General features: G+C 43.0%; 133 protein-coding genes, 1 tRNA gene, 1 pseudogene, 1 riboswitch and 1 other annotated feature (1 of these 137 cut by a window edge). Of the genes and pseudogenes, 110 read left to right on the top strand and 25 right to left on the bottom strand.

Features of this window, described 5'->3' with window-relative positions:
• The first annotated feature begins 71 nt into the window (after positions 1-71).
• Genes ACY3LV_RS07070 through ACY3LV_RS07035 form a run of 8 tightly spaced genes read left to right on the top strand, consistent with a single transcriptional unit; the run spans position 72 to position 5,084 of the window.
• Entirely contained in the window at positions 72-590 is a 519-nt protein-coding gene (locus tag ACY3LV_RS07070) for a YqeG family HAD IIIA-type phosphatase (RefSeq protein ID WP_464863573.1), read from the top strand.
• Between the two features lie 3 nt (positions 591-593).
• Positions 594-1,694: a ribosome biogenesis GTPase YqeH gene (yqeH, locus tag ACY3LV_RS07065; protein ID WP_087990786.1), complete on the top strand. Its 1,101-nt coding sequence runs from the start codon at positions 594-596 to the stop codon at positions 1,692-1,694.
• 18 nt (positions 1,695-1,712) lie between these two features.
• Positions 1,713-2,555, top strand: a complete 843-nt coding sequence (gene aroE / locus ACY3LV_RS07060) for a shikimate dehydrogenase (protein WP_464863572.1) — start codon at positions 1,713-1,715, stop codon at positions 2,553-2,555.
• A complete protein-coding gene (gene yhbY, locus ACY3LV_RS07055; RefSeq protein WP_003226133.1) occupies positions 2,549-2,839 on the top strand; it encodes a ribosome assembly RNA-binding protein YhbY in 291 nt (96 codons plus the stop codon). Before aroE ends, yhbY begins: the two co-directional genes overlap by 7 nt.
• Positions 2,840-2,850: 11 nt before the next feature.
• Complete coding sequence (locus ACY3LV_RS07050; RefSeq protein WP_148962106.1) at positions 2,851-3,420, top strand: nicotinate-nucleotide adenylyltransferase; 570 nt, start codon at positions 2,851-2,853, stop codon at positions 3,418-3,420.
• Entirely contained in the window at positions 3,410-3,970 is a 561-nt protein-coding gene (gene yqeK / locus ACY3LV_RS07045; protein WP_087990783.1) for a bis(5'-nucleosyl)-tetraphosphatase (symmetrical) YqeK, read from the top strand. The genes ACY3LV_RS07050 and yqeK overlap by 11 nt, the downstream gene beginning before the upstream one ends.
• Positions 3,971-3,987: 17 nt before the next feature.
• Entirely contained in the window at positions 3,988-4,344 is a 357-nt protein-coding gene (gene rsfS / locus ACY3LV_RS07040; protein WP_019258939.1) for a ribosome silencing factor, read from the top strand.
• A complete protein-coding gene (locus ACY3LV_RS07035; protein WP_148962104.1) occupies positions 4,341-5,084 on the top strand; it encodes a class I SAM-dependent DNA methyltransferase in 744 nt (247 codons plus the stop codon). Before rsfS ends, ACY3LV_RS07035 begins: the two co-directional genes overlap by 4 nt.
• A 65-nt stretch (positions 5,085-5,149) precedes the next feature.
• On the opposite strand, the gene comER is transcribed toward ACY3LV_RS07035, so the two are convergent.
• Positions 5,150-5,971 (bottom strand): late competence protein ComER, encoded by an 822-nt coding sequence (gene comER / locus ACY3LV_RS07030; protein ID WP_464863571.1) that lies wholly within the window; start codon positions 5,969-5,971, stop codon positions 5,150-5,152.
• Between the two features lie 83 nt (positions 5,972-6,054).
• On the opposite strand from comER, the gene ACY3LV_RS07025 reads away from it, so the two are divergent.
• The 3 genes and pseudogenes from ACY3LV_RS07025 (at position 6,055) to ACY3LV_RS07015 (ending at position 9,638) form a co-directional block, all read left to right on the top strand.
• Positions 6,055-6,669 carry a helix-hairpin-helix domain-containing protein gene (locus tag ACY3LV_RS07025; protein WP_333561560.1) on the top strand — a complete coding sequence of 205 codons (615 nt, stop codon included), beginning with the start codon at positions 6,055-6,057 and terminating at the stop codon, positions 6,667-6,669.
• A 66-nt stretch (positions 6,670-6,735) separates the two neighbouring features.
• Positions 6,736-7,305 carry a ComE operon protein 2 gene (locus tag ACY3LV_RS07020; protein ID WP_166850614.1) on the top strand — a complete coding sequence of 190 codons (570 nt, stop codon included), beginning with the start codon at positions 6,736-6,738 and terminating at the stop codon, positions 7,303-7,305.
• A gap of 3 nt (positions 7,306-7,308) precedes the next feature.
• Positions 7,309-9,638, top strand: a pseudogene (locus ACY3LV_RS07015) (DNA internalization-related competence protein ComEC/Rec2).
• A 40-nt stretch (positions 9,639-9,678) separates the two neighbouring features.
• Here the strand turns inward: ACY3LV_RS07015 and ACY3LV_RS07010 are convergent.
• Positions 9,679-9,813, bottom strand: coding sequence for a YqzM family protein (locus tag ACY3LV_RS07010; RefSeq protein WP_003229983.1), 135 nt, complete (start codon positions 9,811-9,813; stop codon positions 9,679-9,681).
• Between the two features lie 40 nt (positions 9,814-9,853).
• On the opposite strand from ACY3LV_RS07010, the gene ACY3LV_RS07005 reads away from it, so the two are divergent.
• Positions 9,854-10,003, top strand: coding sequence for a hypothetical protein (locus ACY3LV_RS07005; protein ID WP_141113374.1), 150 nt, complete (start codon positions 9,854-9,856; stop codon positions 10,001-10,003).
• Between the two features lie 39 nt (positions 10,004-10,042).
• A complete protein-coding gene (gene holA, locus ACY3LV_RS07000; RefSeq protein WP_464863570.1) occupies positions 10,043-11,086 on the top strand; it encodes a DNA polymerase III subunit delta in 1,044 nt (347 codons plus the stop codon).
• A 14-nt stretch (positions 11,087-11,100) separates the two neighbouring features.
• Here holA and rpsT read toward each other — a convergent pair whose 3' ends face one another.
• Positions 11,101-11,367 carry a 30S ribosomal protein S20 gene (gene rpsT / locus ACY3LV_RS06995; protein ID WP_003229989.1) on the bottom strand — a complete coding sequence of 89 codons (267 nt, stop codon included), beginning with the start codon at positions 11,365-11,367 and terminating at the stop codon, positions 11,101-11,103.
• A gap of 203 nt (positions 11,368-11,570) precedes the next feature.
• Here rpsT and gpr point away from each other — a divergent pair, with 203 nt between their 5' ends.
• From gpr to mtaB, 12 genes are all read left to right on the top strand, one after another.
• Entirely contained in the window at positions 11,571-12,677 is a 1,107-nt protein-coding gene (gpr, locus tag ACY3LV_RS06990; protein ID WP_148962099.1) for a GPR endopeptidase, read from the top strand.
• Between the two features lie 62 nt (positions 12,678-12,739).
• Positions 12,740-13,945 (top strand): spore autolysin SpoIIP, encoded by a 1,206-nt coding sequence (gene spoIIP / locus ACY3LV_RS06985; protein ID WP_333561562.1) that lies wholly within the window; start codon positions 12,740-12,742, stop codon positions 13,943-13,945.
• 17 nt (positions 13,946-13,962) lie between these two features.
• Complete coding sequence (locus tag ACY3LV_RS06980; protein ID WP_087990773.1) at positions 13,963-14,301, top strand: YqxA family protein; 339 nt, start codon at positions 13,963-13,965, stop codon at positions 14,299-14,301.
• 133 nt (positions 14,302-14,434) lie between these two features.
• Positions 14,435-16,270 (top strand): translation elongation factor 4, encoded by a 1,836-nt coding sequence (gene lepA, locus ACY3LV_RS06975; RefSeq protein WP_087990772.1) that lies wholly within the window; start codon positions 14,435-14,437, stop codon positions 16,268-16,270.
• 56 nt (positions 16,271-16,326) lie between these two features.
• On the top strand, positions 16,327-17,466 hold the full coding sequence (gene hemW, locus ACY3LV_RS06970; RefSeq protein WP_087990771.1) for a radical SAM family heme chaperone HemW: 1,140 nt from the start codon (positions 16,327-16,329) through the stop codon (positions 17,464-17,466).
• A gap of 80 nt (positions 17,467-17,546) precedes the next feature.
• Positions 17,547-18,578 (top strand): heat-inducible transcriptional repressor HrcA, encoded by a 1,032-nt coding sequence (gene hrcA, locus ACY3LV_RS06965; protein WP_148962096.1) that lies wholly within the window; start codon positions 17,547-17,549, stop codon positions 18,576-18,578.
• Between the two features lie 71 nt (positions 18,579-18,649).
• Entirely contained in the window at positions 18,650-19,213 is a 564-nt protein-coding gene (gene grpE / locus ACY3LV_RS06960; RefSeq protein WP_333517150.1) for a nucleotide exchange factor GrpE, read from the top strand.
• 23 nt (positions 19,214-19,236) lie between these two features.
• Positions 19,237-21,072, top strand: coding sequence for a molecular chaperone DnaK (gene dnaK / locus ACY3LV_RS06955; protein ID WP_148962094.1), 1,836 nt, complete (start codon positions 19,237-19,239; stop codon positions 21,070-21,072).
• Between the two features lie 200 nt (positions 21,073-21,272).
• Positions 21,273-22,400 (top strand): molecular chaperone DnaJ, encoded by a 1,128-nt coding sequence (gene dnaJ / locus ACY3LV_RS06950; RefSeq protein ID WP_087990767.1) that lies wholly within the window; start codon positions 21,273-21,275, stop codon positions 22,398-22,400.
• A gap of 24 nt (positions 22,401-22,424) precedes the next feature.
• Positions 22,425-23,360, top strand: coding sequence for a 50S ribosomal protein L11 methyltransferase (prmA, locus tag ACY3LV_RS06945; RefSeq protein WP_148962093.1), 936 nt, complete (start codon positions 22,425-22,427; stop codon positions 23,358-23,360).
• 22 nt (positions 23,361-23,382) lie between these two features.
• Complete coding sequence (locus ACY3LV_RS06940; protein WP_148962092.1) at positions 23,383-24,153, top strand: 16S rRNA (uracil(1498)-N(3))-methyltransferase; 771 nt, start codon at positions 23,383-23,385, stop codon at positions 24,151-24,153.
• On the top strand, positions 24,153-25,508 hold the full coding sequence (gene mtaB, locus ACY3LV_RS06935) for a tRNA (N(6)-L-threonylcarbamoyladenosine(37)-C(2))-methylthiotransferase MtaB (RefSeq protein WP_148962091.1): 1,356 nt from the start codon (positions 24,153-24,155) through the stop codon (positions 25,506-25,508). Before ACY3LV_RS06940 ends, mtaB begins: the two co-directional genes overlap by 1 nt.
• A gap of 34 nt (positions 25,509-25,542) precedes the next feature.
• On the opposite strand, the gene ACY3LV_RS06930 is transcribed toward mtaB, so the two are convergent.
• Positions 25,543-26,466 (bottom strand): Na/Pi symporter, encoded by a 924-nt coding sequence (locus ACY3LV_RS06930; protein ID WP_464863585.1) that lies wholly within the window; start codon positions 26,464-26,466, stop codon positions 25,543-25,545.
• Positions 26,467-26,638: 172 nt separating this feature from the next.
• On the opposite strand from ACY3LV_RS06930, the gene rpsU reads away from it, so the two are divergent.
• The 25 genes from rpsU (at position 26,639) to ACY3LV_RS06805 (ending at position 49,687) form a co-directional block, all read left to right on the top strand.
• Positions 26,639-26,812: a 30S ribosomal protein S21 gene (gene rpsU, locus ACY3LV_RS06925; RefSeq protein ID WP_003152957.1), complete on the top strand. Its 174-nt coding sequence runs from the start codon at positions 26,639-26,641 to the stop codon at positions 26,810-26,812.
• A 14-nt stretch (positions 26,813-26,826) separates the two neighbouring features.
• On the top strand, positions 26,827-27,273 hold the full coding sequence (locus ACY3LV_RS06920) for a GatB/YqeY domain-containing protein (protein WP_148962090.1): 447 nt from the start codon (positions 26,827-26,829) through the stop codon (positions 27,271-27,273).
• A gap of 130 nt (positions 27,274-27,403) precedes the next feature.
• The gene (locus ACY3LV_RS06915) at positions 27,404-28,717 is read left to right on the top strand and encodes an NfeD family protein (protein ID WP_464863569.1); all 1,314 of its coding nucleotides are present in this window, start codon (positions 27,404-27,406) and stop codon (positions 28,715-28,717) included.
• 21 nt (positions 28,718-28,738) lie between these two features.
• Positions 28,739-29,734 (top strand): flotillin-like protein FloA, encoded by a 996-nt coding sequence (gene floA, locus ACY3LV_RS06910; RefSeq protein ID WP_087990761.1) that lies wholly within the window; start codon positions 28,739-28,741, stop codon positions 29,732-29,734.
• A 24-nt stretch (positions 29,735-29,758) separates the two neighbouring features.
• On the top strand, positions 29,759-30,175 hold the full coding sequence (locus tag ACY3LV_RS06905) for a hypothetical protein (RefSeq protein WP_148962088.1): 417 nt from the start codon (positions 29,759-29,761) through the stop codon (positions 30,173-30,175).
• Between the two features lie 56 nt (positions 30,176-30,231).
• Positions 30,232-30,513: a sporulation protein YqfC gene (gene yqfC / locus ACY3LV_RS06900; RefSeq protein ID WP_003237082.1), complete on the top strand. Its 282-nt coding sequence runs from the start codon at positions 30,232-30,234 to the stop codon at positions 30,511-30,513.
• A 19-nt stretch (positions 30,514-30,532) separates the two neighbouring features.
• Positions 30,533-31,729 (top strand): sporulation protein YqfD, encoded by a 1,197-nt coding sequence (gene yqfD, locus ACY3LV_RS06895; RefSeq protein WP_333561563.1) that lies wholly within the window; start codon positions 30,533-30,535, stop codon positions 31,727-31,729.
• Complete coding sequence (locus ACY3LV_RS06890) at positions 31,726-32,685, top strand: PhoH family protein (protein WP_087990758.1); 960 nt, start codon at positions 31,726-31,728, stop codon at positions 32,683-32,685. The genes yqfD and ACY3LV_RS06890 overlap by 4 nt, the downstream gene beginning before the upstream one ends.
• Before the next feature lie 78 nt (positions 32,686-32,763).
• The gene (gene pgpH / locus ACY3LV_RS06885; RefSeq protein ID WP_087990757.1) at positions 32,764-34,899 is read left to right on the top strand and encodes a cyclic-di-AMP phosphodiesterase PgpH; all 2,136 of its coding nucleotides are present in this window, start codon (positions 32,764-32,766) and stop codon (positions 34,897-34,899) included.
• Positions 34,900-35,373 (top strand): rRNA maturation RNase YbeY, encoded by a 474-nt coding sequence (gene ybeY, locus ACY3LV_RS06880; RefSeq protein WP_148962085.1) that lies wholly within the window; start codon positions 34,900-34,902, stop codon positions 35,371-35,373.
• The gene (locus ACY3LV_RS06875) at positions 35,354-35,725 is read left to right on the top strand and encodes a diacylglycerol kinase family protein (protein WP_087990755.1); all 372 of its coding nucleotides are present in this window, start codon (positions 35,354-35,356) and stop codon (positions 35,723-35,725) included. The genes ybeY and ACY3LV_RS06875 overlap by 20 nt, the downstream gene beginning before the upstream one ends.
• A 121-nt stretch (positions 35,726-35,846) precedes the next feature.
• Positions 35,847-36,257, top strand: coding sequence for a cytidine deaminase (locus ACY3LV_RS06870; RefSeq protein WP_010330699.1), 411 nt, complete (start codon positions 35,847-35,849; stop codon positions 36,255-36,257).
• Entirely contained in the window at positions 36,238-37,143 is a 906-nt protein-coding gene (era, locus tag ACY3LV_RS06865; protein ID WP_087990754.1) for a GTPase Era, read from the top strand. Before ACY3LV_RS06870 ends, era begins: the two co-directional genes overlap by 20 nt.
• 143 nt (positions 37,144-37,286) lie before the next feature.
• Positions 37,287-37,430, top strand: coding sequence for a YqzL family protein (locus ACY3LV_RS06860; RefSeq protein WP_087990753.1), 144 nt, complete (start codon positions 37,287-37,289; stop codon positions 37,428-37,430).
• Positions 37,431-37,466: 36 nt separating this feature from the next.
• The gene (gene recO, locus ACY3LV_RS06855) at positions 37,467-38,234 is read left to right on the top strand and encodes a DNA repair protein RecO (RefSeq protein WP_087990752.1); all 768 of its coding nucleotides are present in this window, start codon (positions 37,467-37,469) and stop codon (positions 38,232-38,234) included.
• A 39-nt stretch (positions 38,235-38,273) separates the two neighbouring features.
• Positions 38,274-38,449: a binding site (T-box leader), on the top strand.
• Positions 38,450-38,536: 87 nt separating this feature from the next.
• Complete coding sequence (gene glyQ, locus ACY3LV_RS06850; RefSeq protein ID WP_333561564.1) at positions 38,537-39,424, top strand: glycine--tRNA ligase subunit alpha; 888 nt, start codon at positions 38,537-38,539, stop codon at positions 39,422-39,424.
• A complete protein-coding gene (glyS, locus tag ACY3LV_RS06845; RefSeq protein ID WP_464863568.1) occupies positions 39,417-41,456 on the top strand; it encodes a glycine--tRNA ligase subunit beta in 2,040 nt (679 codons plus the stop codon). Before glyQ ends, glyS begins: the two co-directional genes overlap by 8 nt.
• Before the next feature lie 133 nt (positions 41,457-41,589).
• Positions 41,590-42,228, top strand: coding sequence for a transcriptional regulator CcpN (gene ccpN, locus ACY3LV_RS06840; protein WP_003237058.1), 639 nt, complete (start codon positions 41,590-41,592; stop codon positions 42,226-42,228).
• A gap of 25 nt (positions 42,229-42,253) precedes the next feature.
• On the top strand, positions 42,254-43,066 hold the full coding sequence (locus tag ACY3LV_RS06835; protein ID WP_148962082.1) for a pyruvate, water dikinase regulatory protein: 813 nt from the start codon (positions 42,254-42,256) through the stop codon (positions 43,064-43,066).
• 255 nt (positions 43,067-43,321) lie between these two features.
• Positions 43,322-43,816, top strand: a complete 495-nt coding sequence (locus tag ACY3LV_RS06830) for a YaiI/YqxD family protein (RefSeq protein ID WP_087990748.1) — start codon at positions 43,322-43,324, stop codon at positions 43,814-43,816.
• 33 nt (positions 43,817-43,849) lie between these two features.
• On the top strand, positions 43,850-45,661 hold the full coding sequence (gene dnaG, locus ACY3LV_RS06825) for a DNA primase (RefSeq protein WP_458865925.1): 1,812 nt from the start codon (positions 43,850-43,852) through the stop codon (positions 45,659-45,661).
• A gap of 200 nt (positions 45,662-45,861) precedes the next feature.
• Entirely contained in the window at positions 45,862-46,977 is a 1,116-nt protein-coding gene (rpoD, locus tag ACY3LV_RS06820; protein WP_003226225.1) for an RNA polymerase sigma factor RpoD, read from the top strand.
• 328 nt (positions 46,978-47,305) lie between these two features.
• Positions 47,306-47,668 (top strand): cytochrome c550, encoded by a 363-nt coding sequence (gene cccA / locus ACY3LV_RS06815; protein WP_087990746.1) that lies wholly within the window; start codon positions 47,306-47,308, stop codon positions 47,666-47,668.
• 254 nt (positions 47,669-47,922) lie between these two features.
• Positions 47,923-48,573, top strand: coding sequence for a tRNA (adenine(22)-N(1))-methyltransferase TrmK (locus ACY3LV_RS06810; RefSeq protein WP_464863584.1), 651 nt, complete (start codon positions 47,923-47,925; stop codon positions 48,571-48,573).
• Entirely contained in the window at positions 48,566-49,687 is a 1,122-nt protein-coding gene (locus ACY3LV_RS06805; RefSeq protein WP_464863567.1) for a Nif3-like dinuclear metal center hexameric protein, read from the top strand. The genes ACY3LV_RS06810 and ACY3LV_RS06805 overlap by 8 nt, the downstream gene beginning before the upstream one ends.
• Before the next feature lie 225 nt (positions 49,688-49,912).
• Here ACY3LV_RS06805 and ACY3LV_RS06800 read toward each other — a convergent pair whose 3' ends face one another.
• Complete coding sequence (locus ACY3LV_RS06800) at positions 49,913-50,857, bottom strand: 4-hydroxy-3-methylbut-2-enyl diphosphate reductase (protein WP_464863566.1); 945 nt, start codon at positions 50,855-50,857, stop codon at positions 49,913-49,915.
• A 122-nt stretch (positions 50,858-50,979) separates the two neighbouring features.
• Positions 50,980-51,702, bottom strand: a complete 723-nt coding sequence (gene vrrA, locus ACY3LV_RS06795; protein WP_464863565.1) for a VrrA/YqfQ family protein — start codon at positions 51,700-51,702, stop codon at positions 50,980-50,982.
• Between the two features lie 168 nt (positions 51,703-51,870).
• Here vrrA and cshB point away from each other — a divergent pair, with 168 nt between their 5' ends.
• Together cshB and ACY3LV_RS06785 are read left to right on the top strand one after the other, a co-directional pair.
• Entirely contained in the window at positions 51,871-53,187 is a 1,317-nt protein-coding gene (gene cshB / locus ACY3LV_RS06790; RefSeq protein WP_464863564.1) for a DEAD-box ATP-dependent RNA helicase CshB, read from the top strand.
• Between the two features lie 9 nt (positions 53,188-53,196).
• Positions 53,197-54,090, top strand: coding sequence for a deoxyribonuclease IV (locus tag ACY3LV_RS06785; RefSeq protein WP_333561569.1), 894 nt, complete (start codon positions 53,197-53,199; stop codon positions 54,088-54,090).
• Positions 54,091-54,114: 24 nt separating this feature from the next.
• Here the strand turns inward: ACY3LV_RS06785 and ACY3LV_RS06780 are convergent, their stop codons facing one another.
• A complete protein-coding gene (locus ACY3LV_RS06780; protein WP_010330680.1) occupies positions 54,115-54,369 on the bottom strand; it encodes a DUF2624 domain-containing protein in 255 nt (84 codons plus the stop codon).
• A gap of 115 nt (positions 54,370-54,484) precedes the next feature.
• On the opposite strand from ACY3LV_RS06780, the gene ACY3LV_RS06775 reads away from it, so the two are divergent.
• Together ACY3LV_RS06775 and zur are read left to right on the top strand one after the other, a co-directional pair.
• The gene (locus ACY3LV_RS06775; protein WP_333561570.1) at positions 54,485-55,366 is read left to right on the top strand and encodes a YitT family protein; all 882 of its coding nucleotides are present in this window, start codon (positions 54,485-54,487) and stop codon (positions 55,364-55,366) included.
• 132 nt (positions 55,367-55,498) lie between these two features.
• Entirely contained in the window at positions 55,499-55,936 is a 438-nt protein-coding gene (zur, locus tag ACY3LV_RS06770; protein WP_464863563.1) for a zinc uptake transcriptional repressor Zur, read from the top strand.
• Positions 55,937-55,973: 37 nt separating this feature from the next.
• Here the strand turns inward: zur and ACY3LV_RS06765 are convergent, their stop codons facing one another.
• Positions 55,974-56,555: a hypothetical protein gene (locus tag ACY3LV_RS06765; RefSeq protein ID WP_087990738.1), complete on the bottom strand. Its 582-nt coding sequence runs from the start codon at positions 56,553-56,555 to the stop codon at positions 55,974-55,976.
• Positions 56,556-56,687: 132 nt separating this feature from the next.
• Here ACY3LV_RS06765 and ACY3LV_RS06760 point away from each other — a divergent pair, with 132 nt between their 5' ends.
• Positions 56,688-57,074, top strand: a complete 387-nt coding sequence (locus ACY3LV_RS06760; protein ID WP_333561571.1) for a DUF308 domain-containing protein — start codon at positions 56,688-56,690, stop codon at positions 57,072-57,074.
• A 24-nt stretch (positions 57,075-57,098) separates the two neighbouring features.
• Here ACY3LV_RS06760 and ispG read toward each other — a convergent pair whose 3' ends face one another.
• Together ispG and ACY3LV_RS06750 are read right to left on the bottom strand one after the other, a co-directional pair.
• Positions 57,099-58,232 carry a flavodoxin-dependent (E)-4-hydroxy-3-methylbut-2-enyl-diphosphate synthase gene (gene ispG, locus ACY3LV_RS06755; RefSeq protein ID WP_333561572.1) on the bottom strand — a complete coding sequence of 378 codons (1,134 nt, stop codon included), beginning with the start codon at positions 58,230-58,232 and terminating at the stop codon, positions 57,099-57,101.
• A gap of 121 nt (positions 58,233-58,353) precedes the next feature.
• Positions 58,354-58,653 (bottom strand): LysM peptidoglycan-binding domain-containing protein, encoded by a 300-nt coding sequence (locus tag ACY3LV_RS06750; RefSeq protein WP_148962074.1) that lies wholly within the window; start codon positions 58,651-58,653, stop codon positions 58,354-58,356.
• Positions 58,654-58,877: 224 nt separating this feature from the next.
• Here ACY3LV_RS06750 and ACY3LV_RS06745 point away from each other — a divergent pair, with 224 nt between their 5' ends.
• A complete protein-coding gene (locus tag ACY3LV_RS06745; protein WP_333561573.1) occupies positions 58,878-59,306 on the top strand; it encodes a cell wall-binding protein in 429 nt (142 codons plus the stop codon).
• A gap of 419 nt (positions 59,307-59,725) precedes the next feature.
• Here ACY3LV_RS06745 and ACY3LV_RS06740 read toward each other — a convergent pair whose 3' ends face one another.
• Positions 59,726-60,493: a DUF1189 domain-containing protein gene (locus ACY3LV_RS06740; protein ID WP_333561574.1), complete on the bottom strand. Its 768-nt coding sequence runs from the start codon at positions 60,491-60,493 to the stop codon at positions 59,726-59,728.
• Positions 60,494-60,602: 109 nt separating this feature from the next.
• Here ACY3LV_RS06740 and ACY3LV_RS06735 point away from each other — a divergent pair, with 109 nt between their 5' ends.
• From ACY3LV_RS06735 to pstB (ACY3LV_RS06695), 9 genes are all read left to right on the top strand, one after another.
• Positions 60,603-61,085: a DUF456 domain-containing protein gene (locus ACY3LV_RS06735; protein WP_148962072.1), complete on the top strand. Its 483-nt coding sequence runs from the start codon at positions 60,603-60,605 to the stop codon at positions 61,083-61,085.
• Positions 61,086-61,266: 181 nt separating this feature from the next.
• Positions 61,267-61,875: a superoxide dismutase SodA gene (gene sodA / locus ACY3LV_RS06730; RefSeq protein ID WP_087990732.1), complete on the top strand. Its 609-nt coding sequence runs from the start codon at positions 61,267-61,269 to the stop codon at positions 61,873-61,875.
• 107 nt (positions 61,876-61,982) lie between these two features.
• On the top strand, positions 61,983-63,275 hold the full coding sequence (locus tag ACY3LV_RS06725) for an MFS transporter (RefSeq protein WP_148962070.1): 1,293 nt from the start codon (positions 61,983-61,985) through the stop codon (positions 63,273-63,275).
• A gap of 113 nt (positions 63,276-63,388) precedes the next feature.
• On the top strand, positions 63,389-65,530 hold the full coding sequence (gene pbpA / locus ACY3LV_RS06720) for a penicillin-binding protein 2A (protein WP_333561575.1): 2,142 nt from the start codon (positions 63,389-63,391) through the stop codon (positions 65,528-65,530).
• Between the two features lie 153 nt (positions 65,531-65,683).
• Positions 65,684-66,586: a phosphate ABC transporter substrate-binding protein gene (locus tag ACY3LV_RS06715; protein WP_087990729.1), complete on the top strand. Its 903-nt coding sequence runs from the start codon at positions 65,684-65,686 to the stop codon at positions 66,584-66,586.
• Positions 66,587-66,654: 68 nt separating this feature from the next.
• Positions 66,655-67,584, top strand: a complete 930-nt coding sequence (gene pstC / locus ACY3LV_RS06710; protein WP_333561576.1) for a phosphate ABC transporter permease subunit PstC — start codon at positions 66,655-66,657, stop codon at positions 67,582-67,584.
• Positions 67,584-68,468, top strand: a complete 885-nt coding sequence (gene pstA / locus ACY3LV_RS06705; protein WP_333561577.1) for a phosphate ABC transporter permease PstA — start codon at positions 67,584-67,586, stop codon at positions 68,466-68,468. Before pstC ends, pstA begins: the two co-directional genes overlap by 1 nt.
• 20 nt (positions 68,469-68,488) lie before the next feature.
• Positions 68,489-69,298 (top strand): phosphate ABC transporter ATP-binding protein PstB, encoded by an 810-nt coding sequence (pstB, locus tag ACY3LV_RS06700; RefSeq protein WP_333561578.1) that lies wholly within the window; start codon positions 68,489-68,491, stop codon positions 69,296-69,298.
• Between the two features lie 10 nt (positions 69,299-69,308).
• Entirely contained in the window at positions 69,309-70,091 is a 783-nt protein-coding gene (pstB, locus tag ACY3LV_RS06695; RefSeq protein ID WP_333561579.1) for a phosphate ABC transporter ATP-binding protein PstB, read from the top strand.
• A 29-nt stretch (positions 70,092-70,120) separates the two neighbouring features.
• Here pstB (ACY3LV_RS06695) and ACY3LV_RS06690 read toward each other — a convergent pair whose 3' ends face one another.
• Entirely contained in the window at positions 70,121-70,585 is a 465-nt protein-coding gene (locus ACY3LV_RS06690) for an endolytic transglycosylase MltG (protein WP_333517129.1), read from the bottom strand.
• On the bottom strand, positions 70,582-70,935 hold the full coding sequence (locus ACY3LV_RS06685; protein ID WP_087990723.1) for a hypothetical protein: 354 nt from the start codon (positions 70,933-70,935) through the stop codon (positions 70,582-70,584). Before ACY3LV_RS06685 ends, ACY3LV_RS06690 begins: the two co-directional genes overlap by 4 nt.
• A 179-nt stretch (positions 70,936-71,114) precedes the next feature.
• On the opposite strand from ACY3LV_RS06685, the gene ACY3LV_RS06680 reads away from it, so the two are divergent.
• The 12 genes from ACY3LV_RS06680 to ACY3LV_RS06625 all read left to right on the top strand — a co-directional run bounded on the left by ACY3LV_RS06680 (position 71,115) and on the right by ACY3LV_RS06625 (position 81,375).
• Entirely contained in the window at positions 71,115-71,585 is a 471-nt protein-coding gene (locus ACY3LV_RS06680) for a hypothetical protein (protein WP_148962063.1), read from the top strand.
• Entirely contained in the window at positions 71,582-72,661 is a 1,080-nt protein-coding gene (locus tag ACY3LV_RS06675; RefSeq protein WP_333561580.1) for a glycosyltransferase family 4 protein, read from the top strand. The genes ACY3LV_RS06680 and ACY3LV_RS06675 overlap by 4 nt, the downstream gene beginning before the upstream one ends.
• Before the next feature lie 83 nt (positions 72,662-72,744).
• Positions 72,745-72,894 (top strand): 50S ribosomal protein L33, encoded by a 150-nt coding sequence (rpmG, locus tag ACY3LV_RS06670; protein ID WP_003153056.1) that lies wholly within the window; start codon positions 72,745-72,747, stop codon positions 72,892-72,894.
• Between the two features lie 83 nt (positions 72,895-72,977).
• The gene (locus ACY3LV_RS06665) at positions 72,978-73,541 is read left to right on the top strand and encodes a 5-formyltetrahydrofolate cyclo-ligase (protein WP_333561581.1); all 564 of its coding nucleotides are present in this window, start codon (positions 72,978-72,980) and stop codon (positions 73,539-73,541) included.
• A 67-nt stretch (positions 73,542-73,608) separates the two neighbouring features.
• A complete protein-coding gene (locus ACY3LV_RS06660; RefSeq protein ID WP_087990719.1) occupies positions 73,609-73,782 on the top strand; it encodes a hypothetical protein in 174 nt (57 codons plus the stop codon).
• An 88-nt stretch (positions 73,783-73,870) separates the two neighbouring features.
• Entirely contained in the window at positions 73,871-75,394 is a 1,524-nt protein-coding gene (gene yqgP / locus ACY3LV_RS06655) for a rhomboid protease YqgP (protein WP_148962060.1), read from the top strand.
• A 109-nt stretch (positions 75,395-75,503) separates the two neighbouring features.
• The gene (locus ACY3LV_RS06650; protein ID WP_333561582.1) at positions 75,504-75,707 is read left to right on the top strand and encodes a YqgQ family protein; all 204 of its coding nucleotides are present in this window, start codon (positions 75,504-75,506) and stop codon (positions 75,705-75,707) included.
• Between the two features lie 17 nt (positions 75,708-75,724).
• Positions 75,725-76,690 carry a glucose kinase GlcK gene (gene glcK / locus ACY3LV_RS06645; RefSeq protein ID WP_333561583.1) on the top strand — a complete coding sequence of 322 codons (966 nt, stop codon included), beginning with the start codon at positions 75,725-75,727 and terminating at the stop codon, positions 76,688-76,690.
• A 115-nt stretch (positions 76,691-76,805) separates the two neighbouring features.
• Positions 76,806-78,722, top strand: coding sequence for an LTA synthase family protein (locus ACY3LV_RS06640; RefSeq protein WP_148962058.1), 1,917 nt, complete (start codon positions 76,806-76,808; stop codon positions 78,720-78,722).
• An 81-nt stretch (positions 78,723-78,803) separates the two neighbouring features.
• Positions 78,804-79,934: a M14 family metallopeptidase gene (locus ACY3LV_RS06635; RefSeq protein WP_464863583.1), complete on the top strand. Its 1,131-nt coding sequence runs from the start codon at positions 78,804-78,806 to the stop codon at positions 79,932-79,934.
• Positions 79,935-80,002: 68 nt separating this feature from the next.
• A complete protein-coding gene (locus ACY3LV_RS06630) occupies positions 80,003-81,058 on the top strand; it encodes a YqgU-like beta propeller domain-containing protein (protein WP_148962057.1) in 1,056 nt (351 codons plus the stop codon).
• Positions 81,059-81,060: 2 nt separating this feature from the next.
• Positions 81,061-81,375: an MTH1187 family thiamine-binding protein gene (locus tag ACY3LV_RS06625; RefSeq protein ID WP_148962056.1), complete on the top strand. Its 315-nt coding sequence runs from the start codon at positions 81,061-81,063 to the stop codon at positions 81,373-81,375.
• 31 nt (positions 81,376-81,406) lie between these two features.
• On the opposite strand, the gene ACY3LV_RS06620 is transcribed toward ACY3LV_RS06625, so the two are convergent.
• On the bottom strand, positions 81,407-81,580 hold the full coding sequence (locus ACY3LV_RS06620; RefSeq protein ID WP_148962055.1) for a DUF2759 domain-containing protein: 174 nt from the start codon (positions 81,578-81,580) through the stop codon (positions 81,407-81,409).
• Between the two features lie 155 nt (positions 81,581-81,735).
• Here ACY3LV_RS06620 and ACY3LV_RS06615 point away from each other — a divergent pair, with 155 nt between their 5' ends.
• A complete protein-coding gene (locus ACY3LV_RS06615) occupies positions 81,736-82,371 on the top strand; it encodes an MBL fold metallo-hydrolase (protein WP_333561586.1) in 636 nt (211 codons plus the stop codon).
• Positions 82,372-82,410: 39 nt separating this feature from the next.
• Here ACY3LV_RS06615 and ACY3LV_RS06610 read toward each other — a convergent pair whose 3' ends face one another.
• On the bottom strand, positions 82,411-82,656 hold the full coding sequence (locus ACY3LV_RS06610) for a DUF2626 domain-containing protein (protein ID WP_003226300.1): 246 nt from the start codon (positions 82,654-82,656) through the stop codon (positions 82,411-82,413).
• Between the two features lie 232 nt (positions 82,657-82,888).
• Between ACY3LV_RS06610 and mgsR the strand changes: the two genes are divergently transcribed.
• Positions 82,889-83,266, top strand: coding sequence for a transcriptional regulator MgsR (gene mgsR, locus ACY3LV_RS06605; protein WP_087990709.1), 378 nt, complete (start codon positions 82,889-82,891; stop codon positions 83,264-83,266).
• Between the two features lie 66 nt (positions 83,267-83,332).
• Here mgsR and ACY3LV_RS06600 read toward each other — a convergent pair.
• Positions 83,333-83,403, bottom strand: a tRNA-Gln gene (locus ACY3LV_RS06600).
• A gap of 88 nt (positions 83,404-83,491) precedes the next feature.
• Between ACY3LV_RS06600 and ACY3LV_RS06595 the strand changes: the two genes are divergently transcribed.
• Positions 83,492-84,331 (top strand): STAS domain-containing protein, encoded by an 840-nt coding sequence (locus ACY3LV_RS06595; protein WP_464863562.1) that lies wholly within the window; start codon positions 83,492-83,494, stop codon positions 84,329-84,331.
• A 58-nt stretch (positions 84,332-84,389) separates the two neighbouring features.
• On the opposite strand, the gene ACY3LV_RS06590 is transcribed toward ACY3LV_RS06595, so the two are convergent.
• On the bottom strand, positions 84,390-85,718 hold the full coding sequence (locus ACY3LV_RS06590; protein WP_464863561.1) for a hemolysin family protein: 1,329 nt from the start codon (positions 85,716-85,718) through the stop codon (positions 84,390-84,392).
• Positions 85,719-85,861: 143 nt separating this feature from the next.
• Here ACY3LV_RS06590 and ACY3LV_RS06585 point away from each other — a divergent pair, with 143 nt between their 5' ends.
• The 10 genes from ACY3LV_RS06585 to ACY3LV_RS06540 all read left to right on the top strand — a co-directional run bounded on the left by ACY3LV_RS06585 (position 85,862) and on the right by ACY3LV_RS06540 (position 91,693).
• The gene (locus ACY3LV_RS06585; protein ID WP_333561589.1) at positions 85,862-86,815 is read left to right on the top strand and encodes a magnesium transporter CorA family protein; all 954 of its coding nucleotides are present in this window, start codon (positions 85,862-85,864) and stop codon (positions 86,813-86,815) included.
• 62 nt (positions 86,816-86,877) lie between these two features.
• Positions 86,878-87,288 (top strand): CBS domain-containing protein, encoded by a 411-nt coding sequence (locus ACY3LV_RS06580; protein WP_333517117.1) that lies wholly within the window; start codon positions 86,878-86,880, stop codon positions 87,286-87,288.
• A gap of 215 nt (positions 87,289-87,503) precedes the next feature.
• Positions 87,504-88,574, top strand: coding sequence for a competence protein ComGA (gene comGA / locus ACY3LV_RS06575; RefSeq protein WP_333561591.1), 1,071 nt, complete (start codon positions 87,504-87,506; stop codon positions 88,572-88,574).
• Complete coding sequence (gene comGB / locus ACY3LV_RS06570) at positions 88,561-89,598, top strand: competence type IV pilus assembly protein ComGB (protein ID WP_464863560.1); 1,038 nt, start codon at positions 88,561-88,563, stop codon at positions 89,596-89,598. The genes comGA and comGB overlap by 14 nt, the downstream gene beginning before the upstream one ends.
• Before the next feature lie 13 nt (positions 89,599-89,611).
• Entirely contained in the window at positions 89,612-89,908 is a 297-nt protein-coding gene (gene comGC / locus ACY3LV_RS06565) for a competence type IV pilus major pilin ComGC (protein WP_414956703.1), read from the top strand.
• Positions 89,898-90,329, top strand: a complete 432-nt coding sequence (gene comGD, locus ACY3LV_RS06560) for a competence type IV pilus minor pilin ComGD (RefSeq protein ID WP_148962047.1) — start codon at positions 89,898-89,900, stop codon at positions 90,327-90,329. The genes comGC and comGD overlap by 11 nt, the downstream gene beginning before the upstream one ends.
• A complete protein-coding gene (gene comGE / locus ACY3LV_RS06555; protein WP_464863559.1) occupies positions 90,313-90,660 on the top strand; it encodes a competence type IV pilus minor pilin ComGE in 348 nt (115 codons plus the stop codon). The genes comGD and comGE overlap by 17 nt, the downstream gene beginning before the upstream one ends.
• Positions 90,569-91,069 (top strand): competence type IV pilus minor pilin ComGF, encoded by a 501-nt coding sequence (gene comGF, locus ACY3LV_RS06550; protein ID WP_464863558.1) that lies wholly within the window; start codon positions 90,569-90,571, stop codon positions 91,067-91,069. The genes comGE and comGF overlap by 92 nt, the downstream gene beginning before the upstream one ends.
• Entirely contained in the window at positions 91,070-91,444 is a 375-nt protein-coding gene (comGG, locus tag ACY3LV_RS06545) for a competence type IV pilus minor pilin ComGG (protein WP_148962044.1), read from the top strand.
• A 69-nt stretch (positions 91,445-91,513) separates the two neighbouring features.
• Complete coding sequence (locus ACY3LV_RS06540; RefSeq protein ID WP_087990697.1) at positions 91,514-91,693, top strand: YqzE family protein; 180 nt, start codon at positions 91,514-91,516, stop codon at positions 91,691-91,693.
• A 43-nt stretch (positions 91,694-91,736) separates the two neighbouring features.
• Here the strand turns inward: ACY3LV_RS06540 and ACY3LV_RS06535 are convergent, their stop codons facing one another.
• A complete protein-coding gene (locus ACY3LV_RS06535; RefSeq protein ID WP_333561620.1) occupies positions 91,737-92,063 on the bottom strand; it encodes a YqzG/YhdC family protein in 327 nt (108 codons plus the stop codon).
• A 260-nt stretch (positions 92,064-92,323) separates the two neighbouring features.
• Between ACY3LV_RS06535 and tapA the strand changes: the two genes are divergently transcribed.
• The 3 genes from tapA (at position 92,324) to tasA (ending at position 94,484) form a co-directional block, all read left to right on the top strand.
• On the top strand, positions 92,324-93,085 hold the full coding sequence (gene tapA, locus ACY3LV_RS06530; RefSeq protein ID WP_464863557.1) for an amyloid fiber anchoring/assembly protein TapA: 762 nt from the start codon (positions 92,324-92,326) through the stop codon (positions 93,083-93,085).
• Positions 93,069-93,641 carry a signal peptidase I SipW gene (gene sipW / locus ACY3LV_RS06525; RefSeq protein WP_333517416.1) on the top strand — a complete coding sequence of 191 codons (573 nt, stop codon included), beginning with the start codon at positions 93,069-93,071 and terminating at the stop codon, positions 93,639-93,641. The genes tapA and sipW overlap by 17 nt, the downstream gene beginning before the upstream one ends.
• 63 nt (positions 93,642-93,704) lie before the next feature.
• Entirely contained in the window at positions 93,705-94,484 is a 780-nt protein-coding gene (tasA, locus tag ACY3LV_RS06520; protein ID WP_148962041.1) for a biofilm matrix protein TasA, read from the top strand.
• A 90-nt stretch (positions 94,485-94,574) separates the two neighbouring features.
• Here tasA and sinR read toward each other — a convergent pair whose 3' ends face one another.
• The 4 genes from sinR to ACY3LV_RS06500 all read right to left on the bottom strand — a co-directional run bounded on the left by sinR (position 94,575) and on the right by ACY3LV_RS06500 (position 97,789).
• On the bottom strand, positions 94,575-94,910 hold the full coding sequence (sinR, locus tag ACY3LV_RS06515) for a transcriptional regulator SinR (protein ID WP_003226345.1): 336 nt from the start codon (positions 94,908-94,910) through the stop codon (positions 94,575-94,577).
• 33 nt (positions 94,911-94,943) lie between these two features.
• Entirely contained in the window at positions 94,944-95,117 is a 174-nt protein-coding gene (gene sinI / locus ACY3LV_RS06510) for an anti-repressor SinI (RefSeq protein WP_087990694.1), read from the bottom strand.
• Between the two features lie 183 nt (positions 95,118-95,300).
• Positions 95,301-96,095, bottom strand: coding sequence for a YqhG family protein (locus ACY3LV_RS06505; protein ID WP_148962040.1), 795 nt, complete (start codon positions 96,093-96,095; stop codon positions 95,301-95,303).
• 20 nt (positions 96,096-96,115) lie between these two features.
• Entirely contained in the window at positions 96,116-97,789 is a 1,674-nt protein-coding gene (locus ACY3LV_RS06500) for a DEAD/DEAH box helicase (protein WP_464863556.1), read from the bottom strand.
• A 168-nt stretch (positions 97,790-97,957) separates the two neighbouring features.
• Positions 97,958-98,059: riboswitch (glycine riboswitch) on the top strand.
• A gap of 172 nt (positions 98,060-98,231) precedes the next feature.
• Between ACY3LV_RS06500 and gcvT the strand changes: the two genes are divergently transcribed.
• The 3 genes from gcvT to gcvPB are packed head-to-tail and all read left to right on the top strand — an operon-like array spanning position 98,232 to position 102,155.
• Complete coding sequence (gene gcvT / locus ACY3LV_RS06495) at positions 98,232-99,320, top strand: glycine cleavage system aminomethyltransferase GcvT (RefSeq protein WP_087990691.1); 1,089 nt, start codon at positions 98,232-98,234, stop codon at positions 99,318-99,320.
• A gap of 29 nt (positions 99,321-99,349) precedes the next feature.
• A complete protein-coding gene (gene gcvPA, locus ACY3LV_RS06490; protein ID WP_333561595.1) occupies positions 99,350-100,696 on the top strand; it encodes an aminomethyl-transferring glycine dehydrogenase subunit GcvPA in 1,347 nt (448 codons plus the stop codon).
• Positions 100,689-102,155 carry an aminomethyl-transferring glycine dehydrogenase subunit GcvPB gene (gene gcvPB / locus ACY3LV_RS06485; protein WP_333561596.1) on the top strand — a complete coding sequence of 489 codons (1,467 nt, stop codon included), beginning with the start codon at positions 100,689-100,691 and terminating at the stop codon, positions 102,153-102,155. Before gcvPA ends, gcvPB begins: the two co-directional genes overlap by 8 nt.
• A 35-nt stretch (positions 102,156-102,190) precedes the next feature.
• Here the strand turns inward: gcvPB and ACY3LV_RS06480 are convergent, their stop codons facing one another.
• Positions 102,191-102,571, bottom strand: a complete 381-nt coding sequence (locus ACY3LV_RS06480; protein ID WP_014664580.1) for a rhodanese-like domain-containing protein — start codon at positions 102,569-102,571, stop codon at positions 102,191-102,193.
• 190 nt (positions 102,572-102,761) lie between these two features.
• Here ACY3LV_RS06480 and lipM point away from each other — a divergent pair, with 190 nt between their 5' ends.
• The 3 genes from lipM (at position 102,762) to ACY3LV_RS06465 (ending at position 105,127) form a co-directional block, all read left to right on the top strand.
• Positions 102,762-103,598 (top strand): octanoyltransferase LipM, encoded by an 837-nt coding sequence (gene lipM / locus ACY3LV_RS06475; RefSeq protein ID WP_087990689.1) that lies wholly within the window; start codon positions 102,762-102,764, stop codon positions 103,596-103,598.
• Positions 103,599-103,697: 99 nt separating this feature from the next.
• On the top strand, positions 103,698-104,126 hold the full coding sequence (mntR, locus tag ACY3LV_RS06470) for a transcriptional regulator MntR (protein WP_003236923.1): 429 nt from the start codon (positions 103,698-103,700) through the stop codon (positions 104,124-104,126).
• A 125-nt stretch (positions 104,127-104,251) separates the two neighbouring features.
• The gene (locus tag ACY3LV_RS06465) at positions 104,252-105,127 is read left to right on the top strand and encodes a patatin-like phospholipase family protein (protein WP_148962035.1); all 876 of its coding nucleotides are present in this window, start codon (positions 104,252-104,254) and stop codon (positions 105,125-105,127) included.
• Here the strand turns inward: ACY3LV_RS06465 and ACY3LV_RS06460 are convergent.
• Together ACY3LV_RS06460 and ACY3LV_RS06455 are read right to left on the bottom strand one after the other, a co-directional pair.
• Entirely contained in the window at positions 105,124-105,519 is a 396-nt protein-coding gene (locus ACY3LV_RS06460; RefSeq protein WP_003226367.1) for an SA1362 family protein, read from the bottom strand. The genes ACY3LV_RS06465 and ACY3LV_RS06460 overlap by 4 nt on opposite strands.
• Positions 105,520-105,558: 39 nt before the next feature.
• Complete coding sequence (locus tag ACY3LV_RS06455) at positions 105,559-106,515, bottom strand: DUF1385 domain-containing protein (RefSeq protein ID WP_464863555.1); 957 nt, start codon at positions 106,513-106,515, stop codon at positions 105,559-105,561.
• Positions 106,516-106,739: 224 nt separating this feature from the next.
• On the opposite strand from ACY3LV_RS06455, the gene ACY3LV_RS06450 reads away from it, so the two are divergent.
• The 11 genes from ACY3LV_RS06450 to spoIIIAF form a co-directional block, all read left to right on the top strand.
• Positions 106,740-107,279, top strand: coding sequence for a YqhR family membrane protein (locus ACY3LV_RS06450; protein ID WP_464863554.1), 540 nt, complete (start codon positions 106,740-106,742; stop codon positions 107,277-107,279).
• Between the two features lie 88 nt (positions 107,280-107,367).
• Positions 107,368-107,814, top strand: coding sequence for a type II 3-dehydroquinate dehydratase (aroQ, locus tag ACY3LV_RS06445; RefSeq protein ID WP_464863553.1), 447 nt, complete (start codon positions 107,368-107,370; stop codon positions 107,812-107,814).
• The gene (gene papA, locus ACY3LV_RS06440) at positions 107,811-108,872 is read left to right on the top strand and encodes an aminopeptidase PapA (RefSeq protein WP_148962032.1); all 1,062 of its coding nucleotides are present in this window, start codon (positions 107,811-107,813) and stop codon (positions 108,870-108,872) included. Before aroQ ends, papA begins: the two co-directional genes overlap by 4 nt.
• A gap of 24 nt (positions 108,873-108,896) precedes the next feature.
• Positions 108,897-109,454, top strand: coding sequence for an elongation factor P (gene efp / locus ACY3LV_RS06435; RefSeq protein WP_148962031.1), 558 nt, complete (start codon positions 108,897-108,899; stop codon positions 109,452-109,454).
• A gap of 143 nt (positions 109,455-109,597) precedes the next feature.
• On the top strand, positions 109,598-109,879 hold the full coding sequence (locus ACY3LV_RS06430) for a YqhV family protein (protein WP_003226379.1): 282 nt from the start codon (positions 109,598-109,600) through the stop codon (positions 109,877-109,879).
• A 76-nt stretch (positions 109,880-109,955) separates the two neighbouring features.
• Positions 109,956-110,879 carry a stage III sporulation protein AA gene (gene spoIIIAA, locus ACY3LV_RS06425; RefSeq protein WP_148962030.1) on the top strand — a complete coding sequence of 308 codons (924 nt, stop codon included), beginning with the start codon at positions 109,956-109,958 and terminating at the stop codon, positions 110,877-110,879.
• The gene (gene spoIIIAB, locus ACY3LV_RS06420; protein ID WP_464863552.1) at positions 110,873-111,388 is read left to right on the top strand and encodes a stage III sporulation protein SpoIIIAB; all 516 of its coding nucleotides are present in this window, start codon (positions 110,873-110,875) and stop codon (positions 111,386-111,388) included. Before spoIIIAA ends, spoIIIAB begins: the two co-directional genes overlap by 7 nt.
• A gap of 22 nt (positions 111,389-111,410) precedes the next feature.
• Complete coding sequence (gene spoIIIAC, locus ACY3LV_RS06415) at positions 111,411-111,617, top strand: stage III sporulation protein AC (protein WP_003153142.1); 207 nt, start codon at positions 111,411-111,413, stop codon at positions 111,615-111,617.
• A gap of 7 nt (positions 111,618-111,624) precedes the next feature.
• A complete protein-coding gene (spoIIIAD, locus tag ACY3LV_RS06410) occupies positions 111,625-112,026 on the top strand; it encodes a stage III sporulation protein AD (protein WP_003230228.1) in 402 nt (133 codons plus the stop codon).
• Between the two features lie 18 nt (positions 112,027-112,044).
• Positions 112,045-113,244 (top strand): stage III sporulation protein AE, encoded by a 1,200-nt coding sequence (gene spoIIIAE / locus ACY3LV_RS06405; RefSeq protein WP_464863551.1) that lies wholly within the window; start codon positions 112,045-112,047, stop codon positions 113,242-113,244.
• 13 nt (positions 113,245-113,257) lie between these two features.
• Positions 113,258-113,521: the beginning of a stage III sporulation protein AF gene (gene spoIIIAF, locus ACY3LV_RS06400; RefSeq protein WP_148962026.1), read on the top strand. 357 nt of this gene lie beyond the right edge of the window; the window shows 264 of its 621 coding nt (coding positions 1-264); it begins with the start codon at positions 113,258-113,260; the stop codon falls past the right edge of the window.

The following is a 113,521-nucleotide window of genomic DNA, read 5'->3' as shown; positions in this document are numbered from 1 at the left end:
AGTTTTTCTTTAGGCACAAGTTCGATTTTTTTCGACAATCATTTTAAAGAGAAAAGGGAAGGGTGCGGGTTTTGTTAAAAAAGTTTTTTTTACCTGACGAGTTCGTGAAAAATATTTTTCATATTACGCCTGAGAAATTAAAGGAACGAAATGTAAAAGGAATTATTACTGATCTGGATAATACGCTTGTTGAGTGGGACAGGCCGAACGCGACGCCGCGTTTGATCGAGTGGTTTGAAGAAATGAAGGGCCACGGCATTAAAGTGACGATTGTCTCTAATAATAATGAAAGAAGAGTAAAACTTTTCTCAGAGCCGCTTGGAATCCCATTCATCTACAAAGCAAGAAAACCAATGGGCAAAGCCTTTAACAGAGCTGTGCGCAATATGGAGCTGAAAAAAGAGGACTGCGTGGTCATCGGAGATCAGCTCATGACCGATGTACTCGGGGGAAATCGAAACGGCTACCATACGATTTTGGTCGTGCCTGTTGCTTCCTCTGACGGGTTTATTACGCGCTTTAACCGCCAGGTCGAACGCAGAATACTGAGTGCTCTCAAACGAAAAGGGCACATTCAGTGGGAGGAGTAAGAAATGGAAAAGGTTGTTTGTATCGGCTGCGGAGTGACAATCCAAACCGAGGACAAAACAGGTCTGGGATACGCGCCGCCTGCATCGCTTACGAAAGAAAATGTGATTTGCCAGCGCTGCTTCAGACTGAAAAACTATAATGAAATACAAGATGTTTCCTTAACGGATGATGATTTCTTAAACATTCTTCACGGTATTGGGGAAACCGATTCTCTAGTGGTTAAAATTGTTGATATTTTTGATTTTAACGGCAGCTGGATCAATGGGCTGCAGCGCTTGGTGGGGGGAAACCCTATCTTATTGATTGGCAATAAAGCTGATATTTTGCCTAAGTCACTGAAAAGAGAACGTCTGATCCAGTGGATGAAGCGTGAAGCGAAAGAGCTTGGCTTAAAACCGGTTGACGTATTTTTGGTCAGTGCGGGACGCGGCCAGGGGATCAGAGAAGTAATTGATGCGATTGAGTATTATCGCAACGATAAAGATGTCTATGTTGTCGGGTGTACAAATGTAGGGAAGTCAACCTTTATTAACCGGATTATTAAAGAAGTATCAGGTGAAGAAGATATTATTACGACATCCCAATTTCCTGGCACAACTCTTGATGCGATTGAAATCCCGCTGGACGACGGCTCAGCGCTTTATGATACACCGGGCATTATCAACCATCATCAAATGGCGCATTATGTCAATAAAAAGGATCTTAAAATACTATCTCCTAAAAAGGAGCTGAAACCTCGCACATTCCAGCTTAACGATCAGCAAACACTGTATTTCGGCGGGCTTGCAAGGTTCGATTATGTGTCCGGAGAAAGGGCTCCTTTTATTTGCTATATGCCGAATGAGCTGATGATTCATAGGACAAAACTGGAAAATGCAGACGCGCTTTATGAAAAGCATGCAGGGGAATTGCTCACACCTCCGGGAAAAGATGAAATGGATGAGTTTCCGGAATTGGTCGCCCATACGTTTACGATAAAAGACAATAAGACAGATATCGTTTTCTCAGGGTTAGGCTGGGTAACAGTGCATGACGCCGATAAAAAAGTAACTGCTTACGCGCCAAAAGGCGTTCACGTATTTGTGCGGCGCTCATTAATTTAATGAAAAGGGGAGAGGAGCATGAAAAAGCTGTACGGAGTTATCGGAAATCCGATTGGCCATTCCATGTCACCTGATATTCATAACGCATCATTGAAAGATCTCGGTCTAGACGGACATTACCATGCTTTCAAGGTTGAAGAGGATGATCTGGAAGATGCGGTAAAAGGAATAAGAGCACTTGGCGTACAAGGAATCAATGTGACTGTTCCGCATAAGGTTTCCATTATGGATTACCTGGATCATATTGATGATAGTGCAAAAGTGATCGGTGCCGTAAACACGGTCAGAAGAGAGGGAGACAAGCTTGTCGGATACAATACCGACGGGGAAGGCTTTGTCAAGTCATTAATGAAGGTATTGGACAAGCCCATCTCTGAACTGTCATTCTTAATGATCGGCGCGGGCGGAGCGGCAAGAGCCATTTTCACAGCAATTGCCCGCAATGTTCCGAAAAAGTTTGACATTTGCAACCGGACGTTGGAAAAAGCAAAGCAGCTTACAGAATCCACTCCCTCATTTCAAAATAAAGAAGTGTTAAGCATAAAAGAAGCAGAAGAGCGGCTTGAGCAGTATGATGTGATTATCCATACAACGTCTGTGGGCATGTATCCAAACGTGAACGATGTGCCGATTTCATTACAGCGTGCCGCAAGCAGTGCCGTCGTATGCGATATCGTGTATAATCCAATTCAGACGGCTCTTTTAAAAGAAGCAAACCAAAAAGGCCTGAAAACACTAGATGGAGTGGGCATGTTTGTAGAACAGGCAGCATTGTCTTTCCAATTGTGGACTGGACAAGAGCCTGATATTGAAAAAATGAGATCAATTGTTATAGGAAAATTAGGAGGAACAGAATGTTAACAGGTAAACAAAAACGTTTTTTACGTTCAAAAGCGCATCATTTAACGCCGATTTTTCAAGTAGGCAAAGGCGGAGTAAACGACAACATGATTAAACAAATTGCTGAGGCGCTTGAAGCGAGAGAGCTGATTAAAGTCAGCGTTCTTCAGAATTGTGAAGAGGATAAAAACGATGTTGCGGAAGCTCTTGTAAAAGGAAGCCGCTCTCAATTGGTGCAGACAATCGGCAATACGATTGTGTTATATAAGGAATCAAAGGAAAATAAACAAATCGAGCTTCCTTAAAGGTGGTTGAAATGAAGAAAATCGGTATTTTCGGAGGCACGTTTGACCCTCCGCATAACGGCCACCTCTTAATGGCGAATGAGGTGCTGTTTCAGGCGGGGCTTGATGAAATTTGGTTTATGCCCAATCAAATTCCGCCGCATAAACAGAAAGAAAACTATACCGACAGCTTTCATCGCGTGGAAATGCTGAAGCTTGCGATTCAGTCTAATCCGTCCTTTAAGCTGGAGCTGGCTGAAATGGAAAGAGAAGGGCCTTCCTATACGTTTGATACTGTTTCTTTACTGAAGCAGCGTTATCCGAATGATCAGCTGTTCTTTATTATCGGTGCTGATATGATTGAATATTTGCCGAAATGGTATAAGCTGGATGAGTTGCTGAACCTCATTCAATTTATTGGAGTAAAGCGCCCCGGTTTTCATGTTGAAACCCCTTATCCGCTTCTCTTTGCAGACGTTCCGGAATTTGAGGTATCATCAACTATGATAAGGGAACGGTTTAAAAGCAAGAAACCCACTGACTACTTAATCCCTGATAAAGTGAAGAAGTATGTAGAGGAGAATGGTTTATATGAATCGTGAGGAGGCACTTGCCTGCGTTAAGCAGCAATTGACCGAACACCGATATATCCACACGATTGGTGTGATGAACACGGCGATCGAACTTGCGGAGCGTTTTGGAGCCAACCCTAAAAAAGCGGAAACAGCGGCTATCTTTCATGATTATGCCAAATTCCGCCCGAAAGAAGAAATGAAACAAATTATTGCGCGAGAAAAAATGCCTTCGCATTTATTGGATCATAATCCGGAGCTGTGGCACGCTCCGGTCGGCGCTTATTTGGTCCAAAGAGAAGCGGGGATTCAAGATGAAGACATTCTTGACGCCATCAGGTATCATACCTCTGGACGGCCTGGCATGACACTTTTAGAAAAAGTGATTTACGTTGCCGATTACATTGAACCAAACCGGGCATTTCCCGGTGTCGATGAGGTGCGTAAACTTGCCGAGACAGATTTGAATCAAGCGCTGATTCAATCCATTAAAAATACAATGATGTTTCTTATGAAAAAAAATCAACCGGTTTTTCCAGACACATTTTCAACGTATAACTGGCTTGTGTCCGGCAACTGAACAGGAGGAATTTGTGAATGAACCAAAAGTCCATTTTAAAGATCGCAGCTGCGGCTTGCGATGATAAACGGGCAGAGGATATTTTAGCACTGGATATGGAAGGCATATCTCTGGTTGCTGATTATTTTCTGATCTGCCACGGGAATTCAGATAAACAGGTGCAGGCGATTGCCCGTGAAATCAAGGATCAGGCTGAAGAAAACGGCATTCAAATCAAAAAGATGGAAGGCTTCGATGAAGCAAGATGGGTACTCGTTGACCTTGGCGATGTGATTGTGCATGTCTTCCACAAGGATGAAAGAAGCTACTACAATCTGGAAAAACTGTGGGGAGACGCTCCGCTCGCAGATCTTGAGCTTGGAATGAACCAATGATTTACCAAGGCTTTGCAAGCGTGTATGACGAGTTAATGTCGCACGCACCTTACGATCAATGGACAAAGTGGATTGAAGCAGCTCTCCCGGAAAAAGGCCGTATCCTCGATCTGGCATGCGGCACAGGGGAAATCTCAGTCCGGCTTGCCAAAAAAGGCTTCGAGGTCACAGGGATCGACCTTAGTGAGGAAATGCTTGCTTACGCCCAGCAAAAGGTCTCCAGTAACCAGCCGATTCTTTTTCTTCAGCAGGATATGAGAGACATTACCGGCTTTGACGGCCAGTTTGACGCTGTTGTGATATGCTGTGACTCTTTAAATTATTTAAAAACGAAAAATGATGTGATCGAAACCTTCAAAAGTGTATTTCGGGTGTTGAAACCTGAAGGCATTTTGCTATTTGATGTTCATTCATCTTATAAAGTCGGTGAAGTCTTTCCGGATAGCACATTTGCTGACCAGGATGAAGATATCAGCTATATTTGGCAGAGCTTTGCCGGAAGTGAAGAGCTTTCTGTCATTCATGATATGTCGTTTTTTGTGCGGAACGGAGAAGCGTATGACCGTTTTGATGAGACGCACGAGCAAAGAACGTTCCCGGTGGATGAATATGAAGAAATGCTGAGGAACTGCGGCTTTCAGCTGCACGGCGTGACAGCTGATTTTACAGATTCAGAACCAACAACACAATCAGAACGCCTATTTTTCAAGGCGCAGAAATCAAAAACCATCGTTTCCTAAGACGATGGTTTTTTAAAATGCTTTTTTATGCTTTTGCAGTGCAGACAAAAGTATGACATACTCGTCTACACATGAAACTGCTTCTTCACTGCGGAAATATCCTCCTCGTACTTCATATGAGTATTTTGGAATACCCGGTGAAACATATCCTGCACACCGCTTTCCAGCGCTTTAATGCCTTCTCCTGTCACACCGCCTTTAACACAAACCTTTTCCTGTAACGCGGGCAGGGTATACAATTCGGTTTCTAACAGTTTTCCCATTCCGACAAGCATTTCCTTACACATCAGAATAGCATCCTGTTTGGACACTGACGTTTCCGAAACGGCCGCATCTATAAACCGCTGAATCAGATAGCTCATAAAAGCGGGGCCGCAGCTTACGATATCTGATGCCACCCTCGTGATGTCACTTTCAATTTGCAGCGGATGAGAGATATGCTTCATGAGCTCATTGATTTTCGTTTTTGCAAATTCTCCGCAGCTTGTGCCGAAAGTGACGAGAGAAACGCCTGCCAGCGCTCTGTTTGTAATACTGGGAATTACTCGCGCTACTTGACACGGTACATATTGCTCGAGTTGTTGAGTTTGAACCGGGCTTGTAATTGAAATGAGAATATGGTCCTTTCTTAAATAAGGCGCCGCTCTTGCTAGTAAAGGATATATATCAAGCGGCTTAACACAAATAAAAATCATCTCGTTTTCAGAAACAAGATTTTCCAGGCTTTCTGTTACGTTTATGCTGTTGTAGCGGTTTTTTATGTGTAACGCTTTTTCAATTGTGCGGTTTGTGATTGTTATGTTTGAGGGATCGGCTGCTTTTGATTCAATAAATGACTCTATAAGGATCGTACCCATATTTCCTGTGCCGATAAAACCAATCTTCAATGATTTCCCCTCCTTTGAGCTATTATCCTCTAAACCATATGTGTGATGAAAATAAATTATGACGAAAGCGGGGAACATGCACGATGAATTGGTTGTATCAGCATAAAAAAGCAATCATTTTAGCGGCTTCTGCGGCTGCTTTCATAGCGGTTATTTTCGTTTTGGCCAGCGGAGAAAACAAAGAGCCGGTGAAGCAGGCTGTATCAACTGAGACAGAAAATACGGAGGTAAAGCAGGAGGCGGTAAAAGACGAGAACGATACCATTGTGATTGATATAAAGGGTGCTGTTCAGCATCCTGGCGTGTATGAAATGCGAACAGGGGACAGAGTATCTCAGGCGATTGAGAAAGCGGGCGGGACCGGTGAACAAGCAGATGAAATGCAAGTGAATTTGGCGGAGCTGCTGCAGGACGGGACAGTGGTGTACATCCCGAAAAAGGGAGAAGAGACAACGATGCAGCAAGGATCCCGAGGCGCTGTGAAAAGCGATGGAGGGAAGGAAGCACCGGTAAATATCAATACAGCAACCTTAGAGGAATTACAAGGCATCTCTGGGGTGGGGCCATCAAAGGCTGAAGCTATTATTGCATACCGAGAAGAAAACGGGCGGTTCCAGACAATTGAAGAGATCACTAAGGTTTCAGGAATCGGTGAGAAGTCGCTTGAGAAAATAAAGTCTTCCATTACAGTAAAGTGATTTGACGGTCATGCATAATGATAGGTAAACTAAAGGTCAGGCAACACAACATTTGGAGGGAACAACGTGGAACGAATTTCATGGAATCAATACTTTATGGCTCAAAGCCATTTACTGGCGCTGCGCAGCACCTGCCCGAGATTGTCTGTCGGCGCAACTATAGTTAGAGATAAACGCATGATTGCAGGGGGCTATAACGGGTCAATCGCGGGCGGCGTGCACTGCGCAGACGAAGGCTGCCTCATGATAGATGACCATTGCGCAAGAACGATTCACGCTGAAATGAATGCAATTCTTCAATGCTCTAAGTTCGGGGTGCCGACTGATGGAGCGGAGATTTATGTGACGCATTATCCGTGCATTCAATGCTGTAAATCTATCATTCAAGCGGGTATCAAAACGGTTTATTATGCTGAGGATTACAAAACGAATCCGTACGCACAGGAATTATTTGAACAGGCGGATGTAACTGTTGAACAGGTTGAACTCGATGAAATGATCGTTGATCTGAAAAACAGGGAAAAGCTTTCATTTGTAGCGGGTCTTTTAGAGAAACTGGCGGATGCGGGTCTTGCAGAGGAAGATTTGAAAAAGATACATGAACAGGCGAATACACTCTTCACGAGCTACGTGTGATGAATGCGTAATTCGCGTTTGTTATTGCCTTTGGCGGCAGCTTCAGCAACGGCTGGAATTACTGCCGCCGCTTATTTCTCCGCTGTTTTTCTTTTCTTCCTCTTTCTCCTCATCATTTTAATCAAAACGAGACACGCTGTTCTCATTTTGGTTTGTTTCTTCTCTTTTATATTGTTTTTTTCACTGTATGCAGTCGCAGATTCCAAGAATGTCTCTGTATATCAGCGGGGCACCTATCAAGCCAAGGCAGTAATTGACAGCATTCCAAAAATTGACGGCGACCGTATGTCTATGGTAGTTAAGACGCCTGATGGCGAAAAATGGGCCGCTTCGTACCGCATTCAGTCTGCTGAAGAAAAAGATCAGCTGTCATATCTAGAGCCAGGAATGGCATGTGAATGGACTGGTGCCTTGGAAGAACCTAAACACGCAACCGTGCCGGGCGCATTTGATTATAACGAATATCTTTACCGGCAGCATATTCACTGGAACTATTCTGTTACATCTATTCAAAAGTGCAGCGAACCTGTAAATGTCAGTTATAAACTGCTCAGTTTAAGAAAAGACATCGTGTCATTCACAAACAGCCTGCTGCCTCCTGATTCGGCAGGAATCGTACAAGCTCTTATAATAGGAGACAGATTTTACGTGGAAGCCGAGGTGCTTAACGCGTATCAAAAGCTTGGTGTCGTCCATCTCTTGGCGATTTCAGGACTCCACGTCGGCATTTTGACAGCCGGCTTGTTTTATATCATGATCCGTATTGGAATAACAAGAGAAAAGGCGTCAATCCTGTTGCTGTTATTTCTGCCGCTCTATGTGATGTTGACAGGCGCTGCTCCTTCAGTGCTGCGCGCCGCTCTGATGTCGGGTATTTACTTAGCTGGAAGTCTCGTTAAATGGCGTGTACATGCTGCGGGGGCAATCTGCACTTCATACATCGTCCTCTTGCTCTTCAATCCTTACCATCTCTTTGAAGCAGGTTTTCAGCTGTCATTCGCCGTGAGTTTTTCTTTAATTCTTTCTTCTTCTATTTTTCAGCATGTTAAAACCTCTTTAGGTCAGCTGACAATGGTATCACTGATCGCTCAGCTGGGTTCACTCCCCATTCTCCTGCATCATTTCCAGCAGTTTTCTATGATCAGCGTCCTGATGAACATGGTGCTTGTTCCTATTTATACATTCTGTGTTTTGCCGGGGACTATAGCAGGTGTTTTTTTATTAATCCTTTCTGCTTCGGCTGGCCGATGGTTCTTCAGCTGGTTTGATTTCTTGATGAGCTGGACCAACAGGCTGATCACAAGAATCGCAGATATTGATGTATTCACAATTATCATTGCACGTCCCGCACCTATTCTGCTCTTTTTATTCACGGTCACAATCATTCTAATGTTTATGGCGATTGAAAAACGCTCTTTTTCTCAGATGATGGTAACTGGCGGCATTTGCTGCGCGATGTTCTGTCTTCTCTTTATATATCCTCGTCTTAGTTCTGAAGGAGAGGTCGATATGATTGATATTGGGCAGGGTGACAGCATGTATGTAGGTGCTCCGCATCAGCGGGGTCATGTTTTAATTGATACTGGCGGCACTTTGTCTTATTCGTCAGAGCCTTGGCGGGAAAAACAGCATCCGTTTTCACTCGGGGAAAAGGTGCTGATTCCGTTTTTAACCGTTAAGGGGGTCAAACAGCTTGATGCGTTAATTCTCACGCACGCTGACCAAGATCATATTGGAGAGGCGGAGACTCTGCTGAAGCATCATAAAGTGAAGCGCCTCGTGATTCCGAAAGGGTTCGTTTCTGAACCTAAGGATGAGAAAGTGCTACAGGCAGCCAGAGGGGAGGGAGTGCCAATTGAAGAGGTGAAGCGAGGTGATGTATTGCAAATAAAGGATTTACAGTTCTATGTACTGTCACCGGACGGACCTGATCCGGCAAGCAAAAATAATTCTTCTCTCGTTCTGTGGATGAAAACAGGCGGTATGAGCTGGATATTGACAGGTGATCTGGAGAAAGAAGGGGAACAGGAAGTTATGAGCGTGTTTCCGAATCTAAAAGCAGACGTGTTAAAGGTGGGGCACCATGGAAGCAAAGGCTCTACCGGTGAAGATTTCATCAAACAGATTCAGCCGGAAACGGCCATTATCTCAGCAGGGGAAAACAATCGGTACCATCATCCCCATCAAGAAGTTCTGCAAATATTACAGAGACATTCCATCCGCGTGCTGCGCACCGACCAAAGCGGAACGATCCAATATAGATATAAAAACAGAGTTGGAACCTTTTCTGTCTATCCCCCATATGATACATCAGAATAACAGAGACGAACTAAAAAAAGACTGCCGAGAAATCAGCAGCCCGGGCAGTCGCTGTTATGAACCAACCAGGTGAATAACCGTTGCCATGACAAACAAGAAGGCGAAAAATCCGAAGGACACAACAAAACCAACAGCTGAATCTACAGCATCATTTCGTTTGCTTTGAACGTTTTTTTCAAAATCATTCAATTTAATCCCTCCTGACTGATTTAAGTATAATGGAATTGTTTTGAAAAATCTAGAAGCTAAGGTAACGTTTTCTGTTCTGGTGATTATCGCCTTTTTACAAGCTGTCCCGGGGGCTTGCGATCAGGCGTTTAATATAAATGGGGAAGCAGCAGTCAGGCTTCCTCTTTACTATTTTGCAAACTCAATTTAGGATAGAAGGGGATGATGAAAGAGAGGAAGTCGTACAACAATGGTATTTGATGTGTGGAAAAGCCTGAGAAAAGGAGATGTCCATCCGGTTTATTGTTTATACGGAAAAGAGACGTATCTGCTGCAGGAAACCGTCAGCAGGATCAGACAGGCGGTCATTGATCAGGAAACAAAGGATTTCAATCTATCTGTTTTTGATCTGGAAGAGGAACCGCTGGATCAAGCAATTGCAGATGCTGAAACGTTTCCGTTTATGGGGGAACGGCGTCTTGTTATTGTGAAAAATCCATATTTTTTAACAGGTGAAAAGAAAAAAGAAAAAATTGAGCATAACGTCAGCGCGCTTGAATCATATTTACAATCGCCTGCGCCTTATACGGTCTTTGTCCTGCTTGCCCCGTATGAAAAGCTGGATGAACGGAAAAAACTGACGAAAGCATTAAAGAAGCACGCGTTTATGATGGAGGCGAAGGAATTAAACGCAAAAGAGACGACAGATTTTACTGTCAACCTTGCAAAAACCGAACAGAAAACAATCGGCACTGAAGCGGCGGAGCATTTGGTTCTGCTTGTGAATGGACATCTGTCATCGATTTTTCAGGAGATTCAGAAGCTCTGCACGTTTATTGGAGATCGTGAAGAAATTACGCTGGATGATGTGAAAATGCTTGTAGCGAGAAGCCTTGAACAAAATATATTTGAGCTGATCAATAAAATCGTCAACCGGAAACGAACAGAAAGCCTGCAAATTTTTTATGATTTGCTCAAACAAAATGAAGAACCGATCAAAATCATGGCGCTTATTTCGAATCAGTTTCGGCTGATTCTCCAAACAAAGTATTTCGCGGAACAAGGCTACGGACAAAAGCAAATCGCCTCTAATTTAAAAGTCCATCCATTCCGGGTAAAGCTGGCGATGGATCAAGCAAGGCTTTTTTCAGAGACCGAGCTCCGGTTCATTATTGAACAGCTTGCCGTCATGGACTACGAGATGAAAACAGGGAAAAAGGACAAGCAGCTCCTGCTCGAACTGTTTCTTTTACAGCTGTTAAAAAGAAATGAAAAAAACGATCCCCATTATTGAGGATCGTTTTTATATTATGCAGAAAGTCCGTTCACTTTTTTCGCTAGTCTTGATTTGTAACGAGCTGCGGTATTTTTGTGTACAAGACCTGTTTTCACTGCTTTATCAATACGTTTAGCTGCTTCAGTAAGAGCAGTTTTCGCTTTGTCAGCTTCGTTGTTAGCAACAGAAGCTTCAACTTGTTTGATTGCAGTACGCATAGCAGATTTGATTGTCGCGTTATGAACGCGGCGTTCGTTGTTTGTTTTTGTACGTTTAATCGCTGATTTAATGTTTGGCATGTGTTTCACCTCCTAAGATACAACCTGTAGCACAGTGTCTTAAGGTTAAATCTTCTTCACAATAGAACAAATTGTATTCTATCAAACACACCTTTAGATTGCAATATAAATGTAAAGTATTTTTCATTGAAGGATCTCTTTTTAGCATGATTCACTCAGCAAATGGCAACAATATAGGTACTGAATGTGAAGGAGGCCCCTGTATGAAAAAGAGTGAACTTGATGTTAATCAGTATTTGATACGTACCGATTTAGCAGTTGAAACGAAGGAAGCGATGGCCAATCAGCAGGCTGTGCCGGCAAAAGAAATTAAAGGTTTTATTGAAAAAGAACGCGATCGCGGCGGCATTAAAATCCGCACTGTTGATATTACCAAGGAAGGCGCGGAGCTCTCAGGAAAAAAAGAAGGTCGCTATTTAACGCTTGAGGCGCAAGGAATCAGAGAGAATGATTCGGAAATGCAGGAAAAGGTCTCTGCTGTCTTCGCGGAGGAATTTTCGGCTTTCCTTGAAAGCCTTCATATCTCAAAAGATGCGAGCTGTTTGATCGTCGGGCTCGGCAACTGGAACGTGACCCCTGACGCGCTGGGTCCGATGGCTGTAGAAAATCTATTGGTAACAAGGCACTTGTTTAAGCTTCAGCCGGAAAACGTGCAGGATGGCTACAGACCTGTCAGCGCCTTTGCGCCTGGTGTTATGGGGATTACGGGAATCGAAACAAGCGACATTATTAAAGGTGTGATTGAGCAATCGAAGCCTGATTTTGTCATTGCCATTGATGCATTGGCGGCACGGGCGGTGGAAAGGGTTAACACAACCATTCAAATATCGGACACAGGCATTCACCCGGGATCTGGTGTTGGGAATAAACGAAAAGATTTAAGCAAAGACACGCTTGGCGTACCGGTGATTGCAATCGGAGTGCCGACAGTCGTTGACGCGGTGACGATTGCCAGCGACACGGTGGACTACATATTAAAACACTTTGGAAGAGAAATGAAAGATGACAGGCCGTCAAGATCTCTTGTTCCGGCAGGGATGACGTTTGGGAAAAAGAAAGTGCTCACTGAAGAAGATCTTCCCGATCAAAAGCAGCGTCAATCATTTCTCGGAATTGTTGGTACCCTTGGAGAGGATGAAAAACGGCAGCTCATTCACGAAGTGCTTTCGCCTTTAGGGCACAACTTAATGGTTACGCCGAAGGAAGTTGATTCATTCATCGACGATATGGCAAATGTGCTGGCGAACGGATTAAACACCGCGCTTCATGAAAAAGTGTCACAAGAAAACAAAGGCTCCTACAATCACTAAACTGTTCTACTTCCTCTAGCTTGTTCATAGAGTTATTACTAGACAAGCGCTGGAGGGATTCAATGAGAAATAAACGCAGAAACAGACAAATTGTTGTTGCGGTAAATGGCGGGAAAGCGGTAAAAGCCATCTTTCTATTTATCGTAAGCCTTATCGTGATTTTTGTTCTATCCGGTGTGCTGACGTCTCTCCGGCCTGAACTCAGGCCGTCGTCTGACTCTTTTTACGGGATTACTGAAGAAATGCCGGGTGACGTGTTTGCACACTTGCTGCGGATGGAGAACCATTATTTCGCTTCAGACCTTTCTCAAACCGACAGCTCATTTCATCTTTCGCGTCTTTCTTTAAAGCTGGCGACAAGCATCAACCTCGAAGATCCGCGGAGCTTTCTCGGCCGGGAGCTGCCGGGGTTTGCACAATTTGATACCGAGATTCTGTTAGCTGGACAAGGCACGGATTATACGAATATGCCGGCGGAATCGCCGCCGCCGTCTAAGGTGATGGAGGAAGAAAGAGAAGCGAACTTGGCAGAGATTGAAAAACAGCAAACACAATCAGATCGTGCGAAAAAACATCCGCCGAAACAAACAACCGGTGATAAAAAGGTCGTTTTTATCTATCACACGCACAACACGGAATCATATCTCCCTCTATTAAAAGGCGAGACTGATCCTGATATGGCGCGCCATTCTAAAGCCAACGTCACGCTCGTAGGAGCTATGTTCGGAAAGGCGCTTGAATCCCAAGGCATTGGAGCCACAGTGAATAAAACCGATATACAGGCAAAACTGAACAAAAAAGGCTTAAACTATGCCAGATCGTATGATGAATCAAGGCCGGTCGTCAAAGAGGCTCTCGGGTCAAACAAAAATCTGCAATATATCATTGATATCCATAGAGATTCACGGCGAAAGAAAGATACGACGGCAACGATTAAAGGGAAAAGTTATGCCCGGGTGGCCTTTGTCGTCGGCAAAAAAAGCAAAAATTTCGAAGAAAACTATAAAATTGCAAGCGAGCTCCATAAGCTGATGGAGAAAAAATACCCTGGACTCAGCACAGGCGTCTTTTCGAAAGGCTCGCCAGGCGATAATGGTGTATATAATCAGGATTTAACCGACAGAGCGCTTTTGCTCGAATTCGGCGGAGTAGATAATAATCTCGAGGAGCTGCAGCGTGCGGCTGATGCCGCCGCAGACGTATTCAGCGAAATGTACTGGGATGCTGAAAAGGTCAACGCGGAGAGCGGCGAGACGAAAAAACAATAAGAAATAGGTGGTTTGATTTGATTGCTTACTTTGGCAAATGCTTGCTGCTTGTCACGATCATGTTTTTAGGCGTGCTGTTCGGCATGCAGCAGGCGAATAACGGAATGCTGAGTATGAAAGGCTATCAAGACCCTTCACTTAAGGGCGCGTTTACGCTCACCGACGGAAAAAATAATGAAAAAGAAGCTTCAATCTTAGGAGAAACAGTCACGGCGAAAGATTTAGAAGAAAAACAAAAAGAGCTGGAACAGGTGGAAACGTTCAATATGTTCTCTAAAGCCGGAAAAGCGCTTTCGAACACCGTAACCAACACTGCTCAGTCGATGTATGAATGGATACGTGATATGAACCAATAGGTGTGTGAAAGAGAAAAGCAGCCCAAGATTAACAGGGAACTTTTCTCTTTCTTGTTTTACATTGAATCTTAACAATCCTATTGATATAATCTAAGCTAGTGTATTTTGCGTTTAATAGTAGGAGTGATAGATTGTGACAGATAAAGAAAAGCGTTTAGAGAGGCAGTCGAGAATACGGAATTTCTCTATCATTGCCCATATTGACCACGGAAAATCGACCTTAGCGGATCGTATTTTAGAAAAAACGTCGGCAATCACTCAACGAGAAATGAAAGAACAATTGCTCGATTCTATGGATCTTGAACGTGAACGGGGCATAACCATTAAGTTAAACTCTGTTCAGCTTAAATACAAAGCAAAAGACGGAGAAGAATATATTTTCCATCTGATTGATACGCCGGGACACGTCGATTTCACATACGAAGTATCCCGAAGTCTTGCTGCCTGCGAAGGAGCGATTCTTGTGGTGGATGCGGCGCAGGGAATTGAAGCGCAGACGCTTGCCAACGTTTACTTAGCGCTTGACAATGACCTTGAAATTCTGCCGGTCATTAACAAAATCGATCTCCCGAGCGCAGAGCCTGAACGTGTGCGCCAAGAGGTAGAGGACGTTATCGGTCTTGACGCATCAGAAGCCGTGCTTGCTTCAGCAAAAGCCGGTATCGGGATTGAGGAGATTTTAGAACAGATCGTAGAAAAGGTGCCGGCACCGACTGGAGATCCGGAGGCGCCGCTTAAAGCGCTGATCTTCGACTCGCTTTATGACGCTTATCGCGGTGTCGTGGCTTATATCAGAGTCGTTGAAGGAACGGTAAAGCCGGGGCAAAAAATCAAAATGATGGCAACCGGCAAAGAATTTGAAGTGACAGAAGTCGGTGTATTTACGCCAAAAGCTACTCCGACAGATGAACTGACGGTCGGAGATGTAGGCTTTTTAACTGCTGCGATCAAAAATGTCGGTGACACACGCGTCGGTGACACGATAACGAGCGCTGCCAATCCTGCAGACGAAGCGCTGCCGGGATACCGCAAGCTCAACCCGATGGTGTACTGCGGCCTTTATCCGATTGATACGGCCAAATACAATGATTTAAGGGAAGCCCTTGAAAAGCTTGAGCTGAATGATTCCTCCCTTCAGTATGAAGCGGAAACGTCACAGGCGCTTGGATTCGGATTCCGCTGCGGATTTTTAGGCATGCTTCACATGGAAATCATTCAGGAACGGATAGAGCGTGAGTTCAAAATCGACTTGATTACAACAGCGCCGAGTGTTATATACGATGTATATATGACAGACGGCGAAAAGGTTGTTGTTGACAACCCGTCCAACATGCCTGATCCTCAAAAGATCGAAAGGATCGAGGAACCGTATGTTAAAGCGACAATGATGGTGCCTAATGATTTTGTCGGCGCTGTTATGGAACTTTGCCAAGGAAAACGGGGCAATTTTATTGATATGCAATATTTAGACGCAAACCGTGTCAGCATTGTCTATGATATGCCTTTAGCGGAAATCGTCTATGAGTTTTTTGACCAGCTTAAATCAAGCACAAAAGGCTACGCGTCCTTTGACTATGAGCTGATCGGCTACAAACCGTCTCAGCTCGTCAAAATGGACATTATGCTGAACGGAGAAAAAATCGACGCCCTTTCCTTTATCGTGCACCGGGATTACGCGTATGAACGAGGAAAAGTGATCGTTGAGAAGCTGAAAGAGCTCATTCCGCGTCAGCACTTTGAAGTACCGATTCAAGCGGCGATCGGCCAGAAAATCGTAGCGCGTTCTACGATTAAAGCGATGCGTAAAAACGTATTGGCTAAGTGTTATGGCGGAGACATCTCGCGAAAACGGAAGCTTCTTGAAAAACAAAAAGAAGGAAAACGCCGAATGAAGCAGGTCGGCTCAGTTGAAGTGCCGCAAGAAGCATTTATGGCGGTCCTGAAAATGGACGACAGCCCGAAAAAATAAATAGAAGCCGCCGCAGTCTTGTACTGCGGCTTCTTTCTGTAAAGAAGGTGAATTCATTGAAATCAGCCTATATCCATATCCCATTCTGTGAGCACATTTGCCACTACTGCGATTTCAATAAGTATTTTATTCAAAGCCAGCCTGTAGACGAGTATTTAAACGCGCTCGAACAGGAAATGATAAATACAATTGCAAAAACAGGGCAGCCTGACCTCAAAACCATCTTTATCGGAGGAGGCACGCCGACCTCTCTGTCTGAGGAACAGCTCAAAAAGCTGATGGACATCATCATCCGAGTGCTGAAGCCCTCAAGCGCATTATCGGAATTTGCGGTTGAAGCGAATCCGGACGACCTGTCCGCAGCGAAATTAAAAATATTAAAAGAAGCAGGCGTGAATCGCCTCAGCTTCGGTGTCCAAACGTTCGAAGACGACTTGTTAGAAAAAATCGGCCGAGTGCACAAACAAAAAGATGTATTTGCCTCTTTTGAAAGGGCGCGGGAAATCGGTTTTGACAATATCAGTCTTGATTTAATGTTCGGACTCCCGGGACAAGCCCTCAAGCATCTGGATCATTCCTTAGACACTGCTTTATCTCTGGATGCTGAGCATTATTCGGTGTACTCTCTCATTGTAGAACCGAAAACGGTATTTTATAATCTCATGCAAAAAGGGCGGCTTCATCTTCCGCCGCAGGAGCAGGAAGCCGAAATGTATGAAATGGTGATGGGCCGGATGGAAGCTCACGGCATTCATCAGTATGAAATCAGCAACTTTGCCAAGCAAGGCATGGAATCAAAGCACAATCTGACGTATTGGAGCAACGAGGAATATTTTGGATTTGGAGCCGGGGCCCACGGATATATCGGCGGCACACGCAATGTAAACGTCGGACCTGTCAAACATTACATTGACCTGATAGCTGAAAAAGGCTTTCCATACAGAGATACTCATGTAGTGACAACAGAAGAGCAAATTGAAGAAGAAATGTTTTTGGGCTTGAGAAAAACAGCCGGAGTCAGCAAAAAACGATTTGCAGAAAAATACGGCCGTTCCCTTGATGAACTGTTCCCAAGCGTATTAACAGACCTCGTAGAAAAAGGGCTGATTCATCATTCGGAGTCTGCCGTTTACTTGACTCATCAGGGGAAATTATTAGGTAATGAAGTTTTTGGCGCTTTTTTGGGTGAGTTATAATTGACATTTTTCTTGTGGTTTGATACTTTTGTTATAGAATTAGCACTCACTTATTGAGAGTGCTAACAGAGGTGATGATGATGTTAACAAATCGTCAGCTGCTGATCCTTCAAGTCATTATAAATGATTTTATTAAATCGGCGCAGCCGGTAGGGTCAAGAACTCTTTCGAAAAAAGATGAAATCACATTTAGCTCTGCAACAATAAGAAACGAGATGGCTGACTTGGAAGAATTGGGCTTCATAGAAAAAACCCATTCATCCTCAGGACGTGTTCCGTCAGAAAAAGGGTACCGGTACTATGTTGACCATTTGCTGTCACCCGTCAAATTGACAAAAAGCGACATGGACCAAATCCACTCGATCTTTAAAGAGAAAATTTTCGAGCTGGAAAAGACAGTTCAAAAATCAGCGCAAATTTTGTCCGATTTAACGAATTATACATCCATCGTGCTCGGGCCGAAGCTGAGTGAGAATTACCTTAAACAGATTCAAATCATACCGATTCAGCCTGATAAGGCGGTAGCAATTCTTGTTACCAATACAGGGCACGTGGAAAACAAAACGATTAATTTTCCAGCCAAAATGGATCTGTCTGATATTGAAAAACTGGTGAATATACTGAACAGCCGTTTAAGCGGCGTTCCAATGGATGAACTGAATGAGCACATATTTAAGGAAGTCGTCATGTATTTAAGACAGCACATTAAGAACTATGACAATATACTTGACGCGCTTCGTTCAACATTTCATTCTACGAGCCACGTTGAAAAATTGTTTTTTGGCGGAAAAATCAATATGCTGAACCAGCCGGAGTTCCATGATATCACCAGAGTGCGATCGTTGCTCACATTAATCGAAAAAGAACAGGATGTTTTAAAGCTGGTTCAATCCCCGCACACGGGAATTTCGATTAAAATCGGGAAAGAAAACGACTATGAAGAGATGGAAAACTGCAGTCTGATTACGGCTTCTTATTCTGTTGATCAGAAGCAGATCGGCTCAATTGCGATCATCGGCCCGACCCGCATGAATTATTCCAGGGTTGTCAGTCTGCTTCAGCATGTGACTTCGGACTTGTCAAAAGCATTGACAAGTTTGTATGATGAATAAGGGAATTTTGGCAAATTTTATCGAAGGGCAGCACCCGCCCTTCTTCTTACACTTTGAGGGAGGTGAACACAATGTCAGAAGAAAAACAAACCATTGAACAAAACGAAATAGAAGAGCAAGAAGTCATTGAGGAACAAGCTGCTGCTGAAGAACAGCAGAAAGAAACAAATGAAAGCGAACTTCTTCAAGATCAAATGAACGAATTGCAAGGTTTGCTTGAGGAAAAAGAAAATAAACTTTTGCGTGTTCAAGCAGACTTTGAAAATTATAAACGACGCAGCCGTTTAGAAATGGAAGCGTCCCAAAAATACCGTTCTCAAAATATCGTCGCTGATTTGCTGCCGGCTCTTGACAGCTTTGAAAGAGCGCTGCAGGTTGAAGCCGACAATGAACAGACGAAAAGTTTGCTTCAGGGAATGGAAATGGTCCACCGTCAGCTCGTAGAAGCCTTGAAAAAAGAAGGCGTGGAAGCCATCGAAGCTGTAGGGCAGGAATTTGATCCTAATCTGCACCAAGCCGTTATGCAGGCTGAAGATGAAAATTACGGCTCCAACATTGTTGTTGAAGAAATGCAAAAAGGTTATAAGCTGAAGGATCGCGTCATTCGCCCTTCCATGGTCAAAGTGAATCAATAATTACATAGCAGGAGGTTATTCAAGTGAGTAAAGTTATCGGAATCGACTTAGGAACAACAAACTCATGTGTGGCAGTGCTTGAAGGCGGCGAGCCTAAAGTTATTGCTAACGCTGAAGGAAACCGCACAACGCCATCAGTTGTTGCATTCAAAAACGGTGAACGCCAAGTAGGGGAAGTGGCTAAACGCCAATCTATCACAAACCCTAATACAATCATGTCTGTTAAACGCCATATGGGTACTGATTATAAAGTTGAAATTGAAGGAAAAGATTACACTCCTCAAGAAGTGTCTGCTATCATCCTTCAACACCTTAAGTCATACGCTGAAAGCTATCTTGGCGAAACAGTATCAAAAGCAGTGATCACAGTTCCTGCATACTTTAACGATGCTGAGCGTCAAGCGACAAAAGACGCTGGTAAAATTGCAGGTCTTGAAGTAGAACGTATCATCAATGAGCCGACTGCAGCAGCGCTTGCATACGGACTTGATAAAACAGATGAAGATCAAACGATCCTGGTATACGACCTTGGCGGCGGTACTTTCGACGTTTCAATCCTTGAGCTTGGCGACGGTGTGTTCGAAGTTCGTTCAACTGCCGGTGACAACCGTCTGGGCGGTGACGATTTTGACCAAGTCATCATCGATCATCTTGTGTCTGAATTCAAAAAAGAAAACGGCATTGATTTGTCTAAAGACAAAATGGCGCTTCAGCGTTTGAAAGACGCAGCTGAAAAAGCGAAAAAAGATCTTTCCGGCGTATCTTCTACGCAAATTTCTTTACCGTTTATCACAGCTGGAGAAGCAGGACCGCTTCACCTTGAACTGACATTAACCCGCGCTAAATTCGAAGAGCTTTCTTCCCATTTAGTAGAGCGTACAATGGGCCCTGTCCGTCAAGCGCTTCAAGATGCAGGACTTTCTGCAAGCGAAATCGACAAAATCATCCTTGTCGGCGGATCAACTCGTATCCCTGCCGTACAAGAAGCAATCAAAAAAGAAACTGGAAAAGAAGCGCATAAAGGCGTAAACCCAGATGAAGTTGTAGCGCTTGGTGCTGCGATTCAGGGCGGCGTTATCACTGGTGACGTAAAAGACGTAGTTCTTCTTGACGTTACACCGCTTTCTCTCGGTATCGAAACAATGGGCGGCGTGTTCACAAAACTGATCGACCGCAACACGACGATTCCGACAAGCAAATCTCAAGTGTTCTCAACTGCTGCTGATAACCAAACAGCTGTTGATATCCATGTTCTTCAAGGTGAGCGACCAATGTCTGCCGACAATAAAACACTCGGCCGCTTCCAGCTTACTGATATCCCGCCAGCACCGCGCGGCGTGCCTCAAATCGAAGTTTCTTTCGATATTGATAAAAACGGTATCGTAAACGTAAGAGCAAAAGACTTGGGCACAGGAAAAGAGCAAAACATTACAATCAAATCTTCTTCAGGTCTTTCTGATGATGAGATCGAACGCATGGTAAAAGAAGCGGAAGAAAATGCTGACTCTGATGCGAAGAAAAAAGAAGAAATCGAAGTCCGCAACGAAGCAGATCAGCTTGTTTTCCAAACTGAGAAAACATTAAAAGATCTTGAAGGCAAAGTGGATGAAGACCAAGTGAAAAAAGCCAATGATGCCAAAGAAGCTTTAAAAGCGGCGATCGAGAAAAACGAGTTTGAAGAGATCAAAGCGAAAAAAGATGAGCTTCAAACAATCGTTCAAGAGCTTTCTATGAAACTTTATGAAGAAGCTGCCAAACAACAGCAAGCTCAAGGCGATGCAAACGCTGAAGGCAAAGCGGATGACAACGTTGTTGACGCTGAATATGAAGAAGTAAACGACGACCAAAACAAAAAATAAAGTGCTTTTCCGAGTCAGTCCCGCTTCCGGGGCTGACCGAAAAGAACACATTTCATAATCTGATTCAATGATTAGAAAGTCAAAGTCAGGCATCTCTTGGCTTTGACTTTTTTTCTTGCCCGGGATAAAAGGAATTGAAAAATCATAATTCAAAATGATACAATCTAATTTATGTGATAAATTCGGGAGAGTGAAGCGAGATGAGTAAGCGTGATTACTATGAAGTGCTGGGAGTAAGTAAGAGCGCTTCTAAGGATGAAATTAAAAAAGCTTATCGGAAGCTGTCAAAAAAATATCATCCTGATATTAACAAAGAAGCCGGATCAGATGAAAAATTTAAAGAGGTAAAAGAAGCATACGAAACGCTGTCTGATGACCAAAAACGGTCTCATTACGATCAATTTGGCCATACTGATCCTAACCAAGGATTCGGCGGAGGCGGTTTTGGCGGCGGAGATTTCGGCGGTTTTGGTTTCGATGATATTTTCTCAAGTATTTTCGGCGGAGGCACAAGACGAAGAGATCCAAACGCCCCGCGCCAAGGTGCCGATTTGCAGTATACGATGACTTTGTCGTTTGAGGATGCCGTTTTTGGTAAAGAGACGTCCATCGAAATTCCGCGTGAGGAAACATGCGATACATGTAAAGGTTCAGGTGCGAAACCTGGAACAAACCCGGAAACGTGCTCGCACTGCGGAGGCTCCGGCCAATTAAACGTGGAGCAAAATACGCCGTTTGGAAAAGTCGTTAACAGACGGGTTTGCCACCACTGTGAAGGTACGGGCAAATTCATTAAAAATAAATGTGCGGATTGCGGCGGTAAAGGAAAAGTCAAAAAACGCAAAAAAATTAACGTCACAATTCCTGCCGGTGTAGATGACGGACAGCAGCTTCGTCTCTCGGGACAGGGTGAACCAGGAGTAAATGGCGGCCCTGCCGGGGATTTATTTGTCGTGTTCCACGTGCGCGCTCACGAGTTCTTCGAGCGTGACGGCGATGATATTTACTGTGAAATGCCGTTAACGTTCGCTCAGGCTGCTCTTGGAGATGAAGTGGAAGTTCCGACGCTGCATGGAAAAGTGAAATTAAAAATTCCAGCCGGTACACAAACAGGAACAAAATTCAGATTAAGAGGCAAAGGCGTTCAAAATGTCAGAGGCTATGGACAGGGTGACCAGCATATCGTCGTACGTGTCGTCACGCCGACAAACCTGACAGATAAACAAAAAGACATTATCCGCGAATTTGCCGAGGTCAGCGGAAACTTGCCTGACGAACAGGAAATGAGTTTCTTCGACAAGGTAAAACGCGCGTTTAAAGGCGATTAATTATTGGATGAGGAGTTGGTAGTTTTGAAATGGTCCGAATTAAGCATTCACACAACACATGAAGCGGTCGAACCTATCTCAAATATATTGCATGAAGCTGGTGCAAGTGGGGTTGTGATAGAGGACCCGCTTGATTTAATTAAAGAACGTGAGAATGTGTACGGGGAAATCTACCAGCTCGACCCCAATGATTATCCAGACGAGGGTGTCATTGTCAAAGCATACCTGCCGGTCAACAGCTTTCTTGGCGAAACGGTGGATGGCATTAAAGAAACGATTAATAATTTGCTTCTTTATAATATTGATTTGGGCAGAAATCATATCACGATTTCTGAAGTGAATGAAGAAGAGTGGGCGACTGCCTGGAAAAAGTATTATCACCCTGTGAAAATTTCTGAAAAGTTTACAATTGTTCCGACGTGGGAGGAATATACGCCGGTCCATACTGATGAACTGATTATTGAAATGGACCCGGGAATGGCGTTCGGCACAGGCACACACCCGACAACCGTACTCTGTATTCAGGCGCTTGAACGCTTTGTGCAAAAGGGTGATAAGGTGATTGATGTCGGTACAGGTTCCGGAATTTTAAGTATTGCGGCTGCGATGCTTGAGGCTGAATCGGTTCATGCCTATGATCTTGATCCTGTAGCTGTAGAAAGTGCACGTCTCAATCTCAAGCTGAACAAAGTGAGCGATATTGCTCAAGTGAAGCAAAACAATTTGTTAGACGGAATTGAAGGGAAACATGATGTGATTGTTGCCAACATTTTGGCTGAAGTCATTCTTCGCTTTACTTCACAAGCGTACAGCCTGTTAAAAGAAGACGGTCATTTTATTACGTCAGGTATCATCGCTCATAAAAAACAAGAAGTAAAAGAAGCACTGGAACAAGCCGGCTTTACCATTGTAGAAATCCTTTCAATGGAAGATTGGGTCAGCATAATTGCGAAAAAATAACAGTTAGTAGGTGTCACAGCGTATGCAACGATATTTTATCGAGCTCACGAAGCAGCAAATGGAGGAAGCGCCGGCTTTTTCGATAACCGGCGAAGATGTTCATCATATTGTGAACGTGATGAGAATGAATGAGGGTGATCAGATCATCTGCTGCTCTCAGGACGGCTTTGAGGCAAAGTGTGAACTTCAATCTGTTTCCAAGGACCATGTGTCCTGTCTTGTGGTAGAATGGACGAATGAAAACAGAGAGCTTCCGATAAAGGTTTATATTGCAAGCGGCCTCCCGAAAGGAGATAAGCTTGAATGGATTATCCAAAAAGGGACTGAGCTCGGAGCCCATGCCTTCATTCCTTTCCAAGCCGCTCGTTCTGTTGTCAAGCTGGATGACAAAAAGGCAAAGAAAAAGCGGGAAAGGTGGACGAAAATTGCGAAGGAAGCGGCTGAACAATCGTACCGTAACGAAGTGCCGCAAGTGATGGATGTCCATTCTTTTCAGCAGCTTCTTCAAAGGATGCAGGATTTCGATAAATGTGTCGTTGCATACGAGGAGTCATCAAAGCAAGGAGAAATAAGCGCATTCAGCGCGATTGTAAGCAGCCTTCCGAAAGGATCATCCCTTTTGATCGTATTTGGTCCTGAAGGCGGTTTAACAGAAGCGGAAGTTGAACGGCTCACAGAGAAAGACGGTGTGCCGGGCGGCCTTGGACCGAGAATTTTAAGGACAGAAACCGCACCGCTATACGCGTTGAGCGCGATTTCTTATCAAACAGAGTTATTAAGAGGTGATCAATAATGGCAACTGTTGCTTTCCATACGCTTGGCTGTAAAGTCAACCATTATGAAACAGAAGCAATCTGGCAGCTTTTCAAAGAAGCGGGCTACGATAGAAGAGACTTTGAACAAACAGCTGATGTATATGTCATTAATACATGTACGGTAACCAATACGGGAGATAAAAAAAGCCGCCAAGTGATCAGACGTGCCATTCGTCAAAATCCTGACGGTGTCATCTGTGTCACAGGCTGCTATGCGCAAACCTCACCTGCTGAGATTATGGCGATCCCTGGTGTCGATATTGTAGTTGGAACGCAGGACCGGGAAAAAATGCTCGGCTACATCGACCAATACCGTGAAGAACGCCAGCCGATTAACGGTGTCAGCAACATCATGAAAGCCAGAGTGTATGAGGAGCTTGATGTGCCTGCTTTCACGGACCGGACAAGAGCGTCATTGAAAATACAGGAAGGCTGCAATAATTTCTGCACATTCTGTATTATTCCGTGGGCGCGCGGCCTGCTCCGCTCCCGCGATCCTGAAGAAGTCATCAAACAAGCGCAGCAGCTTGTCGATGCCGGATATAAAGAAATTGTTCTTACCGGTATTCATACAGGCGGCTATGGCGAAGATATGAAAGATTACAGCTTCGCTAAGCTCTTGAGAGAATTAGACACTCGTGTTGAAGGCGTTAAACGGATTAGAATTTCTTCAATCGAAGCCAGCCAAATCACAGATGAAGTGATCGAGGTCTTAGACCGCTCGGATAAGATAGTGAATCATTTGCATATTCCTATCCAATCCGGATCAAACACTGTGCTTAAACGGATGAGACGTAAATATACAATGGAATTTTTTGCAGACCGTTTAAGCAAACTGAAAAAAGCATTGCCTGGCTTAGCTGTCACTTCTGATGTCATTGTAGGCTTCCCTGGCGAAACAGAAGCAGAATTTATGGAAACCTATAACTTTATTAAAGAACATAAATTCTCTGAGCTGCATGTTTTCCCTTACAGTAAACGCACAGGTACACCGGCTGCGCGAATGGAAAACCAAGTGGATGAAAACGTCAAAAATGAGCGTGTGCATCGCCTGATTTCTCTGTCCGACCAGCTTGCGAAGGAATACGCTTCTCAGTATGAAAATGAAGTGCTTGAGATTATCCCTGAGGAAGCGTATAAAGAAACAGAAGAAGAGAACATGTTTGTCGGTTACACAGATAACTATATGAAGGTTGTTTTCAAAGGTACGGAAGAGATGATCGGCAAAATCGTGAAAGTCAAAATCCTTAAAGCGGGCTATCCTTACAACGAAGGGCAATTCGTCCGTGTTGTTGAGGACGAAATAACTGAACACATGCGTTTGTCTTCTTAATCTAAAAACCGGTGCATTTACATGTACCGGTTTTTTATTTTGCGGGGATAAGAAAGTGAATCAAGCGGTAAAACAAGTTTGTAAGCGGAAGAAATAAAAAAGCTGTCACCACATTAAATAAAAGACTGAAATGCGCAATCCTTTGTGCAGGGTCAACTGATAACTGTTCTACAAAGCCGGTCGCCGCCGTCAGAAAAGGAAATATGAGAGCCACGCCCAGCATGTTAAACACCACATGGGCATACGCTGTCTGTTTCGCCGCATATCCGCCGGATACAGCAGCCATGACAGCTGTAATGCAGGTCCCGATATTTGACCCGAGTACGACGCTCATTGCCTGTGTCAGTCCGATAATGCCTTCATTCATAAAACTCATCAAAATGCCGATACAAACGGAGCTTGAGTGAATCATGGCAGTTAGCGCCATACCGATGAACAAAGCGGACCAGTTTGAATCGTTAACGTGGTATAAAATGTCGGCTCCCGTTTTCAGTTTTGTAAGCGGTCCTGCAAGGTGGCTGAACCCGCTGATGCAAAAAAAGATGATGCCGAGTCCGAGGAGGCTTGTTCCCAACTGTTTTAAGGGATACCTGCCAGTCAGAAAAAACAATAAACCGCCAATCAAAAGAATCCAAATCAAAACATCCATTTTGATGGCGATAAATTCAGTTGTAAAGGTAGATCCGACATTTGTTCCGAGAATCATCGGTATCGTCCGTTTAAAAGGAAGGACGCCCGCGCTTACAAAACCGATGACAATGACCATAAAGGCTGAACTGCTCTGAAGAATCCCTGTAAATACAATACTGATCAGGAACGCTTTTAATGGATGGTCCGTAAAAAATAGCAAACGATCTTCAATTTTTGAGTACGCCATTGAAATTAAGCCTTTTCGAAGCATGTTCATGCCTGCGAGAAAGAATAATATAAGAGCAGTAAAACCGATCAGAATCAACATCTTATTCACCAACCCCTTTCCACCATTATATAGACAGGCAGTCCTACTCATGACGGAAAAGTGAACTCACTTAGTTGACCTGACTGATGGCTTATATTATAATGTCAAAGTACATGTTTATATGTGTAACTTAAAGGTAGTCGATTGGTGTATTCGGAGGGAGGGAAAGAGAATGTCAAAAACGGTCGTTAGAAAAAACGAATCGCTTGAAGATGCTCTTCGTCGCTTCAAACGCAGTGTATCAAAGACAGGTACTTTGCAAGAAGCAAGAAAGCGCGAATTTTATGAAAAACCTAGCGTAAAGCGCAAGAAAAAGTCTGAAGCTGCTAGAAAACGCAAATTCTAAAAGAGGGTGGATTTATGAGTCTTCTTGAGCGTCTTAACCAGGATATGAAGCTATATATGAAAAACCGTGAGAAAGACAAACTGACTGTCGTTCGAATGGTTAAGGCTTCACTTCAAAATGAAGCAATTAAGCTTAAGAAAGACAGTTTGACCGAGGATGAGGAACTCACTGTCCTTTCTCGTGAACTTAAGCAACGTAAAGACTCCCTCCAGGAATTTTCAAACGCTAATCGTTTAGATTTAGTAGATAAAGTTCAAAAAGAGCTGGACATTTTAGAAGTTTATTTACCCGAGCAGCTGTCAGAAGAAGAACTGCTTACAATCGTAAATGAAACCATTACTGAGGTTGGTGCGAGCTCAAAAGCGGACATGGGGAAAGTAATGGGTGCAATTATGCCTAAAGTAAAAGGTAAAGCTGATGGAAGCTTAATTAATAAGCTTGTTAGCAATCAATTGTCTTAAATGGCGTAAAAAAGGACATCTTTCTAAGAGAGATGTCTTTTTTTTATACATAAAAAAATGAAACCTTTGATACATTGTTACGTATAAAGAGAAGGCACTTATTATAAAAGGAAGGAGGGATACACTGCCCTTGCTTCAAACCAAAGGATTCCGTGCTGCTCTTTTGAGCATATTTTTACTTTCTTTATTAGGCGTACAGCTGAACGCCAAAGCAGAAAAACAAACGGTTTATGTGATCCCGGTTGAGAAAAATGTCGAACAGGGACTCGCCTCGTTTTTATCCCGTTCGTTACAAGATGCAAAAGAAGCGCATGCAGATCATATTATTCTTGATATCAATACGCCTGGAGGATTGGTCAAATCGGCTATTGATATAGCGGACTCGATAACCGAAAGCGAGATCCCTATAACTGCATATGTAAACAAACGCGCGTTGTCAGCTGGTGCATATATTGCCCTGCAAGCCGATAATATTTATATGGCGCCCGGCGGAAAAATAGGAGCGGCCGCGATTATTGACGGTAAAGGCAATGCCGCTGACCAAAAAGCTGAATCGCTTTGGCTGGCAGAGCTGGAGGATGCCGCAGTGAAAAATAATCGCGACCCTAAATATGCGCTCGCTATGGCTGACCCGGATATAGATGCCAAGGAAGCCGGTGCGCCGAAGGGAGATCTGCTTTCACTTAACCCTGGTAAGGCGATTGATGTAGGCTATTCAGAGGGAACTGCTGACAATTTATCCGCACTCGTAAAGAAGCTTGGGTTCGAAAATGCGCATATCAGTTATGCAAAGGAAAGCTTTACGGAAAAGACAGCAAGATGGCTGACGAACCCGGTTATTGTGCCTATTCTGCTGACGATTGCTTTTTTAGGTCTGACGGTGGAGCTTTTTTCCCCGGGTGTCGGCATCCCTGGAACGGTTGGATTCATCGCGTTATTGCTGTTTTTTTACGGGCATCTCGCAGCCGGCCTTGCCGGATACGAGACAGTTCTTCTCTTTGTAGGAGGGGTGATCCTCATCCTGCTTGAGATTTTCCTTCCCGGAGGAATCATTGGATTACTGGGCTTAGGAGCGATTGTTACGAGCCTATTTTTAGCCGCGGGGAGCTTCACTGTCATGGCGATTTCTCTCTTGATCGCCTCAGCTGTTTCTATTACAGCTTTTATTTTACTGACAAGGGTGTTGGGAAAGCGTATGAAATTCTTTAAAAAATTTGTATTAAATGATTCTACAAATACGGAGAGCGGCTACGTATCAAATCAAACGCGCACGGACTTAATAGGTAAAGTGGGTGTAACCTTTACACAGCTGCGTCCTGCTGGTACCGTTATTATTGAGGATGAACGCCTTGACGTCGTTTCGGAGGGATCGTTTACAGAAAAAGATAAGAAAGTAAAAGTGGTAAAAGTGGAAGGCTCACGCATCGTCGTCAGAGAAATTTAAACAGAATCGAGGAGAATTGATATGGATCCATCAACACTAATGATTTTGGCTATTGTCGTAGTAGGGATCATTGTTTTAGCTGTATTTTTTACATTTGTGCCTGTTATGCTTTGGATTTCAGCATTAGCAGCTGGAGTGAGAATCAGCATTTTCACTCTGATAGGAATGAGGCTTCGCCGCGTTATACCAAACCGAGTGGTGAACCCGCTGATTAAAGCGCATAAGGCTGGGCTTGATGTTGCCACCAATCAGCTTGAAAGCCATTATCTCGCCGGAGGAAATGTTGACAGAGTCGTCAACGCGCTGATCGCTGCTCAGCGAGCCAACATTGAACTATCATTCGAACGCTGTGCCGCTATCGATCTTGCCGGCCGTGACGTATTGGAAGCCGTTCAAATGAGTGTTAATCCTAAGGTGATTGAAACGCCGTTCATTGCCGGTGTGGCTATGGACGGGATTGAAGTAAAAGCGAAAGCGAGAATTACAGTAAGAGCGAATATCGACCGTCTTGTTGGGGGAGCAGGGGAAGAAACCATTGTGGCCCGTGTCGGAGAAGGGATTGTCTCTACAATTGGTTCATCCGAAAGTCACAAAAAAGTGCTTGAGAACCCTGACATGATTTCTCAAACAGTTCTTGGAAAAGGATTGGACTCAGGAACTGCGTTTGAAATTCTCTCGATCGATATTGCTGATGTTGACATTGGCAAAAACATCGGCGCGATTTTACAAACCGATCAGGCCGAGGCTGATAAAAACATCGCACAGGCAAAAGCGGAAGAACGTCGTGCGATGGCTGTCGCTCAAGAACAGGAAATGCGCGCCCGCGTAGAAGAAATGCGCGCGAAAGTGGTAGAAGCCGAAGCGGAAGTGCCGCTTGCGATGGCAGAAGCTTTGCGTGAAGGGAATATTGGCGTCATGGACTACATGAATATCAAAAATATTGATGCTGACACAGACATGCGTGATTCATTCGGCAAGCTGACGAAAGATTCGTCTGATGAAGACAGTAAATCATAATCTCTCTAAGAAGGGAGAACGCTGATGGAAGATATACTGACCAATCCGCTCATTATCGCAGTGGTTATCGGAATCATATCTATGATTTTCGGTAAAAAGAGCAAAGAGGAAAATAAAAACAGCCAAAACAGGAAAAAACCTCAGCAGATGCAAACGGCTTCTCCTCAAAAGAAGCAGTCTGAAGAAGCTCCTGTACCTATTCCTAACCGCATAGAACAGGCAAGACGGGAAGCGGAAGAAAGACGCAGGGAAACAGAAAGAAACCTGAAAGGGATGGAACGCGATCTTACTGCAGTTAAACAAAAAGCAGTATACACAAAACAAAAAATGCTTCAAGTTAATAAAGACACTGTGGTACAGGGGATCGTCTTAGGGGAGGTATTCGGGCCTCCAAGGGCAAAAAAACCTCACCATACGATGCGCACGGCCCGTAAAAATTAAAGTGTTAGAACCGCCTTTCAAATCATACATATGAGATGAAAGGGGGTTCTTTTTGTATGGGGCAAAGAAAGAATCGTGTGAAAGCTTGGCTGACAAGAGCATTGGAAATTCCCCCGGACGTTATGATGGATCTGCCGCGGATTACAATGGTTGGCAGACTTCATATCTATATAGAAAACCACAGAGGCCTTTTGCTTTTCAGTGAGAATGAAGTGAGGCTGATGCTAAAGCAGGGCCAGTGCATCATATCAGGAAAAAATTTTGTCATCAAGGCGATTCTTCCGGAAGAAATTCTTTTGGAGGGTACGATTGATGTCGTTCGATATGTTGAGTCATAAAGCCGGGGGGGGAAATGTTGTGAAAAATAAATGGCTGTCTTTTTTTTCGGGTAAGGTCCAGCTTGAATTGACGGGAAGAGGGATTGAACGGCTCCTGAATGAATGCACTAGACAGGGGATTCCAGTCTTTCATGTCAAAAAAAAGAAAGAAGCCGTATCGTTATATATACAGCTTCGGGATGTACATGCCTTTCGGCAGGTGAGAAGAAAATTTAAATGTAAAGCCCGATTTATTAATCGGAAGGGATTTCCTTTCTTATTGCTGAAATCAAAGCTGAATATAGGGTTTACGATCGGTTTTGCAATGTTTTTCATCCTTTTGTTTTTGCTTTCCAATATGGTGTGGAAAATTGATGTGACAGGCGCTAAGCCTGAAACGGAACATCAAATGATGCAGCATCTGAATGAAATCGGCGTTAAAAAGGGTCGTCTGCAGTTTTTAATGATGTCTCCAGAAAAAATACAAAAATCGTTAACCAACGGAATAGACAATATCACTTGGGTCGGTGTTGATTTAAAGGGGACGACCATTCATATGAAAGTCGTGGAGAAAAATGAGCCTGAAAAAGAAAAGTATGTAAGCCCGCGCGATATTGTCGCCAAAAAGAAAGCGACCATTACAAGAATGTTTGTGCAAAAAGGACAGCCAATGGCCGCAATACACGATCATGTAGAAAAGGGGCAGCTGCTTGTTTCAGGACTGATCGGCAGTGAAGAGCATCAGCAGGAAGTCGCCTCAAAAGCAGAAATTTACGGAGAAACCTGGTACAAATCTGAAGTGACGGTTCCGCTTGAAACATTATTTAACGTTTACACGGGCAAAGTAAGGACAAAGCACAAGCTTTCTTTTGGCTCTTTGGCCATCCCGATCTGGGGCATAACGTTTAAAAAAGAGAAATTGAAGCACCCAAAAACAGAACAAGAAAAGCATTCGCTTAATTTTCTCGGATTTAAGCTCCCTGTATCCTATATCAAAGAGCAAACGAGAGAAAGTGAAGAGGCTTTGCGAAAATATACGAAAGAAGAAGCAGTTCATGAAGGCATTAAAATGGGTAAACAGGATGTAGAGAATAAAATAGGCGAAAACGGCGAGGTGAAAAGTGAAAAAGTTTTGCACCATACTGTCGAGAATGGTAAAGTAAAGTTGATTATTCTTTACCAAGTTATAGAAGATATCGTTCAAACCACACCTATTGTCAGGGAGACTGAAGAATGACAGAACATTTACTTGCGATGAATCAAAAACTGAAAAGCCCGGACGAGGCGCTTGCACTGTTCGGGAACCAAGATTCTTTTTTGAAATTGATGGAGAAAGATCTGAATGTGAATATCATTACGCGCGGTGAAACGATCTATGTTTCAGGCGATGAAGATTCGTTTCAGGTTGCAGATAGCCTGCTGGGATCGCTCCTCGCTTTAATTCGCAAGGGGATAGAGATCTCTGAACGTGATGTGATTTACGCCGTCAAAATGGCAAAAAAGAATGAACTTGATTACTTTGAAAGCATGTATGAAGAAGAAATTACTAAAAACGCAAAAGGCAAACCAATCCGTGTAAAAACGATGGGACAGCGGGAATACGTGGCTGCCATGAAGCGGAATGACCTTGTATTCGGCATCGGCCCGGCGGGGACCGGGAAAACGTACCTGGCTGTCGTAAAAGCAGTCCATGCTTTAAAAAACGGACATATCAAAAAAATCATTTTAACAAGACCTGCCGTGGAAGCCGGTGAAAGCCTTGGTTTTCTGCCAGGTGACCTCAAAGAGAAAGTAGATCCTTATTTGCGCCCGCTGTATGATTCTCTTCATGATGTACTTGGGGCAGATCATACAGAACGTCTGATGGAAAGAGGCGTCATTGAAATTGCTCCGCTTGCATATATGAGGGGACGGACGCTTGATGATGCTTATGTTATACTTGATGAAGCACAGAATACTACACCTGCTCAAATGAAAATGTTTTTGACGAGACTGGGTTTTGGCTCTAAAATGATCATTACAGGTGACGTTAGCCAAATTGATCTGCCGAAAGGCGTCAAATCGGGACTTGCAGTAGCGAAGGAGATGCTGAAAGGAATAGACGGCATTTCTATGATTGAGCTAGACCAGACAGACGTGGTCAGACATCCGCTTGTTGCGAAAATTATTGAAGCATACGATAAGCAAAATTAATGCTGAATGACCCGATCGCGCGTTATCGGGTCATTTTTATGATTGCTTATGGGCTTGATGTTTCAAGAGGAGGTTCTTGTGTTGAAAAAGAAGGGGAAGACCAAAAGCAGCTCAAAAAAATGGAGCCGCTTTAAAAATGCCCGCTCCATGCATGTACTGCTGTATCTTCTGCTGGCTGCCATTATGTTTGCTTTGCTCTTTGTACATGTTAAGCCGGAAACACTTGATTTAGACCTGTTTTCAGTCAGCGACAAGACCATTTATGCTCCGGCAACCGTCGAAGATCAAAAAGCCACAGAAGAAAAAAAGCAAGCCGCTGAGGACGCGGTGGAAGATCAATATACATTGAAAAAAGAATACACAGATAATCGGATTGACCTTGTGTCATCTATATTCGACAGTATCAGCGAAGTGAAAAAATCAGGAGAAGAAGACAGCAAATCACCATCGGAAAAATCAATGGTGAAGTCTGTTAAGAACAAACTAACGTCAGATGTGAATGATTCCATATCAGAGGATACCATCAAAACATTGCTGAAAGCGGACAGTGAAGACTTTTCTTTTGTAAGAGATACAGTCATTACGGCAGTGAATACAGTCATGAGCAGTGAAATTTCGTCGGATAAACTATCTGATGCAAAGGATCGTGTAGAAAAAGAGCTAAAGAGCAATTCGATCCCGTCTAAATACTTGGCAGCTGCAACAGAAATCGGGCGTTTTGCTATTATTCCGAATTACGTCTTCAATCCGAAAGCGACAGAGGCAAAAAGGCAGGAAGCGTCAGACAATGTCCAGCAGGTTCAGATCAAACAGGGCCAGGTGCTTGTGGAAGAAAATGACCTCATTGACCGGGAAGTGTACAGAAAACTCGAGCTGACCGGGTTATTAAATAACTCAAATCTCTTTAAACCGATCAGCGGCCTATTAATTATGATCGGACTTTTCATCGCAACGCTTGTATACTACTTTGAAAAACAAAAACAAAACCTGAAGTTTAAAAAACAATCTATCCTGCTGTTCTCCATTATCACAACGCTTTTGCTTGTTATCATGGAGGTTGTCAGTTTATTTCAGAAGATGGAATATAATAATATCGGCTATCTTGTTCCTATTGCGGCCGGCGCGATCTTAATCAAGCTGCTGATGAATGAACGCATTGCCATTTTGGGAAGTATCATTCTTGCGATTTGCGGAAGTATGATGTTTAATCAGGGTGTGACGGGAACTTTCAATTATGTCATAGGAATTTATTATTTGATCAGCGGGATTTCAGGTGTTTTATTTTTAGGAAAACACAATGCCAGATCAAAGATTTTGCAGACAGGGCTTTTCGTGGCGTTTATTAATATGATTGTCGTTCTTTCCTTATTATTGATTCAAAACACTGCGCTGTCGGGTCTTGAAATCGGCACGTTAATGCTGATGGGGGTTGTCTCAGGGTTTGCTTCGTCCGTATTAATCATCGGCCTGATGCCGTTTTTTGAGACAGGCTTTGGCATTTTATCCACTATGAGGCTGCTCGAGCTGTCTAATCCTAACCATCCGCTGCTGCGCAAAATATTAACAGAAACACCAGGTACATATCATCACAGTGTAATGGTCGCCAATTTGTCAGAGGCAGCCTGTGAGGCGGTGGGGGCTAATGGTTTGCTTGCTAGAGTTGGCGCGTATTATCACGATCTCGGAAAAACAAAGCGCCCGCAATATTTTATTGAAAATCAAATGAATATTGACAATCCGCATGACAAGCTGTCTCCTCAGCTGAGTAAAAATATTATCATCTCGCATACCACTGACGGTGCGAACATGCTGAGAAGCTATAAATTTCCGCAAGAGCTTGTCGACATTGCTGAGCAGCATCATGGAACCTCGCTGTTAAAGTTCTTTTATTATAAAGCGAAGGAAAAAGGCGACCAGATTACAGAAGAAGAGTTTCGTTATCCGGGACCGAAGCCGCAGTCAAAGGAAGCTGCGATTATATCTGTTGCTGATAGTGTTGAAGCGGCCGTCAGATCCATGCATAATCCAAATCCAGAACGAATTGAAAAGCTTGTCCGGGGTATCATATCCGATAAGCTGCAGGACGGACAGTTCAGCGAATGCGATTTGACATTTAAAGAGCTGGATACAATCGCCAAAACACTCTGTGCAACATTAAAAGGAATTTTCCACTCCCGGATCGAATATCCGGAGGCTACTAAGAAGGTGAAATAGATGAGTTTACTGATTGATATTGTTGATGAAACGGGGAGTGTCTCAGAAGAGATGCTCACAGAAGTAGAGCATCTGCTTCAATTTGCCGCTGAGCGTGAAGGCGTTCAGGATCAGGCTGAAGTTTCTGTCACGATCGTTACCAATGAAGACATACAGCAGATTAATAAAGAGTACCGAGGAAAGGATGCCCCGACAGATGTCATCTCATTCGCTCTTGAAGAGGAGGGTGAGGGCGAGGTCGAAATTTTGGGCGCGGAAATGCCGCCGGTTTTAGGTGATATTATCATCAGTGCGGACCGCACAAGGGAGCAGGCCGAAGAATATAACCATTCTTTTAAGCGAGAGCTCGGATTTCTTGCCGTGCATGGATTTCTGCATCTTTTAGGATATGACCATATGACGAAAGAGGAAGAAGAGGAGATGTTTACTAAGCAAAAGGATTTGCTGGACGCCTATGGACTCAAGAGATCATAGAAATGAGCTGCAGCGATTCTTCAAAAGCTTCGTGCATGCAGGCCGAGGCATCCGGGAAACAGCGCGGACGGAGCGTAATTTCCAGTTTCATGCTGCAGCCGTGTGTGCTGTTCTCATTTGCGGCTTCCTCGTGGGGCTCAGTCTGATTGAGTGGGCGATTATTTTCCTTTTGATCGGCGGAATGCTTTCGCTAGAGCTTTTAAATACAGCCATTGAACATACGGTTGATTTAATAACAGACAAACATCATCCACTTGCTAAAGCGGCTAAGGACGCTGCCGCCGGGGCTGTTTGCGTTTTTGCCGTCATTTCGTGTATCATTGGTTTACTTATTTTTTTGCCAAAGCTGTAAGGTTGAAAATTCTTACATTTATTTTACATTTTTAGAAATGGGCGTGAAAAAAAGCGCGCGATTATGTAAAATATAAAGTGATAGCGGTACCATTTTATAGGTAAGAGAGGAACATGTACACATGAACAGACAGGAATTGATAACAGAAGCATTAAAAGCACGTGATATGGCGTATGTGCCGTATTCCAAGTTTCAAGTCGGAGCCGCTCTTCTTACCAAAGATGGAAAAGTGTACAGAGGCTGCAACATCGAGAACGCGGCATACAGCATGTGCAATTGCGCTGAGCGTACCGCTTTATTTAAAGCTGTTTCTGAAGGGGATACAGAGTTTCAGATGCTGGCCGTTGCGGCTGACACCCCTGGTCCGGTATCTCCGTGCGGAGCATGCCGCCAGGTGATTTCTGAGCTTTGCACAAAGGACGTTATTGTCGTGATGACTAATTTACAAGGACAAATAAAAGAAATGACTGTGGAAGAATTATTGCCAGGCGCATTTTCATCGGAGGATTTACATGACGAACGAAAGCTTTAAATCAGGATTTGTATCTATTATTGGAAGACCAAACGTTGGAAAGTCTACATTTTTAAACAGAGTCATTGGACAAAAAATCGCTATCATGAGCGATAAGCCCCAAACGACGAGAAACAAGGTGCAAGGAGTTCTGACGACAGGTACATCACAAACTATCTTTATTGACACACCAGGGATTCATAAGCCTAAGCATAAGCTTGGGGACTTTATGATGAAAGTGGCGCAAAATACATTAAAAGAAGTCGATTTGGTCTTGTTTATGATCAACGCCGAGGAAGGCTACGGGAAGGGCGACGAATTCATCATTGAGAAATTGCAGAATATGTCCACGCCTGTATTTTTAATCGTAAACAAAATTGACAAAATTCATCCCGATCAATTGCTACTGTTAATTGACGAATACCGCGGACGTTATCCTTTTAAGGAAGTTGTTCCGATTTCTGCTCTAGAAGGAAATAATATCGAAACATTGCTCACTCAGATTGAAGCGTATTTGCCGGAAGGACCGCAATTCTATCCGAGTGACCAGGTAACCGACCACCCGGAGCGCTTTATCATTTCCGAACTCATCAGGGAAAAAGTGCTGCATTTGACAAGAGAAGAGATCCCGCACAGCATTGCGGTGGCCATCGAATCAATCAAAGGGCAGGACAATGGTTCTGTACACGTAGCGGCGACGATTGTGGTCGAACGGGATTCCCAGAAAGGCATTGTGATCGGGAAAAAAGGAAGCCTGCTGAAAGAGGTCGGAAAAAGAGCGAGAGCGGATATTGAAGCATTGTTAGGCTCCCGTGTCTACCTTGAATTATGGGTCAAAGTGCAGAAAGACTGGCGTAATAAAATGTCCCAGCTGCGCGATTTTGGTTTTAAAGAGGATGAATATTAATCTCTCGCTGTGTCATTATCTCACAGGATCAGGGATACATTAACAAATTTTGTTTAACATGAAATGGAGGACATCTGGTCAAGATAAAGGTAAGAATTTGGAGTTTAGGTAAGCTAGTTTAACTACAGAAAGGTGGGTTTCTTGTGTTGAATTTTACCTGGAACGTATTTTCTCAAACAGGAAATGTTGATACGTATCTTCTTTTTAAAGAACTGGAAAAAGAGAACATAGAAAGACCCGAAGAACTAGAAGATGAGCTAGCCCGATTTGATTATCCAATTTTATAAACCTCTTGGCCGCTCCTGCTTTAGGAAGGTGCGGAAATGCTGACAAAATGTGAAGGAATCGTTCTTCGCACAAATGATTACGGAGAGACGAATAAAATCGTTACTTTACTGACAAGAGAACACGGAAAAGTAGGTGTTATGGCAAGAGGCGCCAAAAAAACGAACAGCCGTTTATCAGCAGTCAGCCAGCCCTTTTTGTATGGTTCATTCTTAATGCAAAAAACAACCGGCCTCGGAACACTTCAGCAGGGTGAAATGATCCTCAGCATGAGAGGCATCAGGGAAGATTTGTTTTTAACAGCATATGCTGCATATATTACCGAGTTAGTCGACAGAGGCACTGAAGAAAAAAAGCCAAACCCTTATTTGTTTGAATTTATTTTAGAATCGCTTAAACAGCTGAACGAAGGAACAGACCCAGATGTTATCATCTTTATCGTTCAAATGAAAATGCTCGGTGTCATGGGGCTGTATCCCGAGCTCAATCACTGTGTGCATTGTAAAAGCCAGGATGGGAGCTTTCATTTTTCTATCCGTGATAACGGTTTTATTTGCCACCGTTGTTTTGAAAAAGATCCTTACAGGGTTCCGATTAAACCGCAAACGGCAAGGCTGTTGAGACTGTTTTATTACTTCGATCTATCAAGGCTGGGCAATGTCTCCTTAAAACAGGAAACAAAAGCTGAATTGAAGCAAGTGATTGATTTATATTATGAAGAATACTCAGGGTTATATTTAAAATCAAAGCGCTTTTTAGATCAAATGGAGAGCATGAAACATCTTATGGGTGAAAACAAAAGTTGACATCTGGTCCATCTTTTTATATGATCATTTATTATAAAATATGTTGCAGTGAGAGAAAGAAGTACTTGCGTTTACCTCATGAAAGCGACCTTAGGGCGGTGTAAGCTAAGGATGAGCACGCAACGAAAGGCATTCTTGAGCAATTTCAAAAAAAGAGGCTGGGATTTTGATCTCAGCAACTAGGGTGGAACCGCGGGAGAACTCTCGTCCCTATGTTTGCGGCTGGCAAGCATAGAGACGGGAGTTTTTTGGTTGCCGCCGCAGTCATCTGATAAAGGAAAAGTAAAGTGGAGGTGCTTGAAATGAATATTCAAGACATGATTCTAACCTTGCAGCAGCATTGGTCCGGTCAGGGCTGTGTGCTTATGCAGGCTTACGATGTAGAAAAAGGGGCCGGCACGATGAGCCCGTATACATTTTTGCGCAGTATCGGCCCTGAGCCGTGGAAAGTGGCTTATGTAGAGCCTTCCAGACGGCCTGCCGACGGCCGCTACGGGGAGAATCCGAACAGACTGTATCAGCATCATCAGTTCCAGGTTATTATTAAACCGTCTCCTGATAACATTCAAGAGCTGTATTTAGATTCCTTGCGCGCTCTTGGAATTGATCCGCTTGAGCATGATATTCGCTTTGTTGAAGACAACTGGGAGAACCCGTCTTTAGGCTGCGCGGGTCTTGGCTGGGAAGTATGGCTTGACGGAATGGAAATTACACAATTTACGTATTTCCAGCAGGTCGGAGGACTAGAGTGTAAACCAGTTTCTGTAGAGATTACGTACGGAATTGAGCGTCTCGCGTCTTATATCCAGGATAAAGAGAATGTTTTCGACTTGGAATGGACGTCAGGGTTCACAGTAAAAGATTTATTCATGATGGCGGAATACGAGCATTCCGTTTATACGTTTGAAACGTCAGACGTCGATATGCTGTTCCAATTGTTCAGCACGTATGAAAAAGAAGCGATTAAACAAATGGATAACGGGCTTGTTCATCCAGCATATGACTATGTGCTAAAATGCTCGCACACCTTCAACCTGCTTGACGCCAAAGGTGCGATCTCAGTTACCGAGCGGACAGGCTATATCGCAAGAGTGCGGAATTTAGCGAGAAAAGTAGCAAAAACCTATTATGAGGAACGAGAAAAACTAGGGTTCCCAATGCTTAAAGGGGAGGGTGCTTCTCATGAGTAAACAGGATTTATTTTTAGAGATTGGATTAGAGGAAATGCCGGCGCGCTTTTTAAATGACAGCATGGTTCAGATTGGAGAGAAGCTGACAGGCTGGCTGAAAGAAAAAAATATCACTCACGGTGAAGTGAAGCTCTTCAATACGCCTAGACGTCTAGCTGTATTCGTAAAGGATGTAGCAGAAAAGCAGGATGATATAAAAGAAGAAGCAAAAGGGCCAGCGAAAAAAATTGCTCTTGATGCAGACGGGAACTGGACAAAAGCGGCAATCGGCTTTTCAAAAGGCCAAGGCGCAGACGTGAAAGACCTGTACATCAAAGAAGTAAAAGGTACAGAGTATGTATTTGTACAAAAATTCCAAGCCGGACAAGAAACGAAGTCGCTTCTGCCGGAACTGAGCGGTTTGGTTACGAGCTTGCACTTCCCGAAAAACATGCGTTGGGGAAATGAAGATTTGCGTTATATCCGGCCAATCAAATGGATTGCCGCTTTATTTGGACAGGATGTCATTCCATTTTCGATCACAAACGTTGAGTCTGGCCGGACAACACAGGGACACCGTTTCCTCGGACATGAAGTGTCAATTGAATCACCTTCTTCCTATGAAGAGCAGCTGAAAGAACAGCATGTCATCGCTGACCCTAACATCCGGAAACATATGATTCAATCTCAGCTGGAAGCGATGGCAGCAGAAAACAATTGGAACATTCCAGTAGACGAAGACCTTCTTGATGAAGTGAATCATTTAGTAGAATACCCGACAGCTCTTTACGGTTCATTTGAATCTGAGTTTCTGACAATTCCTGAGGAAGTGCTTGTCACGACAATGAAAGAACATCAGCGCTACTTCCCTGTCAAAGACAAAAACGGTGATTTGCTGCCTCACTTTATCACAGTCCGAAACGGAAACAGCCACGCGATCGAAAATGTAGCCCGTGGCAATGAAAAAGTGCTGCGCGCGCGTTTATCTGATGCTTCATTCTTCTACAAGGAAGATCAGAAATTAAACATTGATGCAAATGTGAAGAAGCTTGAAAACATTGTTTTTCATGAAGAGCTTGGTTCTCTTGCTGATAAGGTCAGAAGAGTCACTGCAATCGCAGAGAAGCTTGCCGTCCGTCTTCAGGCTGATGAAGATACATTAAAACATGTGAAGCGGGCTGCTGAAATTTCTAAATTCGATCTTGTCACACATATGATATACGAATTCCCTGAGCTTCAAGGAATTATGGGTGAAAAGTATGCGAAAATGCTTGGAGAAGATGAAGCTGTGGCTGCGGCAGTAAACGAACACTATATGCCTAGATCAGCAGGCGGAGAAACGCCTTCTACTTTCACCGGAGCTGTTGTAGCAATGGCGGATAAGCTAGATACAATCACTTCATTCTTCTCTATCGGCGTTATTCCGACTGGTTCACAGGATCCTTACGCCCTGCGCCGCCAAGCGAGCGGTATTGTTGCGATTCTTCTTGACCGCAACTGGGGAATTTCGTTTGAAGAGCTGCTTACTTTCGTACAAACGGAAAAAGAAAATGAACTGCTGGATTTCTTCACTCAGCGTCTGAAATATGTCTTGAATGCTGAACAAATCAGACACGATGTCATCGACGCCGTGCTGGAAAGCTCTAAGCTTGAGCCGTACTCAGCGCTGCATAAAGCACAAGTGCTGGAACAAAAGCTTGGTGCACCAGGCTTTAAGGAAACAGCGGAAGCATTAGGCCGAGTCATCTCTATCAGCAAAAAAGGAGCCCGCGGAGACATTCAGCCTGATCTGTTTGAAAATGAATACGAAGCAAACCTGTTTGATGCCTACCAAACAGCGAAGCAAAACCTGCAGGAAAACTTCAGCAAAAAAGATTACGAGGCGGCGCTTGCTTCACTTGCAGCCTTAAAAGAACCAATCGATGCTTACTTCGACCATACAATGGTTATAGCACATAACGAGACATTAAAGGCAAACCGTTTAGCGCAAATGATAAGCTTGGCGGATGAGATCAAGTCCTTTGCGAATATGAATGCCCTTATTGTAAAATAAAGATAGAAAAGGCGGTTGCTGTGTGATCGGTAATCGTCTTTTCCCCATTTATAAGTTTTTTTGTTTGATTACAAGATATTTACGATATAATATGGATTATTATTTCTTTACATAGATATGAAGTGAAAAGGTGGTGAGTACGATCGAACTAAATAAACGGCAAGAACATATTTTGCAGATTGTAAAAGAAAACGGGCCGATTACAGGGGAGCATATTGCAGAAAAGCTGAACCTAACCAGGGCAACATTGCGTCCGGATTTAGCCATACTCACCATGTCAGGATTCCTCGAGGCGCGCCCGAGAGTCGGTTATTTCTACACAGGGAAAACCGGCACCCAGCTTTTGGCAGATAAACTCAAAAAGCTTCAGGTGAAAGACTTTCAATCTATCCCCGTTGTGATTCACGAAAACGTTTCTGTGTACGATGCGATTTGCACCATGTTTTTAGAAGATGTAGGTACTCTGTTTGTGGTGGACCGCGATGCTGTTTTAGTCGGGGTGCTTTCACGAAAAGACTTGCTGAGAGCGAGCATTGGCCAGCAGGAGCTTACATCTGTCCCTGTTCATATCATCATGACCAGGATGCCGAACATTACGGTGTGCAGACGCGAGGATTATGTGATGGACATTGCAAAGCACTTGATAGAAAAACAAATTGATGCACTGCCTGTTATCAAAGATACCGATAAAGGCTTTGAAGTGATCGGCAGAGTGACAAAAACGAATATGACAAAAATACTTGTCAGTTTATCAGAAAATGAAATCCTATAACATCGCAAACTAACGGGGGGATAATATGAATAACCGCATCATCTATGTCGTATCGGATTCTGTCGGTGAAACGGCTGAATTGGTAGTAAAAGCAGCACTCAGCCAATTTAACGGGTCAGCGGACGATACACATGTCAGAAGAATTCCTTATGTTGAAGATATAGGCACGATCAATGAAGTGATTTCACTCGCCACTGCAGACGGCGGCATTATCTGTTTTACACTCGTGGTGCCGGAAATAAGAGAATATTTGATTGCAGAAGCGGAAAAAGCAAATGTTTTATATTATGATATTATCGGCCCGTTAATTGATAAAATGGAAACGGCCTACGGTTTAACAGCGAAATACGAACCAGGGCGGGTGCGCCAGCTTGATGAAGACTATTTCAAAAAAGTGGAGGCCATCGAGTTTGCAGTTAAATACGATGATGGACGGGATCCAAGAGGGATTTTAAAAGCTGATATCGTTTTGATCGGCGTATCGAGAACGTCTAAAACACCGCTGTCTCAATATCTCGCCCACAAGCGCCTGAAGGTTGCCAATGTTCCGATTGTTCCTGAGGTTGACCCGCCGGAAGAACTCTTTAACGTTGATCCGAAAAAATGCATCGGTTTAAAGATCAGCCCGGATAAACTGAATCATATCAGAAAAGAACGGTTAAAATCACTCGGACTTAATGACAAAGCGATCTATGCAAATATCAACAGAATCAAAGAGGAACTGGAATATTTCGAAAAGATTGTGGACCGGATCGGATGCCAGGTTGTTGATGTTTCAAATAAAGCGGTTGAAGAAACAGCGAATATTATTCATCATCTCAAAACAAAAAACATGTAACTCAGGACGCTCTATCCTGGGTTTTTGGCTATGCCAAAAGGGAATAATGAAAAACAATAGCATCTTTGGGAAGTTTGTATTATAATAAAAAATTGTGATAAAATGATTAATTTTAGGTTTAAGGTTCGTGTGATACGAATAAACTATTATGGGTAAGATGTCAAGAATTTCTCCCGGAAATTTTTCGACAAATTCATATACATCCGCAATGATCTAAAGGATGTGCGATTTTGCTTGCTTTTATGCAGGAGTTTAATGGAGGGATGGAGAATTACTCTTCTTAATGAACAAGAAAAGACGATTTTTGTCGATGCTGACGCTTGTCCGGTAAAAGATGAAATTTTACAAACAGCATCCGATTATGACGTTCAAGTTCTTTTTGTCGCTTCATTTGAACATTATCAGCTTTCCAGAAGCAAGGAAGAAATATGGAAGTATGTTGATCCTCATAAAGAAGCTGCTGATTTATATATCGCAAATCACGTAAAAACGGGAGATATTGTTGTGACGCAGGACATCGGATTAGCATCCCTGCTACTGAACAGAAATGTCTCAGTTATGTCGGAAAGAGGGCGTCTTTACAAAGAAGATACGATTGATTTTGCTCTTGAGAGCCGTCATTTTTCCGGTAAACAAAGAAAAAAAGGCATATACGCCAAAGGGCCTAAAAAATTAAATAAAGAAGATCGAGAACGATTTATTACACTGCTGCAAAAAATCCTGTCGAACGATGAAGGGATTTTGCACTAAAGCATCGAATAATGTACGACGGAGTGTTATAAGATGGGAAATCGGATACCAGATGAAATTGTGGATCAGGTGCAAAAGTCGGCAGATATCGTTGAAGTCATAGGTGATTATGTTCAATTAAAGAAGCAAGGCCGAAACTACTTTGGACTCTGTCCTTTTCATGGAGAAAGCACACCTTCGTTTTCCGTATCGCCCGACAAACAGATTTTTCATTGCTTTGGCTGCGGAGCGGGCGGCAATGTTTTCTCTTTTTTAAGGCAGATGGAAGGTTATTCTTTTGCTGAGGCGGTTTCTCACCTTGCTGACAAATACCAAATTGATTTTCCAGATGATATAACAGTTCATTCGGGAGCCCGGCCAGAATCTTCTGGAGAACAAAAAATGGCAGAGGCTCATGAGCTCTTGAAGAAATTTTACCATCATTTGTTAATAAATACAAAAGAAGGTCAAGAGGCACTGGATTATCTGCTTTCAAGGGGTTTTACGAAAGAGCTGATTGATGAATTTCAGATCGGCTATGCTCTTGATTCCTGGGACTTCATCACGAAGTTTCTCGTAAAGAGAGGCTATAGTGAGGCGGAAATGGAAAGAGCGGGTCTTCTGATCAGACGTGAAGACGGGAGCGGATATTTTGACCGTTTCAGAAACCGGGTCATGTTTCCGATCCATGATCATCACGGGGCTGTTGTTGCTTTCTCAGGCAGGGCTCTTGGCAGCCAGCAGCCTAAGTATATGAACAGTCCTGAAACACCGCTCTTTCATAAAAGTAAACTACTTTACAATTTTTACAAGGCCCGCCTTCATATCAGAAAGCAGGAAAGAGCGGTCTTATTTGAGGGATTTGCCGATGTCATATCGGCCGTAAACTCGGGTGTGAAAGAGAGTATAGCCACGATGGGAACGTCTCTGACAGATGATCATGTCAAGATCCTTAGAAGAAATGTCGAAGAAATCATTCTTTGCTACGACTCTGATAAAGCCGGATATGAAGCCACCTTAAAAGCTTCTGAGCTTCTCCAAAGTAAAGGCTGCAAAGTCAGAGTTGCAATGATTCCTGACGGATTGGACCCTGACGATTATATCAAAAAGTTCGGCGGGGAAAAATTTAAAAACGACATTATCGATGCCAGTGTCACCGTGATGGCGTTCAAAATGCAATATTTCCGAAAAGGAAAGAACCTGTCCGATGAAGGTGATCGCCTGACTTACATTAAAGCTGTACTGAAAGAAATCAGCACGCTTAAAGGATCGCTTGAGCAGGAAGTCTATGTAAAACAGCTTGCTTCAGAGTTTTCGCTTTCACAGGAGTCTTTAACCGAGCAGCTGACTGTTTTCAGCAAGCAAAGCAAACCTGCTGACAATGGCGGTGAAACGAAAACACGGCGTGCGCATCTGACGACAAAGGCAAGGCAAAAACGTCTGCGTCCGGCGTATGAAAATGCAGAAAGGCTGTTACTCGCCCACATGCTTCGAGATCGGAGCGTCATTAAAAAAGTGATTGACCGGGTAGGCTTTCAATTTAATATTGATGAGCACCGCGCATTAGCCGCCTATCTTTACGCTTTTTATGAGGAGGGAGCCGAGCTTACGCCTCAGCATCTGATGGCCAGGGTGACGGATGATCATATAAGCCAGCTCTTGTCTGATATTTTAATGCTTCAGATTAATCAAGAACTCAGTGAAGCCGAGTTATCAGATTATGTAAAAAAAGTGTTGAATCACAGAAATTGGTCAATGATAAAAGAAAAAGAGACGGAAAGAGCCGAAGCCGAAAGGCAAAAAGATTTTTTAAGAGCTGCTTCTCTTGCTCAAGAAATCGTTACATTGAACCGATCTTTAAAATAACTGGAAAAACTGGTGAGAAGCGTTTTATTGGCAATGATTCCTTGCGGAGGAGCAAATAGATCGCTTGACCTCATCATGAATTGTCATTTCATTATTCGCACATTATTAAAGGCAGTTCACATAGAAAACGCCTGAATGGACCGAATAAGAATCATACCGCTTATAGAATTCGTTGCAAGCTTTGGAAGGAGGGATCCATAATGGCTGATAAACAAACCCACGAGACAGAATTAACATTCGATCAAGTAAAAGAGCAATTAACAGAGTCTGGTAAAAAACGTGGCGTTTTGACATATGAAGAAATTGCCGAGCGTATGTCCAGCTTTGAAATTGAATCAGACCAAATGGATGAGTATTATGAATTTTTAGGTGAACAAGGTGTTGAATTAATTAGTGAGAATGAAGAAACAGAAGATCCTAATATTCAGCAGCTTGCCAAAGCCGAAGAAGAATTTGACCTTAATGACCTAAGTGTACCGCCGGGTGTCAAAATCAATGACCCAGTTCGGATGTATCTAAAGGAAATCGGCCGGGTTAACCTTCTATCTGCAAAAGAAGAAATCGCCTACGCTCAAAAGATTGAAGAAGGTGATGAAGAATCTAAACGCAGATTGGCTGAAGCGAACCTGCGGCTTGTTGTCAGTATCGCAAAACGGTATGTCGGACGCGGAATGCTGTTCCTTGACCTGATTCAAGAAGGCAACATGGGTCTGATGAAAGCCGTTGAAAAATTTGATTACCGCAAAGGTTATAAATTCAGTACGTATGCTACGTGGTGGATCAGACAGGCGATTACTCGCGCCATTGCCGATCAGGCGAGAACGATCCGGATTCCCGTTCATATGGTTGAAACCATTAATAAATTGATCCGTGTGCAGCGTCAATTACTGCAAGATTTAGGCAGAGAACCGACACCTGAAGAAATTGCGGAAGATATGGATTTAACACCTGAAAAAGTACGCGAAATCTTAAAGATCGCACAAGAGCCGGTATCGCTGGAAACACCGATCGGTGAAGAGGATGACTCGCATCTTGGTGATTTTATTGAAGACCAAGAAGCAACTTCACCTTCAGACCATGCCGCATATGAGCTGTTGAAAGAGCAGCTGGAAGATGTACTTGATACGTTAACTGATCGTGAAGAAAATGTATTGCGTCTTCGATTTGGTCTTGATGACGGCCGTACAAGAACACTAGAAGAGGTCGGCAAGGTATTTGGAGTAACGAGAGAGCGTATTCGACAAATCGAAGCTAAAGCGTTGCGGAAACTTAGACATCCTAGCAGAAGTAAACGTTTGAAAGATTTCCTGGAATAAGATGGAACGGGTCTTGTAGATCCGTTCTTCTTTTTTATCAAAAAGATATATGGATAATATGCCTTTATTTTACTGAAAAATGGTGTCATTTGCAAATGAACATTGTGGTGAAAAATTTCAAATATGAATCCATATTTTATATTGTAAGCGTATACAATACATTATACAATAGAATAAAATAGATATCGGAGAAATAGGCATGTTTCTATTCAATTTTGTATAAAGTGTGAATAAAAAACTTTTGTACAGCAATCCATTTACTTTTTGTAAAATTAAGTTAGAATTAGAAGTGTTTACATAGGGGAAGGATCAAAAAGGGGGAAGGGAAATGAAATGGAATCCGCTTATTCCATTTTTACTGATCGCTGTTTTAGGTATTGGTCTGACTTTCTTTTTAGCAGTAAAGGGGCTTGATGATTCTCGAGAGATTGCAAGCGGCGGAGAAAGCAAATCTGCTGAAAAAGAAGATGCAAACGCTTCACCTGAGGATATTTACAAGGCAAACTGTATCGCGTGCCATGGTGAAAATTATGAAGGTGTTTCAGGTCCGAGCTTAAAAGGTGTAGGCGATAAGAAAGATGTCGCTGACATTAAAACCAAGATCGAAAAAGGCGGTAACGGAATGCCTTCTGGTCTTGTTCCGCCCGATAAGCTGGATGATATGGCAGAGTGGGTGTCAAAAATTAAATAAAAGATCTATCTTTCTCCTTATACGTTCTCAGGCCGCCGAGATATTCTCGACAGCCTTTTATTTTTATCTGCCGTGTGCAGAGCCGTCTCAAAAGAAAACACTGAAAATCATTCACTCAGCTTGGATTCCGGGCTGATTTTTTATATGATAGAAAAGGAAAAAATGATTGAGAAAAGTTGTGATGACAAGTGAACGAATTAAAATTATCGAATCGATTGCAAACAGTAGCGGAGTACATACCGAATGGAGCGGTGATGGCCGATATCGGATCTGACCACGCTTACCTTCCTTGTTATGCGGTGCTGAATCATAAAGCCAGCGGGGCAATTGTCGGAGAAATAACAGACGGCCCGTTTTTGTCCGCCAAGCGGCAGGTTGAAAAATCAGGCTTAGCCCCGCACATTTCTGTAAGGCAGGGAGACGGCCTGGAAGTCATTAAAAAAGGTGAAGCCGATGCCATTACGATTGCGGGAATGGGAGGATCTTTGATCGCGCACATTTTAGAAGCGGGTAAAGACAAATTAACAGGGAAGGAACGGCTTATTTTACAGCCGAATATTCATGCTGTTCATATCAGGGAGTGGCTTTATAAAGAAGGATATGCGCTGATAGATGAGGTGATCCTTGAAGAGGACGGAAAGTGCTATGAGGTGCTTGTCGCCGAAGCGGGAGACAGAGATTCGGCTTATGCCGATATTTCCTTATCAGCCGGAATGCTCGTCGGCCCTTTCTTGGCAAAAGAAAAGAATGCTGTATTTTTGAAAAAATGGACACAAGAGCTTCAGCATACAGAAAGCATTTATAAACAGATCAGCCGAGCTTCAGGTACAGAACAAAACAAACAAAAATTAAAGGAGCTCTCCGATCGGATGGAGTTGCTAAAGGAGGTTATCGATCGTGACTAAAACTGTAAATGGGCAGCAGATCATCCAGCTGTTTGAACAATTTTCTCCGAAAGCCTATGCGGTCGAAGGCGATAAAATCGGCTTGCAAATCGGAACCTTAAACAAACCGATTAAAAATGTAATGGTTACGCTTGATGTGTTGGAGAGCGTTATCGATGAAGCCATTGAAAAAGAGGTTGATTTGGTTATCGCACACCATCCTCCTATTTTCAGGCCCCTAAAGCATATTTCAACAGATCAGCCAGCCGGAAGGTTAATTGAAAAGTGTATGAAGCATGATATCGCTGTTTATGCAGCTCACACAAATTTAGACGTTGCGGACGGCGGCGTGAATGATTTGCTTGCTGAAGCATTAGAGCTGAGTGAGACGGAGGTGCTGGTGCCTACTTATACTGATCCTCTTAAAAAGCTGGCCGTATACGTGCCGAAGGAATATGAAGAGCAGGTCAGAGCGGCGCTCGGAAATGCGGGAGCCGGCCATATCGGCGAATACAGCCATTGTGCGTTTTCGTCTGAAGGAATCGGCAGCTTTAAGCCATTGGACGGCGCTAAGCCTTTTATCGGTGAAGTGGGAGAGCTTGAGCTTGTTCATGAAGTTAGGCTGGAGACTGTGTTTCCTAAAAGCATTGAAAAAGCTGTTATAAACGCAATGATCAAAAGCCATCCATATGAAGAAGTAGCTTACGATATCTATCCTGTCGAGCAGTCTCCAGCTGAAAAAGGGCTAGGCCGTGTCGGAACACTTAAAAATGAGATGACGCTCAAGGAATTCGCTTTATTTGTGAAAGACAAGCTTGAAGTCAATGGTGTCAGAATGGTGGGTGAAGCTGACAGCATGGTGAAGAAGGTGGCTGTTCTTGGCGGGGATGGCAACAAGTATATTCATCATGCGAAACGAAAGGGCGCCGATGTTTACGTCACAGGAGATTTATACTTCCATGTGGCCCATGATGCGATGATGCTTGGCCTGAATGTTGTTGATCCGGGCCATTACGCGGAAAAAATTATGAAAGAAGGCGTCACGAGAAAACTAACATCCATGTGCAATGATAAAAAGCTGGATGTGAATATCTTTGTTTCTGAAACAGATACAAATCCATTTGCATTTCTATAAAAAAACTGAGGCTTTTTACAGCCTCAGTTCAGCGTGTCGACAAACCCTCGCATTCGTTGTCAGGCCTGCGCGTCGGTGCTCACGAATTCCTACATTCGCTGTGCTCCGATGCTCGTCCTTCCTAGACTTCAAGGGTTTTCAATCACGCTGAATAGATGACAAAGTCATAAAACAAAAACCGTTTTATGACTTTGTCAACAATTTGAACTGAGGCTTTTTACAGCCTCAGTTTTTTGCTTTTACTTTCGGGAGTATTTTTTTGAGCGGTACACTGTGTTCAGTTGTCCAAGTTAATGGATCTTCATGATCATACTGCTCCAAAAAGCGAATGACTTCTTTTGTGATCGGCGTTGGTGTTGAAGCTCCCGCAGTAACAGCGACGGTATTAACGCCTTTCAGCCATTCGAGCTTTAATTCGCTTAGGTCGCCAATTCGGTATGCTTTAGTGCCTGCTATTTCCTCCGACACTTGAGCGAGCCTATTGGAATTGTTGCTCTTCGGGTCGCCGACAACGATTGTTAGATCCGCTTTTTTCGCCTGTTCTGATACAGCTTCCTGCCGTACCTGAGTAGCGAGGCAAATCTCTTGGTGATATTCGACATGAGGATATTTCTCTTGTACAAGCTCCATAATGTCGTGAACATCCCATTGAGACATCGTTGTTTGATTGGTCACGATTAATTTCTCTGCTTTGATATCGAGGTTTTTCACATCTTCTTCTGTTTCAACTAAGTGAACGATCTCAGGGGCTACGCCAACGGCTCCTTCAGGCTCTGGATGCCCTTTTTTGCCGATGTAGATGACGTGATATCCTTTTTCTTTCATTTCTAGAATTAAAGTATGAGTTTTCGTCACATCCGGACATGTAGCATCTATTGCGACTAATCCTCTCTCGTCGGCGATTTTTCTGACCTCGGGAGAAACACCATGCGCAGTAAAAATCACAGTTCCTTTGTCAACCTGCTTCAGGATATCCAGACGATTAGCGCCGTCTAAAGTAAAGATTCCTTCCTCTTCAAACGCATCAGTGACGTGTTTATTATGAACAATCATCCCGAGTATATAGATGGGTCTTGGCAAGCTCTTATCAAGTGACGCGTTCTTGGCAATAACCATAGCATCAACAACGCCATAGCAATAGCCGCGCGGCGATATTTTAATTACGTCCATTTTCGGTTGTCCTCCAATACTGAAGTGAGTAAAGGCAATATAAAAAGCCGTAATCAAACGGCTCTATTCTTGCATTCTTCTGATCTCATTATAGCCAATCTCACTTCAGATATCAAAGAATGTTAAATATATAATCTCGGCTTTGAACTGCCTGATGTTCTTTTTGAAGAAGGAGAGGCGGCTTCATTTTTCTTCGGGGCAGATGTTTTTGATGTGTGTTCTTCTCCGTCAGGTTTTTTTGATTTCTTGGGGAGAGAAGAACTTTTTGGTTTTGATTTTTTGTTTCCGCCTGAGGTCTTTACCTCAGCTTCGTTCTCTGTTTCTGAGGTTTCTTCCGAATCTGTTTGTTTTTCATTTTCCTCATTGCTCTCTGTATCATCACTTTTACTTAATTGGCTGTACAGCTTCATCATTGCTGGCAGGTTGCGGACTAACGGGCCGTACTGCTGGATCATGGGAGTGACTTGCTGCGCCATGCCGAGCACTTTTTGCACATTCCCGAGCATACTGGATAAAGATGCAGGATTGGCGATATTTTGAATCCCTTGGAGACTTGAGCCTCCGCTCGCTGTGGAGCCAGCTCCAGGAACCCCGGCGCCGCCAGCGCCTCCTCCTCCGGGTAAGAACCTTGACAGCATTCCTTTTATGCCTCCGTCCGCACCATTTCTCGCCCCGGCATTTGCCTGAGGAAGAAATTGTCCGGATTGCTGAAAACCTTGCTGCTGCGGTCCAAATGAAGGTCTTCGCATATTAGGCGGTCTTCTGCCCATCATTTGCTGATTTGGCATGGGGCGGGGCGGTCCGGGCTGCGGGTAATTTCTCATCGGCTGCTGTGGTGAAAACATACTTGTACCTCCTTTCAGCTCTCTCTGCTATTAGAATATGCATGTGCTTCGGTATTTGCTTTATATAACCGAATAAAACAAAAGCCTTGCAAACGTGGTGTTTTTAAGCAAGATCGGGTATAATGTAATGATGGATACATAATGTGCCGCTTTAAGGAGCTGGGAAAAATGAAAGAAACTAAATTTGAAGTATATGAATTGAAACCGTTTATTATAGATGCAGTACACCGCCTTGGTTTTTACGAACCGACTGATATTCAGAAAAGGCTGATTCCTGCAGTGTTAAAAAAAGAAAGCGTCATCGGCCAGTCACAGACGGGAACCGGAAAGACTCACGCTTATTTACTGCCCTTATTAAACAGAATCGATCCTGCTAAGGATGTCGTTCAGGCTGTCATTACGGCTCCGACAAGAGAGCTTGCCAACCAGATTCATCAGGAAGCACTTAAAATCACCGAGGGTGAAGAAGGCAGTCAGATTCGCTCGAAATGTTTTATTGGAGGCACAGATAAACAAAAATCGATTGATAAACTGAAGACACAGCCGAATCTTGTCGTTGGTACGCCCGGTCGGATTGCCGATTTAATCAAAGAACAGGCGTTAAGTGTTCATAAAGCAGAATCCCTCGTTATTGATGAAGCGGATTTAATGCTGGACATGGGATTCATTGCGGATGTAGATTACATTGGTTCCCGCATGCCTGAGGATCTGCAGATGCTTGTGTTCTCAGCGACCATTCCGGAAAAGCTGAAACCATTTTTGAAGAAATATATGGAAAACCCAAAATACGCCCACGTGGAGCCAAAACAGGTGACTGCTGCGAAAATCGAGCATATTCTCATTCCTTCGAAACATCGTGACAAGGACAAGCTCCTTTTTGACATCATGTCTCATCTGAATCCATACTTGGGCATTGTGTTTGCCAATACGAAAAACACTGCTGATCATATCGCTCAATATCTGACTGGCAAGGGCATGAAAATCGGGCTGCTGCACGGCGGATTAACGCCTCGAGAGCGGAAAAAAGTCATGAAGCAGATTAATGATTTGGAATTCACTTATATCATTGCAACTGACCTTGCCGCGCGAGGCATTGATATTAAAGGTGTCAGCCATGTGATCAACTATGAGCTGCCGGATGATCTCGATTTCTATGTTCACCGTGTGGGCAGAACAGCTCGCGCCGGCTCATCAGGACAAGCGATGACCATTTACGAGCTTTCTGATGAGGATGCATTAGCCAGACTTGAGAAAATGGGCATCGAGTTTGATTACTTAGAGCTTGAAAAGGGCGAGTGGAAAAAAGGCGATGACCGCCAGCGCCGCAAAAAACGCAAAAAAACGCAGAACGAAGCGGATGAAATAGCACATCGTCTCGTGAAAAAGCCGAAGAAGGTTAAGCCTGGATATAAAAAGAAAATGAGCTACGAGATGGAGAAAATCAAGAAAAAACAGAGAAGAAACCAATCTAAAAAAAGAAAGTAGGGGAACCTGTTGTTGAGAATAGGCTCACACGTCTCTATGAGCGGGAAACATATGCTTCTGGCTGCAAGCCAGGAAGCAGCCTCTTATGGGGCGAACACGTTTATGATCTATACAGGCGCACCGCAAAATACGCGCCGGAAGAAAATTGAAGATTTAAATATAGAAGCTGGCCGGACACACATGCAAGAAAACGGCATTGACGAGATTATCGTACATGCGCCTTATATTATTAATATTGGCAACACGACAAACCCGTCCACTTTTGAGCTGGGTGTCGACTTTCTTCGTTCTGAAATTGAACGGACAGCGGCCATCGGAGCGAAGCAGATTGTGCTTCACCCGGGCGCTCACGTAGGAGCGGGAGCTGAAGCAGGCATCAAAAAAATTATTGAAGGCTTAAATGAAGTAATTGATCCGAATCAAAATGTCCAGATTGCATTAGAAACAATGGCAGGAAAAGGATCAGAGTGCGGCAGAAGCTTTGAGGAGCTTGCACAGATTATTGATGGCGTTACACACAATGAGCTTTTGTCAGTATGCTTTGACACGTGCCATACACATGATGCCGGATATCAGATTGTCGAAGACTTTGACGGAGTGCTGAATGAGTTCGATAAAATCGTTGGCATTGACCGTATTAAAGTGCTGCATATTAATGACAGCAAAAATGTCAAAGGCGCAAGAAAAGACCGACATGAAAACATCGGCTTTGGTGAAATCGGATATGACGCACTGCAATATGTTGTTCATCATGAGCAGTTAAAAGACATTCCAAAAATCCTTGAAACACCGTATGTCGGTGAAGATAAAAAGAATAAAAAACCGCCATACCGCTTTGAGATTGACATGCTGAAAGAAAAACAATTTGATGACACAATGCTCGAAAAGATTTTACAGCAATAAAAAATGGGGGCTATCCCCCATTTTTTAGCTTGTGAATTGTTTGAATAGTTCATTAACGGTTTGCGCTGTTTCTTTTGATGTAATTGCCTCTACTTGTTTCAGCAGCCGCATTCGTTCATTCTCATTAAAGATGTTCACATTTTTCCCGTATAACAGGTTTGCTACTTCAATGGCCTGCGGTCTTGTTAGGCTGATTCCGTATTGTTTTGAGTACTTCAGCAAATCGTCAGCAGTAGCCTGATTAAGTCGCTGCAAAATAATTCTTTGAAATAAAATCATCGACCATTCCACCTCCAAACTTAATGTATGGGCAAATCATCAAAATGTGTCAGTGTTTAATGGTAAAATAGATTTATAATATATTTAAAATAGTTATTGCAGGAGAGGAGATTTTATGACCCCAACAAAACAGCATAAGAGAGAAACATTTTTCCACTTTATGTTCAGGGTCTTCATGATTCTGGCAGGAGCTGCATCTGCGGCTGTTAGTATCGAATTATTTTTAATCCCCAATCATTTTATTGATGGCGGAATCATCGGTGTATCACTTATTTTAGACCATCTCTTCATGTCAACTCCCGTTTTGAATTTCGCTATATTTGTTGTCATTTTAAATATTCCTTTTATGATCTTCGGTTATAAATATATTGGTAAGACCTTCCTTGTCTCTACGGTGATTGGGATTGTCGGGCTTGCCGTTATTGAATCCTCGCTTCACCATGTAGAAGCCATTACAACTCAACCTATTTTGGCGACTGTTTTCGGCGGTCTTTTACTCGGCTTTGGCGTCGGGCTCGTTATTCGAAACGGAGGTTCAATGGATGGTACGGAAATTCTCGGGATTTTACTGACGAAAAAGCTGCCGTTTTCAGTAGGTGAGTTCGTTATGCTTATCAATGTATTCATTTTCATTTGGGCTGGTTTTGTGTTCGGTCCTGAGCAAGCAATGTACTCTTTCATGACTTATTATATTGCGATGAAAACCATTGATGCCGTGATCCAAGGGCTTGATGAAACAAAAGCTGTCATTATTGTGTCAGATCAGTATGATGAGATTTCCGACGCGATTTTGCACCGTCTCGGTCGAGGAACAACCAAGCTGAAGGGAAAAGGCGGATATACTGACGAAGAAAAGGACGTGATTTACGCGGTTGTCACTAGACTGGAAGTGACAAAGCTAAAAACGATCGTGTTTGAAGTTGATCATAACGCCTTCATTACCATTATGAATACTCATGAAACGAGAGGCGGGAAATTCAAAAACGCTATCCACTAGGCTTTCATTTACTTTTATTCATTTTATGGGTATAATTTTATCTGCGGTAAAGAAAATGGCTTGCTGGTCAGACAGCTGCCATTTTCTTTTTCATACATGTGTTCTTAAGCAAAGTGAAAAGGGGGACCCTTCATGAACGTACAAGAAGCGTTGAACCTACTGAAAGAAAATGGGTATAAATATACAAATAAACGGGAAGATATGCTGCAGCTTTTTGCTGATTCAGACAGGTATCTTACCGCTAAAAACGTACTGTCTGCATTAAATGATGATTATCCCGGCTTAAGCTTTGATACAATCTACAGAAACCTTTCTTTATATGAAGAACTAGGTATTTTGGAAACAACTGAGCTGTCCGGTGAAAAGCTCTTCCGATTTAAGTGTTCGTTTACCCATCATCACCATCACTTTATTTGTCTTGCCTGCGGCAAAACAAAGGAAATTGAGTCATGTCCGATGGACAAGCTTTATGATGATTTAGATGGCTATCAGGTCAGCGGGCATAAATTTGAGATTTACGGCACATGCCCTGATTGTACAGCGGAAAATCAAGAAAACACGACTGCGTAATTGTATATATGAGAAAAAGGAGCCCAGGGCTCCTTTTTCAGTTATTGACACGTATCAAATGATGTTTGTTTTTGTTCATCCATTGAACGGCTTCCAGCCAGTTGCTGACTCTGATGATGTTCGAATCAATTGGAAGCTGATTATAGGGGGAATTGAATAAAATCACCGGTATATCGGCTTCTTTCGCAATCATCATTGCGTTTCCGTGATGATCCTCGAAAAACAAGTCGATGTTATGATTTTTGACTGCCTCAACTTTATGATGGCCGCCAACGAGTTCGATATGGTCGAAATGAATGTTTTGTCTGTCAAACCATTCATAGGTAATATCAGTTAAATGAGTTCGCCTCGCTGTAATATAAATAAGCTTGTGCTCCTCTTTGAGGAGGTCAAGTGACTGTTTTGCGTGCTGCGCAAGCATTGCTTCCTTATATATGATCGCTTCATTTTGATTCATCCAATCCCAAAATTCTTCCTGCGTAATGTTTAACAGCTTTGTCAAATCATAATCCGTCATATCTTCTAATGAAATGGAAAGATTAAACGAGCGGTTCAAATAAGGGACGAATGTATCCTGAGCCGTGATTGTGCCGTCAATATCTATTCCTAAGCGTAACATGCCCACACTCCTTCAGTTTCATCCTTTCAAGTGTAACATAAACAATTAACATTACCAGAAAAGTTTAGCAAACATGAAACGGGTAAAATGGTTCAAACTATAAAAGCTCCTTTAATAAAACAGAAGGGGGAATTGAAGGTGGCAGATTACGAAAAACGTGACAACAACAGTTACTATGTTGACCATGGTTCTGAAGGAACAAATGTTACCCGCGACAATGATGGTTTTTTTGAGGAAACGGCTGCTGAAATCGCAGAGCCTTACCGTGCTGCTGATCGCAACAATGATCGAGACAATGACCGCAGCGGCGGCAATGTCAATGAAGGACGGGGAATGGGATATATTGCGTTAGCCTTGTCCATTATTTCATTGTTTGTACTGCCTGTTTTATTGGGAGCTGCCGGTATTATTGTCGGCTATATCGCAAGAAGAAGAGGTACTCAGGGCTTGGGAGCTTGGGCGATGGGTATCGGTGTCGTTTCATTAGTGCTTGGAATATTTATTATTCCGTTTTTTTAACATAAAAAGCTTGACGGGTTCCCGTCAAGCTTTTTGTGTCTCTTCTTTTGATTTAGCTTTTTCAGCTTCAAGCTTTGCATAGTGTTCCTCAGCAAGAATGTCGATTTCCTTCTTGAGTTCCTCTACCATTGTTTCCTCTGGAACTTTACGGACAATTTTTCCTTTCCGGAATAACAGTCCTTCACCGCGTGCGCCGGCGATCCCGATATCGGCTTCTCTAGCTTCACCCGGTCCGTTTACGGCACAGCCAAGAACAGCAACTTTGATCGGCGCTTTTATCTTAGAAATATACTCTTCCACTTCGTTGGCGATGCTGATGAGGTCAATCTCAATACGGCCGCAAGTCGGACATGAGATGAGTGTGGCAGCATTAGAGGCTAAGCCGAAAGATTTCAGAAGCTCCCTTGCTACTTTTACCTCTTCCACAGGATCTGCGCTTAATGAAATACGCAAGGTGTTTCCGATGCCCTTGCTTAAAATCGCGCCGAGTCCTGCTGCGCTCTTAACTGTGCCGGCAAACAGCGTTCCTGACTCGGTGATCCCAAGGTGCAGCGGGTAATCAAATGCTTTCGACGCTTTTTCATAAGCCTCGATCGCAAGGTTGACATCAGATGCCTTCATGCTGACAATAATATCGTGAAAGTCAAGGTCTTCAAGAATTTTAATGTGGTGAAGTGCGCTTTCTACCATTCCGTCGGCTGTCGGATAACCGTATTTTTCTAAAATCCGTTTTTCAAGTGAACCGGCGTTTACTCCGATTCTGATCGGAATCCCTTTTTCTTTCGCCGCCTTAACGACCGCTTCGACTTTTTCACGGCGGCCGATATTGCCAGGATTGATTCGGATCTTATCAGCGCCGCCTTCAATGGCTTTTAACGCAAGCTTATAATCGAAATGGATGTCAACAACGAGCGGAATGGAAATCTGTTTTTTAATATCTGCAATGGCGTTTGCCGCCCGTTCATCCGGACATGCTACCCGAACGACTTGGCATCCGGCTTCAGCCAAACGGTTAATTTCCGCAACCGTTGCTTCCACATCATGTGTTTTTGTTGTTGTCATGCTTTGGATGACAACTTCATTGTTGCCGCCTATTGTTAAAGGTCCCACTTTGACGGGACGCGTTTTTGTACGATGTGTGATTTCACTCACTTGCAATCGCTCCTTAATTGTAGTTGCCGCTTCTAGATGTAACAATTCTAGTATGGTTTATGTGAATTTATTTTACAAATTACATTGTAACAGTGTCTTCGCCAAACTGACAAGAAATTAACGTTAATTAAGGGTAGACCGGGAATTTGTACGCTATTCCCGCTTGAATGGCGTTGGCCCTTACATTTGGATTCAGTGCTTCAAAATCCTTTACAATGTCGTCAGGAGAACCTGCTGATCCGACAATTGACATAACCGTGTCACCCGGCTTAACCTTCACCGTTTTATACGCTGGTCCTTGTGCAGCCGTTTTTGCTGATGCTTCATAGACAGGGAGGTCCTGAATGGGTATTGTTCCAATTTTAAGATCATAAAAAAGAATAAAAAGAATAAAAACAATGCTGCATACAAAGGTGAGACGCTTCATCGCTTTTCCTCCCGCATACAAGATTTTATACCATCGTATGCTTGTCCGTTTTAATCCATGACAAAAGAAAAGAGACTGCGAATGGAATTTCTTAGATTAAACATGATCTTAAGAGAAATAGAATAAAAAGGGTCTTTTATAATATAAATGTTATATTCCATTATTTACAATGAATGATAGATTTGTTACGATAATTATGTAATAGTTTAAAGGAGGATTCAAAAATGAAGCAAGGAAAATTTTCATTGTTTTTAACTTTGCTGCTTATGTTAACTTTAGTAGCGATGCCTAAAGAAAAAGCAGAGGCGGCAAGTAGTGGTTGGCAACCAGTAAGTGGTATCTCTGGTTGTAAGATAAGAGTCATTACAGATGCTTATACATATACTAAGCGTGCAACATCTATTGATGCTTATGCCGAAACAAATGGAAAATGCGGTAAACTATATTATAATGACTTTGGTATATCCATAGTTGAGGGAGGACCGATCGGGCATCACTATTCAGGGTACTTTTCAAATAGAACCCCAACCAAGAAGTTCTACTTCAGTAAATTGCCAAAACCAACAGGAGTCTCTTGGTCAGTAGGATTATCCGTACATAAGGGAAAAGCCTATGATGCTGCATCTGTATATATAAATCCACAAAGAAGATAATAGTGTAAAACATATAAGAAGTCTATTGGAATACAACTTAAATACTTGGTATGTTATTGCTAGATGCCTATTGGTATCTAGCTTTTTTGAAATTTATTTAATTTATAGTTAAGTAATCTTCTTTTTATAAGTGGAAAATAAATTTGCTAACCGCGTCAATCACATGGGTCTAATAATTTGGAGTTTGCTAAGAATAAAGCTCTAAATACATTAGATTTATTGATATAAAAAACCTTTCAAAATTTCTGTCCCGAGAGACAGCTTTTTTGCTCCTTCTTTTTTATCACCCATTGGTTAAAACTTGTTGGGCTTCAGTAGTTGAACAACTATTTTCCATTTTAGACAATTACCCTTTAAGTAGGAAAGTGTAATTGTCTTATAACACTCTCTACTTAAGGGTATCAATAAATGCAATTTTCTCAAACTTTTTCAATTGATTTTTTCGACGGAATCTCTTTCAATACAAGAAACAGGATGACAATATTGACAAACCAGTTCAGCAAAAATTCACTTGGAACTGCCGCTTCTAATGCGCGCATGATCGTAAAGAATACGGTCGAAAGGGTGATGGAATAGGCCGAAAGCTTCCAGAGCTGATGGTAGGATAGATGCTTTCTTTGTGAATTCTTAATGATTAACCCGATAAGCGCCAAGAATGATACTTCAATGAATTTTCCTGCGGCAGTTACAAGGAAAATGAGAGCTGAGAGAACCGTTACGATCATCGTTTTATTTTGGTTTAAACCTGCAATGACATCTTTTTTCTTTAACTCTGACGGTATCATTGAGTAAGGCATCTCCTGAGCCTGTCCGTCAATGGCCAAAACAAATTTGTTCTGGAGGATGCCGATCGCATTTTGCTTTGCTTCAATTTGCTTGGTGCCGTAAGCGTCCGTCGGATCAAATACGATAACGAAACCATTTGCCTGTGATTCCGTCGCTTTTTTCTCATCCGTTTGAAGTTTGCCGTTTGAAATTGTGAAATCAGGGAAATCTTTGTTTAACACGGTTTTAAAGCCGTTCATTGATTTTACGGTCCCTGAGCTTACATAATAAGCGGTAGGAATTGCAAAAAGGACAGAAAGCAAAAATACATAAAGAATCGCTTTACCGATTCCTTGAAATCGTGTTTTTGCGATATCGCGGGGAGAGTATGTACTTTTGATGAAAAGCTGAAATATATTCACTATCTTCACTTCCTAGCTATACTAATATATGTTGCTTATTGTATCGTTGCCCGCGTGTGAATACAAGGAAGACATGAAGAAAACAGATGAAAAAGGGAGGAAGAATGCTATGGATATGTTGTATTGGCTGTTGATTGCGGCGGTATTTATCATCGCCTTTATCGGGCTGGTGTATCCCATTATTCCGAGTGTCATATTTATCGTTGCCGGATTTGTATTGTATGGATTTTTGTTTTCATTCAGTCCGTATTCTTACATGTTCTGGCTCGTCGAAGCTGTTTTTGCCGCAGTATTATTCGCCGCGGATTACGTGTCTAATCTGCTCGGAGTAAAAAGGTTCGGCGGAAGCAAAGCCGCCATATGGGGAAGCACGATCGGTTTATTAATCGGGCCTTTTGTCATTCCGGTTGCGGGGATCATATTAGGTCCGTTTATCGGGGCTGTTTGTGCAGAACTTATCGTCCACCAAAAGGACGTCAAGTCAGCGTTTAAAATCGGTCTCGGCTCACTCATTGGCTTTTTAACAGGGGTTATTGCAAAGGGCATGATACAGCTTTTGATGATCGGATATTTTTTATGGACGGTCCTATAAGAATTGCGGACGGCATGTTTAATGGGGCGAATTATCGGTTAAAGTGAAATATGTTCGCTGAAATGAGCCAAGATGTGAGCTTTTTCATTGCTTACAAAGCATACTTTTGTTACATTGAATGAAGAAAGGCTCGCTGTGAAGCGGCATTTCAGTACATATATATATTAAAGGAGGAATTATCATGGCTTACGAACTTCCAGAATTACCTTATGCGTACGATGCTTTAGAACCGCATATCGACAAGGAAACTATGACTATTCATCATACGAAACACCACAACACATACGTTACAAATTTAAACAAAGCGGTTGAAGGAAACACTGCTCTTGCAACCAAATCAGTTGAAGAGCTGGTTGCAGATATTAATTCTGTTCCTGAAAACATCCGCACTGCAGTCCGCAACAACGGCGGTGGACACGCGAACCACAAATTATTCTGGACACTTTTATCTCCAAACGGCGGCGGCGAGCCGACTGGCGCGCTTGCTGATGAGATCAACAGTGTATTTGGAAGCTTTGACAAATTCAAAGAGCAATTCGCAGCTGCAGCAGCTGGACGCTTCGGTTCTGGCTGGGCATGGCTTGTTGTTAACAACGGCAAACTTGAAATCACAAGCACGCCAAACCAAGATTCTCCGCTTTCAGAAGGCAAAACGCCTATCTTAGGTCTTGACGTTTGGGAGCATGCTTACTACCTTAACTATCAAAACCGCCGCCCTGATTACATTTCAGCGTTCTGGAATGTTGTGAACTGGGACGAAGTGGCTCGTCTATACAGCGAAGCAAAATAATGACACTAGCAAGGTCCTCGATACAGGGCCTTGCTTTTTTTATGTCTTCTTTTTACATATCTCGGTTTGAGTGAGACAGACTAAGGGATAGTAAAGGGGAGTCAGTAATGAGCAAACTAAAAAAAGTGATTGGCGATGTAGACGTAAACAAAGGGTTACTCTTTCTGCTGACTATTGGCGGGCTTTACTCACTGGGAATTGCACTGTCCAATACATTTGTTAATGTGTATCTTTGGAAGCAGTCAGGGAAATTTATTGATTTGGCGATATATAATTTATCCATTGTGACAATGCAGCCGATAACCTTTTATTTGGCTGGACGGTTAGCCAAAAAAATAGACAGGGTGTTCATTTTAAGGTTCGGCGTCATTTTTTTAGCTGCCTTTTATTCAAGTGTGCTTTTAGCCGGAGAAACGGCAGCCAACCGGCTCGTGCTGATCGGTGCGGTGCTCGGAGTGGGCTATGGCTTTTATTGGCTTGCGTTTAACGTTCTGACCTTTGAAATCACAGAGCCGGATACGCGAGACTTTTTCAACGGATTTATGGGCATTCTGTCTTCCTCGGCAGGAATGATCGGCCCGATTGTAGCGGGATTTGTTATCTCAAGGCTTGAAAATAATACGGGTTACACAGTGATTTTCAGCCTCTCCCTCAGTTTGTTTGCATTGGCTGTTGTGATGAGCTTTTTTTTAAAACGAAGAGAATCAAAGGGCCGTTTTATGCTGAGCAAAGTATTTGGAGAGCGCCATAGCAATATGAATTGGCGGAGAATTACGAATGCGCATTTTTTTCAAGGCTTAAGAGAAGGGATTTTTGTTTTTTTAATCAGTGTTTTTGTATTTATTGAGACAAACAGCGAACTGGCCCTTGGCACATTCGGCCTTGTCAACTCAGCTGTTTCTTTCTTTGCCTATTACTTTGCATCCAGGCTGATTAAGAAAAAGGCCAGAAAAAAATCGATTTTGCTGGGCGGCCTTATTTTGTATGGAGCGCTGTTTTTGATTCTGTTTCATATGAGCTTTGCGACATTATTGACGTACGGCGTTTTTATTGCCATCGGCTATCCTCTTTTGCTCGTGCCATATGTTTCACTTACATATGATGTGATAGGCCGGGCGAGACATGCCAGAAAAGCAAGGATTGAATATATCGTGCTGAGAGAATTGTTTTTAAACGCCGGCAGGATTGTCTCCATTTTAGGCTTTCTCCTGATCGTGGCTCTTCTCAAAGAAGATGTGGGAATTCCTTTGTCACTTGCTATCTTGGGCGTAGGACATCCGCTGATTTATTACTTTGTCAAGGATATCCGTTTTAAGGAGAAAGAAGAGGAAAATCAAACCATGGAAGAGGATGGCCAAAAAAGGGTCACTGAACCGAATCTTTTAAAAGGCGAAAGATAATTTTTTGTCAAAAAGGGGTTATCTGTAGAAAAAAGTCGAAAAAACCTTTAAAATGAAAACTGGCACTCTTACTTGAGTGTCTTTTCTTTCTGTAAATAGAAAAAGGTGATGTTATGAGGAGAAATAAACCAAAAAAACAAAATCATAAAGAGAAAAAGAAGTCGCTGCCGATCCGGCTGAATATTTTATTCTTGGCCGCCTTTGTTATATTTACCTGGATCATTGTGGAACTGGGGATCAAGCAGATCGTGCAAGGCGATGATTACAAAAATCAAGCCAATAAGCAGGAACAAAGTGAAGTCAGCTCCGCAGTGCCGCGCGGTAAAATTTATGATCGAAACTTTAATGCCATCGTGACAAATAAGGCTTTAAACGCAATCACATACACCAGATCTAAATCGACCTCACAAGAGCAACGTTTAAAGATCGCAAAAAAGCTGTCTGAGATGATTAAAGTCGATACAAAAAAAGTAACAGAACGGGATAAAAAGGATTATTGGATTTTGACTAGGCCAAAAGAAGCCAAAAAGCTGATTACCTCTCAAGAAAGACAGCAGGCAGAAGACAAAAAATTATCCGATAACGATTTATATCAGCTTCAGCTAAAACGAATTACTGACAAGCAGATGAATGACCTGACGGATAAAGACATGCAGATCCTCGCCATCAAAAGACAGATGGATTCAGGATACGCATTGACCCCTCAATATATCAAAAATGAAGATGTATCAGCGAAGGAAATGGCAGTGGTAAGTGAACATTTAGACGAACTGCCGGGTGTTGATGTCACGTCCGATTGGGAACGTGACTATCCATATAAAAACCTTCTCCGCTCAGTGCTCGGAAGTGTTTCCAGCTCTGATGAAGGATTGCCGTCCAATTTGCTCGAGCATTACCTGTCGCTTGGCTACAGCCGAAATGACAGGGTCGGAAAAAGCTATTTGGAATACCAATACGAAAGCCTTCTTCAAGGACAAAAAGCAAAGGTAGAAAACATTACAGATTCAAACGGCAATGTCACGGGAACGAAAACCGTTTCTGAAGGCAAAGCCGGTAAAGATCTCGTGCTTACGATTGATATTGATTTGCAAAAATCAGTTGAAAAAATCATTGAGAAGAATTTAAAATCAGCTAAAGCAAGAGCAAGCACTCAATTGTTAGACCGCGCATTCGTTGTCATGATGGATCCAAGAAACGGTGAAGTGCTGACAATGGCGGGCAAGCAGATTAAACTAGAAAATGGAGCATACAAGTTTGATGATTATGCATTAGGAAATATGACTTCATCCTATGCCATGGGATCAGCTGTTAAAGGTGCAACCGTACTAACGGGTCTTCAAACTGGCGCCATCAACTTAAATACGGTTTTTCAAGATGAGCCGTTATATATCGGTCAAGATAAAAATGGTAAAAAATCATGGAAGAATTTAGATTCGGTTAATATTCAAAGAGCGTTAGAGCAGTCTTCCAACGTATTTATGTTTAAAACTGCGATTGCAATCGGTAAAGGCGAGTATAAACCACATCAAGCTTTACCGATTGATACTGCGGCCTTTGATACATTCCGTAATCACTTTAGCCAATTTGGATTGGGTGTCAAAACTGGAATTGATCTTCCGAATGAAATGACAGGCTATAAAGGAACAAACAGATTGACGGGATTTTTGCTTGACTATGCGATCGGTCAGTACGATACTTATACACCGCTGGAACTGGCGCAATACGTATCAACGATTGCAAACGGAGGCTATCGCTTGAAGCCTCAGCTTGTCAAAGAAGTCAGAGAACCCAATGCTGAAAAAGGGATCGGGGCTGTTGTACAATCTGTTCAGCCTGAAGTGCTGAATAAAATAGATATGAAAAGCGAGTACATTAAAGAGGTACAGGCCGGGTTCAGACGGGTGATGACAAAAGGGACAGCCGCGACCCAATTTGCTTCAGCTTCCTATCAGCCTGCCGGTAAAACAGGAACAGCGCAGTCTTTCTATGATGGGCCTGATAAATCAAAAACAGGAACAGCGGCTTATAATACGACACTTGTCGCTTATGCGCCGGCCGATAATCCTGAGATTGCGATCTCTGTTGTAGTACCTTGGGCTTATATTGATTATGGCGCTAAATATACCATTACAAACGAAATCGGCAGAGAAGTATTGGATAAATATTTTGAGCTGAAATCGAAGCAGGACAAAGAAGATACTCAGCAAAAGAATAAAGACAAAATCGAAGAAGACGCAACGTCTTCTAATAACTAAAATGAAACGCTCACATGATGTGGGCGTTTTTTTATACAAAAAAACGCATTGATTTACAAAACCTTAACATTCGATTCAAACCCTTTTTACACAGAACCTTTATTCTATACGTGTAGGACAAATTACACATTATATGCAGGGGGAATTCAGGAAATGAAAAAAAACAAATGGGTGCTTATGCTTCTAATGGCTGCTTTTATGATGATTGCAGCTGCATGCGGAAATGCAGGAGAAAGTGAAAAATCGAATAGCGATTCTGCAAAAGGGGAAGAAAAGGCATCAGGATCTTTAACCATTTCTGGTTCATCTGCTATGCAGCCATTAGTACTTGCTGCCGCGGAAAAATTTATGGAAGAAAACCCTGATGCAGATATACAGGTGCAAGCTGGCGGTTCTGGAACAGGGCTTTCTCAAGTTTCTGAAGGAGCTGTTCAGATCGGGAATTCAGACGTTTTTGCTGAAGAAAAAGAAGGAATTGATGCAAAAGCGCTAGTCGATCATCAAGTCGCAGTAGTGGGTATGGCAGCAGCTGTAAACCCTGATGCCGGTGTGAAGGATATTTCAAAAGATGAATTGAAAAAAATCTTCACCGGCAAAATCAAAAACTGGAAAGAGCTTGGCGGCAAAGACCAAAAGATCACACTTGTAAACCGTCCTGATTCTTCTGGCACACGTGCTACATTTGTGAAATATGCGCTTGACGGAGAAGAACCTGCAGAAGGCATTACAGAGGATTCATCTAACACAGTGAAAAAAATCATTGCTGATACTTCGGGAGCTATTGGGTATCTTGCATTCTCATATTTAACAGATGACAAAGTAACTGCTCTATCTATTGACGGTGTAAAACCTGAAGCGAAAAATGTTGCAGCTGGCGAGTATCCAATCTGGGCTTATCAGCATTCTTACACAAAAGGTGAAGCGACAGATTTAGCTAAAGAATTCCTTGATTATTTAAAGAGTGATGACATTCAAAAAAGCATTGTTACCGACCAAGGGTACATTCCGGTTACTGATATGAAAGTGACACGCGATGCCAACGGGAAGCAAAGCTGATCTTTATAAAAAGAGGAGTGCGGTGGCAACCGTTTCTCCTCTTAACACATTCATAGGAGTGTAAAACAATGATAAACAATAGAGAAAATATGTCTGTGAGCGAGCGTTTAATCAGCTCAAGGCAAAATCGGCAATTGGATGAAGTTCGGGGAAGAATGATTGTGACAGCTTGTGCGCTTATTATGATTGCGGCATCTGTTGCGATCACCATTTTCCTCGGCGTGAAGGGGCTGCAATCTTTTCTTGTAAATGGTGTAAGCCCAATTGAATTCTTAACGAGCTTAAATTGGAACCCTACAGATACGGATCCGAAATATGGAGTGCTCCCATTTATTTTTGGATCATTTGCAGTAACGATTCTTTCTGCACTCATTGCTGCGCCGCTCGGCATTGCAGGTGCGATTTTTATGACAGAAATTGCGCCGAATTGGGGAAAGAAAGTACTGCAGCCGGTGATTGAGCTTTTAGTCGGCATTCCATCTGTTGTTTATGGATTCATAGGTCTTACAGTATTAGTGCCGTTTATCGCTCAGTTCAAATCGAGCGGAACAGGGCACAGTTTATTGGCGGGAACGATTGTCCTTTCCATTATGATCCTGCCGACCGTTACATCGATTTCTGCTGATGCGATGGCTTCTCTTCCGAAGAGTTTAAGAGAAGGTTCTTATGCACTCGGTGCGACAAGATGGCAGACGATCAGAAAAGTGCTTGTACCCGCAGCTTTTCCGACATTAATGACGGCTGTTGTGCTTGGTATGGCACGGGCGTTTGGCGAAGCTTTGGCTGTTCAGATGGTCATTGGAAATACAAGAGTATTGCCGGAAAGCCTGTTTGACACTGCCGGAACCCTGACAACGATCATTACGCTGAATATGGGCCATACCACATACGGCAGCGTTGAAAACAATACGCTGTGGTCAATGGGGCTTGTGCTTCTGGTGATGTCATTCTTGTTCATCCTGTTTATTCGCTACTTGTCATCTAGGAGGAAAGTGTAATGAACCGCAAAATAACAGATAAACTGGCAACTGGAATATTTGGTTTATGCGCAGCCATTATCGCGGCAATTCTGGTAGGCTTGTTTTCCTATATTATTATTAACGGTGTTTCCCAGCTCAGCTTCGACTTTATTACGACAAAATCAAGTGCCATTGCAGCTGGAGGAGGAATACGCGACCAGCTGTTCAACTCCTTTTATATTTTGTTTATTACGATGCTGATTACAATCCCGCTCGGTGTGGGCGGCGGAGTGTTCATGGCTGAGTACGCGCCTAATAACAAAGTGACTGATTTCATCAGAACATGTATAGAGGTGCTTTCATCTCTTCCGTCAATTGTGATTGGGATGTTTGGATTATTAATGTTTGTTAACTTAACAGGCTGGGGATATACGATCCTAGGCGGGGCGCTTGCATTAACTGTTTTTAATCTTCCTGTCATGGTGCGTGTGACAGAAGACGCGATTCGTTCAGTCCCTAAAGATTTGAAGGAAGCTTCTCTCGCTTTAGGTGTATCACGCTGGCATACCGTAAAAACGGTTTTAATTCCAAGTGCAATCCCTTCTATCATTACCGGAGCGATTTTAGCGTCAGGAAGGGTATTCGGGGAAGCGGCGGCATTATTATTTACAGCCGGTCTGACAACACCGCGTCTTAATTTTACGGAATGGAACCCGTTTTCTGACACATCGCCATTTAATATCTTCAGGCCCGCTGAAACACTTGCGGTTCACATTTGGAACGTAAATACGCAAGGAATTATTCCGGATGCTGAAGCGATTGCCAACGGAGGTTCTGCGGTGCTGGTCATTTCTGTTCTTGTATTTAATCTCGCAGCGAGATGGCTTGGCACGATGATCTACAAAAAGCTTACGGCAAATTAGAACGGAAAGAGGCGAAAAACATGTCCGAACAAATGGTAAAAGAAAAGCCTGAACGTGCTGTTTTCGTTCCGAAACAGCGCCACGTGCTCGAAGTGAAAGATCTGTCTATTTTTTACGGAGATAAACAGGCAGTTCACCGCGTGAATATGGATATTGAAAAAAATGCGGTGACCGCTTTGATTGGACCGTCAGGGTGCGGAAAGTCCACTTTTTTGAGAAACATTAACCGAATGAATGACTTAATTCCTTCTGCAAGGGCTGAAGGTGAAATCCTTTATGAAGGATTAAATATACTGGGCGGCAATATTAACGTTGTCAGCTTAAGAAGAGAAATCGGAATGGTTTTCCAAAAACCGAATCCATTTCCGAAATCGATCTATGCGAATATCACACATGCATTGAAATATGCCGGAGAGCGGAATAAAGCTGTTTTAGATGAGATCGTGGAAGAAAGCTTAACAAAAGCTGCGCTCTGGGATGAGGTGAAGGATCGTTTGCATTCATCTGCACTCTCGTTATCAGGCGGCCAGCAGCAACGTTTATGCATCGCGAGAACGCTTGCGATGAAGCCGGCTGTTCTTCTGCTGGATGAACCAGCTTCAGCACTAGATCCGATTTCAAATGCAAAAATAGAAGAATTAATGACAGAATTGAAAAGCGAATACTCGATTATTATTGTCACGCATAATATGCAGCAGGCTCTGCGGGTTTCTGACCGGACAGCATTCTTTTTAAACGGCGAGCTTGTAGAATACGGACAGACTGAACAGATTTTCACCAGTCCGAAGCAGCAAAAGACAGAGGATTATATTAACGGGAAATTCGGATAGGAGGGCGGCAATGAGTATTGCTACCGAAGCTGTAATGAAACAGGAAGTCTATCAAGTCAATGGAATGGACTTATGGTATGGACAGCATCACGCTTTAAAAAATATCAATTTGAGTATTCATGAAAACGAGATCACCGCGATTATCGGGCCGTCAGGATGCGGGAAATCGACCTTCATTAAAACATTGAATTTAATGATTCAAATGACGCCGAATGTAAAGCTTGCAGGTGAACTGAATTATAATGGCAGCAACATTCTAAAGGATAAAGTGGATATCGTGGATTTGCGAAAAAATATCGGCATGGTATTTCAAAAAGGGAACCCGTTTCCGCAATCTATCTTTGATAATGTCGCTTACGGACCGAGAGTCCACGGCACCAAAAATAAAAAGAAGCTTCAAGACATTGTGGAAAAGTCATTAAAAGACGTAGCGTTATGGGATGAGGTGAAGGATCGTTTGCATTCATCAGCCCTTTCACTATCAGGCGGCCAGCAGCAGCGTCTTTGTATCGCCAGAGCGCTTGCGACAAATCCTGATATTTTGCTGATGGATGAACCGACATCTGCACTAGATCCAATTTCAACGAGAAAAATTGAAGAACTCATTCTTGAGCTGAAAAATAAATATACCATTGTCATTGTCACGCACAACATGCAGCAGGCAGCAAGGGTTTCTGATCAAACCGCCTTTTTCTATATGGGTGAGCTTGTTGAATGCGACAATACTAATCAAATGTTCTCTAACCCGCAGGATCAAAGAACTTTTGATTACATCACAGGAAAGTTTGGATAAAAAAACAGGCTGAGAGTCAGCCTGTTTTTTTATCGTGTTAACGTTTTTACGATCTTTTTGAAGCTCATGTCTGATTTCACTTTAAACTCGCCGGCGCGGATTTCTTTATGATATCCGGCATCAATGACATAGTCGTTAAAGTTTTGAGCCGAGGAAATGATGCCTTCTTTTTCAAGAATAGCAGATACATCTGCGGTGCTCATGCCGTCTTTAATGTTGAGCTTGTACGTTTTTACTTTGTTTGTTTTCGTGTCTGAGCTGCTGTCGTCGTTCAAGGATTTCTCTTTTGAATCAAGAAGTTTTTGATATTCATCACGGTTAACAGAAACCATTTTTTTAGAATCGAGGTAATTGCTCACGTCTTGTTCGGTTACTGTTTTATTTTCTTTTACAGCAGCGGCCTGGTCTTCGTCTGTTAGATAAAAAACAGCTGCAAGAACGGCTGTCGCTAAAATAATGCCGCCAGCAAATGCCTGAATGCCCCGTTTTGTCATACGAGCACCCTCTCGTTATCTTTGATAATCGTATTTACGTCTTCCACTGATACATGCTCAGCTTTAGCGATCGCTTCAGCGGACATGCCATTATTATATTTTGAAAGTATTTGTTTAGCGATCTTTTGATTGATATCGCTATGCTTTGATTTGCGGATGACAAGGTTTGTTTCCAGTAATTCTTCCTCAAGCACTGTCATTTTCTTTTTGAGCTTGTAAATTTCCTGCATTGCAGAAAGCTGCAGTGTTTCGAGCTCTTGCTCTACATCTTTCATCGGATCTCTTTGAGAATATGAGAATGCAATTAGCGCTATACTGACGATAAACAACGCAATAATAGCAATTTCCACGTTTCATCACCTTCTATTCTTTTTTTATCCTTCTTTTTTATACCATAAAACCAATAGATTCTAAAGGTATTCGCGAAAAAAACGAGATTTTGTCGAGAAGTCTTTCTTTGTTTCCACTCTATGTAATGATTTAATAGGAACACCGAGTGAACGATAGGAAAGGAGAATGTTAAAAATCCATGGATCAATACCCATTTCTCTATAATATACGACATAAGTTTTCTTTTTTTAGGGATACATTCGATATGGTGATTCAAAACGCCCGCACCTTGACCGTACGCTGGGACATCTCAGAAGAAACAATGCGGCTGGCTGAAGCTGTGCTTTTTGAAAGCCCGCGGGATATGATAAAAGAATTGCGCATTGTCATCAAAAGAAAAAACATCGAAGCTGTCAGGACGAAACGCATAACGTATCATAAAGGGGAATGGACAATTGGACAGGCGGCTGGTGATGCTGTATATCGGGCTGAATACAGAATGGTTAACTCAATGAATGTCTCTCTCAAGCTCGCGGATACAGAGGACATCTATCTTGCGGAAAATGGGGTTAGTGATCTAAAAAGTTTTCAGACTGAGGACGCGTACACCTGGTGGGAGAAGCAATTTTCTGCCTACACGTGTTATGGAGGAGGGGAAAAAGAAAGATGAACGTTCTCATGCTTTCACTTGAACATCCTCATGAGCCGAAAAGCGGGCTCGGTGTCCATTTAAACCATCTTATTTCTTATTTAAACCCGCATATCAACATAACTGTTTTTACTCCAAGCAGGCGGCTGTTTACATATGCGCAGTTTGAAGATTTCATGGCTGATGCTAACTTTACAATGGTTCAGCATGTGTTATCCTGCAATGAGCGTTTCGATCTGATTCATGCCCATGACGATATGACAGCTCCCGCTGCTCATTATTTGAAACAACGGCTTGGCATCCCGCTTGCAGTGACTATCCACGGTCTTGAAAGCGAAAGGAAGAAGGTGTGCCAAGAAGCCCCGCATCCATACAGACTGCAGACCGAACGGCTCCTGATAGAATCTGCTGATGAATTGATTGTACTAAGCTCTTTTATGAAACGGTCGCTTGATAAGGCAGCACGTGAAAAAATAACTGTCATCCCAAGCCCTGCATCTATGGAGGAGGAAAAGGGGGAAGTTCCAAGGAACATGAATGGAAGGTTCATATTTTCGTTTGGTAGGTTTGTTCCGGAAAAAGGTTTTTCTCAGCTGTTAAAGGTGTTTGCTATCCTGAGGCGGCGTCAGCCTGATCTGCATTTGGTGCTGGCTGGGGAAGGTCCGTCTCTTTCCTCCTATGAAAAACTGGCTGTAGCATTGAATTTGAAGGAACGTGTTATGTTCCTGCCGTTTCTGCATAGAAGAGACATCAGAACGTTTCTGTCTCACTGTGAAATGGCTGTTTTCCCTAGTTTTTATGAGCCGTTTGGGCTTGCCGCGCAAGAAAGCATGGAACAAGGTGTGCTGACTGTCGTTTCTCAGTCGGGCGGTTTTTGTGACTTTGCCCTTCACGACAAAACAGCATTCACCGTTGATTTTACGCGCGCGCAGGAAGCGGCTGATCTGCTGGACAGGTTTTTAAAAGACCGGGAAAGAGCCCGCCGGATAAAAGAAGCCGGCAGAGAACAAGTGATCAAACTACACCATCCCCGGCTCATTACGGAATCATATTTGCAGCTTTATGAGCGTATTATTCATAATTCAATAATTCATTGAAAAACAGCCTAGCATTCCGTCCATTATAGTGGTATTATATATAAGTCTGAATAAGTAAATGATTTTAGTTTGGAGGGAAAATAATGCGCGTTAATATTACTTTGGCTTGCACTGAATGTGGTGAGCGTAACTATATTTCTAAAAAGAACAAACGCAACAATCCAGACCGCGTTGAATTTAAAAAATATTGCCCACGTGATAAAAAATCTACGTTACACCGTGAAACAAAATAACAGCTCAGCTGTTTGAGGTGTAAAAAAAGCCAGAGCTTTGAAAAAAGGTTCTGGCTTTTTTTCTTTTCCGAGGGGGATGAGAGATGAAATCACAATTAAGAAAAAAGACGATGGAGGCACTATCTGCTGTATCAGGTGAAGATCTTCTTCAAAAAACAGCGCGTATGTACAAGCGTTTGTTTTCTCTGCCGGAGTGGCAAAATGCCAGCACCATTGCCGTCACCATCTCCAGAGGGCTGGAAATACCGACGCGTCCCGTCATTAAGCAGGCTTGGAAAGAAGGGAAACAAGTTTGTATTCCCAAATGCGACCCGGAAACGAAAAACATGCAATTCCGCACATATCAGACCGATGATCAGCTCGAAACCGTTTACGCCGGACTTCTTGAGCCGGTAATCGAAAAAACAAAAAAAGTGGAACCATCACAAATTGACTTGATCATCGTTCCGGGTGTTTGTTTCGATACTGACGGGTTTAGGGTCGGCTTTGGCGGCGGCTATTATGACCGTTTTTTAAGCGATTATGAAGGGAAGACAGTCTCTTTGCTTTTGGAGTGCCAGCTGTTTTCACACGTTCCCCGTCTGCCGCATGACATCTCGGTACATCAGCTGATAACAGAGGATCGAATCATTTCTTGTTGTTCCTAACGCTCCCTGCTCCTAATTCAAGAATAAATAAGAAAGAATGACAAACCCTATTGGCAGGAGGGATATGATGAAAAAACTTATGATTTATGCCATTTTCGCTGTTTCTGCCGTCATGTTTTATCAAAACCGCTACCGTCTTATGAATACCGTACTCAGCCAGCCGGGAATCAGGCGGTCTTTTATTCATTTATTTTTAAGAATTCCGTTTATCCGCAATAAGTTTATACAGCAAGCTTTCTAAAATCCCGTGAAAACGGGATTTTTTGCTTTCGGTAGGCGTTACGGAGCATCAGCTGTTATAATGAAAAAAAACCATTGGAGCGGTAAACATGTATTTACTGGAGTATACATATTGGAAAATTGCGGCGCACCTAGTGAAAAGCGGGTATGGCGTTATACAAGCCAGTGAGTCAGATGAAATGTGGCTGGAAGCACCGGACAAGTCCTCTTATGATCTGGTTCGCCTATATAAACATGATATTGATTTTCGCCAGGAAATGGCAAGAGACATAGAAGAGCAGGCTGAACGAGTAGAACGAATCAGGGCGTCGATGGGCAAACGTCAGATGAAGCTGCTGAATGTATTTTTTTCAGCGGAAGCCCCTGTTGATGACTGGGAAGAGATCGCCGAAAAGCCTTTTGAGAAGGGGCCTGTATCAGTTGAGCCGGCGATCGTGAGGAGAACGATGCTCCGTGATGATCTTCAAGCTGTTTTTCCATCATTTCCGGCAGAAGAATGCACAGAAGCCCGCGCTTCGTTTGAAGACGCGCAAATGGCGAGAGAACGCTTCCTTTCGCTAGTACTGAAACAAGAAGAACAGAGAAAAAATGAAGCGGCGGTTTTTCAAAACGGAAAACCAATCTTTACATATTTATTCATCGCGCTTCAGATCTTGATGTTTTTCTTGCTTGAATTAAACGGGGGCAGTACAAATACGGAGACGCTTGTCGCTTTTGGAGCAAAGGAAAACAGCCTGATTGCAGCTGGAGAATGGTGGCGGCTTTTGACGCCGATTGTGCTTCACATCGGCATTGCGCATTTAGCGTTTAACACGCTGGCTTTATGGTCGGTCGGTACAGCGGTTGAGCGGATGTACGGATCGGGCAGATTTTTGCTGATTTATCTGGCTGCTGGCATTACGGGTTCGATCGCAAGCTTTGTGTTCAGCCCGTATCCTTCAGCAGGCGCTTCAGGAGCCATATTCGGATGCTTAGGTGCATTGCTGTATATAGCTTTGTCAAATCGGAAAATGTTTTTTAGAACGATCGGAACCAATATTATCGTCATTATTATCATCAATCTGGGCTTTGGTTTTGCGGTTTCGAATATTGATAATTCAGGACATATCGGCGGCTTGATTGGCGGTTTTTTCGCAGCTGCCGCACTAGGATTGCCCAAAGCCCGAGCATTGGCAAGAAGATTATTGTCAGCGGTTTTGCTGCTTGCTTTGGCGGCCGGGTTTTTATACTACGGATTGCATTCGCCGTCCCATCAGGAGTCGGCGCTGATTCAGCAGGCAAGCGAGCTGTATCAGGAAGGAAAGTATAAAGAAGTAACGGAATTGCTGAACGGAGAAGCGGAGCAAAAAGATGCCTCTGTTGATCTATTGAAAATTCTGGCTGTTTCAGATATTCAAATCGGTGAATATGATCAGGCGATTTCCCTTTTGGAAAGAGCAGTGGAAAAAGAACCTAAAGATCATGCCTCCTATTACTATTTAGCCTTTCTGTATGCGGAAAAAAATGAGCTTGATCAAGCAGGAAAGGCTATCGAGTCGGCTGTAAACCTAGAGCCGAAGGAGCAGCGCTATAAAGAGCTGCAGCGACAAATTGAAAACAATAAAGAATCATAAGGAATATGCCGAGGGGGGAGACTGACTTTTTTGTCAGCGTTTTCTTCTTGACCGGCTGCATCTATATGAATACGCTTATGATAGTTAAGATCAAGAATGGTGAGGAAAAATGAATACATTTTATGATGTGCAGCAGCTGTTAAAAACGTTTGGCCACATTGTTTATTTTGGAGACAGAGAGCTTGAAATAGAGTTTATGCTGGATGAATTAAAGGAATTATACATGAACCACATCATTGAGAAGGAGCAATGGGCCAAAGCGGCAGCTGTCCTTCGAAAAGAATTGGAACAAACAAAAAAACGAAAGATGTAAAGGCTAAGGTGATAAAAATGGACGAGATATGGTTTGCAGGCATTGATCTGGGAGGAACGACGATTAAACTCGCTTTTATTAATCAATATGGTGAAATTCAGCATAAGTGGGAAGTCCCGACTGATAAAACCGGCGATACCATTACCGTTACGATTGCAAAAACAATCGACAGCAAGCTGGATGAGCTGCAAAAACCGAAGCATATCATTAAATACATCGGAATGGGCGCACCAGGTCCTGTAGATATGGCGGCAGGAATCGTTTATGAAACAGTAAATCTGGGGTGGAAAAACTATGCTTTAAAGAACCATCTGGAGACAGAAACCGGCATCCCGGCTGTGATAGAAAACGACGCGAATATTGCTGCGCTCGGGGAAATGTGGAAGGGAGCGGGTGACGGCGCAAAAGACGTCATTCTCGTGACGCTTGGCACAGGAGTTGGCGGCGGCATCATTGTAAACGGTGAAATTGTACATGGCATAAATGGCGCCGGCGGGGAAATTGGCCATATTTGCAGCATTCCTGAAGGCGGAGCGCCTTGCAACTGCGGAAAAACGGGCTGTATCGAAACAATAGCGTCCGCAACCGGGATTGTAAGAATTGCAAAAGAGAAAATTGCAGATGCTAAGCAGACGACACGTATACAAGCATCTGAACAATTGTCAGCGAGGGATGTATTTGAAGCGGCGGGTGAAAATGACGAAATTGCCCTTGAAGTCATTGATTATGTATCCGAACACCTTGGTTTGGTGCTCGGAAATTTGGCAAGCTCGCTTAATCCGTCAAAAATCGTTCTGGGCGGCGGCGTTTCGAGAGCTGGAGAACTGCTGAGATCAAAAGTCGAGAAAACATTCCGCAAATGCGCGTTTCCGCGGGCGGCAGAAGCGGCTGATATTTCAATTGCTACACTTGGAAATGATGCCGGCGTTATCGGCGGCGCTTGGATCGCTAAAAACGAATGGATGAAACACCAAAATTGTTAAAATTGTGTAAATGAAATTGATTTTTTGTTATGTTCAGGTTAAGATTTAAATTGATGTGATAATGAGAATGTTAGGAATAGACTGATTTTTTGAGCGTGCTGCATAGGAGGTTGAAATGCGAAAAACGTTTTTTTCGAAGTTTTCATTTATGCTGATTGCCATTTTATTGATGTGGCTGAAAACGTATGCTGTTTACAAAACCAGTTTTCATATTAAAATCGACAATCTAACGCAGGAATTTATTCTGTTTATCAACCCATTGAGCTTTTTGCTGTTCATTTTTGGCTTCAGCCTGTTTTTAAAAGGCAAAAACAGAAATCGTTACATGATTGCGATGAGCTGTCTTGTCACGTTTGTATTGCTGGCAAATATGGTTTTTTACCGTTTCTACAATGATTTCTTAACGATTCCTGTTCTTTTTCAAACGAGCAATATGGGTGATCTCGGAAGCAGCATCGGAACACTTCTAGAGCCGACAGACCTCCTATTGGCTGTAGATATTGCGGTTTTAATATGGCTTCACATTGGGCAAAAAGCTTTTCAATCGGACATTCCCTCCACGAAAAATGAACGGGCGGCATATTTTCTGTTTGTTGCTTCTGTTTATTTCTTCAATTTGGGCTTGTCTGAAGCAGAAAGACCTCAGCTATTGACACGTTCATTTGACAGAGAAATGCTTGTTAAAAACATCAGTTTGTTTAATTTTCATATTTACGACGGTGTTCTTCAGTCGAAGCAGTCTGCACAAAGAGCCTTGGCTGACAGCAATAGCCTGACGGAAATTGAAAACTACGTAACCGCTAATGCGAAAGACGCCAACAAAAGTTTATTCGGCGCTGCAAAAGGAAGGAACGTCATTCTCGTATCCTTAGAGTCGACGCAAAGCTTTGTGGTCAATGAAAAGGTGAATGGAAAAGAAATCACGCCTTTTCTGAATGACTTTATAAAACAGAGCTACAATTTCAATAATGTTTACCACCAAACCGGCCAGGGGAAAACATCGGATTCTGAATTTATCGTGGACAATTCACTGTATCCGCTTGGACGAGGCGCCGTGTTTTTTACAAATGCAGGCAACGAATACAGAGCCGCACCTGAGATTCTGAAAAACAGCGGTTACTATTCAGCTGTACTTCACGCTAATAATAAAAGTTTTTGGAATCGTGATTTAATGTATGAATCGCTTGGATATGATTCTTTTTTAGATAGTGATGCCTATGATGTAACTGACAAAAATTCAGTCGGCTGGGGACTGAAGGACAAAGAATTTTTTGAGCAATCTTCAGAGCTGATGAAAAATCTGCCTCAGCCGTTCTACTCGAGGCTGATCACACTGACGAACCACTTCCCTTTTGATCTTGATGAAGAGGACAAATTGATTGATCGATATGATTCAAGCAGCCAGACGCTAAATAAATACTTCCCGACAGTACGCTATCAGGATGAGGCGCTGAAACGGTTTATCGAAAAGCTGAAAGAAGACGGATTATACAACAACTCTATTATCGTATTATACGGTGACCATTATGGTATATCGGAAAACCATAATGAAGCGATGGGGCAATTTTTAGGGAAAGAGATTACACCATTTGAAGAAGTACAGCTCCAAAAGGTGCCGCTTGTCATTCATATTCCCGGTATTACTGATAAAAAGCCGCAAACCATTGAAACAGTAGGCGGACAGATTGATATCAGGCCGACGCTGATGAATCTTTTAGGAATTGAAACGAAAGATCAAATTCAATTTGGCAATGATCTGCTTTCAGAGGAAAAAATGGACTTTACAGTGCTCCGGGACGGAAGTTTTATCACGGATCAGGTTGTATATACTGACGGTGTTTGTTATGACAAAGAGACCGGTAACCCGCTAAAAGAGGCAAAACAATGTGAAGCATTTGCTGATAAAGCGAAACAGGAGCTGTCACTTTCTGATGAAATCATCTATGGTGATTTGTTGCGTTTTTATGATCAGAAAAGGCTGGACAATTCGTCAAAACGAAAAGAAAAACAAATGCTCGATCAGGCATCGTAATCACAATGTCTCCCCCAACAAAGTGGCGGGAGGCTTTCTTTTTTTAAACACGCTGTCATATAGTAACAAAAAAGGGGGATGATGATGGCGTTTATTACGGTGAAACCTGAGATCAAGCACAACTTGACCAGAGTGGCGAGAGAACTGAAGATAGACGAGGAACTGCTTAAAAGCGCAAATTGCTCCGCACAGAAGCACCAATTGTATTGTCCAGGTTATTTGATTGAAGAGAATAACGATAAGGAGCTTCAAACCATTCAGGAGATCAAGAGCTTTTTACAGCCTCGGCAGCTTGATCTTTCTGATAACTGGATAGAGCAAGAAAAAATCTATGATGATGCAGGTGTTGAAAAGGAAGTAAAGAAGATTATTGATGTATTTCCCTTTGTTTCATGCCGAAAAATTGGCCGTTCTGTACTTGGCAGACCAATCTGGGAGCTGAAGACAGGTGGAGAGCATGCTGTAAAAAAGGTTCATATGAACGCCTCGTTTCATGCGAATGAGTGGATCACCACGTCTGTCCTGCTGAAATGGTTTAAGGAATACTGCATGTCATTATGCTGCAACTCGCCTTTCTTCGGCTTTTCTCCCATGAAGCTGTTCAGCAGCACATCTCTGTCTCTCGTTCCTCTTGTCAATCCGGATGGCGTTGATCTTGTCTTGAACGGATCAGAAGGCATGGGAACCAGGAAAGAAGAGCTCGAACGGCTAAATGGCCATCGTCCGAATTTTAATGAATGGAAGGCAAACATAAACGGCATTGATTTAAATAAACAATTTCCGTCATTATGGGAAATTGAGAAACACCGCAAACCGACAGCACCGACCTACCGCGATTTTCCGGGAATCACTCCGCTTACGGAACCGGAATCCATCGCGATGTACCGTCTGATAACGGAGAATCCGCCTGACAGACTGCTGGCCCTCCATACTCAGGGAGAAGAAATTTATTGGGGCTACAAAGGCCTTGAACCTGAAGAATCTGTTGCAGTCATAAAGGATTTTGAGAAGTTAAGCGGGAACATTTATAAAGGGATAAGGGATATAGACAGCTATGCGGGATTTCGCGATTGGTTTATTCACTATTATTTTAAAGAAGGATATACGGTGGAACTTGGAAAAGGTCAAAATCCTTTGCCATTTCAGCAGTTTTCACATATTTATAATGCGACAAACGGCATTTTGTGGAGGTCGCTATTTTTTCATGAGTAACTGAAAACTTTTTCTTTTTTCTGTCGCAGCAAATATGCGACAATAAAGATGATCGGAGGGGAAGGCTGATGAGATCAGTTTGTTTCATTCTGCTGTCGGCTTTGCTGTTTAGTTTAACGGCATGCGAACCATCTCATCAGCAGCAAAAACAAGCATCGGCGGCAAAAGATGAGGAAAAAGACATCATTCCGCTTTCCGCGGAAAAAGCGGACGGAGCTGAAGGCTGGCTGAATAACAGCACAATTTTATATACCGCGTCCGATCCGACGAAAACAGAGCTTTTTTCGTACCGCATCTATACCGGCAAAGCGAAAAAGCTTTATCGGACGGATGGCCAAATCGTTGATGTTCAAATCAATCCGAGAAAGCAGATGATTCTGCTGCAAGTTACGCACAGCCAAAAGACAGCAGTGGTTTTGCTTAATGCAAAAGGAGAGACACTTTACCAAAAAGAATACGAAACGTATGAGCTCGAGGCTGCCTGGAACCAGTATGATCCTTATCAAATGATGGTTACGGTATTCTCTGAAAACTGGGATTTCCATACATATCAGGTGAATGCCAAAAAAGACGAGTCTTCCTTAAGTCCGGTACAGGTTCCATTTATTCATTGGACATCCAAAAATACATTTGGTTATGTAAAAGAGGGAAGAGAGGATAAGTCAGGGCCTTTATATACGTTCGATACGGCCTCCAAAACGGAAGAAAAGCTCGAGGATGATGTTCTTTTCTTTGATTCTTTCCATCAAATGAGTTTTACTGTCAAATCAGCTTCCGAACAAAAAGGGACGTATCAGTTTAATACGCCGCAAACAAAATCGCCAGTTACAGCGGAATGGCCGCTCCAAACGAAATATACAAGTTTGGCTCCGATGGAGTATGATTATGATGAAGCAGAAGGCCTGTTTTATACGTTTAAAGAAAGCGGCGATGCATATAAGCTCGCAACTGTAAATGTGGCATCGGGAAAGTCGAAAGACCTTTTCTCTCTGCCGGAAATGGAGCCAATACAAATTTCTCCGAACGGGAAATATGCGTTATACGGCTTTCATTTTGAACGGATCATTTTATTGGAATCACATGAAATGAAGCAACTCATCATTGAACAAAAGGAGATGGAATAACGATGGCTATCGCAGATGTAACCATTATCCCAATCGGAACGGAAACACCTAGTGTGAGTGCTTACGTGGCCGATGTCCAAAAAATTTTAGAAGGATATCAAGCAGAAGGGAAAATCAAATATCAGCTGACACCGATGAACACGCTGATCGAGGGAGAACTCAGTGACCTTTTCACAGTTATTCAGGAAATTCACGAAGCACCGTTTCAAAAAGGGTTGCACAGAGTGGCAACAAACATCCGAATTGATGACAGACGTGACAAAAAAACGACGCTTGAAAGCAAAATAGAAAGTGTCAATAAACGTTTACAGCAATAAAAACAAACCTGTATCCAATGGGATACAGGTTTTAATGTGCGGTTGGATAACCGCTGTTTATCACGGTCATCACCGTAAACCAGCCAAAGACAAATAAGGTGGCTCCGGCCATTAAAAATCCAAGTGTATTTCTATTTTTAACAGAACGCAAGACTCCCCATAAAGCGAAAAGAGCGACAAGGCCGAAAATCACGACAAGTAACATTACGCAGCCCCCTTTACATTGAAAAACCTGCAATTCTTTCCATTTTTATTCTACCTGTTTTTTAGAGGTTTGTCGATAGCGTTTTCATTGCGATTGTTTGAATCTTTTTTCAAAAACCCTCATAATAGGAGCATAAAAAGAAAGAGGTGATCATAGTGAAATGGAGACGAATGCCAGTTGGGCCGATTCAAGCGAACGCATATTTTCTCATCAATGATGATCAATGCCTGATTTTTGATCCGGGCGGAGAAGAAAATAAAATCAATCAATACATAAAAGATAAAGGACTGACGCCTTTAGCCATTTTGCTTACACATGCCCACTTCGACCATATTGGAGCGCTGGATGAAGTGAGAGAAAAATGGGATATCCCTGTTTACCTGCATCAGAATGAAAAGAATTGGCTTACGGATGCCTCTTTAAACGGCTCCGGCATGCTGAGAGGGATAGAAATCACAGCTAAGCCTGCAGATCATCTGATTGAAGGAGACGGTGAGCTCAATATCGGACCGTTTCATTTGGAAACATTATTTACGCCGGGACATTCGCCAGGCAGTGTTTCTTACTACGTGAAGGATGCAGACTTGGTGATCTCCGGAGATGTCCTGTTTCAAGGCGGCATAGGGCGTACGGATTTGATAGGCGGCGATCAAGAGACGCTGCTGACGTCCATTCATGAAAAACTGCTTACGCTGCCGGAGCACACGCTGGTGTTAAGCGGCCATGGCCCTGAAACAGACGTGCAGAATGAGCAGGATCAAAATCCGTTTTTAAATGGGTTTTCATTGTAATAAAAGAGACAAACCGATAAGGTTTGTCTCTTTTTGCATTTAATGGCCTCCGCCGCCGGGCACCATAATAAAAATTGAGTAATATGTAAAGCCGGCAAAGAAAATCGTTAAATAAGCGCCAAAAATATAAATATACATGCGTTCAGTTAAGTTCAAATACGATAGAAATACAAATAGGATCGTCTGTCCAAAAAACAATAGGGAAGCATCTTTCATATCACCCAAATAAAACATGACTGCAAAAATTCCCGTCCAAAATCCTAACACCCGGAACATGCGATTCATTTTTATCCCCTCCCGAGAGTCCCTCTGACTGTTATTATAATAGATCACACCTAGAAATGTAAACATTTTCATTATTGTTATACAAATGGAATTTGTTCCTTTGATTGTGTTTTCTATTATATGAATGGTTTTTTAAAAATAATCCGAAAAAAATTTCTTTAAATGGTTTAAATAAAAAATGATCCGGGTAGTTATTCTACAAAGAGATGGTTAACTGAGGAGGAAAAAACGAATGGAACAATTAATTTTTTACTCATATCCAAGCTGCACGTCATGCCGAAAAACAAAACATTGGCTCAAAGCGCATCAAATTGAATTTAACGAACGGCACTTATTCAGAGAAACCCCGACAATAGAAGAATTAAGGTACATTTTATCGTTAACGACAGAAGGTATTGATGAAATTTTAGCGACAAGAAGCCAGACCTTCAAAGATTTAAATCTAAACATCGAAGAGATGACGGTAAATGAGGTGCTGGAACTTTTAATCGAGAAGCCGAAGCTTTTGCGACGTCCGATTCTTGTGGACAACAAAAAGCTGGTGATCGGTTATAATCCGGGAGAACTGTTGAAGCTATCGAAGAAGAAAACGGTTCATCAATCTGCATGATGAAAAACCGAAGATCCGCTGATTTTTATGAATCAGCTTATCTTCGGTTTTTCACCTGTTCAGAAACTGGGCTAGCTGGATTCGAACCAACGATCACGGAGTCAAAGTCCATTGCCTTACCGCTTGGCTATAGCCCATCGAATGTAAACATAGTATGTGCTGAGGAAGACGCATTATACATAGGAAACACATATTTTTCAAAAAAACAGGAGGTAGCTCATTAAGATGATAGCTCTTGATCAGCATGTAACAGAGCACAAAGAAGATATTATCAAACAATGGCTGGAAACTTGCGCGTCAAAAGGAAGTTGGCTGCATTCCGATAAAGAGCAAAAAAAATTAGAACAAAAGTTAAAAGACCAGCATGAATCATTAGTGACCATCGTGGCGAAATCCCTTAGTAAAGCAGAAGACGTAAAGGATGAGCTCAATCGATGGTCTCTTCAATGCGCCAGAGACCGTGCCGTTCATGAAGTGACTGTAACAGAAAGCGTCGGCCAACTTAACGCCTTCAGGCACATCATGTTTAAATGGATTCAGACATTCAGCGAAGCCTCTTCTCAAGAAATCAGCATTCAGGACATTTATGAGTGGAGCCGGATCTTGAATCAAACCATTGATGAGATCATCGAAGTGTTTACTGAAGAATATTCCCAGGTCACGATGATACAATTAAACGCACAAAAAGAAATGATTAATGAATTGAGTGCGCCGATTATGCCGATCTCTGAGGGGATAGGGATTCTTCCGCTTGTCGGTGAAATTGATACGTACAGAGCGAGGACGATTTTGGAGTCGGTGCTGCAGCAGTGCTCAGCGTTAAAACTATCCTATTTATTTTTAGATATTTCGGGCGTTCCCATCGTCGATACAATGGTGGCTTATCAAATTTTCAAAGTGATTGACAGCACCAAACTACTCGGAATTGAGACGATTATTTCAGGAATCAGGCCAGAAATTGCCCAAACTGTGGTGAAGCTGGGTCTGGATTTTTCGAATGTGAAAACCGAGCAAAGCCTTGCTAAAGCCCTGGCCAATAAAGGATTTAAGATAGAAGAATCATGATACCCTGAACAATCACAAATATGTTCATTCTGGAAAAAGCTGGACAGCCTCCCTTGGGCTATTCAGCTTTTTTAACTTCTATAAATAAAATGTGATGGCTGTCAATGTCTTTTACCTTAAAAGAGTAGCCATCGTATTCAATCACACTTTCAGCCTCGGCGTCTATGTTTTGTGTCAGAAACCAGCCGCCCAAGGTGTCCACTTCAGCTTCTGATAAATCTGTTCCAAGCAGGTTGTTTACATCGCTGATTAATAACTTTGCATTTAATAAGTAGTGATTCTTTCCGAGCTCGCGGATATGAGGCACCTCATCCTCGTCAAATTCATCACGGATTTCTCCTACAATTTCTTCGATAATATCCTCGACAGTGACCAAACCGGAAGTCCCGCCATATTCATCAATGAGAATCGCCATATGGGTGCGTTCCTTTTGCATTTTCAGCAGTAATTTATAAATAGGAATTGTCTCAATAACATGGATAACGGGCTGAATGAAAGGTTCAATATGCTGCTTGTTCAGTGAAAAATCTTTCGTCAGCATTGAAAACAGCACTTCTTTCATATTGATTACGCCCATAACGTTATCTTTATCCTCTCTTACAACTGGGTACCGTGTATATTTTGTTTGCTTCACTGTTTCCTGCAGACTTGGGATTGAGTCTTCATCAAGTGACAAACTGACCATTTCATTTCGCGGCACCATGATTTCCTTTGCCATTCGTTTATCAAAGGTGAAGATATTATCCATATACCTTAATTCGCTTTTTCTGATTTCACCGCTTTTATAGCTTTCAGCTAAAAGAACCCGCAGTTCTTCCTCTGTATACGCCAGTTCATGCTCTGATGCCGGCTTCAGCCCAAACAACCCTGTAATCAACCGGGCAGAGTGGTTCAGCAGCCAAATGAATGGAAACATGATCTTATAAAACCAAATAAGCGGTTTGGCAAGCATCAATGTAATGCTTTCTGCTTTTTGAATGGCGAAGCTCTTTGGCGCCAGCTCCCCTATGACGACATTTAAATACGTCACCGCTAAAAAGGCAATGACAAGTGAAAGAAGGTGGGTGAGCGACTCATTCAAGCCTGCTTTATGAAAAAGGGGACGAAGCAAGGTTTGCACGGTCGGTTCTCCCAGCCAGCCCAATCCTAAAGCTGCCACTGTGATGCCCAGCTGGCAGGCTGATAAATATTCATCAAGGTGAGTGATGACATGCTTTGCTGCTTTAGCGCCTTTCTTTCCTTTTGCGACAAGCTGATCAATTCTGGAACGCCGCACTTTTACGATTGAAAATTCTGCGGCAACAAAAAATCCTGTTAACAAAATGAGAATAGCGACTGCTAGTAAATTGACAAATTCCAAAACAACTGCCTTCTCCAAGGAAGGCATGCACCTCCCTTTTCCGATGTCTTTCTATGTTCCATACCACAGGAAAATGCTCACAAAACATGTGTTGAAGCGGCTGACTGGTTTAGCAAGGCCTTTCTTGGGCAATTAAAGAACAAAAGAACAAAAGTTTGGAGGAGCTTGACATGAAGGCACATACGGGAAAGGATTGGTTTTGGTACCAAATGGGGCCTCAGGAAAGAGATAAGGCAAGAGATCTGATCCATTTTTCTCACTGGCCTCAATGCGAAAAGTGGTTTGAAAATAACCATCATATTAACTTTTTGCGTGTGGACACAACTGAAACGGAAAATGAAGCAGTATTTGGCTCAATTGTATATGATCAGGGGCTGGGTGAGGAAAAAGACCATACCGTTTTTCACTTTTATATTACCAGACAATATTTTTTTACAATAAACTTTGATTTTTCGATTTTGAATGGGATTAAGGGAAAACAAGTTGTCCAGCAAATGGAAAGAGCGAATAGTACCATGGAGGGATTTTTGATCCTTCTCGGCGAGTTAATGAATGTGTATCTAATCGGTTTAGATGAATTTGAAGTAAAGCTGAGAAAGCTCAGATGGCAAATCAAAGACGACAATAGCAAAAGCATTTTAAACCGTGTCCATCTCTTGCACCATGAGCTGATGATCTGGAAAAACTTAATCCTAAACACTAAAAAAATTGAAATGGCATTGAAAGAAACCTTCTTGTCTCAAAATGAAGATAAAAAGGTTTATCAGCGGACACAACTTAAAATTGACAGGGGGTTTACATACATCAGTGAATTTGAAGGGGAGCTTAATAGTCTGCTGCATTCAGAGGAAGTCATTACCTCTCACAGGGGAAATGAAATATTCAAAGCGCTGACCATTTTCACGACGCTTTTTACGCCGGTTACAGCACTTGGGGCCCTCTGGGGGATGAACTTTTCAGTGATGCCTGAGCTGAATTGGAAATACGGATATCTCTTTTCGCTCTTATTGATTGGCACGTCTACGGTCCTGATCTACCTCTATTTGAAGAAGAAAGGCTGGACGGGAGATATGCTGCAAGAGGGAAAGAAGAAAAAGAAATCTCAAAAAAGGCAGACACTGTAGGATGTTTCATTTTTTGTGCAGCGGATAAAAAATAAATAGAACACGGTAAAGGAGGAATGGAAATGAAAATAAGAGACATTATGACGAAGAATGTAGAATGCTGTGAACCAACCGCTTCAATCACAGAACTAGCGAAACAGATGAAAGACTCCAATGTCGGTTCTATTCCAGTCTGTGAAAACGACACACTTAAGGGGATTGTTTCTGATCGGGATATTGTGACGAGATGCTTAGCTGAGAATCAGATGGATGCAAAAGCAAGAGACATCATGAGCGCTGACATCGTATCCGGCCACCCTGATATGTCTGCTGAAGAAGCGAGTCAGCTTATGGCAGAGCACCAAATCCGCCGTTTACCGATTCTTCAAAACGAACGAATTGCCGGTATTGTTGCATTAGGCGATCTTTCCGTTGAGAAAAATACAGACCAAAAAGCCGGAGAAGCATTAAGTGAAATTTCTAAATCAGCATAATGAAAGATAGAGGAAAGCAGGCATGATGATCATCATGCCTGCTTTTTCATTAAGAAAAATAATGAAATCAAGGAGGAACATTCAGCTGAAACAATCTTTTCTGTCAGCAGAAATTGATTTTTCGGCATATAACATCTCCGGAAAATCACTTTTTCTCCGTTTGATAACCAGTCCTTATTTTTCTACAATACGCATTGAAAGGAGAGGGAATCAAATTGGATTCAATAGAAACGATAAGCAGAACCTTGATTGAAGAGGCGTATTCAACAAAGGCTTCTGACATTCACATTGTGCCGAGGGAGCGGGACGCCATCATTCATTTTCGGGTAGATCACGCCTTGCTGAAAAAAAGGAACATGAAAAAAGAAGAGTGCGTAAGACTGATTTCACATTTTAAATTTCTCTCAGCGATGGACATAGGGGAAAGGAGAAAGCCGCAAAATGGTTCGCTTACGTTAAAACTGGGAAAGGGAAATGTTCATTTAAGAATGTCAACGCTCCCCACTATTAATGAAGAAAGCCTCGTGATCAGAGTGATGCCTCAATATAATATCCCATCAATTGATAAACTGTCATTATTTCCGAAGACAGGAGCCACTTTACTTTCATTTTTAAAACATTCTCACGGCATGCTCATTTTTACCGGTCCAACTGGCTCAGGGAAGACCACCACATTATACTCTCTCGTTCAATATGCAAAAAAACACTTTAATCGAAATATTGTCACACTGGAAGACCCTGTTGAAACAAGGGACGAGGATGTTCTTCAGGTGCAGGTGAATGAAAAAGCCGGTGTGACATATTCGGCAGGGCTGAAGGCTATTTTGCGCCATGACCCGGATATGATTATTTTAGGTGAGATCAGAGACGCGGAAACAGCTAAAATTGCCGTGCGAGCAGCGATGACGGGGCATTTGGTGCTGACGAGCCTTCATACGAGAGATGCGAAGGGCGCGATTTACAGGCTGCTTGAATTCGGCATCAATATGAATGAAATCGAACAGACCGTCATTGCGATAGCGGCTCAGCGCTTGGTTGATTTAGCTTGCCCGTTTTGTGAAAACAGATGTTCATCGGTGTATTGCCACCAGTCTCGAAACACCAGAAGAGCAAGCGTTTATGAGCTGCTTTACGGAAAAAACCTTCAGCAGTGTATTCAGGAGGCAAAAGGCAATCATGCAAATTACCAATATCAAACACTGCGTCAAATTATTAGAAAAGGAATTGCACTTGGCTATTTGACGACAAACAACTATGACCGGTGGGTTTATCATGAAACAGATTAGAAAAACTTGGCCGCTAAAGGATCAAGCCTTGTTATTAAAGCGGCTTGGTGAAATGATAGCGGGCGGATATACGCTTCTGGATGGATTACGCCTGATGGAGCTTCAGATGAATAAGAGGCAGGTGGCCGACTTGGCTGACGCGGTCACTCGTTTGAGGGAAGGGGCTCCGTTTTATCAAGTATTAAAGAGTTTGTCATTTCATAAGGAAGCCATAGGTATTTGTTATTTTGCTGTAACACATGGTGAATTGCCTGCTTCCATGATCCAGAGCGGAGAGCTGCTGGAACGAAAAATCGCACAGGCAGATCAGCTGAAAAGGGTGCTGCGCTATCCGCTTTTCCTCATCTTTACAGTCGCTGTCATGTTTTATATGTTACAGTCCATCATCATTCCGCAGTTTTCCGGTATTTATCAATCGATGAATATGGAAACCTCACGTTCAACCGATATGCTTTTCGCTTGTTTTCAGCATATTGATCTGATGGTCGTTTTGGCGGCTCTTTTTGCAGCAGGTATCGGGCTTTATTATTGGTTGGTGTTTAAGAAAAAGTCACCTGCCCGGCAAATGCTTATTTGTGTCAGGATACCTTTAGTTGGAAAACTTGTCAGGCTGTTTAACAGCTACTTTTTTTCTTTGCAGCTAAGCAGCCTTTTAAAATCAGGCCTCTCAATTTATGACAGCCTTAATGCATTTAAACATCAATCGTTTCTCCCTTTCTACCGCTGCGAGGCTGAGCAAGTGATTGAACGGTTAAAAGCTGGTGAATCTATTGAAGCCGCTATTTGTGACAGCCCTTTTTATGAAACAGATTTTTCAAAAGTCATATCTCACGGCCAGCTCAGCGGCCGCCTAGACAGGGAGCTTTTCACATACAGCCAGTTCATATTGCAGCGGCTGGAACACAAGGCGCAGAAATGGACAGGCATCCTTCAGCCTATGATTTATGGATTTGTTGCTGCGATGATCTTAATTGTGTATTTGTCTATGCTCTTGCCTATGTATCAGATGATGAATCAAATGTGAAAGGAAGAGGCCGATGAATGAGAAAGGATTCACTCTTGTTGAAATGCTAATTGTGCTCTTTATTATTTCAATCTTGCTTTTAATTACGATACCGAACGTCACGAAACATAATCAAACCATTCAGAAAAAGGGTTGTGAAGGCCTGCAAAACATGATTAAGGCACAAATGACTGCATATGAGCTCGATCATGAAGGACAGACACCGAACCTTGCCGATTTACAGTCAGAGGGCTATGTGAAAAAGGATGCGGTTTGTCCTGATGGGAAGCATATTGTCATCACTGGCGGAGAAGTTAAGGTTGAACATTAAATTAAACGAGGAGGAGGGATTTACTCTTTTAGAAAGCTTACTTGTGTTAAGCCTCGCCTCTATCCTCTTGATTGCCGTGTTTACCGCACTTCCTCCTGTTTATGGCAATACAGCGGTTCGTCAGGCGGCATGGCAGCTGAAAAACGATATTATGCTTGCACAGCAGACTGCAATGTCCAGTCATCAAAGAACGAAAATTCTCTTTCAGAGAAAAGACTATCAATTAGTCATGGATGATACGGTGATTGAACGTCCCTATCCAACAGGACTTTCTATAGAGCCGCTGACATTAAAAGACCGTTTGGAATTTAATGAGAAAGGGCATCCGAATGCAGGCGGAAAAATACGAGTAAAAGGACATGCCGCTTACGACATAACAGTTTATTTAGGGAGCGGGAGAGTCAATGTGGAGAGAAAATAAAGGTTTTTCTACAATAGAAACAATGTCTGCGCTAAGTCTGTGGCTGTTTCTGCTGCTGATAGTCATTCCCATGTGGAGCAAGCTGATAGCTGATGAAAAGATGGCGGAATCACGAGATACCGGTTACCAGATAATGAATGAAAGCATTGGCGAATATATAATGACTGGTGAAAGAGATGCTTCAAAAACGGTTATAAAGAACAATAAGATCTATGCGCTGAAGTGGGAGGAGGAGGGTCATGATCAAAACGTATGCATCTCAGCAGCAGCTTATAAAGAAAAACCATTTTGCCTCAGCATTATGCGGACAGACTGGCTATACGCTTCTTAACGTATTATTTTCGCTTTCTGTCTTTTTACTCATATCAGGATCGTTAGCTATGATCTTCCATCTATTTTTGTCACGCCAACAGGGACATGACGGTTTCACAGAGCAAGAATGGATGATTTCGGTAGAGCAGATGATGAACGAGTGCAAGCAGTCTCGCGCAGTCAAGACAACTGCGCATGGGAGCGTATTGATTTGCACCAATCTTTCCGGGCAAGACATCCGTTTTGAAACCTATCATTCAATGATAAGAAAAAGGGTAGATGGCAAAGGGCATGTTCCGATACTAGATCATATTACAGTCATGAAAGCCGATATTGAAAATGGGATGGTTTTGTTAAAAATTGAGAGTGAGAATCAAAAAGTGTATCAAACTGCTTTTCCGGTTTATCGGTATTTAGGAGGAGGGTGAATGTACCGCACGAGAGGGTTTGTTTATCCCGCTGTTCTTTTTGTGTCCGCGCTTGTACTGCTGATCGTGAACTTTACTGCTGCTCAATATATTTCACGCTGCATGTTTGAAAAGGAAATAAAAGAGTTTTACACAGGAGAGAATTTACTTCAGAATGGCGCGCTTTTGTCTATTCGGCATATTCTTGAGCAACGGAAAGGCCAAAAGGGTTCACAGCAGTTTACATATGGGCAGGTTTCTTATGACATTCATGATACATCGATAAAAGAGCAAAAAGAAATCAATTTAAAAGCCATGACGGAGTCGGGAACAGAAAGAACTGCACAGCTAGTGTTTGATCAAAAACAGAAACAACTGCTGAGCTGGACAGAATAAAGCAAAGAAAGGGTATAAAAAAAGTCCTGTGAGCCAACACTCATAATAATTGAATGATGAGGTGATCACGTGAAAACAAATGATTATGTCAAATACATGACTCAGCAATTTGTCAAATATATAGATACTCCGAAAGATGAACGAAAAGAACGAAAAGAGGTGCGGAAAGAAACAAAAACACCTGCCTCACAGCAGTGGTTCGGTATTTTACCCTATGGTTTCAGGTTATGGCTGAAGCGAAAAAAATAATTGAACTGCTATAGCGAATAAGGTCCTTCTAAAATGGAGGACCTTATTGATATTCTTCTAATATGGCAATTTTATTAACCTTTTGGCTATAGGGATTGAATGAAATCGTGACAAATACGCCGAATTCCTTTGATCCTTCTCTTAGGGTTAAATGGTATTGCTTCACTGCCTCATCTTTTCTTTTGCGGTCCCATACTTTTTGTTTGAACAGTACCTGTGCGAGCGGGTATCTTTTTTTTGCTTCTTTTACTGCAAGCTCTTCCCATTTAGATATGTGACGGGCGGTTATAAGCGGCACTTCTTCTGCGTGAGCGGCAGGGGTGCCGAAAACGAGAAGAGAAAGACAAATCACACACTGTTTGAACATTATGCTGTCACCCTTTCTTGTTTATGATTTCCAAATCGAACTTGGATATGCATTTACTTTCTCACATAACAATCTAAAAATTTCAAAAAGATGAGCAATACTGAGTAAGACTTAGTAAGATGATGGAAATGTTCTTTTAAACGAACTAAACGGTCAATTTTGGTGTTTTTCAATCCATTAAACGTTGATTATACTCAATTTGTGTAGTTCTTTAAAGAGAACAGTTGTGATATTAAGTTACAGTGTTTTACAGGAGGTAAGATATGTTTCGATTGTTCCGCAATCAGCAAAAGGCGAAGACGAAACTAAAAGTTCTGTTTTTTTTTCAGCTTTCAGTCATTTTCAGTCTGACTGCCGCGATATGCTTACAATTTTCCGGTGATACAAGCGCTGTTTTTCATGATATAGAAACATTTAATGTTTCGCTTCAAACGTGTAAAGACTTTCAGCATACAGATAAAAACTGCCATTACGATAAACGCTGGGACCAAAGTGATTTGCATCTGTCAGATCAAACGGATACAAAAGGCACTGTATGCTCACCTGTCACTTTATTTGCTGAGCTTAAAAATACAGGTGAGAAACTGAAGAAATCAAAGTGGAAGTGGGAGCTTCATAAGCTGAAAAATGCCCGCAAACCGTTAAAGGATGGGAACGTGATCGAAAAAGGATTCGTTTCCAATCAAACCGGCGATTCACTTTATAAAATTGAGACGAAGAAAAAAATGAAACCCGGCATTTATGCATTTAAAGTATATCAACCGGCTGGCTATCCGGCAGACGGCAGTACATTTGAGTGGTCGGAGCCAATGACGCTTGCAAGGTGCGATGAAAAACCGACAGTCCTGAAAAAAGAAACGAAGCCTGCCGTCAAAAAGGAGAAGGAAACACCGCAAAAGGATGTGCAAGAAAAACCAAATAAAGAGGATGCATCTCAAGAAGCAGTAACGGAAGAAAAAGGTACTCAATCAGTTGTGAAGGAAAGCGGGGAAGAGGATGAAAAAAGCAATGAAGCTGATCAGTAATATTCTCTACGTGATCATCTTTACTCTCATTATTGTACTTACGCTTGTCGTGATATCAACACGTTCATCCGGGGGAGAGCCCGCAGTGTTTGGATACACGCTGAAATCAGTTCTCTCGGGTTCAATGGAGCCCGAGTTCAACACAGGTTCTTTAATATTGGTCAAGGAAATCACCGATGTGAAAGAGCTCCAAAAGGGTGACGTCATTACATTTATGCAGGATGCAAATACGGCGGTCACCCACAGGATTGTTGACGTAACGAAGCAAGGAGACCATTTGTTATTTAAAACAAAAGGGGACAATAACGCCGCAGCTGATTCAGCGCTAGTATCGGAAGAAAATGTCCGCGCGCAATATACGGGTTTTCAGCTTCCGTATGCCGGCTATATGCTTCATTTTGCCAGTCAGCCAATCGGAACCGCTGTTTTACTGATTGTACCGGGCGTGATGCTGCTGATGTACGCTTTTGTGACGATCACAAGCGCTATTAGAGAAATTGAAAGAAAGACAAAAGCTTTGGAAACAGATACAAAGGACAGCACCATGTCCACTTAACTTCAGTTGTAAACCTGGCAACAGGTTTCGATATAAAATCATTCAATAAAAGGGGAGTTTGCCATGGGTATGAAAAAGAAATTAAGTTTAGGAGTGGCTTCGGCGGCATTAGGATTAGCTTTAGTAGGAGGAGGAACATGGGCAGCATTTAACGACATTAAATCAACGGATGCTACTTTTGCGTCAGGTACACTTGATTTATCTGCTAAAGAAAATTCAGCAAGTGTCAACCTATCAAATCTAAAGCCGGGAGACAAATTGACGAAAGACTTCCAATTTGAAAATAACGGCTCACTTGCGATCAAAGAAGTATTAATGGCGCTGAATTACGGTGAATTTAAAGCAAACGGCGGCAGCAATACATCAGCAGAAGATTTTCTCAGCCAGTTTGAGGTGACAGTATTGACAGTTGGAAAAGAGGGCGGCAATGGATACCCGAAAAATATTATTTTAGATGATGCAAACCTCAAGGACTTGTATTTGATGTCCGCTAAAAATGATGCAGCGGCTACTGAAAAAATCAAAAAACAAATTGACCCTAAATTCTTACATGCAAGCGGTAAAGTCAATGTAGCAACAATTGACGGTACAACCGCTCCTGAATATGATGGTGTTCCAAAGACACCGATTGATTTTGACCAAGTCCAAATGGAGATCCAATTCAAAGACGATAAAACAAAAGACGAAAACGGGCTAATGGTTCAAAATAAATATCAAGGCAACTCAGTGCAGCTTCAATTCTCATTCGAAGCGACACAGTGGAACGGCTTGACAGTCAAAAAGGAACATACTGATAAAGACGGTTACATTAAAGAAAATGAAAAAGCGCACAGTGAGGATTAAAATGAATAACATCAAGATGGCCCAGTATTGATATACTGGGCCATCTTGATGTTTATTGACAAAAGAGGAGTCAGTGCCTCTGCTCAGGCACTACTCCTCTTTTTGGGATTTTCTCCATTTTTGATAATCTAAAAATTCACGAAATTGTTTTTTCGATACCCCGGATGTCATTGCATCGCGAACCAATTTCTCCCATTCACTATCTAATTGACCATCGTATTCGGTTTCATGTTTCTCATCGAGCAAAGTATGAACCGAGACGTCCAGAACAGCGGAGACTTTTTCGAGAAATTGAATGGAGGGGTTCGTTTGTAGATTTCGTTCTATTGAGCTTAAATAAGACTTCGCTACCCCAGCTTTTTCAGCTAGTTCTGATAGTGAGTAGCCTTTTTCTTTACGGTATTGTTTAATACGCTGGCCAATCAATGTCATCACCTTCCTTGTGATATTATAGCACATTCAGAAAGGATTTACGGTATGACTTCTGGCTGCCGGACCAGGATGAGCAGACTTTTTGTTTAAAAGTAAATATTTTCGTATTTCTTCCGGGCTGATATTTGCCTCTTTGGCTTTCATCATCAATTTAACCCATTCTTGATCTAATTCGAAGTGCTCTTGTTTTGCATTTTTCATGCAGTTTCTCCTCCTAAAATACTTGTTTATGTATTTCAGCCAGTCCGGCCATGACTCATTGTATGCCTTCAGCGTCTCTGGAAGTCATTTGCCATTGAAATTGCCAGAATTTTTTTCCAGTATACCTTTATTATAATCGCATTTTTTCAAAAAAAACGAGAACGATGTCGAATGGTAAAAAAGTTAGCTTGAAATATTATTTTGCAAATAAAATAATCCGCCATTTTCAATTTCCACCAATATCTTTGGTTGATACAAGGATTTCAGCGCCTGTTTTTCTAGATGATACTCTTCTGGTTTTTCTTCTATATGCTCATAAAACTTGTCAAGCAATGACATATCATTCTTCCACCTGTTTACCGCCTGTTCTGCCCAGTCTGACGGCTCCTGCATGGCGGATTTAGCAATATAGTTTTCCATCCGCGTAAGGCCGCTTGCTGGTTTGATCATAGGCGATATGGTGAAGCAATAGTCGCATATTTGCGACGTCAGTGAAAGGTGTGTCAGCTTACTTTGAAAATGTTCAATTATGGTTCCAGAGACTAGATGAAGACCTAGTGACAATAGCTTATCCTTTTTCATGTCGGACTGGTATGAAATCGTGACATTTATACCAAGCCAAGGCTGAAGTGGGACTTTGGCTCCGGCTGATTCAATTTTCTCATACATTCTGGTAAATCTCCCATTTTGTTTAACAGCTTTAAAAATTTGAAAGAGGCGCGGCGCCCCAAAATAAATAAATTCGCCATCTAGGTCTTTTGGAGCAGTTTCCTTATCTGTAATCAAAGTGATTTTCATTGGATTCGGATCGCCGCCTGTCTTCTCGCGCCAGTGCCAGTAGAAAGGGCGGTTCATGATCTGTTTGTCCATTTCAACTGTAAGCTGCACTGTCATATAGCCGGAACCTTGATCGACGATCGGGCAGCTGTTTGCCTGAAAAAAACGAAGCAGAAAATCGTGAATCTCTTGCTGTCTCACTTATAAAACCTCCTTACAGGCTAAGATCCTCTTTTTTCAGCAGGTTGCTGTTTTTTATAAGACAAAAATGAAGTTAAGTTGTCCATTTTGATTTTCATGTCTTCCTCTGTTGCTGAATGGCACAAAATGTCGTGCAGATGTTCTTCAAAATTGTTCACTTTAATTTTCGTTAATATATCATCAAGTTCGCCGACCACTTTTTCAAACAGGTGAATTTTTTCATACAGCAGCTTTAAAATATGCTCTTCCACAGTATGTTTTGTCGCCATGTTGTAAATGTGCACGTCACGTTCCTGTCCGAGCCTGTGAATTCTTCCGATTCTTTGCTCAAGACGCATCGGATTCCATGGCAGGTCATAGTTGATCATGTGATTGCAAAATTGCAGGTTAATCCCTTCTCCGCCGGCTTCAGTTGCAATCAGAACCTGGACTTTTTCGCGGAAAAGATCCTTCATCCAGTCTTTTTTCCCGCGTTTAAATCCGCCTCTGAACGGCACGGAGCTGATGCCGTTTTGCTGAAGGAACCATTGGAGGTAAATCTGGGTTGCCCGGTATTCTGTAAAAATGATGACCTTATCGTCTATCTTTTTGATCAGATCAACGACTTGCAGCGCTTTAGAGTTTTGTGTGACTTGGTTGATGCGGTCTATTAAAACCGAAATGGTGCGTTCATCAATGGCCGGTGCTTGTTTTTCTTTTTGATCAAGCATTTTTTTCAGCGTCATATATACCGCTTCTCTGCTCGAACAGCATTCTCTTTGCAATGTCATAATCGAGAACATGCTGGCCGGCTTATTGATGCCTTCTTTCAGGCGGGAAATTTCATCATAAAGCGCCTGCTCTGATGGAGAAAATTCAATCGGCACTGTTTCAACATGGCGCTGTTTCCAAGTCAGCCCGGTATCATGCCGCCTGTTTCGGATCATGACTTTATTCACAAGATCTTTTAAATGCTCATGCGCTTCCAAACTGGATTTCTTGTTAGCGAACTCTTCCTGAAAGTGATTTTGACTGCCTAAATGGCCGGGTTTTAATAAGGACACCAAATTGAAAATTTCTTCAATACGGTTTTGAATTGGCGTCGCGGTAAGCAGCAGGCAATATTTTTTTACGAGATTCCGGACAAATTCATAGTTCTTCGTTTTACTATTTTTCAGTTTGTGCGCCTCATCAATAATCACGAGATCATATGGGATTGACAGCACGATTTCACGGTGGGGCGAGCGCTTTGCGGTATCGATTGATGAGACGACAATATCGCATTGCTCCCACACATAGCTTTTTTTTTGTTCAACAGCCGGGATCAAAAATTTTTCCTGAAGCTCTTTGACCCACTGTGATACAAGGGAAGCGGGCACAAGGATCAATACTTTTTTGGCTAAACCGCGAATCATATATTCTTTTAGAATCAGTCCCGCTTCAACCGTTTTCCCAAGGCCTACCTCGTCTGCTAAAATCGCTTTCCCGTTCATTTTTTCAACCACTTTTTGCGCAACCTCAAGCTGGTGCGGGAGCGGCGTAAAGGAAGGCAGGTATAAAGGGGCCCGTAAGCCTTCAAATTCAGGAATGGCTAATGTTTTCTGGATTTCTGCAGAAAGCTTGTACAGTTCCCAGTTCGCCCACGGGCCATCATGTTGAAGCCTTTCAGCGAATTCATCAGGCCATTTTGCATCGTAGATCATTTCAGCGTCCATTGTTTTGAAACCGCCTTTCTTATTCTTCGATTCTTAAAATGCACAATATAAGAAAAATCTGCCCAAATTGCTGTTGCCCAGCATATAGTGATGGTGGTAGGATATGAGTATGTATTTGATGTAAGATATTGCTATAGTATGTCCATAACAGCATGAAAATATGAGCGAATGACAGCAAGGGGAGAGACCTGACCGAGAACTTCGGGATACAGGCGCCGAAGGAGCAAACTGCGGAGTGAATCTCTCAGGCAAAAGAACTCTTGCTCGACGCAACTCTGGAGAGTGTTTGTGCGGATGCGCAAACCACCAAAGGGGACGTCTTTGCGTATGCAAAGTAAACTTTCAGGTGCCAGGACAGAGAACCTTCATTTTACATGAGGTGTTTCTCTGTCCTTTTTTGTATGTTTTTTTAGCTGCGCCGTTAAAAAAGGGGAGGAATTCGATGCTGAAAAGAACGCCGTTATTTGACCTGTATAAGGAATATGGAGGGAAAACGATTGATTTCGGGGGCTGGGAGCTTCCAGTTCAATTTTCTTCTATAAAAAAGGAACACGAGGCTGTCCGAACTGCGGCCGGGCTGTTTGATGTATCTCATATGGGAGAGATCGAAGTGTCAGGAAACGATAGTCTGTCTTTTTTGCAAAGGCTGATGACCAATGATGTTTCCGCGTTAACGCCAGGCCGTGCGCAATATACGGCGATGTGCTATTCGGATGGCGGAACCGTCGATGATTTACTTATCTATCAAAAAGGTGAGAACAGTTATTTGCTGGTCATTAATGCATCTAATATAGATAAAGATTTGGCTTGGATGAAAGAACATGCCGCAGGTGATGTGCAGATTGATAATTTGTCTGATCAGATCGCGCTCTTAGCTGTACAGGGTCCAAAAGCAGAAACAATCTTAAAAACGCTTACGTCTTCAGATTTATCTGCATTAAAGCCGTTTGCGTTTATCGATGAAGCTGATATCAGCGGCTGCAAAGCACTTATTTCGCGCACCGGCTATACGGGTGAGGACGGGTATGAAATTTACTGCCGCAATGAGGATGCTGTGTATATATGGGGACAAATTATTGATGCGGGGGAAGCATATGGGCTGATTCCATGCGGTCTCGGCGCACGCGATACCCTCCGGTTTGAAGCGAAGCTCCCGCTTTACGGCCAGGAGCTGACCCGGGATATTACACCGATTGAAGCAGGTATAGGCTTTGCCGTAAAACACAAAAAGGAGTCTGATTTTTTCGGTAAGTCAGTATTGAGTGAACAAAAAGAAAACGGAGCAATGAGGAAGATTGTCGGTCTCGAAATGATCGAAAAAGGGATACCGCGGCACGGATATGAAGTGTTCTATAATGGCAAGCCCGCCGGAAAGGTGACAACCGGCACGCAGTCGCCGACATTTGGGAAAAACGTCGGCCTTGCCCTAGTTGCTGCGGAAGCGAGTGAAATCGGGACAGTTGTAGAGGTGGAGATTCGCAAAAAATTAGTGAAAGCAAAGGTTGTTAAAACACCATTTTATAAACGCTAATATTTTTTCTTGGGGAGAGGAGTCAACACATGAAGCACCGTTATTTGCCCGCAACAGAAGAGGATAAACAGGAAATGCTTGCCGCTATCGGCGTAAGCGGCATCGATGAACTATTTGCTGATATACCGGAAAACGTCAAATATAAAAAAGAGTATCAAATTAAAAAAGCGAAGTCAGAAACGGAACTCACAAGAGAACTGACAAAGCTGGCCTCTAAAAATAAGGATACCGTACAACACGCCTCTTTTTTGGGAGCGGGTGTATATGACCACTATCAGCCTGTGATTGTGGATCATGTTATTTCACGCTCTGAGTTTTATACGGCGTATACGCCTTATCAGCCGGAAATTTCGCAAGGGGAGCTTCAGGCCATTTTCGAATTCCAAACGATGATCTGTGAACTGACAGGAATGGATATTGCCAACTCCTCTATGTATGACGGCGGAACAGCCTTGGCGGAAGCGGCAATGCTTGCTTCCGGTCATACGAAAAAGAAAAAAATCGTTGTGTCAAAAACCGTGCATCCTGAATCGAGAGAAGTGCTGAAAACGTACGCAAAAGGTCAGTATATTGAAGTCGTTGAAGTCCCCGCTGCAGATGGCGTTACCGATCTTGATGCTTTGCGCCAAACCGTTTGCGAGGATACAGCCGCAGTGATCGTTCAGTACCCGAATTTTTTTGGCCGGATCGAGCCGTTAAAGGATATTGAGCCTATCGCTCATCAAGGGAAATCCATGTTTATTGTATCAGCCAACCCCCTTGCGTTAGGCCTGCTCGCTCCGCCGGGCAAGTTTCAGGCTGATATCGTCGTCGGCGATGCGCAGCCTTTCGGCATTCCATCAGCATATGGCGGCCCGCATTGCGGTTTTTTTGCCGTCACCAAAAAATTAATGAGAAAGATGCCGGGCCGTCTCGTCGGACAAACGGAAGACGAAAACGGAAAAAGAGGCTTTGTGCTTACATTACAAGCTAGAGAGCAGCATATCCGCAGGGATAAAGCAACATCAAATATATGCTCGAACCAAGCTTTAAATGCGCTGGCAGCTTCTGTCGCCATGACAGCTCTCGGGAAAAACGGCGTAAAAGAAATCGCCCGCCAAAATCTCCTAAAAGCCAACTATGCAAAGCAAGAAGCAAAAAAAGCGGGCCTCCCCGTCATATTTGACGGACCGATGTTTAATGAATTTGTCATCAAACTGGATGAACCGGTGAAAGCTGTGAACCAGCGTTTGCTTGCAAAAGGCATCATCGGCGGATACGATCTTGGGCTGACGTATCCGAAGCTGGACTGTCATATGCTGATTGCTGTAACGGAGCTGAGAACAAAAGAAGAAATTGACGCACTCATTCAGGAATTGGGGGATCGCCATGAGTAATCAAGATCAGGCACTTATTTTTGAGCTTTCCAGAGAAGGCCGCATCGGCTACAGTCTGCCGGAGCTCGATGTATCGGAAGTCGAATTGGAGGACCTCTTATCAGACACCTATATTCGTGGCGAGGACGCAGAGCTGCCGGAGGTGTCCGAGCTGGATATCATGCGCCATTATACAGCGCTGTCCAAACGGAATCACGGGGTGGATTCCGGCTTTTATCCGCTCGGTTCATGCACAATGAAATACAATCCGAAAATCAATGAAAAAATCGCACGCATTCCCGGTTTTGCTGCAATTCACCCTCTTCAAGATGAAGACACGGTACAAGGGGCTTTAGAGCTTTTATATGATTTAAGTGAGCACCTTGAAGAAATTACGGGAATGGATGAGGTTACGCTTCAGCCAGCTGCTGGGGCGCATGGCGAATGGACGGGGCTGATGATGATCCGCGCCTATCATGAAGCGCGCGGGGATTTCAAGCGGACAAAGGTCATTGTTCCTGATTCCGCGCACGGGACAAATCCTGCTTCAGCGACAGTAGCTGGCTTTGAAACGATTACGGTGAAATCGAATGAAAATGGGCTTGTCGATCTGGAAGATTTAAAAAGATCAGTGAATGAAGAAACTGCTGCTCTGATGCTGACGAATCCGAACACGCTTGGCTTGTTTGAGGAGCAGATCACCGAGATGGCGGAAATTGTTCACCAAGCGGGGGGGAAATTGTACTATGACGGCGCCAATTTAAATGCGGTTTTAAGCAAAGCGAGACCGGGCGATATGGGATTTGACGTAGTGCACCTCAACCTGCATAAAACATTCACTGGCCCTCATGGCGGCGGAGGTCCCGGCTCAGGCCCTGTCGGTGTAAAAAAAGATCTGATTCCTTATTTGCCAAAACCAGTTTTAATCAAAAAGGAAGGCCGCTTTACATTTGATGATGACCGCCCTCATTCGATCGGCCGCGTAAAGCCGTATTACGGCAACTTCGGCATCAATGTCAGAGCGTATGCGTATATCCGCTCCATGGGGCCTGACGGGTTAAAGGCTGTTACGGAGAACGCAGTGTTAAACGCCAACTATATGATGAGAAAGCTCGCGCCTTATTACGATCTTCCGTTTGACCGTCATTGCAAGCATGAATTTGTATTGTCAGGTAAGCGGCAGAAAAAGCTGGGGGTGCGTACGCTTGATATAGCAAAACGGCTGCTCGATTTCGGCTATCATCCGCCTACGATTTATTTCCCGCTTAATGTTGAAGAATGCCTCATGATTGAGCCGACAGAGACGGAATCAAAGGAAACCTTGGATGCGTTTATCGACGCTATGATTCAAATCGCAAGAGAAGCGGAGGAGAATCCGGAGATCGTCCAGGAGGCGCCGCATACGACAATTGTAAAAAGAATGGATGAAACAAAAGCGGCGAGACATCCAGTGCTCAGGTATGAGACGAAAGAGAAGTAAAAAAACAGCTGTCTGTAAAAAGACAGCTGTTTGCTTTATTTCTTTGCTTTAATCTTTCCGCCCCATTTTTTAAAGCCGCCTTTTAGGTTGTAAATCTCAGTGCAGCCGTTTTTGCGCAGGGTTTGTGCCGCGCGTCCGCTGCGGACGCTGTTTTGGCAGTACAGATAAACAGGCTTGTCCGGACGGATTTCATTTTTTCTCTGTTTCAGCTGGGAAAGCGGGATGTTGCGGGCACCTAAAATATGCCCGCCCTCAAACTCATTTGGTTCACGGACATCAATGAGCTGCGCTTTTCGGTAACCCGCGCGGAATTCTTCTTCCGTAAGTGTTTTCATAATTCGCTGCTGATAGACATATGAAGCAATCATATACACGATAAACGCAGCAAAAATAATTAAAACGATCATATTAGACAATGTGATTCTACTCCTTTAGCATATAAAATCAAAACCCTGTTTCGTAAAACAAGGCCATAGAGCCGTTTTCGACAAATACTATTATAGTAAAGCATGGCGCGATTGTCATCCATAATGAAACGAAAATATTTTTCATTTTCCCGGCAGTTTGATAAACTAATTCTATTAAAACGGTAAGGAAGGTCTCAAAATGGAAAAAGAAACTTGGCGGTTTATAGACTCAGGCAATGCAAATCCTGCATTCAATATGGCGCTTGATGAAGCGCTTTTATATTGGCACAGCGAAGAAAAAATTCCCCCGGTTATCCGTTTTTACGGCTGGAATCCGGCGACACTTTCTGTAGGGTATTTTCAAAATATTAAAAAGGAAATCAATTTTGAAGCCGTACATAAGTATAATCTCGGATTCGTCAGACGCCCGACCGGCGGGAGAGGTGTGCTGCACGATCAGGAATTGACATACAGCGTGATTGTTTCAGAAGAACATCCCGAAATGCCGGCAACGGTCACTGAGGCATACCGGGTCATTTCAGAAGGCATACTCCAAGGCTTTAGAAATCTTGGTCTGGACGCTTATTTTGCCATTCCGAGAACCGACAAAGAAAAAGAAAGCTTAAAAAACCCGCGGTCATCCGTTTGTTTTGACGCGCCCTCATGGTATGAGCTAGTGGTTGAGGGACGCAAGGTGGCGGGAAGCGCGCAAACGAGGCAAAAAGGCGTGATTCTTCAGCACGGCTCCATTCTGCTCGACTTGGATGAGGACAAGCTGTTTGATCTGTTCTTGTATCCGAGTGAAAGAGTCAGAGAGCGGATGCAGCGCAATTTCAAAAATAAAGCGGTTGCCATTAATGAACTCACTGAAAAACAGGTAACGATGGATGAGGCCCGTAAAGCCTTTAAAGAAGGGTTTGAAACAGGCCTTAACATTCATTTGGAGCCATACGAACTATCTCAGGAAGAGCTTGATTTTGTACATCACTTGGCAGAAACAAAATACGCTTCAGATGAATGGAATTACAAGCGGTAAACAGGGCTTTTGGCCCGCGGAGCATCCTTGTTTTTTCAAGTTCATTAGTGTAAACTTGTAATGGTTTATAAAGTTAAGGTGCTTTTTGGGAGGGTTTCGATGACGACACCAAGTATGGAAGATTATATTGAACAGATTTATATGCTGATTGAAGAAAAAGGATATGCACGGGTTTCTGATATTGCGGAAGCATTGGCAGTCCATCCCTCCTCTGTAACGAAAATGGTTCAAAAACTAGATAAAGACGAATATTTAATTTATGAAAAATATCGCGGTCTCGTGTTAACGTCTAAAGGTAAAAAAATAGGCAAACGGCTGGTATACAGACATGAATTGCTTGAGCAGTTTTTAAGAATCATTGGTGTTGATGAAGAGAAAATATATAACGATGTCGAAGGAATCGAACATCATTTAAGCTGGAACAGCATTGATCGCATCGGAGATCTTGTTCAATATTTTGAAGAAGATGATGCTCGTAAAAAAGATCTGAAATCAATCCAAAAGAAAACAGAACATCATAATCAGTAAAAAGGCGGTCTCGAAGGAGGCCGTCTTTTTTTGATTCGCTGCGCCGCGCGTCATTCGTTGGTCTATTTCTTCGCATGTTTTCTTAAAATGTAATAAACGATTGGATGGAGGGGGAGGGGAATGAGATGTATATTGACGGTGTATTTTCCGGCGGCGGAGTAAAAGGCATTGCCCTGGCAGGCGCTTATGAAGCGCTTGAGGAAAAAGGCTTCCGCTTTAAACGGCTTGCGGGTACAAGCGCGGGCGCAATTATAGCCGCTTTCATTGCCTCAGGTTACACCAGTAAAGAAATCCACGCTTTAATTGAAGAAGTGGACGGAGAGAAATTGCTGGACCAGCGGTACTCATTTCTCCCCTTGAAAATGCTTCAGTGGGTGTCCATTTACTGGCGTCTTGGCTTATATAAAGGCGATACGATAGAAAAATGGATTGCCGATCTGTTAAGAGCGAAAGGCATAAGGGTTTTCGGTGATTTGCAGAAAGGGTCTCTGCGCCTTATCGCTTCTGATCTGACAAACGGCACCATGATTGTTTTGCCGGACGATTTGGTCCGTTACGGGTTAAATCCCGATATGTTTCCGGTTGCCAGGGCGGTAAGAATGAGCTGCAGCATTCCGTATTTCTTTGAACCGATAAAATTAAAAACGGACACAGACACCGCCACGGTTGTTGACGGAGGGGTGTTAAGCAATTTTCCCATCTGGCTGTTTTCAAAGGAAAGAAAACGCCCTGTTATCGGTGTGACGCTTGCACCGCGGGAAAGGGAGCGTCCGAGAAAAAATATCCGCAACGCATTCGAACTGTTCGGCGCCCTGTTTGAAACGATGAAGGATGCACATGACGCAAGGCACATTGCGTCACGCTATGAACAAAACATCATTTTTCTCCCGGTTGATGACGTCATGGCGACCGATTTTCATTTAACACAACAAAAAAAACTAGCCCTGATTGAGCTAGGTAAAAGACGGACAGAGCAGTTTTTAAAACAGTGGACCTATTAAAAAAGCGCTCTGTTTTTCTTTTTATTTTTTTTCCCTTCTATAACAGTCAGCTGAGTCTGGCTTTTTTTCTTGAGAATCATCGGCTTAGGCTTGCTGGCGCTCGGAACGCTGCGCAGGTGGCTGACACGTCCCTTATGTCCGGCGCGGTGCTTTGCTTTTTGTTCTTTCATCCGGCGCCGGGATTGTTTCGCCGCTTTTTTGAAGGCCGCTCCTTCGCTGCCAGCATTTCGATTCATTACATATTTCACAATAAAATAAATAATGATACCTGCCACGATGACGGTTACCGCCATTTTTGCCATTTCTCCGGGATTGGTTACCAGTACATAGAGGAAACCGAACGCTCCCAGCGCAATTAATACAGCAATAATAGGTTGTACACGATGATTCATAACTGTCCACCTCCGAAAGTAATAGCAGGGCAACGGATATTAGATGACGTTGTGAGAAGGCTTCTGATTTTGTGCAGACATTTCTTCGAGTCTGAGAAGCTCGTTAAAGCTTTCGATTGCAACTTCAACCTGGTCATCCTTAGGCTCTTTTGTTGTTAACAGCTGAAGCCAGAGCCCCGGATACCCAAGGAATTTCAGTCCGGGTATATCACGCACTTTGTTTGTCAGCTGCAGAACTTCAAAGGATATGCCGAGTACGACCGGTATCAGCGCCACACGATCTATAACACGCAGCCAAAGCGGATCTGTCGGAACGAGCAAATAGACAAACATGCCGACAATAATCGTAAATAAAATAAAGCTTGATCCGCAGCGGTAATGAAGCCGAGATTGGTTTTGAACATTCTCTACTGTAATTGGCAAATTCTGTTCATAACAGTTTATGACTTTATGTTCGGCTCCATGATATTGAAACACTCTTTTAATGAGCGGTGTCGTGGATAAAAAATAAATGTAACCGAGCAGCAAAATCAACTTAAACAGGCTTTCAACCGCGATTTGCGCTGTGTCCGATGAAAAAACCGGCCTTGTCAGTTCAGCTAAGAAAACAGGAACCAATGTAAATACAAATTTACTGAACAAAAATGATAAGACGCCGATAACCGCGAGGCTGAGATACATAGACAGCCCGGAGGATTTTTTTTCTTCCTGCTCAAGTGTCTCGTCTTCAGATGGATCAAGCCCGTAACGTTCGCTAGAAAAATTCAAATGCTTGGTGCCGTTTGCGCTCGCTTCAATAATGGCCGCGATCCCTCGTAAAAACGGAATCTTTTTCACGATGTTCCGTTTCGGGTTGCGTTTGCGGGGAAGCTTAAAGAAGTCAATGCTTCCGTCCGTTCTTCTGATTGCTGTAACGTAATGATGCTTTCCGCCAAACATAACGCCTTCCACAACTGCCTGCCCGCCGTAAGCGGGCGGAATTTTATGTTTTGACATATTATCAACCTGCCTATTTCTTTAGGATTGCTAACCATTTCCTTTCACTCTATTGTACAGGAAACAGCGCTAAACCTCTAGATTGACAGGCTGAAAAATTGTCTAGCCTTGCTTTATCTACATGCATTATACCCGTTAATTTCAAATTTTACTCGCAGCTGTCAAAAAGTGTGAGCTTTTTTATTGACATTTCATTTTTTGGGCACACTTTAACTGGAGGTGCCATGATGACAAGCGAAAAAAAGACAGAACAAAATGAACAATCGAATGAGAAGCAGGGACCGCCTGTTCCGATGGCCAGCAGGGTGGCGGCAACAGGTTTTTTCGGAGGCGCATTATGGAGTTTCATCGCTTATATTGCGTATTTGTTTCATTTTTCCGAAGTCAGTCCGAATATGATTTTGCAGCCGTTTGTACTCGGAGAGTGGAAAAAACATGGACTGGGGACAGTAATCAGCATTATTTTAATCGGAATTCTTTCAATCGGCGCAGCATTCCTATATTTTCTTCTATTGAAACGGTTAAAAACAATGTGGCCGGGTATTTTATATGGCTTTCTGCTTTGGATGCTCGTGTTTTTTGTTTTTAATCCCATTTTTCCTGATGTGCGCGCGGTGACCGAACTGAAAGCAGATACAGTTATTACGACCATTTGCATTTATTTGCTTTACGGGCTGTTTGTCGGTTATTCCATCTCATTTGAATACAATGAGCTGAATTCGGAGAAGCTGGCGCGTGCGCTGGGAACAGCGCATAGAGAATAGTGTATTATCCTTTTCCAGTATGATAAAATGTTCACGAGAAGTGGACATTTTTTTACATGAGAAACCCTCACGAAAAGGAGAGATTCATGTGCCTCATTTTTTGATTTTGAACGGGCCGAATGTCAATCGGCTGGGGAAGCGTGAGCCGAAGGTATTCGGCCGCCAGACACTGACCGACATAGAAACAGATCTTTTTCAATTTGCTGAAGCCTTACATATCCAGCTCACTTTCTTCCAGTCTAATCACGAAGGTGATTTGATTGATGCCATCCATGAGGCAGCGGAGCAATACGACGGCATTGTTCTGAACCCCGGAGCGCTGAGCCATTACAGCTATGCAATCAGGGATGCTGTTTCGAGCATCGGCCTTCCTGTGGTTGAGGTGCATTTATCAAACTTATATGCCAGAGAGGAATTCAGACATCAGTCGGTTATCGCTCCGGTTGCGAAAGGGCAGATTGTCGGACTTGGAGCTGAAGGCTACAAGCTTGCGATTCGCTACTTATTAAGCCAGCAAGGGGGAGAATCAAGATGAAGCTAGAGAAATTAAGAGACCGGTTTGGACAGCTGGGGATTGACGGAATGCTGATCACAAGCAGCACGAATGTACGCTATATGACAGGATTTACAGGTTCAGCGGGCCTGGCTGTTATATCAGGTGACAGGGCGGCGTTTATTACGGATTTTCGTTATACAGAGCAGGCGAAGGTTCAGGTAAAAGGCTTTGAAATCATTGAGCATGGCGGAAGCCTGATTCAGACCACCGCCGACACGATTGAAGCGTTCGGCATTAAACGCCTCGGCTTTGAGCAAAACAGCATGACATACGGCACATATGCGTCGTACAGCGCGGTTATCAGCGAGGCTGAATTAGTGCCTGTGGCTGAATCCGTGGAAAAGTTGCGCTTGATTAAGTCTAATGAAGAGATTAAGATATTAGAGGAAGCTGCGAAGATTGCAGATGATGCCTTCAAACATATCTTGACGTTTATGAAACCCGGCATTTCTGAAATCGCTGTTGCCAATGAGCTGGAGTTTTATATGAGAAGCCAGGGAGCTGACAGCTCTTCTTTTGATATGATTGTCGCCTCGGGCCTTCGGTCAAGCCTTCCGCATGGTGTGGCCAGTGACAAACTGATTGAAAGCGGAGACCTAGTTACGCTTGATTTTGGCGCTTATTATAAAGGATATTGTTCTGATATTACCCGTACGGTCGCTGTAGGTGAGCCAAGTGACCAATTGAAGGAGATTTATCAGGTCGTATTTGATGCTCAGGCATTAGGCGTCGCACATATTAAGCCGGGAATGACAGGAAAAGAGGCTGACGCCCTCACAAGGGATCACATTGCGGCAAAAGGCTACGGTGAATATTTTGGCCATTCAACCGGACACGGGCTCGGCATGGAGGTTCATGAATCGCCGGGATTGTCCGTCAGATCTTCAGCTATCCTTGAACCGGGCATGGTGGTGACAGTGGAGCCGGGCATTTACATACCAGAAACAGGCGGTGTCCGCATAGAAGATGACATCGTGATTACAGAAAACGGCAACCGGACAATCACCCATTCCCCAAAAGAACTTATTATTTTGTGATTGGAATATAGGAGGACATTAAACATGATTTCAGTTAACGATTTCCGTACAGGATTAACAATCGAAGTAGACGGCGGCATTTGGCGCGTCGTTGACTTCCAGCATGTAAAACCTGGTAAAGGCGCGGCGTTTGTCCGTTCTAAACTCCGCAATCTTCGAACTGGCGCGATTCAGGAAAAAACATTCCGCGCTGGTGAAAAAGTAGCGAAAGCGCAAATCGAAACAAAAACAATGCAATATCTATATGCAAACGGAGATCAGCACGTATTTATGGATACCTCTTCTTATGAGCAGCTTGAACTAAGCGAGACTCAAATCGAAGAGGAATTAAAATACCTGCTTGAAAACATGTCTGTGCATATCATGATGTACCAAGAAGAAACGCTCGGTATCGAACTTCCAAACACAGTTGAACTGAAAGTTGTTGAAACTGAACCCGGCATTAAAGGTGATACAGCATCTGGCGGTACAAAACCTGCGAAAACCGAAACCGGCCTTATTGTAAACGTGCCGTTCTTTGTAAATGAAGGCGACAAACTTGTTGTCAATACATCTGACGGTTCATACGTTTCAAGAGCATAGAAAGAAAAGAGAAGTCTGTTCCCAAATGGGAGCAGGCTTTTTTTGTGCCTATAAAGAGAATCTTTCTTTTATACGAAAATGACAAGACTACTTCCGCAAGCTAGAGCATATCATATAAAAAAATGGGAGGTTGGGAGAGTGCTATGAAATTTTTGCTTGGAAATATCAATTCTACTGTTTTAACAATGGCCGGATTGCGCGTTTTATCCTCTATGATTGAGCTGACGGCAGCGATTATCATGCTTGTGACAAATGATGTCCGGAAGGCGGTTGTGGTTAACAGCATTCTCGCTATTGTCGGTCCGCTGATTTTTATCATCACCATGACTGTCGGAATCTATCAAATTGCCGGGCAGCTGTCGTATGCAAAGCTGATTCTGATTTTTACGGGTGTTGTTTTGATTTTGGCGGGTGTTCATAAATAAAGAGAGGCTTGTCATAAAGTCTGCCTCACATCATACATTTTAAAGAAGCCAATCGGTAGAAAGGAGGAGGCTCTGTTTGAATGAAATCGCTGAGGTTCTCCCTGAATCCATGAAAAACGCCCTTTCTGAAATACCGGAACATCAATGGCTGGAAATCGAAGAAGTCAGAATTCGGGTCAACCGCCCTGTTGAATTAATTCGAAAAGGACAACCTGTTTTTTTATCCTATGCGGGCACGGCCGAGGATGCCCATCTGATTCTCAGCCGGCTCAGCAACTATAGTATGTATACGCTCGAAGAAGAGCTGAAGAAAGGGTATGTCACGATCAGAGGCGGCCACAGAGTCGGGCTGGCAGGCAGAGTCATTACGGAAAACGGAGGTGTGAAAGGCCTCCGTGATATCGCATCTTTTAATATACGAATTGCCCGGCAAAAACTGGGGATTGCGGAGCCGCTGCTTCCATACTTATATCAAGACAGCTGGTTGAATACGCTGATTATCGGTCCGCCGCAAACTGGAAAAACAACACTTCTCCGAGATCTTGCGAGACTCTCGAGCACCGGCAAAAAAAGCATGTCGCCCGTAAAGACAGGAATCGTCGATGAACGGTCAGAAATTGCCGGATGCCTGCGCGGCATTCCCCAGCATCAATTCGGGCAGAGGATTGACGTATTAGACGCCTGTCCAAAGGCTGAGGGCCTGATGATGATGATTCGGTCTATGAGCCCTGAGGTGATCATTGTCGATGAAATCGGGCGTATGGAAGATACAGACGCACTTCTTGAAGCGCTGCATGCAGGTGTTTCAGTCATCGTATCGGCGCATGGCTGGAGCATATCTGATCTGATGAAACGGCCTTCATTAAAGCGATTGTGGGAAGAAAGAGCCTTTGACCGCTATTTGGAATTATCGAGAGCGAAGGGGCCGGGCACAATAAGCCGCATTTATGACAAAGATGGAAATGTGCTGTCTGGGACGATGGGCGTGAAGACATGCTGAAGCTGCTGGGTGCTGTATTCATTGTGGTGGCGACAACATGGACAGGTTTTGAGATGGCGAAAGTTTATACGGAACGGCCGCGGCAAATCCGCCAGCTGCGTGCGGCGCTCCAATCCCTCGAGGCTGAAATCATGTACGGCCATACACCGCTTCATATCGCTTCACAGCAGATTGCCAAGCAGCTGGCACAGCCTGTTTCGGCTCTTTTTACCACATTCAGTAATCAGCTGGACAAGGGCAGCGATTCCGCAAAAACCGCGTGGGAGCAAAGCTTAAAGAAGGTGTGGGACACCATGTCTTTGAAAAAAAGCGAATATGAAGTGCTGAAGCAATTTGGCGAGACGCTCGGGATTCATGACCGAATCTCGCAGCAAAAGCACATCAAGCTGGCGCTAACACACTTGGAAGCCTCGGAATCGGATGCTGAGCAGGCACAGGCGAAAAATGAAAAGATGATAAAAAGTTTAGGCTTTTTAGCGGGCTTGTTACTCATTCTTCTATTGATGTAAACGTGAGGGGAGCAAAAATAAAATGGGAGTAGACGTGAACGTGATATTTCAAATCGCCGGAGTGGGAATCGTGGTGGCTTTTTTACACACGATTTTGGATCAGATGGGCAAAAAAGAATACGCCCAGTGGGTGACGCTGTTAGGTTTTATCTATATTTTATTTATGGTCGCCACAATTGTAGACGACCTATTTAAAAAGATAAAAGCTGTGTTTTTATTCCAAGGATAGGGGGGGCTTGCAGATTGACATTGTTCAAATTGTAGGTTTAGGGCTGATCGCCACCTTCCTTTCTTTAATTGTTAAAGAACAAAAGCCGACTTTTGCGTTTTTAATCGTCGTGTTTGCAGGCTGTGCCATTTTTCTTTATTTGGTAGACCAAATCTACGACATTATTCGAATGATAGAAAAAATTGCAATTAACGCAAACGTCAACATGGTCTATGTTGAAACCATTTTAAAGATTATCGGAATCGCCTATATCGCTGAATTCGGGGCGCAGCTTACAAAAGATGCCGGTCAAGGGGCCATCGCCTCGAAAATAGAATTGGCGGGGAAAATTTTAATTCTTGTTATGGCTGTGCCTATTTTAACAGTCATTATTGAAACGATTCTCGGACTTATACCTTCTATGTCATAACCGAAGGGAGGCGGTAGATTGAAGCGTTTCCATTGGGCTTTAGTTCTGGCCGTGCTGATCATAGCAGGCCGTGCAGAATTGGTACAAGCAGCCGGTGATGCCGAACAAGCGGATGAACATGCTGAAACGGCTGAGCAATTAGCGGAAAGGACAGCGGCCTCGCTTGAAACAGACAAGATCGGTGAATTTTGGAATGACATTATGACAGAATATGGCGGACTGCTGCCGGAAAGCCAAAAAGGCAGCTTAATTGAGTTTATCAATGGCGATAAATCATTTTCACCGCAAGAATGGCTGAAAGCTCTCTTTTCTTATTTGTTTCATGAAGTGCTAGCCAACGGCAAGCTGCTGGGCACATTAATTTTACTCACCATTTTTTGCGTCATCCTGCAGCTTCTGCAAAATGCGTTTCAGAAAAGCACCGTCAGCAAGGTCGCCTATTCAATTGTGTATATGGTGTTGATTATCCTTGCGCTGAACAGTTTTCATGTGGCAATCAATTATGCGACGGAGGCCATTCAGACGATGACCAGCTTTATATTGGCGCTCATTCCGCTCCTCTTGGCGCTTTTGGCTTCCTCAGGCGGAGTTGTATCTGCAGCCTTCTTTCATCCTGTTATCCTCTTTCTGATGAATACGAGCGGTCTATTAATTCAAAATATCGTCATGCCGCTGATTTTCTTATCAGCGATTCTAAGCATTGTCAGCACAATGACTGAACAATACAAAGTAACGCAGCTGGCCAACCTGCTCAGGAATATCGCCATCGGAGCACTGGCCGTGTTTCTCACCATCTTTCTCGGCGTTATTTCTGTTCAGGGAGCCTCAGCTGCAGTGACAGACGGCATTACGCTCAGAACGGCTAAATTTATAACCGGAAACTTTATTCCCGTTCTTGGCCGAATGTTTACAGACGCGACAGATACAGTGATCAGCGCTTCCTTATTGCTGAAAAATACCGTAGGGATTCTCGGTGTTGCTATTTTGATCTGTATCGCGGCCTTTCCGGCAATCAAAGTGCTTTCCCTCGCTTTTATTTATAAGCTGGCAGCCGCGATTCTTCAGCCGCTTGGAGGCGGACCAGTCATTACTTGCCTCGATGTCATCAGCAAAAGCGTCATTTATATTTTTGCAGCTCTCGCCATAGTGTCCCTCATGTTTTTTTTAAGCCTAACGGTCATCATCACAGCTGGAAACCTCACGATGATGATGAAATAAAGGAGGCTGGCGGATGAGTTTTCTAACTGAATGGCTTACCACCATCGTGTTGTTTATCCTATTTGCAATTGTGATTGATATGCTGCTGCCGAGCTCCAGCATGCAAAAGTACGCAAAAATGGTGGTCAGCCTGCTCTTGATTGTCGTCATGCTTACACCGATTTTCAAGCTTTTCAACACAGACCCTGAAGTCATCTTTGAATACCTCACAAAAAACAGGCAGTCAGAGTCTGCCGACATAAAAAATCAAATCAATTCAAAAAAAATAGAAATACAA

Source organism: Bacillus sp. 11C (assembly GCF_055486375.1).
Note: the sequence above shows the minus strand (reverse complement) of the source record. Positions and strands in the feature narration are given on the sequence as shown.

Coding starts and splice junctions, on each gene's coding strand:
- yqeH (WP_087990786.1), top strand. CDS start 594: ATGGAAAAGGTTGTTTGTATCGGCTGCGGAGTGACAATCCAAACCGAG.
- aroE (WP_464863572.1), top strand. CDS start 1,713: ATGAAAAAGCTGTACGGAGTTATCGGAAATCCGATTGGCCATTCCATG.
- yhbY (WP_003226133.1), top strand. CDS start 2,549: ATGTTAACAGGTAAACAAAAACGTTTTTTACGTTCAAAAGCGCATCAT.
- ACY3LV_RS07050 (WP_148962106.1), top strand. CDS start 2,851: ATGAAGAAAATCGGTATTTTCGGAGGCACGTTTGACCCTCCGCATAAC.
- yqeK (WP_087990783.1), top strand. CDS start 3,410: ATGAATCGTGAGGAGGCACTTGCCTGCGTTAAGCAGCAATTGACCGAA.
- rsfS (WP_019258939.1), top strand. CDS start 3,988: ATGAACCAAAAGTCCATTTTAAAGATCGCAGCTGCGGCTTGCGATGAT.
- ACY3LV_RS07035 (WP_148962104.1), top strand. CDS start 4,341: ATGATTTACCAAGGCTTTGCAAGCGTGTATGACGAGTTAATGTCGCAC.
- ACY3LV_RS07025 (WP_333561560.1), top strand. CDS start 6,055: ATGAATTGGTTGTATCAGCATAAAAAAGCAATCATTTTAGCGGCTTCT.
- holA (WP_464863570.1), top strand. CDS start 10,043: ATGGTATTTGATGTGTGGAAAAGCCTGAGAAAAGGAGATGTCCATCCG.
- rpsT (WP_003229989.1), bottom strand. CDS start 11,367: ATGCCAAACATTAAATCAGCGATTAAACGTACAAAAACAAACAACGAA.
- gpr (WP_148962099.1), top strand. CDS start 11,571: ATGAAAAAGAGTGAACTTGATGTTAATCAGTATTTGATACGTACCGAT.
- spoIIP (WP_333561562.1), top strand. CDS start 12,740: ATGAGAAATAAACGCAGAAACAGACAAATTGTTGTTGCGGTAAATGGC.
- hrcA (WP_148962096.1), top strand. CDS start 17,547: ATGTTAACAAATCGTCAGCTGCTGATCCTTCAAGTCATTATAAATGAT.
- grpE (WP_333517150.1), top strand. CDS start 18,650: ATGTCAGAAGAAAAACAAACCATTGAACAAAACGAAATAGAAGAGCAA.
- dnaJ (WP_087990767.1), top strand. CDS start 21,273: ATGAGTAAGCGTGATTACTATGAAGTGCTGGGAGTAAGTAAGAGCGCT.
- ACY3LV_RS06940 (WP_148962092.1), top strand. CDS start 23,383: ATGCAACGATATTTTATCGAGCTCACGAAGCAGCAAATGGAGGAAGCG.
- mtaB (WP_148962091.1), top strand. CDS start 24,153: ATGGCAACTGTTGCTTTCCATACGCTTGGCTGTAAAGTCAACCATTAT.
- ACY3LV_RS06930 (WP_464863585.1), bottom strand. CDS start 26,466: ATGTTGATTCTGATCGGTTTTACTGCTCTTATATTATTCTTTCTCGCA.
- rpsU (WP_003152957.1), top strand. CDS start 26,639: ATGTCAAAAACGGTCGTTAGAAAAAACGAATCGCTTGAAGATGCTCTT.
- ACY3LV_RS06920 (WP_148962090.1), top strand. CDS start 26,827: ATGAGTCTTCTTGAGCGTCTTAACCAGGATATGAAGCTATATATGAAA.
- floA (WP_087990761.1), top strand. CDS start 28,739: ATGGATCCATCAACACTAATGATTTTGGCTATTGTCGTAGTAGGGATC.
- ACY3LV_RS06905 (WP_148962088.1), top strand. CDS start 29,759: ATGGAAGATATACTGACCAATCCGCTCATTATCGCAGTGGTTATCGGA.
- yqfC (WP_003237082.1), top strand. CDS start 30,232: ATGGGGCAAAGAAAGAATCGTGTGAAAGCTTGGCTGACAAGAGCATTG.
- ACY3LV_RS06890 (WP_087990758.1), top strand. CDS start 31,726: ATGACAGAACATTTACTTGCGATGAATCAAAAACTGAAAAGCCCGGAC.
- ybeY (WP_148962085.1), top strand. CDS start 34,900: ATGAGTTTACTGATTGATATTGTTGATGAAACGGGGAGTGTCTCAGAA.
- ACY3LV_RS06875 (WP_087990755.1), top strand. CDS start 35,354: ATGGACTCAAGAGATCATAGAAATGAGCTGCAGCGATTCTTCAAAAGC.
- ACY3LV_RS06870 (WP_010330699.1), top strand. CDS start 35,847: ATGAACAGACAGGAATTGATAACAGAAGCATTAAAAGCACGTGATATG.
- era (WP_087990754.1), top strand. CDS start 36,238: ATGACGAACGAAAGCTTTAAATCAGGATTTGTATCTATTATTGGAAGA.
- recO (WP_087990752.1), top strand. CDS start 37,467: ATGCTGACAAAATGTGAAGGAATCGTTCTTCGCACAAATGATTACGGA.
- glyQ (WP_333561564.1), top strand. CDS start 38,537: ATGAATATTCAAGACATGATTCTAACCTTGCAGCAGCATTGGTCCGGT.
- glyS (WP_464863568.1), top strand. CDS start 39,417: ATGAGTAAACAGGATTTATTTTTAGAGATTGGATTAGAGGAAATGCCG.
- ACY3LV_RS06835 (WP_148962082.1), top strand. CDS start 42,254: ATGAATAACCGCATCATCTATGTCGTATCGGATTCTGTCGGTGAAACG.
- ACY3LV_RS06830 (WP_087990748.1), top strand. CDS start 43,322: ATGGAGGGATGGAGAATTACTCTTCTTAATGAACAAGAAAAGACGATT.
- dnaG (WP_458865925.1), top strand. CDS start 43,850: ATGGGAAATCGGATACCAGATGAAATTGTGGATCAGGTGCAAAAGTCG.
- rpoD (WP_003226225.1), top strand. CDS start 45,862: ATGGCTGATAAACAAACCCACGAGACAGAATTAACATTCGATCAAGTA.
- cccA (WP_087990746.1), top strand. CDS start 47,306: ATGAAATGGAATCCGCTTATTCCATTTTTACTGATCGCTGTTTTAGGT.
- ACY3LV_RS06810 (WP_464863584.1), top strand. CDS start 47,923: ATGGCCGATATCGGATCTGACCACGCTTACCTTCCTTGTTATGCGGTG.
- ACY3LV_RS06800 (WP_464863566.1), bottom strand. CDS start 50,857: ATGGACGTAATTAAAATATCGCCGCGCGGCTATTGCTATGGCGTTGTT.
- vrrA (WP_464863565.1), bottom strand. CDS start 51,702: ATGTTTTCACCACAGCAGCCGATGAGAAATTACCCGCAGCCCGGACCG.
- cshB (WP_464863564.1), top strand. CDS start 51,871: ATGAAAGAAACTAAATTTGAAGTATATGAATTGAAACCGTTTATTATA.
- ACY3LV_RS06780 (WP_010330680.1), bottom strand. CDS start 54,369: ATGATTTTATTTCAAAGAATTATTTTGCAGCGACTTAATCAGGCTACT.
- ACY3LV_RS06775 (WP_333561570.1), top strand. CDS start 54,485: ATGACCCCAACAAAACAGCATAAGAGAGAAACATTTTTCCACTTTATG.
- zur (WP_464863563.1), top strand. CDS start 55,499: ATGAACGTACAAGAAGCGTTGAACCTACTGAAAGAAAATGGGTATAAA.
- ACY3LV_RS06765 (WP_087990738.1), bottom strand. CDS start 56,555: ATGTTACGCTTAGGAATAGATATTGACGGCACAATCACGGCTCAGGAT.
- ACY3LV_RS06750 (WP_148962074.1), bottom strand. CDS start 58,653: ATGAAGCGTCTCACCTTTGTATGCAGCATTGTTTTTATTCTTTTTATT.
- ACY3LV_RS06745 (WP_333561573.1), top strand. CDS start 58,878: ATGAAGCAAGGAAAATTTTCATTGTTTTTAACTTTGCTGCTTATGTTA.
- ACY3LV_RS06735 (WP_148962072.1), top strand. CDS start 60,603: ATGGATATGTTGTATTGGCTGTTGATTGCGGCGGTATTTATCATCGCC.
- sodA (WP_087990732.1), top strand. CDS start 61,267: ATGGCTTACGAACTTCCAGAATTACCTTATGCGTACGATGCTTTAGAA.
- ACY3LV_RS06725 (WP_148962070.1), top strand. CDS start 61,983: ATGAGCAAACTAAAAAAAGTGATTGGCGATGTAGACGTAAACAAAGGG.
- pbpA (WP_333561575.1), top strand. CDS start 63,389: ATGAGGAGAAATAAACCAAAAAAACAAAATCATAAAGAGAAAAAGAAG.
- ACY3LV_RS06715 (WP_087990729.1), top strand. CDS start 65,684: ATGAAAAAAAACAAATGGGTGCTTATGCTTCTAATGGCTGCTTTTATG.
- pstC (WP_333561576.1), top strand. CDS start 66,655: ATGATAAACAATAGAGAAAATATGTCTGTGAGCGAGCGTTTAATCAGC.
- pstA (WP_333561577.1), top strand. CDS start 67,584: ATGAACCGCAAAATAACAGATAAACTGGCAACTGGAATATTTGGTTTA.
- pstB (WP_333561578.1), top strand. CDS start 68,489: ATGTCCGAACAAATGGTAAAAGAAAAGCCTGAACGTGCTGTTTTCGTT.
- pstB (WP_333561579.1), top strand. CDS start 69,309: ATGAGTATTGCTACCGAAGCTGTAATGAAACAGGAAGTCTATCAAGTC.
- ACY3LV_RS06690 (WP_333517129.1), bottom strand. CDS start 70,585: ATGACAAAACGGGGCATTCAGGCATTTGCTGGCGGCATTATTTTAGCG.
- ACY3LV_RS06680 (WP_148962063.1), top strand. CDS start 71,115: ATGGATCAATACCCATTTCTCTATAATATACGACATAAGTTTTCTTTT.
- ACY3LV_RS06675 (WP_333561580.1), top strand. CDS start 71,582: ATGAACGTTCTCATGCTTTCACTTGAACATCCTCATGAGCCGAAAAGC.
- rpmG (WP_003153056.1), top strand. CDS start 72,745: ATGCGCGTTAATATTACTTTGGCTTGCACTGAATGTGGTGAGCGTAAC.
- ACY3LV_RS06665 (WP_333561581.1), top strand. CDS start 72,978: ATGAAATCACAATTAAGAAAAAAGACGATGGAGGCACTATCTGCTGTA.
- ACY3LV_RS06660 (WP_087990719.1), top strand. CDS start 73,609: ATGAAAAAACTTATGATTTATGCCATTTTCGCTGTTTCTGCCGTCATG.
- yqgP (WP_148962060.1), top strand. CDS start 73,871: ATGTATTTACTGGAGTATACATATTGGAAAATTGCGGCGCACCTAGTG.
- ACY3LV_RS06650 (WP_333561582.1), top strand. CDS start 75,504: ATGAATACATTTTATGATGTGCAGCAGCTGTTAAAAACGTTTGGCCAC.
- glcK (WP_333561583.1), top strand. CDS start 75,725: ATGGACGAGATATGGTTTGCAGGCATTGATCTGGGAGGAACGACGATT.
- ACY3LV_RS06640 (WP_148962058.1), top strand. CDS start 76,806: ATGCGAAAAACGTTTTTTTCGAAGTTTTCATTTATGCTGATTGCCATT.
- ACY3LV_RS06635 (WP_464863583.1), top strand. CDS start 78,804: ATGATGGCGTTTATTACGGTGAAACCTGAGATCAAGCACAACTTGACC.
- ACY3LV_RS06630 (WP_148962057.1), top strand. CDS start 80,003: ATGAGATCAGTTTGTTTCATTCTGCTGTCGGCTTTGCTGTTTAGTTTA.
- ACY3LV_RS06625 (WP_148962056.1), top strand. CDS start 81,061: ATGGCTATCGCAGATGTAACCATTATCCCAATCGGAACGGAAACACCT.
- ACY3LV_RS06620 (WP_148962055.1), bottom strand. CDS start 81,580: ATGTTACTTGTCGTGATTTTCGGCCTTGTCGCTCTTTTCGCTTTATGG.
- ACY3LV_RS06610 (WP_003226300.1), bottom strand. CDS start 82,656: ATGAATCGCATGTTCCGGGTGTTAGGATTTTGGACGGGAATTTTTGCA.
- mgsR (WP_087990709.1), top strand. CDS start 82,889: ATGGAACAATTAATTTTTTACTCATATCCAAGCTGCACGTCATGCCGA.
- ACY3LV_RS06595 (WP_464863562.1), top strand. CDS start 83,492: ATGATAGCTCTTGATCAGCATGTAACAGAGCACAAAGAAGATATTATC.
- ACY3LV_RS06590 (WP_464863561.1), bottom strand. CDS start 85,718: ATGCCTTCCTTGGAGAAGGCAGTTGTTTTGGAATTTGTCAATTTACTA.
- ACY3LV_RS06585 (WP_333561589.1), top strand. CDS start 85,862: ATGAAGGCACATACGGGAAAGGATTGGTTTTGGTACCAAATGGGGCCT.
- ACY3LV_RS06580 (WP_333517117.1), top strand. CDS start 86,878: ATGAAAATAAGAGACATTATGACGAAGAATGTAGAATGCTGTGAACCA.
- comGB (WP_464863560.1), top strand. CDS start 88,561: ATGAAACAGATTAGAAAAACTTGGCCGCTAAAGGATCAAGCCTTGTTA.
- comGC (WP_414956703.1), top strand. CDS start 89,612: ATGAATGAGAAAGGATTCACTCTTGTTGAAATGCTAATTGTGCTCTTT.
- comGE (WP_464863559.1), top strand. CDS start 90,313: ATGTGGAGAGAAAATAAAGGTTTTTCTACAATAGAAACAATGTCTGCG.
- comGF (WP_464863558.1), top strand. CDS start 90,569: ATGATCAAAACGTATGCATCTCAGCAGCAGCTTATAAAGAAAAACCAT.
- comGG (WP_148962044.1), top strand. CDS start 91,070: ATGTACCGCACGAGAGGGTTTGTTTATCCCGCTGTTCTTTTTGTGTCC.
- tapA (WP_464863557.1), top strand. CDS start 92,324: ATGTTTCGATTGTTCCGCAATCAGCAAAAGGCGAAGACGAAACTAAAA.
- sipW (WP_333517416.1), top strand. CDS start 93,069: ATGAAGCTGATCAGTAATATTCTCTACGTGATCATCTTTACTCTCATT.
- tasA (WP_148962041.1), top strand. CDS start 93,705: ATGGGTATGAAAAAGAAATTAAGTTTAGGAGTGGCTTCGGCGGCATTA.
- sinI (WP_087990694.1), bottom strand. CDS start 95,117: ATGAAAAATGCAAAACAAGAGCACTTCGAATTAGATCAAGAATGGGTT.
- ACY3LV_RS06500 (WP_464863556.1), bottom strand. CDS start 97,789: ATGGACGCTGAAATGATCTACGATGCAAAATGGCCTGATGAATTCGCT.
- gcvT (WP_087990691.1), top strand. CDS start 98,232: ATGCTGAAAAGAACGCCGTTATTTGACCTGTATAAGGAATATGGAGGG.
- gcvPA (WP_333561595.1), top strand. CDS start 99,350: ATGAAGCACCGTTATTTGCCCGCAACAGAAGAGGATAAACAGGAAATG.
- gcvPB (WP_333561596.1), top strand. CDS start 100,689: ATGAGTAATCAAGATCAGGCACTTATTTTTGAGCTTTCCAGAGAAGGC.
- lipM (WP_087990689.1), top strand. CDS start 102,762: ATGGAAAAAGAAACTTGGCGGTTTATAGACTCAGGCAATGCAAATCCT.
- mntR (WP_003236923.1), top strand. CDS start 103,698: ATGACGACACCAAGTATGGAAGATTATATTGAACAGATTTATATGCTG.
- ACY3LV_RS06465 (WP_148962035.1), top strand. CDS start 104,252: ATGTATATTGACGGTGTATTTTCCGGCGGCGGAGTAAAAGGCATTGCC.
- ACY3LV_RS06460 (WP_003226367.1), bottom strand. CDS start 105,519: ATGAATCATCGTGTACAACCTATTATTGCTGTATTAATTGCGCTGGGA.
- ACY3LV_RS06455 (WP_464863555.1), bottom strand. CDS start 106,515: ATGTCAAAACATAAAATTCCGCCCGCTTACGGCGGGCAGGCAGTTGTG.
- ACY3LV_RS06450 (WP_464863554.1), top strand. CDS start 106,740: ATGATGACAAGCGAAAAAAAGACAGAACAAAATGAACAATCGAATGAG.
- papA (WP_148962032.1), top strand. CDS start 107,811: ATGAAGCTAGAGAAATTAAGAGACCGGTTTGGACAGCTGGGGATTGAC.
- efp (WP_148962031.1), top strand. CDS start 108,897: ATGATTTCAGTTAACGATTTCCGTACAGGATTAACAATCGAAGTAGAC.
- ACY3LV_RS06430 (WP_003226379.1), top strand. CDS start 109,598: ATGAAATTTTTGCTTGGAAATATCAATTCTACTGTTTTAACAATGGCC.
- spoIIIAB (WP_464863552.1), top strand. CDS start 110,873: ATGCTGAAGCTGCTGGGTGCTGTATTCATTGTGGTGGCGACAACATGG.
- spoIIIAC (WP_003153142.1), top strand. CDS start 111,411: ATGGGAGTAGACGTGAACGTGATATTTCAAATCGCCGGAGTGGGAATC.